105 protein-coding genes, 1 tRNA gene and 1 pseudogene (2 of these 107 cut by a window edge) are annotated in these 112629 nt (G+C 65.2%); 41 read left to right on the top strand and 66 right to left on the bottom strand.

Features of this window, described 5'->3' with window-relative positions:
• Positions 1-400 carry the final stretch of a PilT/PilU family type 4a pilus ATPase gene (locus ISP20_RS10735; RefSeq protein WP_204636088.1) on the top strand. Its footprint begins 719 nt before the window's first position, so only the last 400 of its 1119 coding nucleotides appear in the window; the start codon falls outside the window, past its left edge; its stop codon occupies positions 398-400.
• Positions 401-602: 202 nt separating this feature from the next.
• Here the strand turns inward: ISP20_RS10735 and maiA are convergent, their stop codons facing one another.
• Complete coding sequence (gene maiA / locus ISP20_RS10730; protein ID WP_204636087.1) at positions 603-1268, bottom strand: maleylacetoacetate isomerase; 666 nt, start codon at positions 1266-1268, stop codon at positions 603-605.
• A gap of 139 nt (positions 1269-1407) precedes the next feature.
• On the opposite strand from maiA, the gene ISP20_RS10725 reads away from it, so the two are divergent.
• Complete coding sequence (locus tag ISP20_RS10725) at positions 1408-2586, top strand: phosphoglycerate kinase (protein ID WP_204636086.1); 1179 nt, start codon at positions 1408-1410, stop codon at positions 2584-2586.
• Positions 2586-3218 carry an HAD hydrolase-like protein gene (locus ISP20_RS10720; protein WP_204636085.1) on the top strand — a complete coding sequence of 211 codons (633 nt, stop codon included), beginning with the start codon at positions 2586-2588 and terminating at the stop codon, positions 3216-3218. The genes ISP20_RS10725 and ISP20_RS10720 overlap by 1 nt, the downstream gene beginning before the upstream one ends.
• Before the next feature lie 97 nt (positions 3219-3315).
• On the opposite strand, the gene ISP20_RS10715 is transcribed toward ISP20_RS10720, so the two are convergent.
• Positions 3316-3864, bottom strand: a complete 549-nt coding sequence (locus ISP20_RS10715; protein WP_204636084.1) for a DinB family protein — start codon at positions 3862-3864, stop codon at positions 3316-3318.
• A 294-nt stretch (positions 3865-4158) separates the two neighbouring features.
• Positions 4159-6162, bottom strand: coding sequence for a transketolase (tkt, locus tag ISP20_RS10710; protein WP_204636083.1), 2004 nt, complete (start codon positions 6160-6162; stop codon positions 4159-4161).
• A 256-nt stretch (positions 6163-6418) separates the two neighbouring features.
• On the opposite strand from tkt, the gene ISP20_RS10705 reads away from it, so the two are divergent.
• Positions 6419-7033 (top strand): outer membrane beta-barrel protein, encoded by a 615-nt coding sequence (locus ISP20_RS10705; RefSeq protein ID WP_204636082.1) that lies wholly within the window; start codon positions 6419-6421, stop codon positions 7031-7033.
• A 197-nt stretch (positions 7034-7230) separates the two neighbouring features.
• Here ISP20_RS10705 and ISP20_RS10700 read toward each other — a convergent pair whose 3' ends face one another.
• From ISP20_RS10700 to pyk, 3 genes are all read right to left on the bottom strand, one after another.
• Positions 7231-8238, bottom strand: coding sequence for a class I fructose-bisphosphate aldolase (locus ISP20_RS10700; RefSeq protein ID WP_204636081.1), 1008 nt, complete (start codon positions 8236-8238; stop codon positions 7231-7233).
• Positions 8239-8386: 148 nt separating this feature from the next.
• Positions 8387-8836 carry an energy transducer TonB gene (locus tag ISP20_RS10695; protein ID WP_204636080.1) on the bottom strand — a complete coding sequence of 150 codons (450 nt, stop codon included), beginning with the start codon at positions 8834-8836 and terminating at the stop codon, positions 8387-8389.
• A 184-nt stretch (positions 8837-9020) separates the two neighbouring features.
• Positions 9021-10493 (bottom strand): pyruvate kinase, encoded by a 1473-nt coding sequence (pyk, locus tag ISP20_RS10690; protein WP_204636079.1) that lies wholly within the window; start codon positions 10491-10493, stop codon positions 9021-9023.
• Positions 10494-10933: 440 nt separating this feature from the next.
• Between pyk and ISP20_RS10685 the strand changes: the two genes are divergently transcribed.
• The gene (locus ISP20_RS10685; protein ID WP_204636078.1) at positions 10934-12946 is read left to right on the top strand and encodes an alpha/beta hydrolase family protein; all 2013 of its coding nucleotides are present in this window, start codon (positions 10934-10936) and stop codon (positions 12944-12946) included.
• 11 nt (positions 12947-12957) lie between these two features.
• Here the strand turns inward: ISP20_RS10685 and ISP20_RS10680 are convergent, their stop codons facing one another.
• Positions 12958-13770, bottom strand: coding sequence for a S1/P1 nuclease (locus tag ISP20_RS10680; protein ID WP_204636077.1), 813 nt, complete (start codon positions 13768-13770; stop codon positions 12958-12960).
• A gap of 71 nt (positions 13771-13841) precedes the next feature.
• The gene (locus ISP20_RS10675; protein WP_204636076.1) at positions 13842-14312 is read right to left on the bottom strand and encodes an OsmC family protein; all 471 of its coding nucleotides are present in this window, start codon (positions 14310-14312) and stop codon (positions 13842-13844) included.
• A 187-nt stretch (positions 14313-14499) separates the two neighbouring features.
• On the opposite strand from ISP20_RS10675, the gene gap reads away from it, so the two are divergent.
• The gene (gene gap, locus ISP20_RS10670; RefSeq protein WP_204636075.1) at positions 14500-15513 is read left to right on the top strand and encodes a type I glyceraldehyde-3-phosphate dehydrogenase; all 1014 of its coding nucleotides are present in this window, start codon (positions 14500-14502) and stop codon (positions 15511-15513) included.
• Positions 15514-15681: 168 nt separating this feature from the next.
• On the opposite strand, the gene tpx is transcribed toward gap, so the two are convergent.
• The 9 genes and pseudogenes from tpx to hmgA all read right to left on the bottom strand — a co-directional run bounded on the left by tpx (position 15682) and on the right by hmgA (position 23695).
• Positions 15682-16182, bottom strand: coding sequence for a thiol peroxidase (tpx, locus tag ISP20_RS10665; protein WP_204636074.1), 501 nt, complete (start codon positions 16180-16182; stop codon positions 15682-15684).
• Between the two features lie 140 nt (positions 16183-16322).
• Positions 16323-16892, bottom strand: a complete 570-nt coding sequence (locus ISP20_RS10660; protein ID WP_204636073.1) for an SCO family protein — start codon at positions 16890-16892, stop codon at positions 16323-16325.
• An 8-nt stretch (positions 16893-16900) separates the two neighbouring features.
• Positions 16901-17701, bottom strand: coding sequence for a formylglycine-generating enzyme family protein (locus tag ISP20_RS10655; RefSeq protein WP_338030988.1), 801 nt, complete (start codon positions 17699-17701; stop codon positions 16901-16903).
• On the bottom strand, positions 17670-18503 hold the full coding sequence (locus tag ISP20_RS21605; RefSeq protein ID WP_239535659.1) for a c-type cytochrome: 834 nt from the start codon (positions 18501-18503) through the stop codon (positions 17670-17672). The genes ISP20_RS10655 and ISP20_RS21605 overlap by 32 nt, the downstream gene beginning before the upstream one ends.
• 152 nt (positions 18504-18655) lie before the next feature.
• Positions 18656-18916, bottom strand: a pseudogene (locus ISP20_RS21600) (multicopper oxidase domain-containing protein); the annotation flags it as partial.
• A 376-nt stretch (positions 18917-19292) separates the two neighbouring features.
• The gene (hemN, locus tag ISP20_RS10645) at positions 19293-20693 is read right to left on the bottom strand and encodes an oxygen-independent coproporphyrinogen III oxidase (RefSeq protein WP_204636072.1); all 1401 of its coding nucleotides are present in this window, start codon (positions 20691-20693) and stop codon (positions 19293-19295) included.
• Between the two features lie 119 nt (positions 20694-20812).
• A complete protein-coding gene (locus tag ISP20_RS10640; protein ID WP_204636071.1) occupies positions 20813-21799 on the bottom strand; it encodes a fumarylacetoacetate hydrolase family protein in 987 nt (328 codons plus the stop codon).
• A 23-nt stretch (positions 21800-21822) separates the two neighbouring features.
• Positions 21823-22389 (bottom strand): lectin, encoded by a 567-nt coding sequence (locus ISP20_RS10635; protein ID WP_204636070.1) that lies wholly within the window; start codon positions 22387-22389, stop codon positions 21823-21825.
• A 4-nt stretch (positions 22390-22393) separates the two neighbouring features.
• Entirely contained in the window at positions 22394-23695 is a 1302-nt protein-coding gene (gene hmgA / locus ISP20_RS10630) for a homogentisate 1,2-dioxygenase (protein ID WP_204636069.1), read from the bottom strand.
• Between the two features lie 139 nt (positions 23696-23834).
• On the opposite strand from hmgA, the gene ISP20_RS10625 reads away from it, so the two are divergent.
• A complete protein-coding gene (locus ISP20_RS10625; protein WP_204636068.1) occupies positions 23835-24230 on the top strand; it encodes a DUF5362 domain-containing protein in 396 nt (131 codons plus the stop codon).
• Between the two features lie 47 nt (positions 24231-24277).
• On the opposite strand, the gene hppD is transcribed toward ISP20_RS10625, so the two are convergent.
• Positions 24278-25375 carry a 4-hydroxyphenylpyruvate dioxygenase gene (gene hppD / locus ISP20_RS10620; RefSeq protein ID WP_204636067.1) on the bottom strand — a complete coding sequence of 366 codons (1098 nt, stop codon included), beginning with the start codon at positions 25373-25375 and terminating at the stop codon, positions 24278-24280.
• Positions 25376-25458: 83 nt separating this feature from the next.
• Here hppD and ISP20_RS10615 point away from each other — a divergent pair, with 83 nt between their 5' ends.
• Complete coding sequence (locus tag ISP20_RS10615) at positions 25459-25947, top strand: MarR family winged helix-turn-helix transcriptional regulator (RefSeq protein WP_046972790.1); 489 nt, start codon at positions 25459-25461, stop codon at positions 25945-25947.
• Positions 25948-25996: 49 nt separating this feature from the next.
• Here ISP20_RS10615 and ISP20_RS10610 read toward each other — a convergent pair whose 3' ends face one another.
• From ISP20_RS10610 to ISP20_RS10600, 3 genes are all read right to left on the bottom strand, one after another.
• Positions 25997-27505 (bottom strand): peptide MFS transporter, encoded by a 1509-nt coding sequence (locus ISP20_RS10610; protein ID WP_204636066.1) that lies wholly within the window; start codon positions 27503-27505, stop codon positions 25997-25999.
• Positions 27506-27658: 153 nt separating this feature from the next.
• Entirely contained in the window at positions 27659-29167 is a 1509-nt protein-coding gene (locus ISP20_RS10605) for a peptide MFS transporter (protein ID WP_204636065.1), read from the bottom strand.
• Between the two features lie 82 nt (positions 29168-29249).
• Positions 29250-30098: a tryptophan 2,3-dioxygenase gene (locus ISP20_RS10600; RefSeq protein ID WP_204636064.1), complete on the bottom strand. Its 849-nt coding sequence runs from the start codon at positions 30096-30098 to the stop codon at positions 29250-29252.
• Positions 30099-30309: 211 nt separating this feature from the next.
• On the opposite strand from ISP20_RS10600, the gene pdhA reads away from it, so the two are divergent.
• The 4 genes from pdhA to ISP20_RS10580 all read left to right on the top strand — a co-directional run bounded on the left by pdhA (position 30310) and on the right by ISP20_RS10580 (position 34435).
• Complete coding sequence (gene pdhA / locus ISP20_RS10595) at positions 30310-31395, top strand: pyruvate dehydrogenase (acetyl-transferring) E1 component subunit alpha (protein ID WP_204636063.1); 1086 nt, start codon at positions 30310-30312, stop codon at positions 31393-31395.
• 3 nt (positions 31396-31398) lie between these two features.
• Positions 31399-32379, top strand: coding sequence for an alpha-ketoacid dehydrogenase subunit beta (locus ISP20_RS10590; RefSeq protein WP_102301987.1), 981 nt, complete (start codon positions 31399-31401; stop codon positions 32377-32379).
• Between the two features lie 145 nt (positions 32380-32524).
• On the top strand, positions 32525-33907 hold the full coding sequence (locus ISP20_RS10585) for a dihydrolipoamide acetyltransferase family protein (RefSeq protein ID WP_204636062.1): 1383 nt from the start codon (positions 32525-32527) through the stop codon (positions 33905-33907).
• Positions 33908-34051: 144 nt separating this feature from the next.
• A complete protein-coding gene (locus tag ISP20_RS10580) occupies positions 34052-34435 on the top strand; it encodes a VOC family protein (RefSeq protein ID WP_204636061.1) in 384 nt (127 codons plus the stop codon).
• A gap of 223 nt (positions 34436-34658) precedes the next feature.
• On the opposite strand, the gene ISP20_RS10575 is transcribed toward ISP20_RS10580, so the two are convergent.
• The 9 genes from ISP20_RS10575 to ISP20_RS10535 all read right to left on the bottom strand — a co-directional run bounded on the left by ISP20_RS10575 (position 34659) and on the right by ISP20_RS10535 (position 41061).
• Positions 34659-35300, bottom strand: a complete 642-nt coding sequence (locus ISP20_RS10575) for a DUF6348 family protein (RefSeq protein WP_204636060.1) — start codon at positions 35298-35300, stop codon at positions 34659-34661.
• Between the two features lie 16 nt (positions 35301-35316).
• Positions 35317-35643 (bottom strand): hypothetical protein, encoded by a 327-nt coding sequence (locus tag ISP20_RS10570; protein ID WP_204636059.1) that lies wholly within the window; start codon positions 35641-35643, stop codon positions 35317-35319.
• A gap of 33 nt (positions 35644-35676) precedes the next feature.
• Positions 35677-37044 (bottom strand): tryptophan--tRNA ligase, encoded by a 1368-nt coding sequence (locus tag ISP20_RS10565; protein WP_204636058.1) that lies wholly within the window; start codon positions 37042-37044, stop codon positions 35677-35679.
• Between the two features lie 48 nt (positions 37045-37092).
• Positions 37093-38007 (bottom strand): arginase, encoded by a 915-nt coding sequence (gene rocF, locus ISP20_RS10560; RefSeq protein ID WP_204636057.1) that lies wholly within the window; start codon positions 38005-38007, stop codon positions 37093-37095.
• Between the two features lie 36 nt (positions 38008-38043).
• Positions 38044-38424: a rhodanese-like domain-containing protein gene (locus tag ISP20_RS10555; RefSeq protein WP_204636056.1), complete on the bottom strand. Its 381-nt coding sequence runs from the start codon at positions 38422-38424 to the stop codon at positions 38044-38046.
• 16 nt (positions 38425-38440) lie between these two features.
• Positions 38441-38516 (bottom strand) — tRNA-Thr (locus tag ISP20_RS10550).
• 45 nt (positions 38517-38561) lie between these two features.
• On the bottom strand, positions 38562-39296 hold the full coding sequence (locus tag ISP20_RS10545) for an SPOR domain-containing protein (RefSeq protein WP_204636055.1): 735 nt from the start codon (positions 39294-39296) through the stop codon (positions 38562-38564).
• 41 nt (positions 39297-39337) lie between these two features.
• The gene (locus ISP20_RS10540; RefSeq protein WP_204636054.1) at positions 39338-40096 is read right to left on the bottom strand and encodes a type III pantothenate kinase; all 759 of its coding nucleotides are present in this window, start codon (positions 40094-40096) and stop codon (positions 39338-39340) included.
• The gene (locus ISP20_RS10535) at positions 40093-41061 is read right to left on the bottom strand and encodes a biotin--[acetyl-CoA-carboxylase] ligase (RefSeq protein WP_204636053.1); all 969 of its coding nucleotides are present in this window, start codon (positions 41059-41061) and stop codon (positions 40093-40095) included. Before ISP20_RS10535 ends, ISP20_RS10540 begins: the two co-directional genes overlap by 4 nt.
• A 265-nt stretch (positions 41062-41326) precedes the next feature.
• Here ISP20_RS10535 and ISP20_RS10530 point away from each other — a divergent pair, with 265 nt between their 5' ends.
• Together ISP20_RS10530 and ISP20_RS10525 are read left to right on the top strand one after the other, a co-directional pair.
• Positions 41327-41623 (top strand): hypothetical protein, encoded by a 297-nt coding sequence (locus ISP20_RS10530; protein ID WP_239535657.1) that lies wholly within the window; start codon positions 41327-41329, stop codon positions 41621-41623.
• A 12-nt stretch (positions 41624-41635) separates the two neighbouring features.
• On the top strand, positions 41636-42403 hold the full coding sequence (locus tag ISP20_RS10525) for a zinc-dependent peptidase (protein WP_204636052.1): 768 nt from the start codon (positions 41636-41638) through the stop codon (positions 42401-42403).
• Between the two features lie 493 nt (positions 42404-42896).
• Here ISP20_RS10525 and ISP20_RS10520 read toward each other — a convergent pair whose 3' ends face one another.
• The 4 genes from ISP20_RS10520 to dusA form a co-directional block, all read right to left on the bottom strand.
• Complete coding sequence (locus tag ISP20_RS10520) at positions 42897-44315, bottom strand: ATP-binding protein (protein WP_239535655.1); 1419 nt, start codon at positions 44313-44315, stop codon at positions 42897-42899.
• Complete coding sequence (locus ISP20_RS10515; RefSeq protein ID WP_204636050.1) at positions 44281-44973, bottom strand: response regulator transcription factor; 693 nt, start codon at positions 44971-44973, stop codon at positions 44281-44283. Before ISP20_RS10515 ends, ISP20_RS10520 begins: the two co-directional genes overlap by 35 nt.
• Positions 44973-45293, bottom strand: a complete 321-nt coding sequence (locus ISP20_RS10510) for a PepSY domain-containing protein (protein ID WP_204636049.1) — start codon at positions 45291-45293, stop codon at positions 44973-44975. Before ISP20_RS10510 ends, ISP20_RS10515 begins: the two co-directional genes overlap by 1 nt.
• 98 nt (positions 45294-45391) lie before the next feature.
• Entirely contained in the window at positions 45392-46393 is a 1002-nt protein-coding gene (gene dusA / locus ISP20_RS10505) for a tRNA dihydrouridine(20/20a) synthase DusA (RefSeq protein ID WP_204636048.1), read from the bottom strand.
• A 137-nt stretch (positions 46394-46530) separates the two neighbouring features.
• Between dusA and ISP20_RS10500 the strand changes: the two genes are divergently transcribed.
• Complete coding sequence (locus tag ISP20_RS10500; protein WP_204636047.1) at positions 46531-46947, top strand: hypothetical protein; 417 nt, start codon at positions 46531-46533, stop codon at positions 46945-46947.
• Between the two features lie 127 nt (positions 46948-47074).
• Here ISP20_RS10500 and ISP20_RS10495 read toward each other — a convergent pair whose 3' ends face one another.
• Positions 47075-47701 (bottom strand): TMEM175 family protein, encoded by a 627-nt coding sequence (locus tag ISP20_RS10495; RefSeq protein WP_204636046.1) that lies wholly within the window; start codon positions 47699-47701, stop codon positions 47075-47077.
• Positions 47702-47957: 256 nt separating this feature from the next.
• Here ISP20_RS10495 and ISP20_RS10490 point away from each other — a divergent pair, with 256 nt between their 5' ends.
• Positions 47958-48734, top strand: a complete 777-nt coding sequence (locus tag ISP20_RS10490; RefSeq protein WP_204636045.1) for a ferredoxin--NADP reductase — start codon at positions 47958-47960, stop codon at positions 48732-48734.
• Between the two features lie 122 nt (positions 48735-48856).
• Here ISP20_RS10490 and ISP20_RS10485 read toward each other — a convergent pair whose 3' ends face one another.
• Positions 48857-49459 carry a short chain dehydrogenase gene (locus tag ISP20_RS10485; RefSeq protein ID WP_204636044.1) on the bottom strand — a complete coding sequence of 201 codons (603 nt, stop codon included), beginning with the start codon at positions 49457-49459 and terminating at the stop codon, positions 48857-48859.
• A gap of 117 nt (positions 49460-49576) precedes the next feature.
• Between ISP20_RS10485 and ISP20_RS10480 the strand changes: the two genes are divergently transcribed.
• Positions 49577-50464, top strand: a complete 888-nt coding sequence (locus tag ISP20_RS10480; RefSeq protein ID WP_204636043.1) for a LysR family transcriptional regulator — start codon at positions 49577-49579, stop codon at positions 50462-50464.
• A gap of 111 nt (positions 50465-50575) precedes the next feature.
• On the opposite strand, the gene ISP20_RS10475 is transcribed toward ISP20_RS10480, so the two are convergent.
• Positions 50576-51229 (bottom strand): protein kinase family protein, encoded by a 654-nt coding sequence (locus tag ISP20_RS10475; RefSeq protein ID WP_425490816.1) that lies wholly within the window; start codon positions 51227-51229, stop codon positions 50576-50578.
• 93 nt (positions 51230-51322) lie between these two features.
• Between ISP20_RS10475 and ISP20_RS10470 the strand changes: the two genes are divergently transcribed.
• A complete protein-coding gene (locus ISP20_RS10470) occupies positions 51323-51805 on the top strand; it encodes a DUF456 domain-containing protein (protein ID WP_204636199.1) in 483 nt (160 codons plus the stop codon).
• A gap of 95 nt (positions 51806-51900) precedes the next feature.
• On the top strand, positions 51901-53667 hold the full coding sequence (locus ISP20_RS10465) for a DUF885 domain-containing protein (RefSeq protein ID WP_204636042.1): 1767 nt from the start codon (positions 51901-51903) through the stop codon (positions 53665-53667).
• A gap of 27 nt (positions 53668-53694) precedes the next feature.
• On the opposite strand, the gene ISP20_RS10460 is transcribed toward ISP20_RS10465, so the two are convergent.
• The 3 genes from ISP20_RS10460 to ISP20_RS10450 form a co-directional block, all read right to left on the bottom strand.
• Positions 53695-54066 carry a TfoX/Sxy family protein gene (locus ISP20_RS10460; protein ID WP_204636041.1) on the bottom strand — a complete coding sequence of 124 codons (372 nt, stop codon included), beginning with the start codon at positions 54064-54066 and terminating at the stop codon, positions 53695-53697.
• A complete protein-coding gene (gene trhA / locus ISP20_RS10455; protein ID WP_204636040.1) occupies positions 54063-54731 on the bottom strand; it encodes a PAQR family membrane homeostasis protein TrhA in 669 nt (222 codons plus the stop codon). The genes ISP20_RS10460 and trhA overlap by 4 nt, the downstream gene beginning before the upstream one ends.
• A 132-nt stretch (positions 54732-54863) precedes the next feature.
• Positions 54864-55298: a hypothetical protein gene (locus ISP20_RS10450; protein ID WP_204636039.1), complete on the bottom strand. Its 435-nt coding sequence runs from the start codon at positions 55296-55298 to the stop codon at positions 54864-54866.
• Between the two features lie 285 nt (positions 55299-55583).
• Between ISP20_RS10450 and ISP20_RS10445 the strand changes: the two genes are divergently transcribed.
• Entirely contained in the window at positions 55584-56411 is an 828-nt protein-coding gene (locus ISP20_RS10445) for a universal stress protein (protein ID WP_204636038.1), read from the top strand.
• 178 nt (positions 56412-56589) lie between these two features.
• Positions 56590-57249, top strand: a complete 660-nt coding sequence (locus ISP20_RS10440) for an energy transducer TonB (protein ID WP_204636037.1) — start codon at positions 56590-56592, stop codon at positions 57247-57249.
• 86 nt (positions 57250-57335) lie between these two features.
• Here the strand turns inward: ISP20_RS10440 and ISP20_RS10435 are convergent, their stop codons facing one another.
• On the bottom strand, positions 57336-57626 hold the full coding sequence (locus ISP20_RS10435; protein WP_204636036.1) for a hypothetical protein: 291 nt from the start codon (positions 57624-57626) through the stop codon (positions 57336-57338).
• Between the two features lie 226 nt (positions 57627-57852).
• On the opposite strand from ISP20_RS10435, the gene ISP20_RS10430 reads away from it, so the two are divergent.
• On the top strand, positions 57853-58431 hold the full coding sequence (locus ISP20_RS10430) for a cysteine dioxygenase (RefSeq protein WP_204636035.1): 579 nt from the start codon (positions 57853-57855) through the stop codon (positions 58429-58431).
• Between the two features lie 37 nt (positions 58432-58468).
• Positions 58469-59839, top strand: coding sequence for an FAD/NAD(P)-binding protein (locus ISP20_RS10425; RefSeq protein ID WP_204636034.1), 1371 nt, complete (start codon positions 58469-58471; stop codon positions 59837-59839).
• Positions 59840-59884: 45 nt separating this feature from the next.
• Here ISP20_RS10425 and ISP20_RS10420 read toward each other — a convergent pair whose 3' ends face one another.
• Genes ISP20_RS10420 through ISP20_RS10410 form a run of 3 tightly spaced genes read right to left on the bottom strand, consistent with a single transcriptional unit; the run spans position 59885 to position 63232 of the window.
• A complete protein-coding gene (locus ISP20_RS10420) occupies positions 59885-60898 on the bottom strand; it encodes a zinc-binding alcohol dehydrogenase family protein (RefSeq protein ID WP_204636033.1) in 1014 nt (337 codons plus the stop codon).
• Positions 60899-60924: 26 nt separating this feature from the next.
• The gene (locus ISP20_RS10415; RefSeq protein WP_204636032.1) at positions 60925-61983 is read right to left on the bottom strand and encodes an SDR family oxidoreductase; all 1059 of its coding nucleotides are present in this window, start codon (positions 61981-61983) and stop codon (positions 60925-60927) included.
• 22 nt (positions 61984-62005) lie between these two features.
• The gene (locus tag ISP20_RS10410) at positions 62006-63232 is read right to left on the bottom strand and encodes an MFS transporter (protein ID WP_204636031.1); all 1227 of its coding nucleotides are present in this window, start codon (positions 63230-63232) and stop codon (positions 62006-62008) included.
• Between the two features lie 145 nt (positions 63233-63377).
• Here ISP20_RS10410 and ISP20_RS10405 point away from each other — a divergent pair, with 145 nt between their 5' ends.
• On the top strand, positions 63378-64307 hold the full coding sequence (locus ISP20_RS10405) for a LysR family transcriptional regulator (RefSeq protein WP_204636030.1): 930 nt from the start codon (positions 63378-63380) through the stop codon (positions 64305-64307).
• A 57-nt stretch (positions 64308-64364) separates the two neighbouring features.
• Complete coding sequence (gene cls, locus ISP20_RS10400) at positions 64365-65768, top strand: cardiolipin synthase (protein WP_204636029.1); 1404 nt, start codon at positions 64365-64367, stop codon at positions 65766-65768.
• Here cls and ISP20_RS10395 read toward each other — a convergent pair.
• Together ISP20_RS10395 and ISP20_RS10390 are read right to left on the bottom strand one after the other, a co-directional pair.
• Positions 65765-66964 carry an MFS transporter gene (locus ISP20_RS10395; RefSeq protein ID WP_204636028.1) on the bottom strand — a complete coding sequence of 400 codons (1200 nt, stop codon included), beginning with the start codon at positions 66962-66964 and terminating at the stop codon, positions 65765-65767. The two genes, cls and ISP20_RS10395, sit on opposite strands and share 4 nt — an antisense overlap.
• Positions 66965-67036: 72 nt before the next feature.
• Complete coding sequence (locus ISP20_RS10390; protein ID WP_204636027.1) at positions 67037-67408, bottom strand: hypothetical protein; 372 nt, start codon at positions 67406-67408, stop codon at positions 67037-67039.
• Positions 67409-67635: 227 nt separating this feature from the next.
• Here ISP20_RS10390 and pncA point away from each other — a divergent pair, with 227 nt between their 5' ends.
• Positions 67636-68283, top strand: a complete 648-nt coding sequence (pncA, locus tag ISP20_RS10385) for a bifunctional nicotinamidase/pyrazinamidase (RefSeq protein WP_204636026.1) — start codon at positions 67636-67638, stop codon at positions 68281-68283.
• 25 nt (positions 68284-68308) lie between these two features.
• Here pncA and ISP20_RS10380 read toward each other — a convergent pair whose 3' ends face one another.
• The 3 genes from ISP20_RS10380 to ISP20_RS10370 form a co-directional block, all read right to left on the bottom strand.
• Positions 68309-68497 (bottom strand): CPXCG motif-containing cysteine-rich protein, encoded by a 189-nt coding sequence (locus tag ISP20_RS10380; protein ID WP_204636025.1) that lies wholly within the window; start codon positions 68495-68497, stop codon positions 68309-68311.
• A gap of 35 nt (positions 68498-68532) precedes the next feature.
• Positions 68533-68958 carry a hypothetical protein gene (locus tag ISP20_RS10375; RefSeq protein WP_204636024.1) on the bottom strand — a complete coding sequence of 142 codons (426 nt, stop codon included), beginning with the start codon at positions 68956-68958 and terminating at the stop codon, positions 68533-68535.
• A 66-nt stretch (positions 68959-69024) separates the two neighbouring features.
• Complete coding sequence (locus ISP20_RS10370) at positions 69025-69483, bottom strand: putative toxin-antitoxin system toxin component, PIN family (RefSeq protein WP_204636023.1); 459 nt, start codon at positions 69481-69483, stop codon at positions 69025-69027.
• A gap of 52 nt (positions 69484-69535) precedes the next feature.
• Here ISP20_RS10370 and ISP20_RS10365 point away from each other — a divergent pair, with 52 nt between their 5' ends.
• Genes ISP20_RS10365 through ISP20_RS10355 form a run of 3 tightly spaced genes read left to right on the top strand, consistent with a single transcriptional unit; the run spans position 69536 to position 71277 of the window.
• Complete coding sequence (locus ISP20_RS10365) at positions 69536-69808, top strand: hypothetical protein (protein WP_204636022.1); 273 nt, start codon at positions 69536-69538, stop codon at positions 69806-69808.
• Positions 69805-70311, top strand: a complete 507-nt coding sequence (locus tag ISP20_RS10360; RefSeq protein WP_204636021.1) for a M48 metallopeptidase family protein — start codon at positions 69805-69807, stop codon at positions 70309-70311. The genes ISP20_RS10365 and ISP20_RS10360 overlap by 4 nt, the downstream gene beginning before the upstream one ends.
• 54 nt (positions 70312-70365) lie before the next feature.
• Positions 70366-71277, top strand: coding sequence for an ion channel (locus ISP20_RS10355; protein ID WP_204636020.1), 912 nt, complete (start codon positions 70366-70368; stop codon positions 71275-71277).
• A 6-nt stretch (positions 71278-71283) separates the two neighbouring features.
• Here ISP20_RS10355 and ISP20_RS10350 read toward each other — a convergent pair whose 3' ends face one another.
• Positions 71284-72246 carry a quinone oxidoreductase family protein gene (locus ISP20_RS10350; protein ID WP_204636019.1) on the bottom strand — a complete coding sequence of 321 codons (963 nt, stop codon included), beginning with the start codon at positions 72244-72246 and terminating at the stop codon, positions 71284-71286.
• Positions 72247-72441: 195 nt separating this feature from the next.
• On the opposite strand from ISP20_RS10350, the gene ISP20_RS10345 reads away from it, so the two are divergent.
• Positions 72442-73365, top strand: coding sequence for a sulfotransferase family protein (locus tag ISP20_RS10345; protein WP_204636018.1), 924 nt, complete (start codon positions 72442-72444; stop codon positions 73363-73365).
• Between the two features lie 21 nt (positions 73366-73386).
• Here the strand turns inward: ISP20_RS10345 and ISP20_RS10340 are convergent, their stop codons facing one another.
• Positions 73387-74709 (bottom strand): aspartyl/asparaginyl beta-hydroxylase domain-containing protein, encoded by a 1323-nt coding sequence (locus ISP20_RS10340; protein WP_239535653.1) that lies wholly within the window; start codon positions 74707-74709, stop codon positions 73387-73389.
• 158 nt (positions 74710-74867) lie between these two features.
• Between ISP20_RS10340 and ISP20_RS10335 the strand changes: the two genes are divergently transcribed.
• A complete protein-coding gene (locus ISP20_RS10335) occupies positions 74868-76448 on the top strand; it encodes a tetratricopeptide repeat-containing sulfotransferase family protein (protein WP_204636017.1) in 1581 nt (526 codons plus the stop codon).
• The gene (locus ISP20_RS10330) at positions 76445-78022 is read left to right on the top strand and encodes a tetratricopeptide repeat-containing sulfotransferase family protein (RefSeq protein ID WP_204636016.1); all 1578 of its coding nucleotides are present in this window, start codon (positions 76445-76447) and stop codon (positions 78020-78022) included. The genes ISP20_RS10335 and ISP20_RS10330 overlap by 4 nt, the downstream gene beginning before the upstream one ends.
• Positions 78023-78045: 23 nt before the next feature.
• On the opposite strand, the gene ISP20_RS10325 is transcribed toward ISP20_RS10330, so the two are convergent.
• From ISP20_RS10325 to ISP20_RS10315, 3 genes are all read right to left on the bottom strand, one after another.
• A complete protein-coding gene (locus ISP20_RS10325) occupies positions 78046-79875 on the bottom strand; it encodes a tetratricopeptide repeat-containing sulfotransferase family protein (protein WP_204636015.1) in 1830 nt (609 codons plus the stop codon).
• 65 nt (positions 79876-79940) lie between these two features.
• Positions 79941-82895, bottom strand: coding sequence for a TonB-dependent receptor plug domain-containing protein (locus ISP20_RS10320; RefSeq protein WP_204636014.1), 2955 nt, complete (start codon positions 82893-82895; stop codon positions 79941-79943).
• A 355-nt stretch (positions 82896-83250) separates the two neighbouring features.
• Positions 83251-84042: an AMP nucleosidase gene (locus tag ISP20_RS10315; RefSeq protein ID WP_204636013.1), complete on the bottom strand. Its 792-nt coding sequence runs from the start codon at positions 84040-84042 to the stop codon at positions 83251-83253.
• Between the two features lie 173 nt (positions 84043-84215).
• Between ISP20_RS10315 and ISP20_RS10310 the strand changes: the two genes are divergently transcribed.
• From ISP20_RS10310 to ISP20_RS10300, 3 genes are all read left to right on the top strand, one after another.
• The gene (locus ISP20_RS10310; protein ID WP_204636012.1) at positions 84216-86630 is read left to right on the top strand and encodes an acyl-CoA dehydrogenase; all 2415 of its coding nucleotides are present in this window, start codon (positions 84216-84218) and stop codon (positions 86628-86630) included.
• A 95-nt stretch (positions 86631-86725) separates the two neighbouring features.
• Complete coding sequence (locus tag ISP20_RS10305) at positions 86726-87670, top strand: DegV family protein (RefSeq protein ID WP_204636011.1); 945 nt, start codon at positions 86726-86728, stop codon at positions 87668-87670.
• Between the two features lie 25 nt (positions 87671-87695).
• Positions 87696-88328, top strand: a complete 633-nt coding sequence (locus tag ISP20_RS10300; protein ID WP_204636010.1) for a DUF4124 domain-containing protein — start codon at positions 87696-87698, stop codon at positions 88326-88328.
• A 682-nt stretch (positions 88329-89010) separates the two neighbouring features.
• On the opposite strand, the gene ISP20_RS10295 is transcribed toward ISP20_RS10300, so the two are convergent.
• Positions 89011-89793: an SDR family oxidoreductase gene (locus tag ISP20_RS10295; RefSeq protein WP_204636009.1), complete on the bottom strand. Its 783-nt coding sequence runs from the start codon at positions 89791-89793 to the stop codon at positions 89011-89013.
• 87 nt (positions 89794-89880) lie between these two features.
• Here ISP20_RS10295 and ISP20_RS10290 point away from each other — a divergent pair, with 87 nt between their 5' ends.
• Both ISP20_RS10290 and ISP20_RS10285 read left to right on the top strand, forming a co-directional pair.
• The gene (locus ISP20_RS10290; protein ID WP_204636008.1) at positions 89881-90099 is read left to right on the top strand and encodes a hypothetical protein; all 219 of its coding nucleotides are present in this window, start codon (positions 89881-89883) and stop codon (positions 90097-90099) included.
• A 60-nt stretch (positions 90100-90159) separates the two neighbouring features.
• Positions 90160-90981, top strand: a complete 822-nt coding sequence (locus ISP20_RS10285; protein ID WP_204636007.1) for an ABC transporter ATP-binding protein — start codon at positions 90160-90162, stop codon at positions 90979-90981.
• A 71-nt stretch (positions 90982-91052) separates the two neighbouring features.
• Here ISP20_RS10285 and sppA read toward each other — a convergent pair whose 3' ends face one another.
• Positions 91053-92915 carry a signal peptide peptidase SppA gene (gene sppA, locus ISP20_RS10280; RefSeq protein WP_204636006.1) on the bottom strand — a complete coding sequence of 621 codons (1863 nt, stop codon included), beginning with the start codon at positions 92913-92915 and terminating at the stop codon, positions 91053-91055.
• Positions 92916-93019: 104 nt separating this feature from the next.
• Complete coding sequence (locus ISP20_RS10275; RefSeq protein WP_204636005.1) at positions 93020-94387, bottom strand: MATE family efflux transporter; 1368 nt, start codon at positions 94385-94387, stop codon at positions 93020-93022.
• 138 nt (positions 94388-94525) lie between these two features.
• Here ISP20_RS10275 and ISP20_RS10270 point away from each other — a divergent pair, with 138 nt between their 5' ends.
• The 4 genes from ISP20_RS10270 (at position 94526) to tal (ending at position 100643) form a co-directional block, all read left to right on the top strand.
• Positions 94526-95647: a DUF3667 domain-containing protein gene (locus ISP20_RS10270; protein WP_204636004.1), complete on the top strand. Its 1122-nt coding sequence runs from the start codon at positions 94526-94528 to the stop codon at positions 95645-95647.
• A 475-nt stretch (positions 95648-96122) separates the two neighbouring features.
• A complete protein-coding gene (locus ISP20_RS10265; protein WP_204636003.1) occupies positions 96123-98291 on the top strand; it encodes a primosomal protein N' in 2169 nt (722 codons plus the stop codon).
• A gap of 54 nt (positions 98292-98345) precedes the next feature.
• Positions 98346-99647 carry an NAD(P)/FAD-dependent oxidoreductase gene (locus ISP20_RS10260; RefSeq protein ID WP_204636002.1) on the top strand — a complete coding sequence of 434 codons (1302 nt, stop codon included), beginning with the start codon at positions 98346-98348 and terminating at the stop codon, positions 99645-99647.
• Between the two features lie 36 nt (positions 99648-99683).
• Positions 99684-100643, top strand: coding sequence for a transaldolase (gene tal, locus ISP20_RS10255; RefSeq protein WP_204636001.1), 960 nt, complete (start codon positions 99684-99686; stop codon positions 100641-100643).
• Positions 100644-100799: 156 nt separating this feature from the next.
• On the opposite strand, the gene ISP20_RS10250 is transcribed toward tal, so the two are convergent.
• The 9 genes from ISP20_RS10250 to ftsX form a co-directional block, all read right to left on the bottom strand.
• The gene (locus tag ISP20_RS10250) at positions 100800-102263 is read right to left on the bottom strand and encodes an efflux transporter outer membrane subunit (RefSeq protein WP_204636000.1); all 1464 of its coding nucleotides are present in this window, start codon (positions 102261-102263) and stop codon (positions 100800-100802) included.
• Entirely contained in the window at positions 102250-103452 is a 1203-nt protein-coding gene (locus tag ISP20_RS10245; protein ID WP_239535651.1) for an efflux RND transporter periplasmic adaptor subunit, read from the bottom strand. Before ISP20_RS10245 ends, ISP20_RS10250 begins: the two co-directional genes overlap by 14 nt.
• Positions 103445-106648, bottom strand: coding sequence for an efflux RND transporter permease subunit (locus ISP20_RS10240; protein ID WP_204635998.1), 3204 nt, complete (start codon positions 106646-106648; stop codon positions 103445-103447). Before ISP20_RS10240 ends, ISP20_RS10245 begins: the two co-directional genes overlap by 8 nt.
• A 363-nt stretch (positions 106649-107011) precedes the next feature.
• On the bottom strand, positions 107012-108445 hold the full coding sequence (locus ISP20_RS10235) for a sensor histidine kinase (RefSeq protein ID WP_204635997.1): 1434 nt from the start codon (positions 108443-108445) through the stop codon (positions 107012-107014).
• Positions 108442-109140, bottom strand: coding sequence for a response regulator transcription factor (locus tag ISP20_RS10230; RefSeq protein WP_204635996.1), 699 nt, complete (start codon positions 109138-109140; stop codon positions 108442-108444). Before ISP20_RS10230 ends, ISP20_RS10235 begins: the two co-directional genes overlap by 4 nt.
• Positions 109141-109249: 109 nt before the next feature.
• A complete protein-coding gene (gene rpoH / locus ISP20_RS10225; RefSeq protein ID WP_204635995.1) occupies positions 109250-110107 on the bottom strand; it encodes an RNA polymerase sigma factor RpoH in 858 nt (285 codons plus the stop codon).
• Between the two features lie 184 nt (positions 110108-110291).
• Complete coding sequence (ung, locus tag ISP20_RS10220; RefSeq protein ID WP_204635994.1) at positions 110292-110993, bottom strand: uracil-DNA glycosylase; 702 nt, start codon at positions 110991-110993, stop codon at positions 110292-110294.
• Complete coding sequence (locus ISP20_RS10215) at positions 110990-111832, bottom strand: response regulator (RefSeq protein WP_204635993.1); 843 nt, start codon at positions 111830-111832, stop codon at positions 110990-110992. Before ISP20_RS10215 ends, ung begins: the two co-directional genes overlap by 4 nt.
• A gap of 137 nt (positions 111833-111969) precedes the next feature.
• A protein-coding gene (gene ftsX / locus ISP20_RS10210) for a permease-like cell division protein FtsX (protein ID WP_239535649.1) crosses the window boundary here: on the bottom strand, positions 111970-112629 show its 3' portion. The gene runs 342 nt beyond the window's last position; 660 of the gene's 1002 nt are visible here — the last part of the coding sequence; its start codon lies beyond the right edge, outside the window — the gene reads right to left on this strand; its stop codon occupies positions 111970-111972.

Here is a 112629-nt window from a genome sequence, read left to right as displayed (position 1 = left end):
CCTCAACTTCTTCCCGGAATCGGCGCACAAGAACGTGCTGATGAACCTCGCGCTCAACCTGCGCGCGGTGATCAGCCAGCGCCTGGTGATCGGCAAGGACGGCCGCCGCCTGCCGGCGACCGAAGTGCTGCTCAACACACCGCTGATCCGCGACATGATCCGCCGCGGCCAGGTGCACGACGTCAAGGAAGCGATGGACCGCAGCCTGCAGGAAGGCATGCAAACCTTCGACCAGTCGCTCTATCGCCTGTACAAGGAAGGCCGCATCGAGTTGGAGGAAGCGCTCAACAAGGCCGACTCGCGCGATGGCCTGGCGCTCAAGATCCGCCTGTCCGACAGCGGCGGCAACACCGAGAGCACCGAACTGGTCGGCAACGACCCGTACGGGCTGGGCTTCTAGACACAAGCCCTGCCGCGCGGCTTCAAGTCCCCTCACCGTCATTCCGGCGCACGCCGGAATCCAGTAGCGAATGCGCCAGGTTGTCGCGTCAGGGCCCCAAGCTCTTGGCGAAAACCTGGAACTGCGGCCACTGGATTCCGGCGTGCGCCGGAATGACGGTGAGGTGAAGATCCACCGCTCGAACTGCGTTAGAAAAAAAGTCTCAAGCCGCAGTCGGAGCATCAGGCTGGGCTTCCGGCGCAGCCTTCTGAAACGCCTGCAGCTCTTGGCAAGCCTCATGGATCCGGTTGATGGTCGGGTAATCATCCATCGGCAGCTTCCAACGCACGGCGTTGTACACCTGCGGCACCAGGCAGGCATCGGCCATGCCGGGGCTATCGCCATGGCAGAACCGACCGGTCGCCACGTTGCCCGCCAGCATCGCTTCCAGCGCCTGCAGGCCCAGGCTGATCCAGTGGCGCGACCACACGCCCTTACCCGCATCGTCCGCCCCCAGCTGAGCGGTCAGGTACTGCAGCACGCGCAGATTGCCCAGCGGATGCAGGTCGCAGGAGATGACCTGCGAGAGCGCGCGAACGCGTGCCCGACCGGCCGGAACCGATGGCAGCAGCGGCGGCTCGGGGTGGGTTTCGTCGAGGTACTCCATGATCGCCATCGACTGGGTGAAGACCTGGCCGTCATCGACCAGGCAGGGCACCAGTTCCTGCGGGTTCAAGGCCTGGAAGTCCGGCTGGTGCTGCTCGCCGCCGTGATTGAGCAGGTGCACCGCCTTGTGCTCATACGGCAGGCCTTTCAGGTTCAGGGCAATGCGCACCCGGTAGGCCGCGCTGGAGCGCCAGTAGCCGTACAAGACCCGTTGCTGACCCATGACTTTGCCCTTCCGCTGAGATCCCAGAACCCTAGGATACCTGTCGCGCGGTTTGCATCGCCGGGAAACGGGCAGGACAATAGGCGGTTCGCGCCCTATGGCGTCCGCATCCATGCATCCATCCCGAGGGAGTTCCGCCGTGTCCGTTACCCGCATGAGCGATCTTGATCTGCGCGGCAAGCGCGTGCTGATTCGCGAAGACCTGAACGTACCGATCGAGAACGGCCGGATCACTTCCACCCAGCGCCTGGACGCCGCCCTGCCCACCCTCAAAGCCGCCCGCGATGCCGGCGCCAAGGTGATGGTGCTCTCGCACCTGGGTCGTCCGAAGGAAGGCCAGTTCGACGCCGAGTCCTCGCTGGCGCCCGTCGCCAAGTGGCTGGGCGACAAGCTCGGCCAGCCGGTGCGCCTGGTGGCCGACTACCTCGACGGCGTCGACGTCGCCGAGGGCGAAGTGGTGGTGCTCGAGAATTGCCGCATGAACGTCGGCGAAGGCAAGGACGACGATGCGCTGGCCAAGAAGTACGCCGCGCTGTGCGACATCTTCGTCATGGATGCCTTCGGCACCGCGCACCGCGCCCAGGCATCCACCCATGGCGTGATCAAGTTCGCCCCGATCGCCGCTGCCGGCCCGCTGCTGTCGGCCGAGCTGGACGCACTGGGCAAGGCGCTGGAACAACCTGCCCGCCCGCTGCTGGCCATCGTCGCCGGCTCCAAGGTCTCGACCAAGCTCACCCTGCTGGAAAACCTGATCGGCAAGGTCGATCAGCTGATCGTGGGCGGCGGCATCGCCAACACCTTCATCGCGGCCATGGGTTACTCGGTGGGCAACTCGCTGTATGAGCCCGACCTCATCGGCGCTGCCAAGAAAGTGATCGCCGACGCCAAGCGCCGCAACGCCGATGTTCCGCTGCCGGTCGATGTGGTGGTGGCACCGGAGTTCTCCGCGCATGCACCCGCCACGGTGAAGCCGGTGGACGAAGTGAAGGAAGGCGAGCTGATCCTCGACATCGGGCCCGAGACCGCCCGCCGCTACGCCGAAATGATCGCCAAGGCAGGCACGGTGGTGTGGAACGGCCCGGTCGGCGTGTTCGAGTTCGACGCCTTCGGCCACGGCACCGAAACGCTGGCGCGTGCCGTTGCCGCCTCGCCGGCCTTCTCCATCGCCGGTGGCGGCGACACGCTCGCAGCGGTGGACAAGTACGGCATCGAAAAAGACGTGTCGTACATCTCCACCGGCGGCGGTGCCTTCCTCGAATTCCTGGAAGGCAAGGAACTGCCGGCGGTGGCAGCCCTCAAGGCACGCGCAGGAAAGTAATGCTCTGTCTGTTTGATCTCGATGGCACGCTGATCGACTCGGAGATCGGGATCCTGGGCTGCGTCCGCCATGCGCTGACGCAGCTGGGCGTGGCGCATCCTGCGGAGATGCGCCACTGGATCGGTCCGCCGCTGCGGCACAGCTTCGCACCGCTGCTCGACCACGATCACGATCGTGTCGAACAGGCGGTGGAGTTCTACCACGAGCGCTTCCATGCGATCGGCTGGCAGGAACACACGGTCTATCCCGGCATCGAGTCGATGATCGGGCGCCTTCAGGCGGCCGGCCACACCCTGGCCGTAGTCACCAGCAAACCGGAACGGCACGCGCGGCCGATCATCGAACACCTGCCGTTCGGCGCCGCGTTCAGCCGTCTATATGGCCCGGACCCGTCCAGCCCGCACAGCGAAAAAGCCACCATGATTGCCGCCGCCCTGGCCGATTTCAACGCGGAGCCGGAGCACGCGGTGATGATCGGCGACCGCCATTTCGACATCGACGGCGCGGTGGCCAACCGCGTTCGCGGCGTCGGCGTGCTGTGGGGGTTCGGCACCCGTGCGGAGCTTGAAAAGGCCGGCGCGGATGAACTGGCGCGCGATCCGGAACATCTGGCGCAATTGCTGACCAGCTAAGCCCATAACTGTGGGAGCGCACTTGTGCGCGACGGCAACCTGCAAGATTTCCGCTTCGTTCGGCCGTCGCGCACAAGTGCGCTCCCACAGATGCTCTCTACACCTCGTCGATCAAGCTCGACAGATCGGTCGAACCCACATTCACACCGGCCTGCGTCAACAGCGTCGTCACCTGCCCGCGATGATGCGTGTGGTGATTGAAAAAGTGCATCGCCAGGAAGAAATACGGCTTGCGGAACGCCTCGCCGCGGGTATTCAGGTACGCCAGCGCGTGATCGAGATCGTCCTCGCTCACGTCCTGCGCCCATGCCTCGATCACACCATCGAGAAAGCGCCGGTGCGAAGTCAGGGCAGCCAGATCGCCAAAGGGTTGCGCGGCAAGATCGCGTTGAATCGGCACGCCCATCAACGGTTCCAGCGCGGCATAGTTCGCCGGATGGGCGGCGAAGCGTTGCAACCAGATCGTGTCGGCCACGGCGATATGACTGAGCGTGGCGTGGATCGAGCCGAAGAATGCGCCGCGATCCGCCAGCACCTCGTCGGGCGGCAGCGTGGCCGCAGCCGCGTAGATTTTCTCGTTCATCCAGCGATTGTAGGCGGCCATTTGTCGTAAATGGTCGCAGCGCGAGGGTGCGGGTGGGTTCATGGCTCAGCGAGGTGCGTTGGCAAGTCGCCAGCGTAGCCATCGCGCCGAATGAAATCACCTGCCGAACGGCAAGTCGTCAGAAAGCGGCCACGGCCTCCCGCGAAGATCTTCAAGCCCGGCGGCTTGACCGTGACCCGCGTTTGAGCCGATACCTTGTGGGAGCGCACCCTGTGCGCGACGGCAACCTGCCCGATGGCGGCTCCGATGGCCGTCGCGCACAGGGTGCGCTCCCACAGGGCTATGCGAAAAAAAAGCCGCGGCAAGCCGCGGCTTTTTTCATTCAACGCTATCGCCTCAGCCGATCACGCGCTTCACCGAATCGACCACATGGGCCACGGTGAAACCGAAGTGCTCGAACAGCTGCGGCGCCGGTGCCGAGGCACCGAAGCTGGTCATGCCGACCACGTCGCCGTCCAGGCCCACATACTTGCGCCAGAAGTCGGACGTCGCCGCTTCCACCGCCACACGCGCACGGCACCAGCCCGGCAGGATCGCTTCGCGGTATTCCAGCGGCTGCGCATCGAACACTTCCGTGCACGGCATCGACACCACGCGCACTGGCACGTTCTGCTGTGCCAGCGTGCGGGCCGCTTCCATCGCCAGTTCCACTTCCGAACCGGTGGCGATCAGAATCGCCTTGAACTTGGTGTCCTGCGGATCGGACAGCACGTAGGCACCGCGCGCGATATCGGCCACCTGCTGCGCGCTGCGCTGCTGGTGCTTGAGGGTCTGACGCGAAAACACCAGGCACGCCGGGTTGCCCTTGCGCTCGATCGCCAGCTTCCACGACATCGCCGATTCCACCGCGTCGCACGGGCGCCACAGCTGGTTGTTCGGGATGTAACGCAGCGAAGCGAGGTGCTCCACCGGCTGATGGGTCGGGCCGTCTTCGCCCAGGCCGATCGAGTCGTGCGTGTAGACGTGGATCGCGTGCGCTGGAATCAGCGCACTCATGCGCACGGCGTTGCGCGCGTAGTCGGAGAACACCAGGAAGGTGGCGTCGTACGGAATGAAACCGCCATGCAGGGCCAGGCCGTTGGCGATCGCGGTCATGCCGAACTCGCGCACGCCGTAGTACACGTAGTTGCCCTTGGGATCGAAGCCGTTGCCGGCGTCGACGCTGCCCTTCCACTTGGTCAGGTTCGAGCCGGCCAGGTCGGCCGAGCCGCCGATCAGTTCCGGCAGCAGCGGCGCGAACGCGTCGATGGTCATCTGCGAGGCCTTGCGCGAGGCCACTTCCGGACCATCCGCCTGCAGCTTGTCGACGAAGGCCTGAGACTTCTCAGCCCAATCGGACGGCAAGTCGCCGGCAATGCGGCGATTGAACTCGGCAGCCAGTTCCGGGAACGCCGCGGCGTACTTCGCCACCAGGTCATCCCACTTCTGCTCGCGCTCGGCGCCAGCCTTCTTGTGATCCCAACCGGCATAGATCTCGGCCGGGATCTCGAACGGTGCATGGCGCCAGTCCAGCGCGTCGCGCGCGGCGGCCACTTCATCCTTGCCCAGTGCGGCGCCGTGGCTTTCTTCCTTGCCCTGCTTGTGCGGCGCGCCGAAGCCGATGATGGTCTTGGCGCAGATCAACGTGGGCTTTTCGTTCTGGCTGGTCGCCGTAGCAATCGCCTTCTTGATCGCATCGGCATCGTGGCCGTCCACACCGCGAATCACGTTCCAGCCATACGCCTCGAAACGCTCCGGCGTGTTGTCGGTGAACCAGCCGTGCACTTCGCCGTCAATGGAGATGCCGTTGTCGTCGTACACCGCCACCAGCTTGCCCAGCTTCCAGGTGCCGGCCAGCGAGGCGACTTCATGCGAGATGCCTTCCATCAGGCAGCCATCGCCGAGGAACACATAGGTGTGATGGTTGACGATCTCGTGGCCGGGACGGTTGAAATGCGCGGCGAGCACCTTCTCGGCCAGCGCAAAACCGACCGCATTGGCCAGACCCTGGCCCAGCGGACCGGTGGTGGTCTCCACGCCTGGGGTTTCGCTGGCTTCCGGATGACCGGCGGTCTTGGAATGCAGCTGGCGGAAGCGCTTGAGCTGATCCATCGGCAGGTCGTAGCCGGTCAGGTGCAGCAGTGCGTACTGCAGCATCGAGCCATGGCCGTTGGAGAGTACGAACCGGTCGCGGTTGAACCACTTCGGGTTGGTCGGATTGTGCTGGAGGAAATCGTTCCACAGCACTTCGGCAATGTCCGCCATGCCCATGGGCATGCCCGGGTGGCCGGAATTGGCCTTCTCCACAGCGTCCATGGCGAGGGCGCGTACGGCGTTGGCAAGTTCGCGACGGGTTGTCATCTAGGGGTCTCCGGGGAAGGCGGCCAATAAAAGCACGCATTGTCGCCGATCCCGCTCGGCCCTGTCCCCCAGTCACGCCCACTTAGCCAATTGTTAAGAAAATTAACTCGACCTTAATAATGAACTAACCAGTATTGAAACTATCTGACGACCCCACCATCTAAGGAAAAGTACCGCCCACACGGGGTACCCAGCCGCGCTCCACCGAACCCCCGGCGCCGCGGCCTGGCCCAATAAGATGATGAGGAGTGCCCCCATGAAGAACACCATTCTTGCTCTCGCCCTTGCTACCGCTGGCCTCGCCGCTGTCCCGGCCTTTGCCCAGGACACCGTCCAAGGCAATGCCCAGCAGGGCTGGTACGTCGGCGCCAATGCCGGCTACGGTCAGGTCCAGAAGGGACCTTATGACAACGGCAATTTCGCTGGCGGCGTGAAGGGCGGCTACCGCTTTGCCCTCAACCCGGACACCTCGCTGGGTGCCGAAGTCGGCTACGTCTACCTGGGCCGTGCCGACGCGCGTGGCCAGTACACCCAGAACTACGCCAATTACAACGGCGACAACGGCAAGTCCAAGCTGCAGGGCGCGACCGCCGGCCTGAACCTGCGTTACAGCTTCAGCCCGAACTGGTACGGCGAAGTCCGTGGCGGCGCCTTCTTCGCCAAGGGCTCGGGTCTGACCGACGACAAGCTCAATCCGGAGATGGTCAACTTCAACAGCACCCGTTACTACGCCGGCCTGGGTGCGGGTTACAACATCAACAAGAACATCAGCGTCGGCCTGAACTGGGACTACTACGACGGCAGCCAGAGCGACAAGAACATCCGCCTGCCGACGAATTTGTATAGCGTGAGCGCTGAATATCGGTTCTGAGTTGGTTGAGCCGGCCGCTACGCGGCCTGTGAAGTCGCTCGCTGCGCTCGCTGTGAATAGTCAATGGCAAGAGCGGGTTGCGGTTAGCGGAAAAACAAAAAGGGCGCCTCACGGCGCCCTTTTCTTTTTACCTTTTACAGCGAGCGCAGCGAGCGGCTTCACCACTCACAGGACGCGCCAGCGGCCGACTTCACCGCTTATTTGGCATTCCACTGGCCCAGCGCGGCGAGGCCATTGTCCTTGGCGCGAGCCAGGACCGTCTTCTGCGCGTCGGCGTAGTTCGCCTTCATGTCCTTGGACCACAGCTTCAGCGCGGCCTGCTGCATGGCGCGACCGTAGGAGAAGCTCAGCGGCCACGGGTGCGGGCCCATGCGGTTCATCGCATTGAGGTGGGCGGTGGACTGCTCGTCGGTCTGGCCGCCCGAGAGGAACACGATGCCCGGCAGGGTCGCCGGCACGGTGGTCTTGAGCACGCGCACGGTGGCTTCGGCGACTTCTTCCACTTCGGCCTGCTCGTCCGATTCCTTGCCCGGAATGACCATGCTGACCTTCAGGATGGTGCCTTCCAGCATCACGTTCTGCTCGTACAGCGCATTGAACAGGCTGCGCAGCACGGCTTCGTGCACTTCGTAGCTGACTTCGATGCTGTGGTCGCCGTCCATGATCACTTCCGGCTCGACCATCGGCACCAGGCCGGCTTCCTGGCACAGCGCGGCGTAACGGGCCAGCGCGTGGCAGTTCGCTTCGATGGCCGTGGAGGACGGATTGTCTTCGCTGATGTTGATCACCGCGCGCCACTTGGCGAACTGCGCACCCAGCTTCACGTACTCGGCCAGGCGCTCACGCAGGCCATCGAGGCCTTCGGTGACGACGTCGCCCGGGAAACCGGCCAGCGGCACCGGGCCCTTGTCGACCTTGATGCCCGGGATGATGCCGTTCTTCTTCATCACCTGGGTGAACGGCACGCCGTCCTTGGTCGACTGGCGGATGGTTTCGTCGTACAGGATCGCGCCGGAGATGTGCTCGTTGAGGTTCGGCGCGGTGAGCAGCAGCTCACGGTAGGCGCGACGGTTCTCTTCGGTGTTGTCGATGCCAACGGCCTCGAAACGCTTCTTGATGGTGTTGGTCGACTCGTCGATGGCGATGATGCCCTTGCCGGGCGCGACCATCGCGAGGGCAACGCTTTCGAGATCTTCGATGCTCATGACAACTCCGGATACTTAGGCGGTGTGGGCCGCACAAGGTGATGCCGCCCGGAGGCGGCAAGGTCGTGAAAGGCGGAGATTATAGGCCATAAGCCATGGCAGGGCCTTGAGGAGGCCCTGAACGGCGCCAGCGCTGGCCTGACAGGCCTCAGGCCTGCTCGAAGCCCGGCAGTTTGCAGGCGTCGATGATGGCCTGCTTCTGGGCCGCATCGGCCGGCAGGTTGAACGGCACGATGTAGTAGGTGTTCACGGGCTCGTGTGTGCTGTTCTTCAGCGACGGACCGTAACGCAGGTTGGTCACCACACTCTTGGCCACCGCATCGAGATCGCTCTGCGGCACCACTTTGCGCACGGTAACGTTCTGCGGCACGCCATCGGTGCCGATCATGAAGCTCACGGCCACGCAACCGGGCTTGTCCATGTTGCGGCCGCTGTTGGGAATGTCGGCGTCGACCTTGGTGTTCAACATCAGCCAGTACGACTGGATGTGCTCGGGGCCCACCATGCGTGCCTGGGATTGTGCGAGCAGCGGCGCCGCACCCGTGATGGCCAGTGCCAGCACCAACGCCTGGGTCATGCGACGTGACTTCGTGTTCATGGAAAACCTCCTGCTCGTGGTCGGGGACGATGCACCGATTCTAGGGCCTGTTGGCACTATCCGCGGCGCCGGCGACGAAGGCGTGAAGCGTGAGGTTCACCTTGCGAAATGTTGGTTGACGGAGAGCCATCGCCCGCCGACCCGGCCCACACCGGATCGACGGACGAGGCATCTCAACGAGCGGTCAGAGGTCCCGCAGGCACTCCACCACACCCTCGGCGCCCACGGAGAGCAGCTTGAGGGTATTGGTGCCGCCGCCCTGGCCGATGTGATCGCCATGGGTCAGCACCACGCGGTCGCCCTCGACGAGCCGGCCTTCGGAGAACAGCTGGCGCACCGCGTCGCGAGCGGAGCCGGCCGGCGTCTGCGATACGTGGGTGAACTTCACCGCCGTTACATCGCGGAAGATGGACATGCGGCGGCGCGCATCGTCGAACGGCGACAGAGCGTAGATCGGCACCGCACTACGGTAGCGCGACAGCCACTGCGCGGTGGCGCCCGATTCGGTCAAGGCCACGATGGCGCGGACGCCCAGCTGGGCCGCCAGCACCATCGCCGCCAGTGCAATGGCCTGGTCGGTGCGGTCGAGCAGATGACCCTGCGTGGCGGGATCTTCCTTCGGCTCGAACTGGCGTTCGGCACCCAGGCAGATGCGGCGCAGCGCGGCCACGGCCTTGTCCGGATGCGCACCGGCAGCGGACTCTTCCGAAAGCATCACGGCGTCGGTGCCGTCGATCACGGCGTTCGCCACGTCCATCACTTCGGCGCGGGTCGGGATGGGCGAGCGCACCATCGACTGCAGCATCTGCGTCGCGGTGATGACGGCGCGATTGCGTTGCACCGACTCGCGGATGATCTTCTTCTGCAGGCCCGGCAGCTCGGCGTCGCCGATCTCCACGCCCAGGTCGCCGCGCGCCACCATCACCACGTCGGAGGCGTCGATGATTTCGCCCAGCACCGGGATGGCGTCGGCGCGTTCGATCTTCGCCACCAGCGAAGCCTTGCCACCGGCTTCTTCGAGCAGGCGACGCGCTTCATTCATATCGGCGGCGGAACGCACGAACGACACGGCGAGGAAGTCGCAGCCGATCTCGGCGGCGAGCTTGATATCCGCCCTGTCCTTGTCCGACAGCGCCGAAACGGACAGGCCGCCGCCCTGGCGATTGAGGCCCTTGCGATCGGACAGCTTGCCGGCGATCAGCACACGGCAACGGATTTCCTGGCCAACCACCGATTCGACGGTGAGCGCGACAAGGCCATCGTCGAGCAACAGCACGTCGCCTGCCGAGACGTCCTTGGGCAGGTCGTAGTAACTGACGCCCACACGGGTCTGGTCGCCCAGCGGCGCGCCCGGGCTGCAATCGAGCACGAAGCTGTCGCCGACGCGCAGTTCCACCGGACCGTTGGCGAAACGTTCGACGCGGATCTTCGGACCTTGCAGGTCGGCGAGCACGCCCACCTCGCGGCCCAGCTTGGTCGCCGCATCACGCACGGCCACCGCGCGGGCGCGGTGATCGTCCGGCTGGCCGTGGGAGAGGTTCAGGCGAACCACGTCCACGCCTTCGGCGATGATTTTTTCGAGCATGCCAGGCGCGTCGGTCGCAGGACCGAGGGTGGCAACAATTTTTGTGCGTCGCAGCGGATTATCAGTAGTCATACATCGAGACTAACAAAAAAACGCGCATCTTCCAGAGGCTTGGCGCCGGCTTTTTTGCACTGTTTTCCGTCGCCCAAGTGGACTGCTTGTGGCATGCGGACCACCAAGAGCACTGGTATTACGAATTGACGTGCAAGATGGAGTCAAGACGAATAACTGGTCTGCTATCTGGACGGACAGACGTCCAAACACTGGTGTCATGGCGCGCCGTCTTCAAATCCACTCGGCGGATCCACGCCGGTCGCGGAAGCATCGCGATGCGAAAGCGATCCTGGCGTCCGCGAGTGCGGCGCCTTTTCATTCTGCAACGCAGCATAATTGGGCAAGGAATGAGCAGTGAAGGGCTACAGGGTGACGCGCCGCATGGACTTGCGATCACCTGGCGGCCATGCGCTAGCATCGCCTGAGGGGGAACCGCGAAGGGAATCAGGGGAATGCTTATGCCAGGCCTCGTCCGCACGGCCTTGATGGCCGTTTTTGTTGCTGCTTGTCTGGTGCCCGCAGCGCCATCGTTCGCTGGCACCACGCCTACCGTCACCGATTTCGTACGGCCGGCCGAATTCGCTGACGTGCAGCTCGCGCCCGACGGCAAGCACATCGCGGCGTTGGTGCCGCGGCCGGATACTCCCTACGAGAACATGCTGGCCATCATCGACACGGCGACGGTGAAGCCGGTGGCGACCGTTCGCTCGGGCAGCCGCACCATGATCGGGCACTACCGGTGGACCAACGAGCATCGCCTGATGATGGCGCTCGCGGTGCGCACCGACAGCCTGGAAAGACCTTCCGATACCGGCGAATTGATCGCCTTCGACGCCGACGGCAGCCATGGCACCTACCTGTTCGGCTGGCGGGGCGGCACCTATGGCGACAGCAACCACATGCTTCGTGGCGGCCGAGTGCGCGAAGCCTATGCGCGACCGATCGAGGGTGCACCCATCCAGGACGGCCGCTACGCGCTGGTGCAGACACAACCATTCACCGACGACCCCGCCGGCAGCACGCCTTCCATCGAACGCCTGAATGTCGTCAATGGCGACAGCAAGCGCGTGATCGGCGGGCCGGCACCGGATACGGACATCGTGCTGGATCATCTTGGCGAACCGCGCGCCGCGTCAGGCGGCACTTACCATCAACCCAAGCTGTGGGTGCGCGAGGCGGGCAAGGATTGGACACTGTTCAACGACTCGGCCAAGACGCATGTCGCGATCGAACCGGTGAGCTTTGCGCGCGACAACCGCCGACTTTACGTGCAGGTGACGCACGACGAGGGCCCGCGCTCACTCGAACTGCTCGACCTGCAAACCGGCCAACGCAGCCTGGTGTATCGAGGCAGCTTCAGCGATCCGGGCGCGGTGCTTGCCACCGCGGACCATCAAGACATCTATGGCGTGGTGACCAACGATGGCGTGCGCGGCGTGCACTACATCGACCCCGACAGCCGCGAAGCGCAGATCAGCGAAGCGGTGGGCAAGAGCTTTCCCGGACAGCTCGTTCGCCTGACCTCGTTTACCGACGATGGCAGCCTCGCCATCGTCACCGTAAGCAGCGATCGCGATCCCGGCGATTACTACCTGTTCGACCTGGACAAGCGGCAGGCCCGGTACCTGTTCAGTGCGCGCCGCTGGCTTTCGCCCAAACAGATGCACGCGATGACGCCGATCGAACTGGCGGCACGCGACGGCGTGGTCTTGCATGGCTTTCTCACCGAGCCCTCCGGCAATGGTCCCTTCCCTCTGGTCGTGCTGCCGCATGGCGGCCCGCACGGCGTCGCCGACCGCTGGGAGTTCGACGAAGAAACCCAGTTGCTGGCCTCCCGCGGTTACGCCGTGCTGCAGGTGAATTATCGCGGCTCAGGCGGCTTCGGCTCGCAATTCGAGGCACGCGGTTATCGCCAATGGGGCGCTGCCATGCAGGACGATCTTACCGACGCCACCCAATGGGCCATCCGCGAGCGTCATGCCGACGCCAAACGCGTCTGCATCTACGGCGGCAGCTATGGCGGCTATGCCGCGCTGGAGGGTGCGGTGCGCGAACCCGACCTGTATCGCTGCGCCATCGGCTACGCGGGCGTCTACGACTTGCGCATCCAACTGGACAAGAGCGATACCCACCGCACGGACTCCGGCGCGGATTATCTGAACATGGTGCTGGGCGATGATCGCGCCGAACTGTTGCGCCGCTCGCCCGTGGCTGGCGTGGATCGCATCAAGGCCCATCTATTGCTGATCCATGGCGGACTCGATGCTCGCGCCCCGTACGCCCACTTCAGCGCCTTCACCTCGGCGCTGGACAAACAGGGCAAGCACTACGAATCGCTGACCGAGGCGCAGGAAGGCCATGGCTTCTTCCTGCAGGAACATCGGCTGGAGCTATACGAGAAGCTGCTGGATTTCCTCGACCGCAATATCGGGCCAGCGAGCAACGGCGCAGCCGCGAGCGCTGCGCCGTAATTCTCACGTACTCAGCCCTTGGCCAGGGTCAGGTTGAGCACTTCGGCAAGGCGACGACCGGCCTCGCGCAACCGCAGTTCCGCCACCGGCAGCTCCTTGTCCACATAGGCCTGGTCGAGCTTGTGGCCATCGGGATAGATGTCGCGCGAAATCGTGCACGACTCTTCGGCCCACTGTGCGTAGGCGTTGTCCAGCGGCGGGATCGGCTGGGGCAGCGTGACGGGGCCTTCGGCTTCCAGCTTGTCCGCGTAGGCCTTGTAGTCGAGGCCGCGGGTTTTGAGCAGGCCCGAATCCCACACGCTGTGCAGGTTGGTGCCCTTGTCCTGGAACTGCACCTGGTAGGCATTGCCGCCCTTGTCGTCGCGCGAACCGCCGTGCAGCGGCTGATGCTCGTCGCCAATGAAGTGCACCACGAACTTCAGCGCCTCCAGGCGCGTCGCGTCCGACTGGCTCTTGTCGCCGAGCACCTTGACGTAGTGGTCGATGCCCTCGACCACGCACTGGCCATCCTTGCAGTCGCGCGGCGGCGTGTAGTTGCAGTCGCCGGAGGTGAAGTCGACGTAGTGCAGCGCGCGCGTCTGCTTCCACAACGCGTCCTTGGTTGGATCGTTGCGGATTTCGTCCGGCCAGCTGGCGATGTCGGCCAGCGACTTGGTGTGCTCCGGCGCCAGCAAGCGCTCCACTTCCGCTTCGGCTGTCGGGCTCAGGTGACGCTGGGCCAGATCGGCCACCACGCTATGGCCGAGCTGGCCCCAGGCATGCACGACGGGAGTCAGGGCGAGACAGATAAAAGCGGCAACGGCGGTTCGGCGCGGAAAGGGCATGGGCTGTAAATCTTGTCGGGGGAAACCTCGAAGTCTGCCACAGCCTCGTGACAGCTCCACGCCAGCATCGGTCAGCCCGCTTCCGGCAGCGGGAGCAGCTTCCCTTCCCCGTCGTGCACGCTCACATCCACCTTGATGCCCTGGCGCACACTCTGCGTGGCGATGCAGAAATCCTCGAACTGGGCCAGCGCACGGTCCAGGTGCGCGAGCACTTCCGCCTTGTCGGCCAGTTGCAGGTCCACGCCGATGTGGGTGACGCGCAGCCGGCCGTGCTCGTTGCGGGCCATGCTGAGCTTCGCCTTGGCGCCGATCGTGCCGGGCGAGTTCTTGTACTTGCGCAGCGCGAACAACAGGCTGGCCGCCAGGCAATTGGCCACTGCGGTGGCGATCAGGTGGGTGGGATTGGGCCCGGCATCGCCGCCCAGCGGCGAGGTTTCGTCGGTGATCAGGTCGGGAATCGCGGTGCCGTCGAAGCGCACCCGGAATTCATAGTCCGACACCTGCTCCAGGGTGATCCCAAAGCTTTGTTCTGCCTCGCTCATGCCAATCTCCTGCCCGGGCGCTGCCCGAAAGAAAAGCCGATTCAAGCGCTTCTGGGCCCCGCTGAACAGCCCCATCCGGGTGATTGCGGGCCCGGATGGGACCGCCCGGCCGGTTCAGGCTAAAATGACGGTTTTACGGCGGCCCCACAGCCGCCATTTTCGTCATCTCACCGGAGGACGCTGTCCCATGGCAATCAAGGTCGCCATCAACGGTTACGGTCGCATTGGCCGCAACATCCTGCGCGCGCTGTACGAAGCGGGTCGCACCAACGAGATCCAGATCGTTGCGATCAACGACCTCGGCGATGCCGAGACCAATGCGCACCTGACCCAGTACGACACCGCCCATGGCAAGTTCCCGGGCACCGCGACGGTGGACGGCGGCGATCTGATCGTCAACGGCGACCGCATCAAGGTGTGCGCCGAGCGCGACCCGTCCAAGCTGCCGTGGGGCGCCCTGGGCGTCGACGTGGTACTGGAATGCACCGGCCTGTTCACCTCCAAGGCCAAGGCCAGCGCGCACCTCGCCGCCGGCGCCAAGAAGGTGATCATCTCCGCCCCGGGCGACAAGGACGTGGACGGCACCTTCGTCATCGGCGTGAACGACGACAAGCTCACCTCCAAGCTGGAAGTGATCTCCAACGCTTCGTGCACCACCAACTGCCTTGCGCCGCTGGCCAAGGTGCTGCACGAGAAGATCGGCATCCAGCGCGGCCTGATGACGACCATCCACGCCTACACCAACGACCAGGTGCTGACGGACGTCTACCACTCCGACCTGCGCCGCGCCCGTTCGGCCACGCACTCGCAGATCCCGGCCAAGACCGGCGCCGCCGCCGCGGTGGGCCTGGTGTTGCCGGAGCTCAACGGCAAGCTGGACGGTTTCGCCATCCGCGTGCCGACCATCAACGTGTCGGTGGTCGACCTGGTGTTCGACGCGGCCCGCCCGACCAGCAAGGAAGAAATCGACCAGGTGATCAACGAAGCCGCCAACGGCGCGCTGAAGGGCATCCTGGCAGTGAACACCAAGCCGCTGGTGTCGATCGACTTCAACCACAACCCGGCGTCGTCCACCTATGACGCCACCCAGACGCGCGTCATGGAAGGCACGCTGGTGAAGGTGCTGTCGTGGTACGACAACGAGTGGGGCTTCTCCAACCGCATGCTCGACATGACGGTGGCGATGATGGCGGCCAAGTAAGCCGGCCTCTCTCGTCGTAAAAAAAGCCGGGCAATGCCCGGCTTTTTTTTGGAACAGTGATGTCAGCACTCAATGTGGGAGCGCCCTTGGGCGCGACAACCAGGTCAGAACGCTCCGATCCGCAGGCTTGACGCACCCGAGGCTACCACAAAGAGCGACGCCTCCAACTCAGCCCAGTGCGGCAAGCGCCGCGTCGTAGTTCGGTTCGTGCGCAATCTCCCCGACCAGCTCGCTGTGCACGACTTTGTTGTCAGCGTCGAGCACCACCACGGCGCGCGCTGCCAGGCCGGCGAGCGGACCGGAGGCAATCGACACGCCGTAGTTCTTGAGGAAGTCGTGGCCGCGCAGCGTCGACAGCGTCACCACGTTGCTGAGGCCTTCGGCGCCACAGAAGCGCGCCTGTGCGAACGGCAGGTCGGCGGAAATGCACAGCACCACCGCGTTGTCGAGCTGGCTGGCGTCCTGGTTGAAGTGGCGCACCGACATGGCGCAGGTCGGCGTATCGACGCTGGGGAAAATATTCAGCACCTTGCGCTTGCCCTCGAAGCTGGCGAGCGTGACGTCGGCCAGGTCCTTGCCGACCAGCGAGAACGCCGGCGCCGCCTCGCCCTGGGCCGGGAAATGGCCATCGACCTGGACCGGATTGCCTTTCAGCGTGACTTGGGACATGGGACACCTCGTTGGATGGGGCCCTTAAGTAAAGCACGGGAGCGGGTTCACCGTCGCTCGACGCCTACCCACTCCGGCGGCGGCCACCCGCACGCAAGGCGATGGGGCCGATAGCCGGCGGCATCGCCGTGTGCAGGGAGTTACTCGCGAGAGAGGGCCTGCTCCACGGCGCGGACGAAATCAGGATCCACCCGGCCCATCTCACTCGTGCGCCCCACGATGCGCCCATCGGCGTCGAGCAGGACGAGTTCGCTGGAATGATTGAAATCGCCATCCGGCAACTGGCGATATTGCAGGCCTAGCAAAGCGGCCACTCGCCGGGTATCGGCCCGTTGGGCGGTTCGCGCAAGCGTCCAGGCAGGCGTCGGCAGCTTGCGTTGCCGTGCATAGTCGCGCAGCACCGCTACGCTGTCGGTTGCCGGATCGAAACTCACCAGCAACAGATGCAGGCGGTCGCGCTTGTCGGAGCTCACATGCTGCGCGGTGAGCTTCATCGTATCCACGATCATCGGGCACACCATGGTGCACGAGGTGTAGAACATCGACACGATCTGCACGTGCCCGCGTCGCTCGTTCCAATGCCATGGCTGCCCCGCCTGATCGACCAGGGCGATGTTCGCCTGATAGACCGAGTCGGTGGGCAGCGCATCGTCGGCCGACACGTGTCCGGCAAACACAACCAGGAGCAGCGACAACAGCAAACGCTTCATGAAGATCCTCAAGGTTCGCGCACGCAGCGGAAGCCAAGCGTGCGCGTGGTATCCGATGCCTTCAGCGCCGACAGCATCGCGACGCGCATCAAGGTGGCGTAGTTTTCCTTTTGCTGCAGGCTGAGTGCGCCGGCACCGCAGAACTTCGCCTTGTCGGCGTCACCCTGATCGCGGCTGTCCGCGCTCACCAGCAAGGCGTTGAAATCGTCGACCCATTCCCATACCAGACCGTTGAGGTCGCGTATGCCGTGCACGTCGGGCATACCCCCAATGCTGGCCAGCGGCGTGGTCGCGGGACGTCCGTACCAATCCAGCACGCGCTGGCGCCAGGCGGGATCGCTGCGGGCGTCCGCACGCTGCCCGTCCGCGGCGGCGGCGTACTCCCATTCATACCAGCTGGGCAGGCGCGCGTGCTCGCTTTCGCAGAAGGCCTGTGCGGCAAACCAGCTCACCTGGGTCACGGGTTGCCTGGGGAGCGCTTTGCTACCCAGCGATTCCGCGCTCTCCCAGTGCGAGAGGTAGGTACGGTCGGCAAATACGGCAGGAATTCTGTCCCTGCGCCATGCGGGATGAGTCATGACGAAGTCGAGATACTCCGCGTTCGTCACCGGCTCCGTCCGCATCGCGAAGGCGGCAATGGATGCCGGTGCCGCCTTGCCATCGGCGGGCAGCACGCTGCTGAAGATCGCGGTCGGCAGCGGCAGATAGTCCGCTGCCGCCACATCGAGGCAGCCGAGCCAACACGCGAGTGCAACGAAGCGACGCATCACACCGATATCAATGACGGTCGGCCGCGGCAGCTTGCGCACGCACCCTGCCCACCTCGTCCTTGCTGACCTGACCGCCGGGATTGCCCCAGCTGTTGAGCACGTAGGTCAGGATGTTGGCCACTTCGTCGTCGGTCAGCTGGGACATCGGCGGCATCACGGAGTTGTAGTCCTTGCCATTGACGGTGATCGCACCGGTCAAGCCGTGCAGAGGAATCGAGATCAGTTTTTCCTTCGCAGCCTTGACCAGATAGTCGGACTTGGCCAGTGGCGGGAACACGCCCGCCATGCCTTCACCGTTGGCCTGATGGCAGACCGAGCAGGTGCCCGCGAACAGTTGCTGGCCGGCCTTGATCTGGTCGTCCTTGCTGAGCGTGCCGGTTGCATTGGCCTTGGCGGCCGCCGCAACGGCATGCAGGTTGTCGCCGGCGCGGTCGCCCAGGTAGACCGAATCCACTTCCTTGCCGGAATAGATCGTCTTGTCCTCGGGACCGTCCACTTTCAGCATGCCGAGTGCGCCCTTGTTGAAGGCGCGGAAGATGGAGTGATCCACCAGCACGTACGTGCCCGGCACCTCCACGTGAAACTCGGCCATCATCGCGCCGCCCGCGGGAATCAGCGTCGTCTGCACGTTTTCCTGCGCGTGCGAGCCGCCTTCGTAATACACCTTGTCGAAGATCTCGCCGATGACGTGGAAACTCGACACCAAGTTCGGGCCACCGTTGCCCACGAACAGGCGCACCGTCTCACCCACTTTCGCCTTGAGCGCGCCATCGCCGACCAGCGCGCCTTCGCGGCCGTTGAACAATACGTAGGTCGGATGTTCGGCAATCGCCGCATCCATGTCGAACGGCTATGGCCCTTCTCGCGATACTTGCCCGTCGTGTAGAAATCGCCCTGCATGACGTAGTACTCGTGATCCACTTTCGGCAGACCTTCCGGCGGCTCGATCAGGATCAGGCCATACATGCCATTGGCCACGTGCATGCCCACCGGCGCCGTCGCGCAGTGATACACATACAACCCCGCGTTGAGTGCCTTGAAACTGAATTGCGATTCGTGGCCAGGCGCGGTGAAGCTCGATGCAGCGCCGCCGCCAGGACCGGTCACACCGTGCAAGTCGATGTTGTGGGGCATCTTGTTGTCGGGCGCATTCTTCAGGTGGAACTCCACCGTGTCCCCTTGGCGCACGCGAATGAAACTCCCGGGCACCGTGCCGCCGAAGGTCCAATAGGTATAGGTGACGCCTTCGGACATCGGCATCTCCTTCTCCTGGACCTCCAGCTCGACGATCACCTTGGCTGGATAGTTGCGATGGATCGGCGGCGGTACGTTCGGTGGCACACCCAGCACGGCGCGGATGGGCTCGCCCTGCGGCGGACCGAAATCCATCGGTGCCTGCACGGCGGTGCCCGCACTCTTAGGCGCGGTTTGCCGAGGTGATGCACCGGCGGCCATGAGGGTGGCCGGCAGCAGGCCGGCAAGCAACGCAACAGCAGGTATCCATCGTGACATGTGACGCTCCCGGTAATCTGGCGCCAGACTAGGGAGCGCGATTTCTTGCCGACTTGACCGACATCAGTGATGACGGCGGTCGAGTGCCTCATGCGGCAACACGCCACGCAGCCGCCCGTCAGATGGTGCGCGAATAGCGAGCGGCTTCGGACGGCCTGTCGAGATACGCATCGAAACACATGGCGACATTGCGCAACAGCAGGCGACCGCGCGGGGTGACGCGTATCGAAGAGTCGTCGATGGTCACCAGGCCATCGTCGGCGCATCGCGCCAGGCGACCGAGTTCGGCAGCAAACGTTTCCGCAAAGGGAAGCTTGTGGCGTGCGCCGAAACGCGGCATCTCCAGCTCGCCATGACACATCAGTTCGCCGATGATCTCGCGCCGCACCACATCGTCGCCGCTCAGCATGAGCCCGCGAGCGACGGGCAGCCGTCCTGCGTCCAGCGCCGCTTCGTAACCGATCAGGTCACGCGCGTTCTGGCTGTAGCTGGCACCGACCCGGCTGATCGAACTCACGCCGAGACCGACGATGTCGCAATCGCCATGAGTGGAATAGCCCTGGAAATTGCGCTGCAGCGTCCCCGTCCGTTGCGCCCGCACCAATTCGTCATCGGCGCGGGCGAAATGATCCATGCCCACGTAGACGTAGCCCGCCTCGCACAACATGCGGAAGGCCTGCCCGAACAGTGCCAGGCGCTGGGCCGCACCGGGCAACTCGGCAGCGTCGATCTGCTGCTGCGCCTTGAACAGGTGCGGCATGTGGGCGTACCCGTAGACGGCGATACGATCGGGTGCGAGTGCGATGACCTCGTCCAACGTCTGCGCGAAACCGGCAAGCGTCTGCCTGGGAAGGCCGTAGATCAGGTCGACGCTCACCGAGCCGTAGCCTGCATCGCACGCCGCCTCGATGACCTCGCGCGTCTGCGCCACGCTCTGAATACGGTTGACCGCTACTTGTACCTCAGCATCGAAATCCTGGATCCCGACAGACAAACGATTAAAGCCAAGCGCAGCCAGATCGCGCACGTAGCGGCCATCGGCATAGCGTGGGTCGATCTCGATGCCGTACTCGCGTTGCCCTTCTCGTCGATAGGAGAAGCTGCTCTCCAACGCCCCGACCAGCCTTTCCATGCGCGGCGCATCGAGAAAATTCGGCGTGCCGCCGCCCAGGTGAAGCTGCAGCAGCGGTCGCTTGCGGTCGAACAGGGAACCCACCAGCGCGATTTCCCGGCGCAAATGATCGAGATAGCGATCGGCCCGGGTGACGTCGCGGGTGATGACGCGCGTGCATCCACAGTAGAAACACGGACTGAAGCAGAACGGCACGTGCACGTAGAGCGACAGCGGTCGCGGCGACTCGCCCTCGTTGGAGGCGGTGGCGACTTCGCGAAACGCGGCTTCATCGAAGCCTGCGTGGAATTGCGGCGCGGTCGGATAGCTCGTATAGCGTGGACCCGCGACGTCGTAGCGGGCGACCAGAACGGGATCGAATTCCGGAACGGTGATGTTCGTGCGCATGCGCGGCAGTATCGCCGCGGGACATGATCGCCGGGCTGATGCGAATCAGGGTGCTGCGGCATTTTGCTCGATCCCGCGCGGCATCAGGAGGGGATGCCGCGCGGATTGCACGCCCGTCGTCAGCGCTTCAGCGGCGCGATGGCCTGTTCGATCGAACCGAAGATCGACGCGCCCGAGGCATCGGTCACGTCGATGCGCAGGCTGTCGCCGAAGCTCAGGAACGGCGTGCTCGGCTTGCCATCGCGCAGTGTTTCCACCGTGCGCTGCTCGGCCAGGCAGGAAGCGCCCTTGCCGGTGTCTTCGTTGGCGATGGTGCCCGAGCCCACGATGGTGCCCGCGGTCAACGGACGCGTCTTCGCCGCGTGGGCCACCAGCTGCGCGAAATTGAACTGCATGTCGACGCCGCATTCGGCTTCGCCGAACCACTTGCCGTTGAGCCAGGTACGCATCGGCAGGTGCAGCTTCTCGTCCTGCCAGGCATCGCCCAGTTCGTCCGGCGTCACGAACACGGGCGACAGCGCGGAGCGCGGCTTCGATTGCAGGAAACCGAAACCCTTGGCGAGTTCGCCGGGAATCAGGCCGCGCAAAGACACGTCGTTGACGATACCGACCAGTTGGATGTGCGCCGCGGCCTGTGCCTGCGTCACCGCCATCGGCACGTCGTCGGTGATCACCACCACTTCGGCTTCCAGGTCGATGCCGTAATCCTCGCTGGGCACCACCACCGGATCGCGCGGGCCGAGAAAACCGGCGCTGGTCGCCTGGTACATCAGCGGATCGGTGTAGAACGATTCGGGCACTTCGGCGCCGCGTGCGCGACGCACGCGCTCCACGTGCGGCAGGTAGGCGCTGCCGTCGACGAACTCGTAGGCGCGCGGCAGCGGCGAAGCAAGCGCGTGCATGTCGAGTGCAAACGCGTCCTTGGCGGCGCCGTTGTTCAGTTCTTCGTACAGCGCATTCAGGCGCGGCGCCGTGCTCGACCAGTCGTCCAGCGCGGCCTGCAGCGTGGGAGCGATGCCGCTGGCCTTGACGGCCTGCGTCAGCGCGCGGTTGACCACGATCAGCGTGCCGTCGCGACCGCCTTCCTTCAATGAACCCAGTTTCATGCTATCGCTCCAACGGGCCGCACTCAGCTGCACCCTTCCACGTAATCGATTTGTGGCGGCACGCCCACGCGCCACGCTTTTACCCTGCCGTCGGCGCCGATGTCGAAGATCAGCACGGCACCGCTCTCACCATCCACACGGAACACGCTGGCCGTCGCATCGTACTTGGACGTCCATTGCCGCACCTTGCCCGCGTACAGCGCCATCACGTCCGCCTTGGCCATGCCGACCTTGCCACCGCCCGGCGCCGTCTCCTTGTCGCCACGCACGTCGTAACGAACAAAACGGCCGTGCTCGAGCATGAAGGTGAGCTCGAAGGGCGTCTTCGCCCACACCGGAGCGTACATCGCGCAATCGGATCCCGCCTCCGCCCCGCCCTTCAACTCGCCGCTCCAGGCTTTGCGGAAGGCCGCCTCGTCCATGCCAAAGCGCATGTCGCCGAAACCCTGCCAACGGGCCTGAGTCGGCGCGCCCTGATCTGTGGAGGTGGTTGCGGCCGACGCAGGCGCTTGCGCCGGTGCCTCGTCGTGCGACTGGCACGATGCGAGCATCACGCATAGCGACAACAGGCAGAACCGACGCAGCGTCATCGCCTCAACTCCCGCTGAAATGCTTGTGGATGCCCTGCCAGCATTCGATGTAATTGCCCTGCAGTTCCGGCGAATCGAGCGCCTGCCTGGTCGGATGAATCACCCGGCGCGTCTCGAACATGAAGGCCATGGTGCCCGCGATGACGTCGGGCTGCGACAGGTCGCGCGTCGACGCCTTCTCGTAGGTGGCTGCGTCGGGACCGTGACCGGTCATGGAATTGTGCAGCGAGGCGCCGCCCGGCGAAAAGCCTTCGGCCTTGGCGTCGTATTCGCCGGTGATCAGACCCATGAACTCGCTGGCGATGTTGCGATGGAACCACGGCGGGCGGAACGTGTGCTGCGCCACCAGCCAGCGCGGCGGGAAGATCACGAAATCCATGTTGCTCACGCCTTCCGTGTCGCTGGCCGAGTGCAGCACCAGGAAGATGCTCGGATCGGGATGATCGAAGCTGATCGAGCCGATCGTGTTGAAGCGGCGCAGATCGTATTTGTACGGTGCGTAGTTGCCGTGCCAGCCCACCACGTCCAGCGGCGAATGATCGATGGCGGCGCGCCACAGGTTGCCCTGGAATTTCGCCACCAGCTCGAACTTGCCTTCGACGTCTTCGTACGCCGCCACCGGCGTGAGGAAGTCGCGCGGGTTGGCCAGGCCGTTGCTGCCGATGGGGCCCAGATCGGGCAGGCGCAGCATCGCGCCGAAGTTCTCGGCGATGTAGCCGCGCGCGGTGTCGTCCAGCAGTTCGACGCGAAAACGTACGCCGCGTGGGATCACCGCAATTTCCAACGGTTCCAGCTCGATGATGCCCATCTCGGTCGCCAGTTTCAGGCGCCCTTGCTGCGGCACGATCAGCATTTCGCCGTCGGCGTTGTAGAAGAAGCGCCCCTTCATCGAGCGGTTGGCGGCATACACATGGATGCCCACGCCGGTCTGGTCTGCCGCGCCGCCATTGCCGGCCACGGTGAACAGGCCATCGAGGAAATCGGTCGGCTCGCTGGGCAGCGGGAACGGGCTCCAGCGCAACTGGTTGGGGTTGGCTGGGACTTCGTTGAAGCGGTTGTGGAAGCATCCTGCAGGCATCGCCTCGAACGGGTGATGCATGGCCGCGGGGCGGATGCGATACAGCCAGCTGCGGCGATTGCTGTGCCGCGGGGCGGTAAAGGCGGTGCCGGAAATCTGCTCCGCATACAGGCCATGCGGTGCGCTCTGCGGCGAGTTCTGCCCCTCGGGGAGCGCACCGGGCAAAGCCTCGGTGGCGAATTCGTTGGCAAAACCTGACAAGTACTGCTGGTGTTTGCTGGCTGACATAGAAGCTCCGCAATCTGCCCAAGAGGCGGGGGCGTATACAACCCTCGCGATCCTATTACTCTTGCCTTACGAATGTTGGCCGCCTCACCCGATGGAAGAGGCGTTGTTCTCTATTGCAACGACATCACAAGGAAACCGCATGTCCGACTCGTACTCTTCGCTGGGCCAGGCCACCGCGAACCACTCCGTCCAGGATCTCAGCCAGCCGCTTGCCTCGGGCAAGGGATGGATGAAGTTCGTGGGCATCATGTTCATCATCCAGGGGGCCGTTACCGCCCTCACCATCGTCGGCATCGTCATCGCCTGGCTGCCCATCTGGACGGGTGTGCTGCTGATGCAGGCCTCCAGCGCGATCGAACGAGCCCAGCTGACCGGCGATTCCAGCGCGCTGAAGGAATCCCTCGCCCGCCTGCGCACCTATTTCATCATCCAGGGCGTGCTGTACCTGGTCGGCATCGTCGTTGTCGTGCTGTATTTCATCTTCTTCGGCGCGATGTTCGCCGCCATGATGAAGAACGGCACGTTTCCGCACTGATCCCGATGCATCGTGGCCGCCTTGCGGCGGCCACGATGCCGATGTGCTTACAGGAAACCGCGCTTCATCTGGTCGCGTTCGATCGACTCGAACAGCGCCTGGAAGTTGCCTTCGCCGAAGCCCTCGTTGCCCTTGCGCTGGATGATCTCGAAGAAGATCGGGCCGATGTTGTTCTGGGTGAAGATCTGCAGCAGCTTGCGCTGCTTGGTCTCCAGGTCGGCATCGATCAGGATCTTGTTCTTGGCCAGGCGCGGCACGTCTTCGCCATGGTTGGGAATGCGCATGTCGATCACGTCGAAGTACGTGTCCGGCGTATCGAGGAATTCCACCCCCGTCGCGCGCATCGCTTCCACCGTCTCGTAGATGTTGTCGGTGAACAGCGCGATGTGCTGGATACCCTCGCCGTGGTACGCGTCGAGGTATTCGTTGATCTGCGACTTCGGATCGCTCGACTCGTTCAGCGGGATGCGCACGATGCCGTCCGGCGCCGTCATCGCCTTGGACACCAGGCCGGTCTTGGCGCCCTTGATGTCGAAGTAGCGGATCTCGCGGAAGTTGAACAGGCGCTCGTAGTAATCGGACCACTTCTGCATGTTGCCGAAGTAGAGGTTGTGCGTGAGATGGTCGATGAAGGTGAGGCCAAAACCCTTCGGGTTCTGCTCGGCTCCGGCGATCGGCTCGTAGTCGCCGTCGTAGATGCTGCCCTTGTCGCCGTAGCGATCGATCAGATACAGCATGCAATCGCCGATGCCCTTCACCGCCGGCGCGTTCACCGCCTTGGTGGCTTCGGCCTTCGGGTTCACTGCTTCGCCGCCGTTGCCGAGCACGACGCCGAGCACGTCCTTGGACGGCTTCTGGAAGCGGATGGCGAAGCCGGCCGCGCACGGGCCGTGGGCCTGGGCGAATTCGGCGGCATAGGATTCGGGGTCTTCGTTGACCAGCAGGTTCACGCCGCCCTGGCGATAGACCGTGATCGGACGCGACTTGTGCTTGAGCACGGCGCTGAAACCCATCTTCTTGAACAGGGTGTGCAGCTCGTGGCCACGACCGGCCGGTGCGGCGAATTCGACGAATTCGAACCCGTCGATACCCATGGGGTTTTCGAACGTGGTGACCTGCATGCCAAGATTGGGCTGCGCACTCATGGGGCTCTCCTGATGGATCGGTGCTCAGATGGCCTACGCCTAAGCGTGCGACCATCCTCATAAGCCTCACGTTATAGTTACATATGAAACCATTTGCAAGGAGCGCCGCAGCAGTGCCCGACGAACACCACCCCGACCACGCGCCGCTGGAGCTGGAACATTTCCTGCCCTACCGGCTCTCCATCCTGTCCAACGCGGTCAGCCAGGCCATTGCCGACGATTACCAGCGCCGATTCGACCTGAGCATGACCGAATGGCGCGTGATGGCGGTGCTGGCGCGCTTCGACGGCCTGTCCGCCCGCGAGGTAGCCGAGCGCACCCTGATGGACAAGGTGGCCGTGAGCCGCGCGCTCTCAAAGCTGGTGGAGACCGGCTGGGTGACCCGGGCCATCCACGACGGCGACAAGCGCCGCTCCGTGCTGGGCCTGAGCGAGGCCGGCTGGGCCATCCATGAAGTGGTGGCGCCGATGGCCCGCGAGCATGAGCGCAACCTGCTGTCCAAACTGGACGACGAGGAACGCAGCTGGCTGGTGCGCATCCTGGACAAGCTGCAGGCAATCGAGCCGAAGTAACGGGGAACGAAAGGACGCCTTTCGTTCCCCGGTGTTCATCCAGCGGCGGTCATTTCACGCCGTGCATCAAGCGATTGATCAGCGGCGCGATCAGGAACAACAGCACGCCAGCCCCCGCCAGCAGGTAGAAGCTGAAGGTGAAGCCGCTGAGCGCCGAGGCCACGGTCATGCCGCTCTCGCCGCTGATGTGGCCGGCGAACAAGCCCGAGAGGTTGTTGCCAATGGCGGTGGAAAGGAACCAGCCGCCCATCGCCAGGCCCACCAGTCGGGTGGGCGCCAGCTTGGTGGTCATCGACAGGCCGATCGGCGACAGGCACAGCTCGCCGGCGGTCTGCAGCACATAGCAAAGCGCCAGCGGCCAGAACGGAATCAGGCCGTCGCTACTGACCAGCTCGTCCAACGCATACATCAGCACGACGAAACCCAGCGCGTTGCCGAGCAGGCCCAGGCCGAATTTGCGCGGAATGGACGGCTCCATGCGTCGCTTGTCGAGGAAGCCCCAGGCCAGCGACACGATCGGCGCCAGCACCACGATGGCCACCGGGTTCACCGACTGGAACCAGCCCACCGGGAATTCCCAGCCGCCGAACATGTTGCGGTTCACGATGTTCTGGGCGAGGAAGTTGAACGAGCTGCCGGCTTGTTCGAAGAACATCCAGAACAGCACGTTGAAGGCGAAAATGATCAGCATCGCGATCACACGATGCACCTGCACACGGCCGGTGCGCACTGCCTCGATCACCAGCATCACGCCCACGCCAACGAACAGCGCGGTGAGCAGCCACTGCAGCACCACCGCACCGGCCTTGGCCATCAACAGATAGAACACCGGGATGGCCACCAGCATGCCGAGCAGCACGTAGACCACGCGCATGCGGTTGGCCTGGTCAGGAGCCGGACGACCGACGCCTTGGAGCTGGCGACGACCGAACCAGAACCACATCAGGCTGATCAGCATGCCCACGCCGGAGGCACCGAACACCAGCTTGTAGTTCTGCTGCATCGGCGTATCGGTGAAGTGACTCGCCAGCCAGCCGGTGAGCAGCGGTGCAATCAGCGCGCCGCCGTTGATGCCCATGTAGAACAGCGTGAAGCCGCGGTCGCGACGCGAATCGCCCTGCTCGTACAGCTGCCCCACCATCGAGGAAATATTGGGCTTGAACAGGCCATTGCCGACGATGATGGTGGCCAGTCCGACCAGGAACACCTGCTCGTTCGGCAACATGATCATGAACAGGCCCACCGCCATCACGCTGGCCCCCAGCAGGATGGAACGCTGGTAGCCGATGATCTTGTCCGCCACGTAGCCGCCGAACACGGCCGTGGCGTAGACCAGCGCCAGGTAGGCGCCGTAGGTGCGGCTGGCGAACGCCTGGCCGGAAGCCTCGCCGTTGAAGAACTCGGCCACGATGTACAGCGTCAGCGCCCAGCGGATGCCGTAGAACGCGAAGCGCTCCCAGAACTCCGTCATGAACAGCATCCACAACGGGCGCGGATGCCCCAGGGTTTGCGGGTAATCGGGCACCGAGGGTGCGGGGGCGTTGGTGGTCTGGCTCATGCAATTCCCGGAAGGCAGGGTCGGCGCTGATCTGCCGACATCGAAATTTCTTGCGATATCGACATGTAACCGGCCGCGGCCGAGCCCGTCAAATGCACCGCACCATTCCGTGCCCCGGAGGGCGGCGTCCGGGCGGACGCCGCCTCATCGGAATCAACGCACGCCGTGCATCAACCGGTTGATCAACGGCGAGATCAGCAGCAGGAAGACGCCGGCGCCCGCCAGCAGCCAGAAACTGAAAGTAAAGCCCGACAACGCGGACGCTGCCGTCATGCCGCTTTCGCCGCTGATGCGGCCGGCCAGCAGGCCCGACAGATTGCCGCCCACCGCCAGCGACAGGAACCAGCCGCCCATCGCTAGGCCAACCAGCCGCGGCGGCGCCAGCTTGGTCACCATCGACAAACCGATCGGCGACAGGCACAGCTCGCCGATCGTCTGCAGCACATAGCAGGCGGTCAGCGGCCAGAACGGGATCAGCCCGCGGCTGTCGATCGAATAGGTCAGCGCGTACATCAGCGCGGTGAACCCCAGGCCGTTGAACAGCAGGCCGAGACCGAACTTGCGCGGAATCGACGGTTCCTTGTGCCGCCGCGCCAGCAGCGCCCACACCTGCGTCACCAGCGGCGCCAGCAGGATGATCGCCAGCGGGCTCACCGACTGGAACCAGCCCACCGGGAATTCCCAACCGCCGAACATCTGGCGATCCACCATGTTCGCCGCGAGGAAATTGAACGACGTGCCGAGCTGAAAATAGAACATCCAGAACAGGATGTTGAAGGCGAAGATGATCAGCATCGCGTACACGCGATGCAGCTGCACGCGATCATGCCGCAGCGCCTCCACGATCAGCATCGCCGCCACGCCGATGAACAGCAGACCCAGCAGCCATTGCAGGCCATTGGCGCCCACGAAGGCCAGCAGCAGATAGACCAGCGGCACCGCCAGCACGATACCCAGCAGCACCCACACCACGCGCATGCGGCTGGCCGCTTCCGGCGCCGGACGTCCCACGCCTTGCAGGCCGCGGCGACCGAACCAGAACCAGAACAGGCTGAGCACCATGCCGACACCGGCCGCACCGAATACCAGCCGATAATTCTGCTGCATCGGCGTATCGGTGAAATGGGCGGCAAGCCACCCGGTGAGCAACGGCGCTACGAACGCGCCGCCGTTGATGCCCATGTAAAACAGCGTAAAGCCACGGTCGCGGCGCTCGTCCTTCGGGCCATACAGCTGGCCGACCATCGAAGAAACATTCGGCTTGAACAGGCCGTTGCCGACCACCACCATCGCCAGGCCGAACAGGAACAGATCCTTGCTCGGCAACATCACCGCGAACAGACCCGCCGCCATCACCGCGGCGCCGATCAGGATCGAGCGCTGGTAACCGATGACTTTGTCGGCCACGTAGCCGCCGAAAATGCTCGAGGCATAGATCAGCGCCGTATAAGCTCCGTAAATTTTGCTGGCCCACGCTTCGCCGGACGCGTCGCCGTGATAAAAATGCGCCACGATGTACAACGCCAGGGCCCAGCTCACGCTGTAAAACGCGAAGCGCTCCCAGAACTCCGTCATGAACAACATCCATAACGGGCGCGGATGCCCCAGTGTTTGCGGAAAATCAGGCACCGACGCGGGCGCGGTCTCAGTGGTGTTGCTCATGCATGCCCCTTTGCAAGCGAAACGGCGCTGACCGCGCCATCAGTAGTTGTCGAATGACCCATTCCCAAGATGCCACGCGCGATCAGGTGCCCAGTTCGGTGCGCACGTCCAGCAGTTCCGGGAAGAATTCCAGTTCCAGCGCTTTCTTCAGGAACGCCACGCCCGAGGAACCACCGGTGCCGCGGCGGTGTCCGATGATCCGCTCCACCGTTTTCATATGGCGGAAACGCCAGAGCTGGAAACTCTCTTCCACATCCACCAGCTGTTCGCACATGTGGTATTCGGGCCAGAACGTTGCACGGTTTTCGTAAATGCGCTTGAGCACGGGCAGCAGACCTTGATGGCGCTGGTAAGGCTGCGACCAATCGCGTTGGGTCAGCTCGGCCGGCACGTCATGCCCGCGGCGCGCGAGATGGCAGAGGAATTCGTCGTACAGGCTGGGCGCTTCCAGCACCTCGCGCAGCGTGGCCTGCGCCGCAGGATCGTACGCAAACACCTGCAGCATCTGCGCGTTCTTGTTGCCGAGCAGGAATTCGATCTGCCGGTACTGCAGCGACTGGAAACCCGAGGAAGGCCCCAGCACGCCGCGGAATTCCAGGTATTCCGCGGGCGTAAGCGTTTCCAGCACACCCCATTGTTCAAACAGCTGGCGTTGCACCTGCTTCACGCGCGCCAGGATCTTCAGGCATGGATCGATCTCATCCTGGCGCAAATGCACCAGTGCCGCCTTCAGTTCATGGATGATCAGCTTCATCCACAGCTCGGCCACCTGGTGCTGCACGATGAACAGCATCTCGTCGTGGTGGGGCGGCTGGCTCAGCGGTTGCTGGGCCGACAGCAGCGTATCCAGCCGCAGGTAGCCGCCGTAGGTCAGTCGACCATTCAGGTCGAGTTCGATACCGGCCTCGAGGTCGCGCTGATTCTCGGTCATGGCCTGCCCTGTCGCGGAAAAGCGCCATGTTAACCGTTGTTCGCCCCCACCCCGTACCACCCCGCATGCTGCACCGTGCCTTGCAGCGCAACATATCCGCCTGTAATCATTTCCGTCTTGCTCAGGGCTTTACGTCCGCTGCTGGCCCCACTGGATGGGCCGCCGACGCCCCAGCACCCCACTTTCTCATTACTCACTCCGGGAGCGAGTCGTGTCTATCGCCGCCAAGTTTGAAATCGAATACCTCCAGTATCTCGATGCTGAAGGCAAGCAGGTCCGTGACGATCTGCCTGAATTCGCCAAGGATCTCGACCACATGGTCGAGCTGTACAAGCTGATGTTGTCGACCCGCGTGTTCGACGCGAAGTCGGTGGCGCTGCAGCGCACCGGCAAGCTCGGCACCTATGCCAGCTGCCTCGGCCATGAAGCGGCGCATGTGGGCATCGGCAGCGCCATGAAGCCGGAAGACGTGCTGGCACCCAGCTACCGCGAATACGGTGCGCAGCTGTATCGCGGCGTGCAGCCGCGTGAGGTCTACATGTACTGGGGCGGCGACGAGCGAGGCAACGACTACCAGAAAGAACCGGCGCGCCACGACTTTGCCTGGTCGGTGCCGATCGCTACGCAGTGCCTGCATGCCGCCGGTAGCGCGCTGGCGTTCAAGATCCGCAACGAGAAGCGCGTCGCCGTGTGCACCATCGGTGACGGTGGTTCGTCCAAGGGCGACTTCTACGGCGCCATCAATATCACCGGCGCGCAGAACCTGCCGATGGTGGCGGTGATCGTGAACAACCAGTGGGCCATTTCGGTGCCGCGCAAGATCCAGTCCGGCGCGCCGACGCTGGCGCAGAAGGGTATCGCGGCCGGCCTGTTCTCCATCCAGGTGGACGGCAACGACATCATCGCCGTGCGCAAGGCGATGGAAGACGCGCTGGACCGTGCACGCAACGGCCAGGGCGGCTCGGTGATCGAGGCGGTGACCTATCGCCTGTCCGATCACACCACCGCCGACGACGCGCGCCGTTACCGTGGCGAGCAAGAAGTGAAGGACGCCTGGGCGAAGGAGCCGATGAAGCGCCTGCGCAACTGGCTGGTGGCCAAGGGCGTGTGGGACGACGCCAAGGAAGAAGCCTGGAAGGCGGAATGCGACGACTGGATGGACAACGAGGTGAACGCATACCTCGAGACCAAGACCCAGCCGGTCACGGCGATGTTCGACTACACCTTCGCCGAAGTCCCCGCCGATCTCGCCAAGCAGCGCGATCTCGCCATCCAGCTCGACAAGAAGGCCCATTAAGTCATGGCACAGATCACCCTTATCGAAGCCGTCACCCAGGCACTCGCCTATGAAATGGCCCACGACGACAGCGTCGTGGTGCTGGGCGAAGACGTCGGCGTCAACGGTGGCGTGTTCCGCGCCACCCAGGGCCTGCAGGAAAAGTTCGGCGAACTGCGCGTGCTCGACACGCCGCTGGACGAAACCACCATTGCCGGCGTCACCGTGGGCCTCGCTGCCCAGGGCATGAAGCCGGTGGCCGAAGCGCAGTTCGAAGGCTTCATCTATCCGATGATGGAGCAGATCGCCTGCCACGCCGCGCGCATGCGCAACCGCACGCGCGGCCGCATCACCGTGCCGGCCGTGTGGCGCGCACCGTGGGGCGGCGGCATTCGCGCACCCGAGCATCATTCGGAAGCGAACGAGCACCTGTTCACCAATATCCCGGGCCTGCGCGTGGTGATGCCGTCGTCGCCGGCGCGTGCCTATGGCCTGCTGCTCGCCGCGATCCGCGATCCGGATCCGGTGATGTTCTTCGAGCCCAAGCGCATCTACCGCCAGTACAAGGAAGAAGTGCCCGATGACGGCGAGGCGCTGCCGCTGGACGTGTGCTTCGTCTTGCGCGACGGCACCGACGTCACCCTCGTCTCGTGGGGCGCACAGGTGAAGGAAGCGCTGGAAGCCGCCGACGCGCTGGCCGAGGAAGGCATCAGCGCCGAAGTGATCGACGTGGCCACGCTGACCCCGCTCGACTTCGACACCATCGCCGAGTCGGTGCAGAAGACCGGCCGCTGCGTGATCGTGCACGAAGCCCCCAAGACCGCGGGTTTCGGCGCCGAAATCGCCGCGCGCCTGGCCGAGGAATGCATGTACGACCTGCTCGCGCCGGTCGAACGCGTCAGCGGCTACGACACGCACATCCCGCTGTTCCGCTTGGAAATGAAGTACATGCCGAGTGCCGAGCGCGTGGTGGATGCCGCCAAGCGCGCACTGGCTGCCAGCTGATTGGTAAAGGGACAAGGGTGAATAGGAAATAGGAAAAGCAAGCCGCCTCGTTGTTGGAGTGCGCCACTTTTTCTCCCTTTGCCATTCACCCTTTACTCTTTACTTCCTCCGAATTCCTTTTCAAAAAAGCCCGGGACTCACTCCAATGGCCGACATCAAGACTTTCTACCTGCCCGACCTCGGCGAAGGCCTGCCCGACGCCACCATCGTCGAGTGGCACGTGAAGGAAGGCGACACCATCAAGCTCGACGCACCGCTGTGCTCGATGGAAACCGCCAAAGCCGTCGTCGACGTGCCCTCGCCGTATACCGGCAAGGTGACCAAGCTGCACGGCGCCGCGGGCGACATCATCGAAACCGGCTCGGCACTGGCCGAATTCGAGCCCGATCCGAACGCCAAGCAGCGTGCCGAGGCCGAGTCCACCGGCCACCACCACGGCCCCAAGAAGGGCACCGGCAGCGCCACGGCCGACACGCACAAGGTCGTTGCCTCCGATGAAGGCGGCGAGATCGACAGCGGCAACGGCAAGTCCGAGCGCGAAGACGAAGGCACCGTGGTCGGTGCGATGGTCTCCGGCAGCCACGTGCACGTGGAACAGGCCAGCAGCGTCGGCGGCGTCAAGGCCGTGCCGGCGGTGCGTGCGCTCGCCAAGAAGCTCAAGGTCGACCTCAGCCGCGTGAAGCCGAGCGGCGCCGATGGCGTGGTCACCATGGCCGACGTGAAGAACGCCGCCGCCAACGGAAGCGCACAGCTCGGTGCCGCACCTGCTCGCGCCGTGCACGAAGACGCCGGCCGCCACCTTGCTCCGCGCCTGCCCGAACCCGAAGCCCGTACCGCCACCTCGCTCGCCGGCAAGCCGGTGCGCACCGCTCCCCCGAGCGTGCAGGCCAGCGGCCAGCCGGAACAGCTGAAGGGCGTGCGCCGCAATATGGCGCGCGTGATGGCCGACGCCCACGCCCAGGTCGTTCCGACCACGCTGGTGGACGATGCCGACCTGCACGCCTGGATCGGCAAGCAGGACATCACCGCCCGCCTGATCCGCTCGATCGTGGTGGCGTGCAAGACCGTGCCGGCGCTCAACGCCTGGTTCGACGGCAAGAACCTCACCCGCACGCTGCACCCGCATGTGGACATCGGCATCGCCGTGGACACCGAGGAAGGCCTGTTCGTGCCGGCCCTGCGCAATGCCGACGTGCTCGACGGCGCCGGCATCCGCGCGGCGATCAAGCGTCTGCGTTCGTCGGTGGAAGACCGCACGATTCCTGCCTCGGAGCTCTCGGGCTACACCATCAGCCTGTCGAACTTCGGCATGTTCGCCGGCCGCTACGCCACGCCGGTCGTGGTGCCGCCGTGCGTCGCCATCATCGGCGCGGGCAAGCTGAGCCACGACGTGGTGGCCGTGATGGGTGGCATCGAAGTGCATCGACGCATGCCGATCTCGATCACCTTCGACCACCGCGCCGCCACCGGCGGCGAAGCCGCGCGCTTCCTCAAGGCGCTGCTGGACGACCTGTCGCTGCCGAACTGAAGCGCAGGCACGTTGAACGAAAGAAAGCCCCGGTCATGCCGGGGCTTTTTCGTTGGCGCGGTTCGCTGCCTGCATCTGGTTTTGACGGCGCATGCACCGGGCAGCGCACTACGATTCGGCGACGTCCGCCACGGGATCATCGCCATGCATCACAGCCGACTGTGCGCCCTTGTGATCGATTGCAAGACCGACCATCTTGCCGAAGCCGCCACCTTCTGGAGCCATGCGCTGGGCAAATCCATCGTCACACTGGACGAGGATGGCGACGGCAAGTACGCCCGGCTCGCCTCCGCCGACGACGAGCCGATCATCCTGCTGCAACGCGTCGAGCACGACAGCCGCGTGCATCTGGACATCGAAACCGACGATATCGAAGCGGAAGTGCAACGGATGGAGAAACTCGGCGCCACCCGCGTGCACCGTGTGCCTAATCGTTGGTGGGTCATGCAAGCGCCGAGCGGTCACCGCTTCTGCGTGGTGCGTCCGCAGCGCGAACGCTTCGGCCCACACCTCAACCGCTGGGAATGACTCGACAACCTTGTGGGAGCGCACTTGTGCGCGACTGCGGCGCCGCGTCGCCTCAGCTTCGCAGGCTTGTCGCGCACAAGTGCGCTCCCACAAAGAGCCCGATTACGGCTCCGCGCTGACACTGTGGGAGCGCACCCTGTGCGCGACAAACCTACGGAACCATGACGCCATAGCGCTGCAATCGCGCACAGGTGCGCTCCCGCAGGGGTTCGGCAGTGGCCTGTCAGTAATCGCGAATATCCAGCGCAACGAATCCGCGCACGCTGTAACCCGCTTCGGCGGCAGGCCACTTCAGCGCCGCCAGCAGACGGTCGCCCGCGGGCCACGCCGCATTGTCCAGCAACGCCTCGGCAGTGACGGTGCCATCGTCGGCGCGCCGATAGAACAGCCGCACCCAGTGCAGCTCCGGGTTCAACGACTCGTTCTGCAAGGCGGCGCGAAGCTGCGAGATCAGCTCGGCAGGCGGCTCGATCCCCTCTTTGCTCGACAGCCACGGCCCAACGAAGACATCCCAGGTGCGGATGCCGAAATCCCAGCTGTGCAACTGCATGCGGCGATCGTCGGTGACATACCAGCAGGCCGCCAGCAGCACGTGGAATACGCCGTCTTCGAACGCGCGCAAGGCGTCCAGGCAACCCTCTTCGCCGCCGCCGATACCGGCAAAACTCTCTTCGATGTGGCGATCTTCGCTGAGCACCACGTCCACATCCAGACGTCCGGGCTCGCCGGCTGCGCCTTCGAACCAGCTGGCGCGCACGGCGGGAAAATCGCCGTCGGTCATCAGCCACTCTTCGTCCGCCTCCAGTTCGACGTCATGGCGTTCGAACAGGCGCAGGAGGTAACGCTGGAGGTCGGTGTCTTGCATGGTCGTTTCCTGTTCTTCAGCGCCCGTGCGGGCGCCACACCAATTGGCGCACGATCAGCGCCAGCACCAACACCACCACGCACGCGCCATAGCCATACAACGCGGGCAGCACCTGCTGCCAGATGGCGCCGCTGGACGGACCGTACTGACCGACCGTGGGAACCGTGGCCGTATCGAACGCGTTGCTCGCGCACTGCACGGCCGCGAACGCGGCCAGCAGCAGGGCCGCCAGATCGAAGTAGCGGCGCAGGCGCGTACGCGGCAGGCTCTTGGGATAGGACCAGAACGCCCACCCCAGAATCAGCAGCCACGGCGCGAGTAACAGAAGAGCCAGGTAACGCATGCGTCAATTCACTCCACGGAGGCCAACAGCGCTTTATTCCTGCGCGGCCAGTTGATCGAGCGCGCCGCGCAAACGGTCGAGCGCTTCATCGCGTGCCTGCTCGCCGTCGTAGTCCGGCGTGGCACCCACTTGTTCACCGTCGATCTCCAGCACCAGCGACTGCGGCTGCACCTGCACGACGGCAGAGACGCTGCCCAGTTCCTTGATGCGCTTCTGCACCACGCCCGCGGCCTTGGGATCGGCGAACGAACGCGACAGCAGCAGCTCTTCGCCGTCGGCGGAGAACAGGCGGAAACGAAAACTACCATCGGCGTCGCGGAAACTGGCGAAGCGCGCTGATTTGCCGCCCTTGCCCGCCGGCGCCTTCGCCCCATTCGCCTGCGGCGCGACGGAGGTGCCCGAGCGCAAGCCGATCGCATCGCGCAGCTCGGCGATTTTCGGCGCGGCAATGGCGCGCGCCTTCTTGGCGCCTTCCCGCAGGATCTCCTCGATCACGGCCGGGCGGGCCATCAATGCATCGTAGCTTTCGCGCATCGGTGCCACGTCCACTTCCAGGCGTTCGAACAACACCTGCTTGGCCTCGCCCCAGCCGATGCCGTCGACCAGCGCCTGGCGGAACGCGCTGGACTCCGCTTCGCTGGCGAACGCGCGAAAGATGGTAAACAGCGAAGAGCTGTCCGGATCCTTCGCTTCGCCCGGCAGGCGCGAGTCGGTGACGATGCGCATGATGGAATCACGCAGATGCTTCTGCCCGCCCGCGAACAGCGGAATGGTGTTGTCGTAGCTCTTGGACATCTTGCGGCCATCGAGGCCGGGCAGCGTCGCCACCTGTTCCTCGATCACCACTTCCGGCAACGCAAAGAATTCGCGGCCGTAGATATGGTTGAAACGCTGCGCGATATCGCGCGCCATCTCGATGTGCTGGATCTGGTCGCGACCCACCGGCACCTTGTTCGCATTGAAGGCGAGGATGTCCGCGGCCATCAGCACCGGATACATGTAGAGACCGGCAGTGATGCCGGCATCGGCGTCCTCACCGGTTTCCGTGTTCTTGTCCACCGCCGCCTTGTACGCATGGGCGCGGTTGAGGAGGCCCTTCGCGGTGACGCAGGTGAGGAACCAGGTCAGCTCCGGAATCTCGGGAATATCGGACTGCCGATAGAAGGTGACCTTCTGCGGATCGAGACCGGCCGCCAGCCAGGTGGCTGCGATCTCCAGGCGCGAACGTTCGATGCGCGCCGGATCGTCGCTCTTGATCAGCGCGTGATAGTCGGCCATGAAGTAGAACGCGTCCACGTCGTCGCGCTTGCTCGCCGCGACGGCCGGGCGGATCGCGCCGACGAAGTTGCCAAGATGCGGCGTGCCGGTGGTGGTGATGCCGGTAAGTACGCGGGTCTTCATGCTCTCTCGTTTCTTCGTATCGTTATGGTTGCTGGTTCAAGCGACGCTTCAGCGGATCAGCGTGGACTTGCCGAACAGCGATTCGACCAGGTCGACCGCCAGCCGCGCGGTCTGGTTCTTCTTGTCGAAGGCGGGATTGAGCTCGACGATGTCGAGCGAACCGACGCGACCGGTGTCCGCGATCATTTCCATGCACAGCTGCGCTTCGCGATAGTTCGGCCCGCCGCGCACGGTGGTGCCCACGCCGGGCGCGATGGTCGGGTCGAGGAAATCCACGTCGAAGCTGATGTGCAGGTGCGTGTTTTCATCCACCCCGGCCAGCGCTTCTTCCATCGTGCGCTTCATACCCACCTCGTCGATGTGGCGCATGTCGAAGATGCTCACCTGCGACTCGCGCACCAGGCGCTTTTCGCCCTCGTCCACCGAACGGATGCCGATCTGGCGCACCACATCCGCCTTGATCGCCGGCACCTGCCCGCCCAGTTCGATCAGCTCCTGGGGACCGTTGCCGCACAGGCACGCCACCGGCATGCCGTGGATATTGCCCGACGGCGTCGCGTCGGCGGTGTTGAAGTCGGCGTGCGCATCCAGCCACAGCACACGCAGCGTCTTGCCGGTGTCGCGGCAATGACGCGCGACGGCGCTGATCGAACCGATCGCCAGGCAATGGTCGCCACCGAGCATGATCGGCAGGCGCCCCTCGGCAAGCTCGGCATAGACCGCCTCGTGTACGGCCTTGTTCCAGGTCACCACCTCGGGCAGATGCCGATAACCGTTCTGCGGCGGCTGCCACGGATTGAGCGGGCCCTGAAGATTGCCGCGATCGACCACGTCCAGACCGCGCCTGGCGAGCCGCGCCAGCAGGTTGGCCACGCGCAAGGCTTCCGGCCCCATCGAAGCACCACGATGCCCCGCACCGATATCGGTGGGAACGCCGATCAGGGAGAGTGACTTGTTGACCATGAAAACCTGCAGTGTGAAAACCGGATACGAGTTGTCTTAGTGTGCCAGAGGCAGATGGCGTTGCCGCCATGTGTTCAGACTGCCGTCCAGCAGGCGAACGTGGGTGTAGCCGAGCGAAACAAGCGTTTCCTGCGCCCTGGCAGCACGTTTGCCCGAGACGCAATACACCACAATCTCGCTGTCGCGCGGGACGCCGAGCACGCCAGTGCGCCGGGCCAATGACTCCACGGGAATATTGAGCGCCCCGGCGATGTGGCCATCGCGGTATTCGTCGGCGCTGCGCACGTCGAGCAACAACGGCGCCTGCCCGGCCTGCTGGCGTTGCAGCAGCTGCCCGGCGTCCAACGGTGCGTCCGCAGCTACCGCAGAACGCATGCCCGCCAGCATCAGGAGTGCGGCCAGGAGGCCCTTGAGCATGCGGGAACCCTCGATCTGGTGCCGGCAGCAGGAGTCGAACCCGCGACCTACTGATTACAAATCAGTTGCTCTACCAACTGAGCTATGCCGGCGAAGAGGTGAAGTCTAACAGGGGGCTATGGGCCAACGCCAAAGCCTTAGAAGCATCCGGTGCTGTGGGAACCGACGCCGCGTACGCGGTTGCGCCAGTCGGCGTGGCCGTTGTCGGCAATGACCACGTCCAGCCAGTACTCGGCCACGCTTTCGCTGCGCTCGCTCATCTGTGCGGGGAAGCCCGCGGCTACCACCTGCTCGCGGCGGCGACGCGCGTTGGCGGGATCTTTGAACAGGCCCAGCGAGACGGTATTGGACTGGTCGCCCGAGCTGACGATGAAGTATTCGCCCACGCTGGCTGCGGCAAGGCGACGGCCCAGCTCCAGCGCCTTGTCGCGGCTTCCGCCACCCGGCAGATAGACCCACCAGCCGGTGGTCTGGGTGGTCTGTTCCTGCCGCTGGCGCATGCGTGCGGCCTGGCTGCTGAGCGCGGCACGTGCGTTGCGCATATCGGTTTGCGTGGCGAACGGGCCCAGCGCCATGCAGGTGTAAGTGTTCGGTCGCGGCGGCGGCGCTGGCGTCGCCGGTGCGGGCGGCGGGGCTACCGGGGGTGCGCTGGAGGCTGGGGCCGACGGCGTCGCCGCGGCCAGGGTGCTTGCCGGCGTTGCCGGCGGCGGCGCGCTGGACGGCGCAGGCGGGCGCTCGCTCAACAGGTGCAGCTCGGGCACACCGGCATCGGTGGCGGCGCGGCCGTGCACGTCGTCCTGGCCAAGCAGCAGCCACGCGCCTACCGCAATATTGAGCGCGATCAGCAGGACAAAGAGCAGGCGCAGGAACATCGGCGATCCATCAGGCCATCGACGGCGAAAGAGCCGACATTCTAGAGAGCTTGTTCGACAGGTGTATGTGCGTCGGACCACACCGACAATCCGCGCAGCACGCTGTCCTGGCTGAGCCGCGACGGATGGGCAATCAGCGGCGCCAGCGAGGCCGCGTCGCCGCCGCCGAGAATCAGCTGCGGTGCGCCGCCCAACGGCCCGGACATGTGCGCTACGAAACGCTCGACCAGGGCCGCGGCCGCCTGCCAGCAGCCCGAGGCGACGGCATCCGGCGTGTTGTCCGCGGCTTCCAGCACGGTGCCCGGCCGGTCGACCAGCACGCGCACCGTGGCACCCAGCAACGACTGCTGCATCAGCTGCGGCCCGGGTGCGATCAAGCCACCCAGATGTCGTCCCTCGGCATCGAGCGCATCGAGCGTGAGCGCGGTGCCGACGCCGGCCAGCACGCACGGTGCCCAACCTTCGGCGCGTGCCGCCACCATGCCGAGGAAACGGTCCACGCCAAGGCGACCCGGCTCGGGATAGGCGTTGCGCACACCGCAGGCTTCGGCGGGCGTGCGCAACCAGGTGGTCGATCGGTCGAAGCAGGTCGACACCACCGCGGCGATCTGCGCTTCGCGTTCGCTGTCCACCACCGAGGCGCCGAAGACGTCGCGCGGTATCGGCAGGTGTCGCCACGCTTCGTGCAGTGCCAGCACGACCTCGTCGTTCCAGCCAACCGCGCCCTGCTCGTGCCACTGCGCGCCCTCGCGCAGCGCCCACTTCAGGCGCGTATTGCCGAGATCGAGCAAGAGCCTCATGCGCGGCGCACCGTCACGTCGGCGCTGTCGATGCGATGCATGCCGTCCTGCGCCTGCAACAACAAGGCGCCGCGTGCATCGACGCCGGCACCGATGCCTTCCAGCGTGCCGAGCGCTCCCTGCACGCGCAGCGGCTTGCCGCGCAGCAGGTCGTAGTTCGCATATTCGTCGACGAAGGCCGCGAAGCCCTCGCGCTCGAACTGATCCAGGCCATCCGCCAAGGCGGCGATCAGGGCGGCGGCCACGCGGTTGCGGTCGGGCGCCTTGCCGGCAAGCGTGGCCAGATCGTTGACCGGCTGGCCGGCCTGTTCATGCAGTGCTGCAGTGAGACGCACATTCAGACCCACGCCGATGATCGCCGCGCAGGGTCCCTGATATTCGCCACCCAGTTCGACCAGGATGCCGGCGAGCTTGCCGCCGACGCTCAGCACGTCGTTCGGCCACTTGAGCCCGGCGCCCTGGATGCCCAGCGCGGTCAGCGTGCGCATCACGATCACGCCCACGGCCAGCGACAATCCGGACAGCGCGGCAAAGCCCGCGTCGAAGCGCTTGAGGCACGACAGGTAAACGTTGAGACCCGGCGGCGACAGCCACAGTCGACCGCGACGGCCGCGCCCGGCGGTCTGCGTCTCCGCCAGCACCATGCTGAGATCGGCAAGATCGGACTGGCGGCGCTGGATCTCACTGGAGGTCGAGTCGATCTCCCAATGCAGCTCCAGCGTACCCAGCCGCTTGCGCACGCCGGCGGGCAGTGCCGCGCGCAGGGTGGCGACATCCAGCAGTTGCACCGGCCAGGGCAGGCAATAGCCCGCGGTGCCGCGCGACTGCACCGGCACTCCGCGCGCCCGCAGTGCCTCGACCTGCTTCCAGATGGCAGCGCGGGTGACCCCCGCGCGCTCGGCCAGTTGGGCACCCGACACCATGCCGCCACTCGCCAGCGCCACCAGCAGCTCCTGCGCCTGCATTACGCCGCGCCTCCGGCCGACCGGCAGGCCTTGCAGCGCCCATGGGAAAAAAGGGAGATGGCCAATAGACGTGACATTCATCGATTCTAGCCTGCCAGGGCGGCGCATCGACCGGTGCAGGGCCAGCCAATCCCCATGACTTCTGGGACTCGCGGGCCTTGCGCGAACGGTTTGCTGGCACTGGTATCGCCTGGATTTTTCTGCCAGCATCGAGTTCTTGGATTGCGGATCAAGGGGTTGAGCCGCCATGGGCGTCGGGAAGTTCTTGATTGGCTGTGTTCTATGCGTCGGCAGCATCGGTGCTGCATCGGCCATGGACGCGGACGGCCAGGATCTCGGTGCCGCCATGCAGCGCTCGGTCGATAGCAGCTCCGGTAGCCATGACGGCGCGGGCGGCAGCGGGGGCGATGCCCTGGGTCTGTCGCGCGAAGCCAACAGTGCACCGAGCCCGGCCTCTTCTTCCTCCAGTGACAACAGCCCGCCCACGACTCCGGCCCGCGTGCCGCGCAGCCGCCAGAACCGTATCGGCTGGCAGTCGTTGTTGCCGGGCTCGATCCAGTAACGACGGCAACTCGTGTCGGCTGTGTGGTGGCGCCGCCTGCGCGCCTATGTGACCCCTCCCCTGCTTGCTGAAGAGCCCTGGCGCAAGGCGCTGGATGGCTGTCCGCTGGCCCAGCGGCTCGATCTCGCCCGCCAGAACGAACTGCGCCGCCTGGTTGGCGTGTTCCTGGCGCGCAAGCGCTTCCACGCATTGGCCGATGCGGAACTGACCGACGCCGCCTGCACCTTGATCGCCATGCAGGCCTGCCTGCCGGTGCTGCGGCAAGGTCCGCGCAGCTTGCGTGGTTGGCGCGACATCCTGGTGTATCCGGGCGAATTCCGGGTCAAGCGCAGCCACCATGACGACCGCAGCGGCGTGGTCACCGAAACCGATGACGTATTGATCGGCGAAGCGTGGGAACACGGTCCGCTGGTGTTGTCGCTCGCCGACGTGCAACTCGACCTCACCCATCCGTGGGACGGCTACAACGTCGTCGTGCACGAGATCGCGCACAAGCTCGACATGCTCGACGGCCCACCCGACGGCGTACCGCTGCTGCCGCCAAGCATTCCCCGTCGGCAATGGATCGTAGCCTTCCAACGCGCCTTCGACCTGCTCTCGAACGATGTGGCACGCGGCCGCGACACGCTGATCGATCCGTACGGCGCGGAAAGCCCCGATGAATTCTTCGCCGTGACGAGCGAACTGCATTGGTCGCAGCCTTCGGTGTTGCGTCGCGCCGATGCGAGCGTGGCGGAGTTGCTCGAGGCGTTTTATGGGCCTTCGTCTGCGCCGGCCTGATGCGTTGAACGCATCAGGCAAACCCGCGAACAAACACACATATCGCTAGATTGGCCCCTCGCCCCAACCCTCTCCCCGGAGGGGAGAGGGAGAAGTGCTGTGCACCGCGAAAGGCAAAGCGAGCCCAGCTTTAAGTCTTGAGCACCGCCTCACTCGCGATATAGCCATACCGTGGATTAGGGAGATCGTGACGATCTGGGCTCCGAATCCTTCAGGCTCGTATACCGCAGTCAGTGTGAGCTTTTTAGGCCATTTTCTTTGGGTTACTTTCGACGCGAAGCTAGTCCCGTGGGATCTCTTGGGCCAGCAAAAGAAAAGTGACTCGAGCGCCCCAAAAAGGGGACTAGCTTTGCGTCGGCGGCAGCCGATCGAAACACCCGCCGCGTAGGTGGCACCCTGGCGGCAACGCAACAACTGGACACTGACGAAACTGGATTCCGGCCTACGCCGGAATGACGAGCGAATGGGGCCTAGGCGGGGATGACGAGCTAAATCAAACCGGCGGAAACTTCACGCTAAACCGCGCCCCATTGAACTCCGGCGATCGATCCACCAACAACTCTCCACCATAAGCGCGGATGATGTCCTGCACGATCGACAGCCCGATCCCGTGCCCCTGCACACGCTCATCGCCGCGCACGCCACGCTGCAACACCGTCTCGATCTTGTCGTCGTCGACGCCCGGACCATCGTCCTCCACGCTCAACCACAGACCGGGACGCTGCCGCCCCGCCACCGGACGCATCTTCACCACCAGCAGCACGCGATGGCGCGCCCATTTGAACGCGTTCTCCAACAGGTTGCCCATCAGTTCCAGCAGGTCGCCCTGCTCGCCGTAGAACGAGGCGTTGTCGTCGATGTCGAATTCGCACAGCACGTTCTTCGCGGCGTAGACCTTCTCCAGGCTCTGCACCAGGTCTTCCGCGTGACTGGCAATGGGAATGGCCGTCGTTGCAAACGTCTGGCGACCCGAGGTGGCCGCGCGCGCGAGCTGGTAGGCCACCAGTTCGTCCATCTTGCGCACCTGTTCCAGCACCGGATCGCGCAGCGCCGATTCGGCAATCGCGCTTTCCAGGCTCGAGCGTATGACCGCCAGCGGCGTCTTCAGGCTGTGCGCGAGATCAGCCAGCGTGTTGCGCGTGCGCACGCGCTGCTCGCGCTCGCTGTCGATGAAGGCATTGATGCGTTCGGTAAGGCCGGTCAGTTCCAGCGGATACTGATCGCCCAGATGTTCGCGTTCGCCGCGCTCCACGCGCGACATTTCGTTGGCGACCTTGCGCAGCGGCGTGAGGCTCCAGCGCAGCAGCAACATCTGCAGCAGGATCAGCATCACGCCCAGCGAGGCGAGCCAGAACACCAGGCTGCGCCGGAAGACGGCGTTGCGCCCTTCGAGCTGATCCTCGGTCTGCGCCACCATGAAAGTGAGGTGCACCGATTTCTTTTCGGAGGTATCGAGTGCGACGCCGTAGATGTAGTAGTACAGGCGGCCCATGCGCGTATCGACCGGGCCGACGAACTCGCCTTCGCCGGGCGCGAGCGGGCGCAGGAAACCGAAATCGCGGCCGATCGCCGAGGGCGATTCCCATTTGTAGCCGCCGTCGCCGATGGCCACGGCATACAGCCCCGAGCCCGGGCGCGAAAAGCTCGGATCGGGCGGTGTATCGGGCAGCAGCACCTTGCCGGAGCGACCGACTTCGGTGCCCGCAAGGTAGGCCACGACGAAATTCTGCAGGCGGTCCTGCAGTCCCTTCAGCGAACTGTCGGCATTGGTGCGCGTAAGCGTGAGACCCACCACGCCCAGGAACGCGGCCAGCACGAAGCCAGTCGCCAGAGCCGCGCGCGCCGCCAGTGACAACGGGCGGCGCGGCGGCGGCGGATCATTCGTCTTCGGCTTCGCTGCGAGGGATGGCAAAGCGGTATCCGCGTCCACGTACCGTCTCGATGGGCTTGAGGTTGCCTTCCGGGTCCAGCTTCCTGCGCAGGCGGCCGATGAAGACCTCAAGCACGTTGGAGTCGCGATCGAAATCCTGCTGGTAGATGTGCTCGGTGAGGTCGGCCTTGGAGACCAGCTCACCGGCATGCAGCATCAGGTATTCGAGCACCTTGTATTCGTAGCTGGTCAGGTCGACCAGCTTGCCTTCCACCGTCACCGTCTGCGCGGTGGTATCCAGCTTGATCGGGCCACAGGCCAGGATCGGCTTGGACCAGCCGCTGGCGCGGCGCACCAGCGCGTTGATGCGCGCCAGCAGTTCTTCCACGTGGAAGGGCTTGACCAGGTAGTCGTCGGCACCGTGCTTGAGGCCCTCCACCTTGTCCTGCCAGCCGCCGCGGGCGGTGAGGATCAGGATGGGGTAGCGCTGGCCGGCTTCACGCAGCGACTTGATCAGGTCCATGCCCGACATCTTGGGCAGGCCAAGGTCGATGATGGCCAGATCGAAGGGCACTTCGCGTCCGAGATACATGCCCTCTTCACCGTCCTGGGCCGCATCGACGGCAAAACCATCGCGCTTCAGGCGGGCTGCGAGGGTCTCGCGCAGGGGAGCCTCGTCCTCAACCAAAAGAATGCGCATCAGTGTTTCTCCTTGTTGCTTCCACCGTCACTGGACGGGTTCTTGGTCGAATCACTGGAAGCCGGCGCCTTGCTGGCCTCCGTGGTTACGGTCACCACGCGTACGTGCCCGGTTGGCGTAAGCACTTTCACGCGATGTTCGAAGGAACTGCGGCCCCGCCGCACGGTACTGGCGGACAACACCTTGCCGCCGGTCTCGTGCTGGACCTGGGTCACGGCCTGCTCCAGCGACAGCGACGGCTCGCTGGACTGGGCAGCCAAGGCGCTGGCCCCAGTCGTCAGTGCCAGCAGCCATGCCGCAGGACGCAGGATGGTTTTCATTTGCTTGATCAAGCCCGGGGGCTCGGCGGGGAGGCGGTATCCATTGGCGTTCAGACTATGGAATCGCGGCTGAATATAGGCCGGACGAACCTGAACGGTCACGCGGCAATCCGGGGTTGCGCGACGGCCTGCTCAATAAGTGACCAATCGGCGCCCGGCAGATGGGCACCCTCACTCAGCCGGCGGCGGAAGCAGCGGGCTCCCGGCTCGCCCTGGTAAAGCCCCAGCAGGTGCCGGCTGATGTGCTTGAGCGCGGTCCCTCGGGCCAGTTCGGCCTCGATGTAGGGGCGCATGCGGAGAAGGACGTCTTCACGCTCCGGCATCGGCTCACCGTACAGCGCGGCCTCGACCCGGGCCAGGACGTAGGGGTCGTGATAGGCGGCGCGCCCCAACATCACCCCATCGACCTGGGCCAGGTGCGCCTGCACCTGCTCCACGCTGGTGATGCCGCCGTTGATCACCACCACCAATCCGGGGAATTCGCGCTTGAGCTGATACACGCGCTCGTAGTCGAGCGGCGGGATCTCACGGTTTTCCTTGGGGCTGAGCCCTTGCAGCCAGGCCTTGCGGGCGTGCACCACCAGCACCTGGACGCCCGCGCCGAGCATGGTTTCGGTGAAGTGCTGCAGGTCGGCGTAGTCGTCCTGATCGTCCACGCCGATGCGGCATTTCACGGTGACCGGCACGTCCACCGCATCGCGCATGGCCTTCACGCAATCGCCCACCAGGGCCGGCTCGCGCATCAGGCAGGCACCGAAGCGGCCGGACTGCACGCGGTCGGAAGGACAGCCCACGTTGAGGTTGATCTCGTCGTAGCCCGCCTCGGCGCCGTAGCGGGCGGCGATGGCCAGCTCGGCCGGCTCGCTGCCGCCCAGCTGCAGGGCCACCGGGTGCTCCTGCTGGCTGTGTTCGAGCAGGCGCAGCTGCTTGCCGCGGACGAGCGCGGCGCTGGTCACCATTTCGGTGTACAGGCGCGCATGGGGCGAGAGCAGGCGATGGAAGTAGCGGCAGTGCCGATCCGTCCAGTCCATCATCGGGGCAACGGTGAGGCGCCAGTCGTGCGGGTGCAGCGGCGGCTTCGGGGCAATCGAGGTTGACATGGCGCCATTGTACCGGCTCGCCCAGGCCGACGAGGGGAGGCACGAAGCCCTTACAGACGCAGCCCTTCGGAGCCTACAGAACCCTTGGTCAAAAATCCGCACCATGCCGGGAACCATTGACCAGGATGATTTCACCCATGGATTTGAAGAAAACCCTGCTGCCGGCATTGCTGATGATCGCACTGGCCGCGTGCGACAAGACCGGCAGCAACAGCGCCCCGGCCGCCGACCAACCTGCCGCAACGCCCGCCCCGGCCTCGACCTCGGCGCCGGCCGCTGCTGAGCAGGCAGCCCCTGCGGCAACGGCTGATGCCGGCGACGGCAAGATCGGCATTGCCGAGTGCGACGACTACATCAGCAAGGTCAAGGCCTGCCTGGCCGCCAAGGTCCCCGAAGCCCAGCGCGCCATGTTCGACCAGGCCATGAAGACCTCGACCGAGCAGTGGAAGGCCGCGATGGCGCAGCCGGGTGGCAAGGATGCGTTGGCCGCCCAGTGCAAGCAGGCCAGCGATGCTGCCAAGCAGACCTACGCCTCGTTCGGCTGCGACATGTAACACCACTGGCCAATACGTCCCGCACTTTGCCGTGAAGCGTCCGATGGACGACTCGGGACGCCCTTGCAGAACCCTCTCCATGACCGCTACTGGAGAGGGTTTTTTCTTTGCGCGCCGAGCGGCTTCCTCAGCGGGCCTCCGCGGCCTTTGACTCGCGGCGCCAGGCCACCCATCGCAACGGCACGGCGGCCAGCGCGCAGACGATGGCGGCCACGATCCAACCTTGCAGGTACAAGGCCGCGGCGGAAAAGACGAGCACGGCGAAACCGAGCTTCGCCAGCAATTGCTGCGCTTCGCTCGGCGGCGCGTGCACGGCCATTTTCACCCCGTGGGTCAGATAGGCCAGCAGCACGGCCAGGGTCAGATACAGCAGGACGAAAAGCAGCGAATACGCGAGGAAGCCATCGTGCCGCTGCGGATGCGTCAAGGCGTAGCGGATGACCACCGGCACCAAGGCCACCAGGCTGAGCAGGACCATGCTGATCACGGTGCCCGCGGTGTCGATATGGTTGAGCCAGGACACGATGCGCCGGTGCACCAGCCAGATCGCGCCGATCAACACGAAGCTCATGAAATAGACCAGCAACGACAGCGACCAGGCCTGCCATAGCGACACGCCCTCGCCGGTGTCTGGCTTGATTTCCAGGGCCGACAGGGTGATGGCGATGGCGAACACGCCATCGGAAAGCATCACCAAGCGTTCCAGGTGCCGCCTCCCCAGGTGATGCGGCGGATGTTCCAGATCCTGCGTCATGCACGTCCTCTCAATGGTGTACGGAGCGTCCCCACGCCCCGCCTGATCGCTTGCGGCATGATGCCGCAACGGACCGCACCTCGCGACGCCCAGCCGCCTGCCGGATTGGACAGCCATGGCATAATGGCGGCTTCGCTGCGGCTACGGCAGCACTCGTCAGGCGCAGCGGGTTCCGCCTTCCCCACACGAGTCCGGCACCGAGATGGTCGGTGCCCTGCCCGCAGCTTCCTTGGATTTGGCAGGACGGTAACCGGCAATGGTGGCATTGGCGACGGAGCACGTGATCGACGTGCACCACTGGAACGACAGTCTCTTCAGCTTCCGCACCACGCGCGATCCCGGCTTCCGCTTCGACAGCGGACAGTTCGTGATGATCGGCCTGGAAGTGGACGGCCGGCCGCTGATGCGTGCGTATTCGATCGCCAGCGCGAACTACGAGGAACACCTGGAGTTCTTCAGCATCAAGGTGCCCAACGGCCCGCTGACTTCGCGCCTGCAACACCTCAAGCCCGGCGATCCGTTGATCGTCAGCCGCAAGCCCACCGGCACCCTGGTGCTCAACGACCTCAAGCCCGGCAAGCATTTGTACCTGCTGGGTACCGGCACGGGCCTGGCACCGTTCATGAGCCTGGTGCGCGACCCGGAAACCTATGAACGCTACGAGAAGATCGTGATCGCGCACGGCGTGCGCAACGTCAACGACCTGGCCTACCAGGACTATCTCGAGAACGAACTGCCGCAGCACGAATACCTCGGCGAGCTGGTGCGCGAGAAGTTGATCTACTACCCCACGGTGACGCGCGAGACGTTCCGCAACCAGGGCCGCATCACCGACAACATCGTCGATGGCGCGATGAGCCAGGCCATCGGCCTGCCGCCGCTCGATCCGGCCACCGACCGGGTGATGCTGTGCGGCAGTCCGTCGATGCTGGAAGACACCTGTGCGTTGCTGGATGCGCGTGGGTTCGCGGTGTCGCCGAGGACGCGTGAGCCGGGCGATTATGTGATCGAGCGGGCGTTCGTCGAGAAGTAAATCCGCCCCATTTTTTAAGCATTTTGTGGGAGCGCACCCTGTGCGCGACAAGCCTTGCGTCAAGGTACGACCCAGCGCCTGTCGCGCACAGGGTGCGCTCCCACAGTGGTATCGCGGGATGATTATTCCCAGATCTTGTAGACGCGCCCGGTGCCCACGCCTTCCACGCAGCGTCGATACACCTGCCCCACGCGGGCGCCCGGGACTGCGGGAAAACCCGGGAAATACGGGCCATAGGCTTCTAGCGCCTCGGTCAGCAAGGTCGCACTTACCGCGTTGATGCGCAGTCCGCGCGGCAACTCGGTGGCGGCCGAGCGCACGAAACCCTCGATGGCTGCGTTCACCGTGGTGGCATTGGTGCCCAGCCTGATCGGTTCGTCGGCGGTGATGCCGCTGGTGAGGGTGAACGAGCCGCCATCGCGCAGGCGCGGAATGCCCGCGATCACGGCATTCACCTGGCCCATCAGCTTGTCCTGCAGGCCGGACAGGAACTGCGTCGGCGTGGTGTTGACCAGTTCGCCGAAATGCACGCTGCCGGCAGCGGTGACCACGGCATCGAGCTCGCCCACCTCCGCGTACATGCGTTCGATGCTGGCCATGTCGGTGAGATCGACCCGCACATCGCCCGACTGGCGCCCGGCGCGGATGAGTTCGTGATGGGGCGCCAGCGCCCCGGCTACCGCCTGTCCGACGGTGCCGCTGGCGCCGATAAGCAGAATTCGCATGGGAAACCTCGATGGGTGCGCCCCGGGATGGGTCGCCATGTCCTGAAGTGTCGGTCCTGCGCGACCACCAATAAACGTGCCATCATGCCACCCATTCCGAACCATGGGTTTCTAATCATGGATACCTTGGCGAACATGGCGATGTTCGTACGTGTGGTGGATACCGGTAGCTTTGCGGCCGCGGCCGAAGCCAGCGGCGTGTCGCCGACCATGGCCGGCAAGCACATCCGCGCGATCGAACAGCGACTGGGCGCGCGCCTGCTCCATCGGACCACGCGTCGGCAACAGCTCACCGAAGTGGGACGGCTCTATTACGAGCGCTGCAAGCTGGTGCTCGCCGATGTGGAACTGGCCGAGCGCAGCGCGCACGAACTGCAGGCGACGCCGCGCGGCCGATTGCGCATCACCGCGCCGATGAGTTTCGGCAGCCGGCGACTGACGCCGGCGATCACCGAGTACCTGCAGCGCTATCCCGATGTCAGCGTCGAGCTGTCGCTCGACAACCGCGTCTACGACCTGGTCAGCGAAGGCTTCGAGCTCGGCATCCGCATCGGCGCCGTCGACGATCCGCAACTGGTCGCGCGCCCGCTGCAGCCGTATCGCATGCTGCTGGCGGCCTCGCCGCCGTACCTCGCCAAGCACGGCAATCCGTCGCGCCCCGAGGAGCTGAGCAACCACGTTTGCCTGGGTCTCACCAATTGGCGTCGTCGCGACCAGTGGCGTCTGCTCGGCCCCGATGGCGCGCAATGCGACGTGCCGGTGCAAGGTCGCCTGTCGGTCGATCACGGCGATGCGCTGCGCGTGGCGGCCCTGCATGGCGCGGGCATCGTGCTGCAGCCGGAAGTATTGCTGGCCGATGATCTGGCCGAAGGACGGTTGATGGCGGTACTGCCGGAATGGGCGCCGCCGTCGACGCCGATGCATCTGCTGTATGCGCAGGATCGTCGGCCGACGGCGAAGCTGCGCAGCATGATCGAGTTTTTGCTGGAGCGGTTCGGGGCTTAGCGCCACCTTGTAGGAGCGCACTTGTGCGCGACCGCGGCGCTTGGATGTATTCGCTCCGTCAGGTTGTCGCGCACAAGTGCGCTCCCACAAAGAAGCGGTCACCGGGAGAGATCAACCGCGCTTGCGCCCCTGCCCTTCGTTGTCCCAATAACCGAACACGCGGCGCGCCACCAATTTGTAGAGCCGCTTGCCCGTGGCACGCCACAGCACTGCATGCGGCGCAGGCGTCGCCAGGATCGCGCGCTGGCGTGCGCTCAAGGCATCCGCGCAATACGTACGCTTGTGCTTGAGCAGGTGACGCAGGTCTTCGCGCGCCAACGCTCGGAACAATGCGCCGCGTTTGCCGCGCGTCCAGGCGATCTGGAAATCGACCAGTGCGGGGCGACCATCCACATCGACCAGCCAGTTTGGCTCTTTGGCCAGGTCGTTGTGCACGATGCCGCGGCGATGCACTCGCGCCAGCAGGCGCAAGGCCTCGCGGTAGTACGCCCGATCGCACGGGCGTGCCTGCTGCATCGGTGCCCCGGCGATGTAGCCGCGCAGCAGTTCGTGCCCATCCCAGCCCAGCAAGGCCGGCACGCCGTCCAAGCCGTCGAGCTTGGCCAGTGCACGTGCTTCACGGGCCGCCGCGCGGCGTGCGAAAGCGCGCGCCCACCAGCGCGCGGCATCAACGTCGCGGCGGATCACGCAGACGCCATGTCGCTCGGTCTTTTCGACGCGACCGAGTTCGTCGCACTTCAGCAGTGTGTCGCGTGAGGTATCCACAGATTCGTAGACATTGCCGGCACCGATGGCATTGTCGCCCAACCGACGTTGCAGTACCGATATGCTGGGTCGTCGCACACGGAGGCGTTCATGCTGGAGATCGCGCTTTACGTACTGGCCGCGCTGCTGATGATCGGCGGCCTCGCTGGCAACATCCTGCCTGCCTTGCCGGGCATCCCGATGATCTTCGGCGGCATCTGGCTGGCCGCAGCGGTGGACCATTACCGGCACCTGGGGACCTGGTGGCTGGTGGTCATCGGCGTGCTGGGTGCCATCGGCGTGGCGCTGGACTTCGCGGCGGCGGCGCTGGGCGCCAAGCGGGTGGGGGCCAGCCGGGCGGCGATCTGGGGCGCCGGCATCGGCACGGTGGTGGGCATGTTCCTGGGCCTGGCCGGGCTGATCGCCGGCCCGTTCGTGGGCGCCCTGGTGGGGGAGCTGGCCTCGGGTACCAGCGTGCTGCGCTCGGCCCATGTGGGCGTGGCGACGTGGCTGGGGCTGCTGTTCGGCACCTTCGTGAAGCTGGTGATTTCCTTCGTGATGCTCGGCCTGTTCGCGTTCGCCATGCTGTTTGGCTAAGGGCCTGGCCGTTCGGCCAGCGCGACCTTCGGCACATGGCGCGGCCCCGGCGTCGCCCTATAGGCTCGTGGTACTCCATCTTCAGGGAAGTCCACATGTCCAAACGTCTTGCCTTGGCACTGGCGGTTTCGCTGGCCGCCGTCGGTTCCGCCCAAGCGGAGCCCAAGTCGCCCACCTGGATCGAACGCAGCAACACCGACGCCAAGGTGCTGCTCGACGTGATGGCGAAGTTCAACCCGGAGTTCGCCTCGCAGGTCGGCGTCCCCGGTTTCGACGACAAGGTCGCCGACCTCAAGCCGGATGTCGATGCCCGTTCGCGCGCTGCCTTCGTCGATGCGAAGGGCAAACTCGAGAAGATGCTGGCCAGCGAGAAGGACGAGAACGTCCGCCAGGATCTGCAGATCATGATCAAGGCCGTCGATCAGCAGATCGAAGGCATCGATCTCAACCACAAGTACATGCTGCCGTACCAGGACGTGGGCCAGTTGATCTTCCAGGGCGAATTCGTGCTGCTGAAGGACGACGTGGCCGCCAATCGCCGTGCCTCCGCGGTCAAGCGCCTGGAATGCTACGTGGGCAAGGCGCCGGGCTGCACGCCGATGATCGAGCTGGCCAAGGCGCAGACCAATGCGCGCATCGGCGAGAAAGACCTGATCGGCCCGTACAAGAACGAAGTGGAGCAGAAGCTCAGCAACACGGCGCGTTATGCCGAGGGCATCCGCCAGCTGTTCGCCAAGTACAAGCTGGACAACGCCGAGGGCAAGGCCGCGCTCGATGCGCTGGACAGCCAGCTCAAGGATTACGACGGCTGGGTGCGCAGCACCATCGTGCCGCGTGCACGCCAGGATTTCCGCCTGCCGGAACCGCTGTATGCGTACAACCTCAAGCAGGTCGGCATCGACATCCCGCCGGAACAGCTGATCAAGGAAGCGCAGTTCGAGTTCACCGAGCTGCGTTCGATGATGCAGATGATGGCGCCGGTGGTGGCGAAGGAAGAAGGCATCCAGGCCACCGATTACCGCGACGTGCTGAAGGCGCTGAAGACGCAGCAGCTGGGCAAGGACGACGTGGTGCCGTGGTACCACCAGATCATCGGCAAGATCGAAGACACCATCCGGCGCGAGCACATCATCACCCTGCCCCAGCGCAAGATGCAGATGCGCCTCGCCTCGGAAGCGGAAACCGCGGCGGTGCCGGCACCGCACATGGACCCGCCGCCGTTCATCAACAACCACGGCGAACAGGGCACCTTCGTGCTGACCATGGGCAACCCCAGCGGCGGCAAGTCCGATTCGTATGACGACTTCACCTATAAGGCCGCCGCGTGGACGTTGACCGCGCACGAAGGCCGCCCGGGCCACGAGCTGCAGTTCGCGGCGATGGTGGAACGCGGCGTGTCGCTGGCGCGCAGCCTGTTCGCGTTCAACAGCGTGAACGTGGAAGGCTGGGCGCTGTATGCCGAGTCGGAGATGCTGCCGTACGAGCCGCCGTCGGGCCAGTTCGTGGCCTTGCAGGCCCGCCTGCAGCGCGCGGCGCGTGCGTATCTCGATCCGATGCTCAACCTCGGCCTGATCAGCAAGGAGCGTGCACATGACGTGCTGCGCTACGACGTGGGCCTGTCCGAAGCGATGACGCAGCAGGAACTGGACCGTTACACCTTCAACAGCCCGGGCCAGGCCACTGCGTATTTCTACGGCTACATGCGCCTGCAGCAGACGCGCCTGAACACCGAGCTGGCGCTGGGCAAGGACTTCAACCGCCAGGCCTTCAACGACTTCGTGATCGGCCAGGGCCTGTTGCCGCCCGAGCAGCTCGCCGAAGCGGTGCGCACGCAGTTCATTCCGTCGCAGAAGAAGAAGTAACCGGCCAGGACATTCTGTCCGGCCGACTCAACGAGGCCGCGCTTTCGGGCGCGGCCTTTTTTTTGGCGGCGCCGGTGCGCGGCCGCTGAGTTCCAACCATGCGGCAAATCGTGCGGTATCCCGACGCAAGCCGGCTGGCACGAGGATGTACTCGCGGCTGGGTGGCTCATCCGGTCGATGACGAAAACGGGCGGCACCTTCGAGCGCCAGCAACGCGAGCTGGTCCTCGGCGGACAGGCGCAACGCGAGTCCCTGGACCGACAGCCACGCGCACGGCTTTTCCCCGAACCACACCATCAACCCGCCGAACATCGGCTTGCTTCGCAGATCGTGCGGACGCCCCAGATGCGTGGCGGCGTCTTCGAGTTCCTTAAGAAGAGCCTGGACGTCCGCGTTCACACCGGCCCGTCGGGCAACACGTAGAGCAGCACCGCGAGGTAGTGCAACACGCTGCCGGCCAGCACGAAGAAGTGCCACACCGAGTGGTGATAAGGCAGCTTGCGCCACAGGTAGAACGGCACGCCCAGCGTATAGGCCACGCCACCTGCCAGCAGCAGCACCATGCCGCCCGTCTGCAGATGGGCGAGCAAGGGCTTGAAGGCAATCACGCCCACCCAGCCCATGCCGATGTACATCAGCACCGCCAGCTTGCGGTACTTCTTCAGCACACCCAGTTCGAGCAGGCTGCCCATCAAGGCCAGGCCCCACACGGTGCCGAACAGGCTCCAGCCCCACGCACCCGGCAAGGCGATCAGGGTGAACGGCGTATAGGTGCCGGCGATCAGCAGGAAGATCGCGATGTGATCGAGCGTGCGCAGCACGCGCTTGGCCAGCACGCCGGGAATGGAGTGATAGAGCGTCGAGGCCGTGTAGCAAAGGATCAGCGTGCTGCCGAATACGGCGCTGGCCACGACGGATCGGGTGTCGCCGTAGCGTGCTGCAAACGCCACCAACGTGGCCAGGCCGGCAATGCTCAGCAGGATGCCGATGCCGTGGATGACGCTGGCGGCGAGTTCGTCGCCGAAGGCATAGCGCGGAAGAACCGTGCCGGAGGTGGCAGACATGGGGCATTCCTCAAACGGAACGTACTGAAGCGTACGGCCCCGCCACCTTAGGACGCGGGGCGCCATTCAACAAGGGCGCCCGTGGTCTTCACCTGCACTGACGCAAGGCTGCGCGACGTGCCGCCGCAGCCATCACTCGATGATGAAAGCGCCGAACGCCACGCCCAGGTCCCAGCCCTTGCCCGTGCCGCTGAGCGCGAGCGAGACATTGCCCTTGGTCATCACGCGCGCACCCGCCGAACTGGCGGCACCCGCATGCACGCCCGCATCGGCGTAGTGACCCTTGATCTCGCTGATGTTGCCGATACCGGAGAACTTGCCGACGCCGTTGGTGATCTGGCTCTTGCCGAAAGTCAGGCCGCCGCCCTTGACGCGCAGGTGCACCGACATGCTCTGTCCGTTGTTGCAGCGAACAGTGCCGTTGCCGGTGGCCGTCTGATAGAACACCGACCAACCGGCGAGATTGAAAGTCATCTTGCACTCGAGGTCGGCGGCCTGTGCGGGTGCAGCGCTCATCCAGCCAGCCAACGCCAACACCGACGCTCCTGCGAACATCCGAACGTTCATCGCTTTTCTCCCTGGAAGTCCCCAGCCGCCGAGTGGCGGCGAGCCATGCATTGTGGCCATCGGCCGCCCTATCCGGCGTGAATGTGCCTTTCACCCGGGATGTACGTCAAAGCAAGCCGGCAAAGCAAACAATGCGAAACCCGGGCATCCCCTCTCTCTCCCCCGATGTCCCGGCCTTACCGCCCCGCCATCCTGTGCGGGGCTTTTTTTGTCCCGCATGCACGCTACACGAACGGCGATGGCAGGCTCTATGCTGGAGACGGACCGGGAATCGGGAGAACCGCCATGTCAGCCATCGACCTGCTGTTGCATCTGGACCATCTGGACCTCGACGTCGCGGCACCACGCGCCGCCATCGCCCTGGCGCAAAGGCTGGGTGCGCGACTCGACGCGTTGTATGTCGCCGACCTTCCCGCCACCGCTTTCAGCCTGCCCGAAGCCGTACCCGTGCAATTGGAGGAAACGCAGCGCCGGGTGGCCGAAGCGCAGACCCATGACGGCCAATGGCAGCAGACGCTGGCGGCACATGCCCTCAACGGCCAATGGCGCGTGACCCAGGGCGACACCGTGCAGGCGGTGAGCCAGGCCGCCTCCGGCTACGACATGCTGGTGATGGAACGCAGCCAGAAACGCAGCGACGCGCCGGTGGGTTTCGGCTCGGTATCGCGTTGCGTGTTCGCCAGTGGGCGGCCCGTGCTGGTCGTGCCCGACGTATCGTCCGTGCCATCGCTTGGCGCCAACATTCTGGTGGCCTGGAACGGCAGCCGCGAATCCGCGCTTGCGCTCGCCGCCGCCCTGCCGTTGCTGCAGAAGGCCGACCAGGTGCGCGTGCTCGACGGCAGTGACATGAATGCGGACATGTTGCCGGTACTGCCGCCGCCTGGACTGGCCGACTGGCTGCAACGCCACGGCATCGAAGCCCACATCGACACGCTCGACAGCGGACCCAGCCACGCCGCGGGTCCAGCCGTGCTGGAAGCGGCGCACGCCCAGGGCGCCGATCTGATCGTGATGGGAGCCTGGAGCCGTTCGCGGCTGGCGCAGATGATGCTCGGCGGCACCACCCGCCACCTCTTCATGCATGGCGATGTGCCGATGCTGGTGGCGCACTGAAAAATCCCGTTTCCGGGCGCTCCCGGAAACTCCGCACAGAATAGCCTTCCATACGGCCACTTGCGCAAGCCTTTTTTTGGGGCTTAGGCTGCAACCGCACCGACACGATCCCTCCGCGTCCCCACGCGGCGTGCACGGGCAACAACTCACATCGATACGTTACGTCAGGAGGTCGCTTATGTCGTCCGCAAGCCTGGCTGTACCCCGTCATGCCCGTCCGGACCAGGTCCGCATCGCCGCGATGAGCGTGGCGATCGCACTCAACCTTGCCGCACTGCTCGCCCTGATGCGCCCCATGGCCCCGCAATGGGCGGCGCAGGCGCAGCGCATCATCACCACGCCGATCAGCTGGATCACACCGAAGAAGGAGGTCCCCCCGCCGCCGCGCATCGAGCTGAAGAAACTGGTCGAACCAAAAACCGTCCCCCATCCTCAGCCCATAGCCCAGCCCTTGCCGGTGGCACCGCCGGTGGTGAATACCTCAGATGACGGCAGTGCCCCTGCGGTGGTGGCGCCGCCCACGATTGCGCCGCCCGCTGTCGACGTCACCAGCGCTCCGGTGGAAGCCACCCTCGCCTACCGTGCGACGCCGCTGAAATATCCCCCACAGGCGCTGCATTCGCGTCTCCAGGGACAGGTGATCCTGAAAGTGCTGGTGGACGAGAACGGCATGCCGCAAGACGTCGTGGTCGAACAAAGCAGCGGCTACACGCTGCTCGATCGCAGCGCCCGCGAGCAGGTGCTGAAAGGCTGGAAGTTCGAACCGGCCATGGTGAACGGCCGCGCCGTGCGGGCATGGGCCCGTGTGCCGGTGACGTTCAACTTGAACGAGCTGTGATTCGATCCGCCTAGGCGACGGCAACAAAAGGAAGGCCCGGCCTGCATCCAGTGGCAGGTCCGGGCCCTTCCACGGCAAACAGAGGCTCAGTGGACGTTCGCGGGGGCCGTCGGCGCAGGTCCGCGCGCGATGCGCACGATGGCCCAGATCACGGCCACCAGCACGATCACCGGCAGGCACAGCGGCAGCAGGGCCAGCGCCACCAGGGGCGCCGCGATCAACAGGGCGATACCGCCGAATACCACGCCGAGCACGGCGCCGACCACGCTGAAAAGAAAGCCGATCAGGCCGAAGGTGAGCTTGAACACCAGGCCGATCGTCGCGACCGCAAGCCATACACCCAGCACCAACATCAACAGCACGCTCATCGCAAACATGATGTCTTCTCCTGCCGGCGTCGCTGCCGGCGACCGTTGCGTATCGGGCTTTTGAGGCGCCCGATGCCACTTTCAAGGCCTTCTGGAAAGCATGCTGCGCTTTTGTGGCAAGCCGCGCATGTCGCGAAAGTCATGCCCTGCCGCATGCATGAATATGGCCTTCGGGTTACAGGACTTTAACGATACGCGTGCTGAACTGCGCGCCGGTTTCCATGAGTGACTTCGCATGGCCAAACACATGCAACACCTCAAGGCGCTGCGTGAGATTGCGTTTGACTATGGGGTGGGCGAGCACCCGGACCTGGCCTCGATGGCGAGGGAGTTGAGCCGTTCGGTCTATCAGAACAAGCCGGCGCTGGCCGGCGACCTGGCGGACCTGCGCACGCCCAACAAGGGTTTCGAACGGTGGCTGGTGGCCCGGCGCAGCAAGCCGGACATCAGCGTGCTGATCCTGGCGTGGCCCGCCAACCACACCACGCCAATCCACGATCACGATGGGCTGTGGGGGCTGGAGATGGCCCTGCACGGTGCGTTGGAAGTGGAATCGTGGGATCGCGACCCCGACGGAAAGATCCTACGAATGAGCGGCCGCGACTGGCTGGGCCCCGGGGACGTCACCTGGTTCGATGCGGACGATCGCCACGCCCACCGCTGCCGCAACCTCTCCCGGCAGGAAACGGCACTGTCGCTTCACGTCTACGGCGGCGATCTGGCACAGTACTTCACATACCAACAAGCTGGCGAGGCCGGCCAGTGGATCGCGAGCCCGCAGCGCAGCGCCCTCACCGGCCAGCTGTACGCTTGAAGCCACGCACGTAGAAACGCTTTTTTGAGGGAGTGGCATGTATCGACGGGTCGCCATCATCGGCGGCGGCGCTGCAGCGGCAGCGCTGCTGAGCGAGCTGCTGGAACGCCAGCTGCCGCAGCCGTTGCATCTGGACTGGTACACCGGCGGCGGTAACTCGCCGCGCGGCGTCGCGTATGGCACGCGGTCCGACAAGCATTTGTTGAACGTCCGCGCGGCGTCGATGAGCATGTTCGCTGCCAGGCCGCACGGTTTTCTCGAATTCGCCCAGCGCGGCGACAACAGCATCGCGGGTACCGACTTCCTGCCGCGCCGCCTCTATGGCGACTACCTCGAGACCCAGGTGGAGCGCGCGTTGGAGCGTGCCCGCGCAGCCGGACACGATGTGCGCGTGCTGCCCTTCGAGGTCGATGCGATCGTGCCGGAGCATGACGGCGTCAACGTCATCCATGGCGAAGACAGCGCGCGCGTCGACGCCGCCGTACTGGCCATCGGCTCGCTGCCGCCGCAGCCCCTGAGTGGCGTCAGCGATGCCGCGCTGGACAGCGGCCTGTACGTCACCGAGCCATGGAGCTTCCTGGCCCAGGCCAAGCCCGATGCGCGCCCGCGCAAGGTCGTGCTGATCGGCCTTGGCCTCACCGCGGTGGACGTGTTGCTGGAGCTCTCCGCGCTGTGGCCCAACGCCACCTTCGAAGCCATCTCGCGTCACGGCCTGTTGCCGGAGCCGCATCTGCAGCACGCCTCCGCACCCGCGGACGACAGCAGCGAGCTGATCGAAGCCATGCGCGACGAGCCGTATATCCGCACCTGGATCCGCCTGCTGCGCGAAGCGGTCGCACAGAGCGCCGACTGGCGCACGGTGGTCGACAGCCTGCGTCCGCACACGCCGTCGCTGTGGGCCCTGCTGCCGGAAGCGGAGCGTTCGCGCTTCCTGCGTCATGCGCGCTGGGCCTGGGAACGCGTGCGCCATCGCATGCCGCCGCAGGTCATGGCGGCCATGAAGGCGCTTGAGGAGGCCGATCGGCTGCATCGCCGTCGCGGCCGCCTGCAGGCCGTGGACGTGGCCGGCGACAAGCTGCACCTGGACATCCGTCGACCGCACGGCAAGGGCATCGAGACAATGGATGCCGATCTGGTGATCCAGACCGTGGGCCTCAATACGGACGTGCGCCGCACCCATCATCCGCTGATCCGCCAGCTGTCGACCAACGGCCATGCGACGGCCGACTCGCTGGGACTGGGCATCACGGCCAGCGCCGAAGGTCGCGTCAAACACGACGAGCAGACCTGGCCGCACTTCTACGTCATCGGCACCCTGCTTCGCGGCACGTTGTGGGAATCCACCGCCATGCCGGAGATACGTCAGCAGGCACGCAATCTCGCCGACCGCCTGTTGAAAAGCGAATAAAGAAAGGGAGCGCCAGGCGCTCCCTTTTTTATTGCGCTCGAGCGATCACCAACCGCTGAGCACGACCTTGCCGATGGTGCTGGCACTTTCGAGCTGTTGATGCGCACGCCGCAGATTGGCGGCATTGATCGTGCCCAGGTTCTCGCGCAGCGTCGTGCGCAACACACCCGCATCGACCAGGTCGGCCGCTTCGTTGAGCAGCTGGTGCTGCGCCTGCATGTCGTCGGTGTGGAACAGCGAGCGCGTGTACATCAATTCCCAGTGCAACGAGAGGCTCTTGGGCTTGAGCAGGGTGATGTCGAGCGGCTTGGCCGGATCGTCGATCAAGGCCAGTTTGCCCTGCGGCTTGAGCAGCTCCACCAGCTTGGCAAAGTGCTGCTCGGTGTGGGTGAGGCTGAGCACGTCGTCCACGCCCTGCGGCGCCACTGCCTTCACCGCGGCGAGCAGATCGCCGTGATGATCGACCACGTGATGCGCACCCAGCTCCTTCACCCAGCTCTGCGTGTCTTCACGCGAAGCGGTGGCGATCACCGTGGCGTTGGTGAGCCGGCGCGCCAGCTGGATCGCCATGGAACCCACGCCGCCCGCGCCGCCCATCACTAGAATGACGCGATGACGCCCGCCGTTGCCGCGCGGCACGTTGAGCCGGTCGAACAGCAACTCCCACGCCGTGATGGTGGTGAGCGGCATCGCCGCGGCCTGGGCGAAATCGAGCGTGGAGGGCTTTCGCCCGACGATGCGTTCGTCGACGAGTTGCATCTGCGCATTGCTGCCGGAGCGATCGATGGCGCCCGCGTAGTACACGGCATCGCCCGGCTTGAACAAGCTGACGTCCGCTCCCACCGCGACCACCGTGCCCGAGGCGTCCCAGCCCAGCACCTTGTCGGCACCTGCCGGATCTGTGCGCTTACGCACCTTGGTGTCCACCGGATTGACCGAGATGGCCTCCACCTTCACCAGCAAGTCACGCCCCTGCGGGACGGGCTCGGGCAGCTCGACGTCGAGCAGGCTCTGCGGATCGGTGATGGGCAAAATCTGCCGGTATGCAACGGCTTTCATGCAGCTCTCCTGGCGAATGCAAAGTATCAGGGAATGATCTTGCGCCGACGAAAGTCGTCAAACAGTCGCGTGAACATGGCTTTTGTCTCGACGTGCTCGTGGAAACCGAAACGACGGGCCTTGGAGCCGTCGCCGAACATGTCGTAATCCCAGGAAAACACGAAGTCGGCAAAACGCCAGGACGATACCTCGGCATACGCATGCGGCGCGAGTCCATGGCGCTCGCCCATGGCGCGCCATAGCGGCTCCTTGTCCGCCATCACCGTGTCCAGTGACAACGGCAGCGGCGGTGCCACGTCCAGCGCGAAGTAATCGGCGATGAAGGGCCACATCTCGTTCCAGCGGAACAGGTCGCCGTTGGTGATGTTGAACGCCTGGTTGGCGCAATTCGGTTCGGTGGCTGCCCACACGGTGGCGCGCGCGAGCAATCCCGCGTCGGTCATCTCGACCAGATGATCGTAAGCGCCCGGCTTGCCGGGGAAGCGCAGCGGCAGGCCAAGCTCCTTGCTGATCGATGCATACACGGCAATGGCGAGCGCAAGATTCATCGGATTGCCCAGGGCAAACCCACCCACCACCGCGGGACGAATCGCCGACCAGCTCCACGCCTTGCCCTGCTGGCGCTGTTCCAGAAAACGCTGCTGGTCGTGCATGAATTCCGGCGGCATGAAGGCCGCATCGGTTTCGCGCGCGGGCGTCTTGAACGGTCCCAGGTGTCCGCCGTAGACCTTGTAGCCCTGCATCAGGCTGATGTGCCGCAGCTGCCTGGCGACCGGCTCGAGCGTGTCGACCACGTTCACCAGCATGGCGAGATTCGGCGGCACCAGTTCGGCCCAGCTGGGGCGGTCCTGGTAGGCCGCGTAGAACACATGCGTCACGTCGCCGAGCACGCCGAGCTTGTTGCGTGTGTCTTCGATATCGAGCAGATCGACCGCGACATGGCGCACGCGGCCGGCATCGGTGCCGCCGCGGCGCGACAGGCCGATCACCTGCCAGTTCTCGAGCGCCGACAGATGATCGATCAGGTTGCGGCCAATCACACCCTGAGCGCCCACCACCAGGGCGACGTTCGCTTGCTTGGTCATGTCGTTCCTTCCAATGATCGAATCAGGCACCGACGGCGCAGGCCGCCACACTGGCCGTACGACGACGTTCGAGCGCGGCGCTGGCCAGCGTCACCAGCAAACCGAGCAAGGCCACCACCGCGCCCGCCACGCTTACCGACGGCAGCCCCAGGCCCATGCCGATCATCGAGCCGCCGATGAACGCGCCGATGGCGTTGCCGAGATTGAAGGCGGCGATATTGAGCGTGGATGCCAGGTGCGGACCCTCGCTGGCCTGCTGCACCACGCGCATCTGCAGCGGCGGCACGGTGGCGAACGCCGCCACGCCCCATACGAAAACGGTGACGACCGAGGCGACGGTGTTGTGCATGGTCCACGCGAACACCAGCATGATCAGCGACAGCAGCACCAGCACGCCGACCAGCGATGGCATCAAGCGCCAGTCGGCCAGACGGCCGCCCAGCATGTTGCCGACGGTGGTGCCCACGCCGAACAGGATCAGCACCCAGCCGGTCGCGCCGACGCTCACGTGCGACACCTGCTGCAGGATCGGCGCGATATAGGTGAACACGGTGAACACGCCGCCAAAGCCGAGCACCGTCATCAGCAGCGCCAGCAACACCTGCGGCTGGCGCAGCACGCCCAGTTCGCGCTTCATCTGCGGCGACGGCAGGTCCGGCAGCGACGACACCAGGCGCCATACGGCGATGGCCGCCACCACGCCCAGCCCGGTGACGGCCATGAAGGTGGAGCGCCAACCGGCCCACTGGCCCAGGAAGGTGCCGAACGGCACGCCCAGCACGTTGGCCAGCGTGAGGCCGGTGAACATCAGCGCGATGGCGCGGGCGGCCTGCCCGCGCGGCACCAGATGCGAAGCCACCACGGCGCCGATGCCGAAGAACGAACCATGGCAGAACGCCGCCACCACACGCGCCACCATCAGCACGCCGTAGTTGGGCGCCACCGCGCACAACGCATTGCCGAGGATGAACAGGCCCAGCAACAACAGCAGCGCATTGCGGCGCTCCATGCGGGCCGTCAGCGCCGCCAGCAGCGGCGCCCCGGCCGCCACCCCCAGTGCGTAGCCCGAGACCAGCAGGCCGGCGGAGGGAATGCTCACGTGCAGATCCGAGGCCACCTCGGGCAGCAGGCCCATGATCACGAACTCGGTGGTGCCGATGGCAAACGCCGCCACCGACAAGGCGAGCAAGGCCAGACGGGAGGTCCCAGCGGCTGTATCGCTGCGCCCGGTGGGAAGAGGAGCATTCATGGGGAAAGGTCCCTGAAGGAAACGGGCGCCACTTTGCGCCTTGTGAACCTTTGCGGGAATTGAGCAAACTAGAGAGGCATCTTTTCCTGAAAGTTAAAGATGCACGCGGCGAGGCCCTCGCCGCCTCCACCGGGGCATCCGCACGATGGTCGATTTCGAAGACATGCGCCTGTTCGTTCGTGCCGTGACCGAAGGCAGTCTGTCGGCTGCCGGGCGCGAACTGAGCCTGTCCCCCGCCGCCGCCAGCAAGCGCCTGACCCGGCTGGAGACGGCGCTGGGCGTGCGGCTGCTGCAGCGCAGTTCGCGGCGGCTGGTGCTCACCGAGGAAGGCACGATCTATTTCGAGCGCTGCCAGGCGATCATTGCCGACGTGGACGACGCCAACTCGGCCGTCGGCCTGCGCCAGCTGGAAGTGCGTGGACAGCTGCATCTGTCCGCCTCGGTGGACATGGGGCGCCAGTACGTCGGCCCGATCGCCGCGGACTTCGCCGAGCGACACCCGCAACTCCACCTGCGCATCACCAATTCCGACGCCATGCTGGACCTGTTCGAATACGGCGTGGACGTGGCGGTGCGCGGCGGCAGCATGGTCGATTCGCGCCTGGTATCGCGCCTGCTGGCGAACAACTTCCGCGTGCTGTGCGCGTCGCCGGAATACCTGGAACGGCACGGCCATCCGCGCACCGCGGACGAGCTGCAGCACCATCGCTGCCTGATGTTGCATCGTCCCGGCCACGGCGTGCTGCCGTGGATCGTGCAGTCGCCCGATGGCCCCCGTCCATTGCGGGTGGAAGCGGCGATGACCTGCGACAACGGCGACCTGATGCGTACGCTGGCCCTCGCCGGCCATGGCATTGCGTTCAAGGCCGCCTGGGATATCGCCGAGGACGTGCGCGCCGGCTTGCTGGTGCCGCTGAAGAACGAAGTGTTCCTGCCCGACGCCCACATCTATGCGATCTACCCCAGCCGCGCCTACCTGCCGGCGCGCATCCGCCTGTTCGTGGATCATCTGCAGCAGGAACTGAAAGCGCGCGAACACGATGTGCTCGATACTGTGCGCGACGCCATGCGTTGACGATAGGAGGAACGCCATGTCGGACCGGCTTCGCCACTCCACCTTTGGCCGCACCGCATGCTGACCACCATCGTCGGCACGCTGGTGCTGATCCTGCACATCGCGGGCGTGCTGGCCGCAATGCACGCGGTGATGAATACGCGCACGCCGCAAGGCGCGTTCGCCTGGGCGCTGGGCCTGGTACTGCTGCCTTACATCACGCTCATTCCCTATCTCTATCTGGGGCGCAGCCGTTTTCACGGGTATGTGGACCTGCATCGCGCCCGCCGCGACCAGATGCACGCGCTGGCCAGTGAGCAACTGGACAACGGCTCCGCCTCGCAGGAACTCAACGAACGCTACGGCGAGATCGCGCAGATGCTTGGCGCGCGCTTCCACAAGGGCCAGCGGCTGCAGTTGCTGGTGAATGGCGACGACACCTTCGAGGCCATTTTCGCTGCCATCGCCACGGCGCAGCGCTGCGTGCTGGTGCAGTTCTTCATCTTCCAAGACGACATGCTGGGCAAGCGCATGCTGCAGGCGCTGATCGACCGTGTGCGCGCGGGCGTGGAAGTGTGCGTGCTCTACGACGGCATCGGCAGCCACGCGTTGCCGCACGAATACGTGGAGACGCTGCTCGAAGCCGGCGTGGGCGTGCATTCGTTCGCCACGCAGCGGCGCAGCAATCGTTTCCAGCTCAATTTCCGCAACCACCGCAAGATCGTGGTGGTCGACGGCACGCGCGGTTTCGTCGGCGGACTCAACGTGGGCGACGAGTATCTCGGCTTGTCGCCGCCACTATCGCCATGGCGCGACACCCACCTGGAAATCGAAGGCCCCGCGGTCGCCGACCTGCAACGCAGTTTCGCCGAAGATTGGCATTGGGTGACCGGAGCCCTGCCGCCGCTGCTCAAGCCCGGCCCTGGCCACGGCACGGCGCATACCCTGATCGCCGCCACCGGTCCGGCCGACCGGCAGGAAACCTGCTCGCTGTTCTTCGTTTCGCTGATCCATGCCGCGCGACGCCGGCTATGGATCACCACGCCGTATTTCGTGCCGGACCAGGCGGTGATGGCGGCACTCAGGCTTGCCGTGTTCCGCGGCGTGGACGTGCGCGTGCTCATCCCGTCGATTCCCGACCACCGCACGGTGTTTCTCGCCACCAGCTTGTACGCGCACGACGCCGTGCTGGCCGGCATTCGCGTGTTCCGCTATCGGCCCGGCTTCGTGCACGAAAAGGTGCTGCTGGTGGACGATGACACCGCCGTGGTGGGCAGCATGAATCTCGACAATCGCTCGTTCCGCCTCAACTTCGAGATCGCCGCACTGAACGTGGATGCGGACTTTGCCAATCAAGTCGAAACCATGCTGTGCGACGACTTCGAACACGCCTACGAAGTCACGGTGGCGGAGTACGAGGAAGCGTCCTATGTGCGGCGGCTGGCCATGCACGTCGCACGGTTGTTCGATCCGGTGCTCTAGCCGTTCGCCTTGTTGCCGTAGACGAGATAAAGGCCACCCGTGAGCACCACCGCCGCGAGCGACATCATGGCCGCCACCACGAACATCGGCCCGTAGCGTCCGCCCGAGGCGATCCATCCGCCCAGAGGACCGGTGACGCCGAGCGCCACATCGATGAACACCGAGTACGCGGCCAACGCGGCGCCCCGATTGCTGCCGCTGACGCGCTCCACCGCCACCACGCCCAGTGCCGGGAAGATCAGCGAAAAGCCGATGCCGCTCAGGGCCGCACCCAGCATCGCCACGCCAGGATGGTTCGCCATCGCCAGCACGATCAGGCCCGCGCATTCCACCAACAGCGAGACCATCGCGGTGCGATAACCGCCGAAGTAGGCGATGGTCCAGCCCAGCACCAACCGCACGCCCACGAAGCACACGCCGAACACGCTGAGCGTGGGCGCGGCGCCGGCCCAGCCCTGGCTCGCGTAGTACAACGTGATGAAGGTGGCGATGACGCCGAAGCCCACCGAGCCGAGCGCCAACCCCATGCCGTACGGCGCCACGCGCCCGAACACATGATGCATCGGCATGCGTTCGCCGCCTTCGACACGGACGGCGGGACGACGCCAGGCCAGCAGCAGCGCCAGCAGCATCAATGCCACCGCTGCCACGCCGATGCTGGCGAAGCCCGCCGCATGGGTCAGCACCACGCCGAGCGGCGCGCCCACCGCCAGCGCGCCATAGGTGGCGATGCCGTTCCACGAGATCACCTTGGCGGTGTGCTCCGCCCCCACGCGACCGATGCCCCACATGATGCAGCCGGTGGCCACGCAGCTTTCGCCCATGCCGAGCGCCAGCCGCGCCACCAGCATCACGCCCACCGAGGCGATGCGCGATTCGCGCAGCAAGGCGGCAGCGATCATCAGCAGGCCGCTCACCGCGCAGGCCAGCAGGCCGATCAGCGCTGTGCGCTTGGGACCCGCCGTGTCGGAGGTACGCCCGGCAAAGCCGCGGCTCAACAAAGTGGCCACGTATTGCGTGCTGATCACCAGGCCGGCGAGCACCGCGCCGAAGCCCAGGTCGTCGTGCACGAACGGCGGCAGCACCGCCAGCTGCATGCCGATCACCAGATAGGCCAGGAAGGTGAAGAGCACGATCTGGACGATGCGCAGGGTCAACGGCGTGCCGCTGTCGCCCGGTTCAACGTGAGTAGTCATGGATCCAACATCGGGGGAGGAATCGATTCGCAGAAGTCGTCGGCGCAAAAGGGGGAACGCCGGCGACGCGCGTTACAGGGAGGAACGTCGCCGCGAGACCAGCAGCCAGCCAATGAAGACGCCCACGGCGACGCCGACGAATTCGAAGAACACGCGCGCGCCCAAGTTGTCCGGGTCATGCACCTCGGCCAGCCGCACCTTCAACAGCTGCAGCGACTGCACGCGGCCGTAGTTGAAATAGACCAGGTTCCACATATCGCTGCCGCCGGCCAGGATCACGCCACCAAGGCAGGCCCAGCCGACCTCTACACCCAGGCCCCAGCCTTGGCTGCGGCCGAACAGATGCAGCAGCACGAACGCGACCAGGCCGATGACCAGGGCGATGGCGCCGGCCTCCAGCGCACCCACGATGCCGTACCCCATCCACGACTGGTCGAAAAACATGCGCTGTTCCGCTGATTGGCTGGAGCTCATTATGCCTGCGACGGCGCCGCGACTGGGCTTCGGGCGGGTCTGCTGCAGGAAATTTCCTACTCTGAACGCTGTCTATGCCTGACAAATCACTCGTCGAACGCGTCACACCACAACTCCCTCCGGCCGACTAGACTTTCCGGCGCAACCTTTTACGAAACCTGACGCGACCATGCGCCCATGTCCATGAGCCCAGCCCCATGAAGCCAGCTATCCGTAGCCGCGCCGCCCTCATCCTGGTCGACGTCCAGCCGGACTTCATGCCCGGTGGCGCGCTCGCCTGCCACGAAGGGGACGCCATCGTCCCCGGCATCGACCAACTGCTGAAGCGGAACGTGTTCGATCACGTGGTGGCCACCCAGGACTGGCACCCGGCCGGCCATATCTCGTTCGCCACCTCGCACCCCGGGCGCGAGCCGTTCGACCGCATTCCGCTCTACGGTCATGCGCAAACGCTATGGCCGCCGCACTGCGTGCAGGAGACGCCGGGGGCGGCGCTGCACCCGTCGATCGACTGGTCGCAGGTGGATACGGTGATCCGCAAGGGCGACGACCCCTGCGTGGATTCGTACAGCGGCTTTCGCGAGAACCACGGCCCGCGCGGCAAGCGCCCGACCACCGCACTGGATGGCTGGTTGCGCGAGCAAGGCGTGGACGAGGTGTATGTCTGCGGGCTGGCGCGAGACGTCTGCGTGCTGTGGACTGCGCAGGACGCGGTGGAGCTGGGCTATCGCACACACGTGCTGTGGGATCTCACGCGCCCGGTGTCACCGGAAACGGATATCCCCACGCTGCTTCGCTTCGAGAACCTCGGCGTGAGCGTGATCGATTCGTCCGCCCTGGCCTAAGAGCCTGTTCAAGGTCTCTGTCGTTTCAGCCTTCGTTTTCGGAGGCGACACTAACCAACGGGTCGCCATCCTCATCGAAGCTCACACTGATGTTGATGGGACGGCAGCAGACCTGGCAGTCCTCGATGTAGTGCTGGCTGTCGGCGGAGCCATCGACGAGTATTTCGATGGCCTCGCCGCAGTAGGGGCAGTGGATGAAGACTTGATCGAGCATGACGCCCTCCTCTGCTCGCCTGTTCAGACCATCGCTCAGCGCTTGGCCAGCGACAGCGACGATCCCCACTTGTTCACTTCCACCAGCGCGGTTTCACCGGCGGCCAGGTTGGTCTCGACGTGTGCATCGTCATCGGCCTGGTGGCACGCGCCGGAGTTTCGCAGCGCTACCGTGTGCGCCCCGCTGGGCAGATAGAACGTGGCCTGCTCGCCGGTTTCCAGCTGTGCGGCGAACTTGTCGTCGACCAGCACCTGGCTGGAGCAACCGGCGCCGAAGTAACCGTTGCTGCGCACGATCTGCAGCGTGGCCGTGCCATCGCCCGGCGCCTGGTAGAGGAACTGGCGATTGGACACCACGTCCTTGATCACCTTGTCGTGGTCGTTGGTCACGCCGCAGCCGGCCAGCGCCACCAGACCCAAGGCCACGCATACTGCACCTGCCGCGCTCTGCATGATCTTCATCGCCGCACTCCATCTTTGGACAATCAGCATCGCCAATGGCCGATCAATCGGTTGTGAAACGCTCGCCTAGGCCGCCGGCGGTTCCCATGCCGACGGTGCCAGGATGCGGAACCAGCCTTCGCGCGCGGTGCGCCGGGCGAGCTGCAGCAGCGCCTTGTCCTTGCTGAGCAGGCATTGAGCCCCCGCCGCAAGCGCCAGCTCGAGGAATTTCTGGTCGTCCGGGTCCGTGCAGCGCGGCAGCTTCACCTCCGGATGTGGCGTCATGGCCGCTTCCGGCAACCGCGCCACGGCGCCATCGAACGCCGCCATGGCCTGCCCGCGCGCCGCCTCGGCGAGGCCGAACTGGGGGTATTTCAGCACCGCCAGCCATTCGGCGCGGCAGGGCTCGTCCACCACCGCCTGCACCAGGCCTCGCTGCAACGCATCCCGGAGGCGCTCGCAGGCAGGGTCGCGGAACACGAAAAGATCGAGTGCGACGTTGGTGTCGAGGACGAGCCGGGGTACGGAAATGGACATGGCGCGCATGGTGGCACAGCCACCCGGTTAAAATGGCGGCCCTACTCCGTGGAACATCGACATGACCGAACGCCTCTTCGACCACTACTCGGTCCACACCACGGCGGTTGCCGAGGGTTCGCGCTTCACCGCCTGCATCGTGGTCACGCCCCGCGGACGCAGCGGTTTCCCGGTGTATTTCGCGATCTGCGAGAACCGCAGTTTCCGCGAGCAGGCGCAGGCTGAAGAAGCGGCCGACAAGGCGCTCGCCGCGATCGAATCGCTGGAAGAGGACGGCACCCCGGTGTTCCCGGAAGGCTATACCGGCTTCGACGACGAACCGCCTGCGGCATGACCGCACTGAAGTACCTCGGCGGTTATCCGCCGGCCCTGCTGGACAAGGTTCGTCTGCTGATCGAACGCGACGAGCTCGGTGCGTATCTGGAAAAGCGCCATCCCGGCCGCCACGAGGTGCAGAGCGACAAGGCGCTGTATGCCTATACCAATGCCTTGCGCCAGCAACACCTGCGCAATGCGCCGGGCATCGACCGCGTGTGGTACGACAGCAAACTGGACGTGATCGGCAAGGCGCTGGGCCTGCACACGGCCATTTCGCATGTGCACGGCAGCCGCCTGAAGGCGCGCAAGGAAATCCGCATCGCCGCTCTGTTTCGCGATACGCCGCCGGAATTCCTGAAGATGATCGTGGTGCACGAACTGGCGCACCTGAAGGAGGCCGAGCACAACAAGGCGTTCTACCAGTTGTGCGAATACATGCAGCCAGACTATCACCAGCAGGAACTCGATCTGCGCCTGTACCTGACCTGGCGCGACCTGCAGGCCACACGCTCCGCGTGATCCCCGCGTGCCGCGATAGAATCGCCACGCCCCTCACCCGCTCGGAATCGCTCCATGCGCGCTCGGTTCCAACAGTGGCTCAACCGCCCTCGCACCATCCAGATCGGTGGCCGCCCGTTCGTCAGCGAGGGCCTGACGCAACGCATCTGGGACGACATCTACCACTTCGCGCTGACCATCCGCTGGCCGACCTTTTTCGGGCTCGCGGCGGCCGGTTTCCTGGCGCTCAACACCGTGTTCGCCGCGCTTTACCAGCTGGGCGACCACGCCATCGCCAACCAGTTTCCGCGCAATTTCGCCGGCGCTTTCTTCTTCAGCGTGGAAACCCTGGCCACCGTGGGCTATGGCGACATGCACCCACAGACGCTGTACGCGCACATCGTGGCGACGGCCGAGATCTTCGCCGGCATGTTGAGCATCGCCCTGGTCACCGGCCTGGTGTTTTCGCGCTTTTCGCGTCCGCGCGCCAAGATGCTGTTTGCCGATCATCCGGTGATTCACCTGGTGCATGGCAAGCACACGCTGATGATACGCGCGGCCAACGCACGGCAGAACGTGATTGCCGAAGCCTCGGCCAAACTGCACCTGCTGCTGCGCGAAACCTCACCCGAAGGTTTTCGCCTGCGGCGTATCCACGACCTCAAGCTGATGCGCGACCGGCATCCGGTGTTCACGCTGAGCTGGAGCCTGATGCACATCATCGACGAGAGCAGTCCGCTGCACGGGCTGAGCCGCGAGGAACTGGCCAGTACCGAAGCCACGCTGATGCTCTGCATCGAAGGCATCGACGAAACCACTTCGCAATCCATGCTGGCGCGGCGCCAATGGAGTCATCGCGAGTGGCGCTGGAACCACCGCTACATCGATCTGGTGCACGACGACGAACAGGGCGTCAGCCACATCGACTACGGCGTGTTCCATCATGTGCTGCCGGTGCAGGAAAACGAGGACAGCGAGCGCTTCTGACACTGCTCAAAGCGTAAGCAGCACCTTGCCGATGGCCGCGCGGCTTTCCAGGAAGGCATGCGCAGCCGCACCCTCGCGCAGCGGGAAGCGCGCAGCGATCTGCGGCTTCAGCGTGCCCTGCCTGATCTGCTGGAACAGCGCCGCCGCCCGTTCGCGGCGCGCTTCCGGGCCGGTGAGCACATTCCACAGGTCGCCACCGGTCAAGGTGAGCGAGCGATCCATCAGCAGGCGCGGATCGACCGGGTCCGGATCGCCCGCCGCCATGCCGTAGAACACCACGGTGCCGCCGATGCGGGCAGCGGCAAGGCTGTCCGCCAGGGTCCGGCCGACCGAATCGTAGACCACGTTCGCGCCATGCCCGCCGGTGAGCGCGCGGGTGGCTTCCACCCAGTCCTGGTAACCCACGGCCACATCGGCGCCCGCGGCGATCACGGCGTCGCGCTTGCTTTCGCTGGACGCGATGCCCAGCACCACCGCGCCCAGCGCCTTGAGCATCTGCACGAGCAGCAGGCCCACGCCACCGGCCGCCGCGTGCACCACCGCCACGTCGCCGGCACGCACGACGAAGCTGTCCGAGACGAGGTATTGCGCGGTCAGGCCTTGCAGCAGGACGGCGGCAGCCGTGTCGGCATCGATATCGTCCGGCAGCGGGATCAGGCGATCGCGATCCACGGCCACCAGTTCGGCATTGGCATGAGCCATGTCGGCGAAGCCCACGCGCCTGCCCGCCGGGAACTGGCTGTCGCCGGCCACCGGCAGTTCGACCACGCCGGCACCTTCGTAGCCCAACACCCAGGGCGCCGTGCCGCTGAGGTGGTAGTTGCCGTTGCGCCGGTACACGTCGGCAAAGTTCAGGCCGACGCTCTGCATCCGCACCAGCACTTGGCCCGGGCCCGGCTGCGGGTCGGGACGCTCGGTCCAGCGCAGCACGTCGGCAGGGCCAAAGCGGTCGAAAGTGAGTGCGTGCATGAGGCGGGTCCGGGTCGAGGCGTCGAGAGAATGACAGGTTTGGCTGCCCCGGCTCGGGCGGTACAGCAAAAAAATGTGACGAACGGTCCCTTTTCCTTACGAGAAGCTGTATTTTTAGTCAACGCAACGCGAAATCACGCGTTAATCACCGTCACTGGCCATTAGGTCGGGCCATTGTTTGGGGGAGACAGCGCCATGCGGCGAACGTTTGTCGTGGGTTGTCCACGTTCCGGGACCACCATCGTCCAGGCTTTGCTGGCGCGACATCCTGCGGTCTACACGCTGCCGGAAACCGCCTTTTTCGAACAGTTGCACGGCGATCTGGCCTGGCGCTGGGGCGATGCCCGGGTGCAGCCTCGTCGCCGCCGCTGGCGCCAATCGTTGGGCCTGACCCGCCGCCACATCCGTGACGTCTTCGCCGCGCTGCACATGCAGTTGGCCGGTGCCCGCCCACCGATGCCCTCCGCTTACCATTGGCGCACCCTGTCCGGGCGGTTCCTGGCCCTGCTCGATCGTTCTGCCGCGGCCGCCGGGCGTTCGATGTGGCTGGAAAAGACGCCCAACCACCTGCTCTATATCCCCGAGATCGAGGCACTGGCGCCTGACGCGCGCTTTGTGCACGTGGTGCGCCGAGGCATGGATGTGCTGGCCTCGCTGGCCGACGTCTACCTGCGTTTCGAGAACGACGAGGCCTTCGGCGGCGGCACCGTGCACTGGGCGCGCCGCTGGAACCGCGCCATGAACATCCACAGCCAGCACATCGGCCGGGCCAATCACCACTTCGTGTTCCTCGAGGACTTGGTGAGCCAGCCGGATATCGAATGGGCGCGCCTGTGCGCCTTCCTCGATCTGCCGCCGGACGCACCGCTGGACAACGCCTGCCAGCAGTCGATCGCCAACCTGTCCGACGAACCGTGGAAGGTGTCGGCCATCCAGGGACAGATCCGCGAGGCCGATCGCAAGGTGGACGGCCTGTTCGGCCCGCAAATGCAGCGCTGGCTGCGCGGCCGCCTCGCTTCGTACGAGGACCTGCGCGCGCAATGCCAGGCGGTACGCGCCCGCCCTTCCCCACGCGTCCGCAGGATCTACGACAACACCCAGGCGGCCAGCGTCGGTTAGCGCACCGCCAAGCTGGGCGTGTCAGCCCATCGGCACTGCCACTTCACTGGCCCGGTTGAAATCGCCGATGGCCTCGACCAGCTCGGTCACGGCGACGCGCTCGACCTCGGTCAGGTCGGGGTTCCAGCTGTCCAGAATCACCACCACGCGCGTGCGGTCGCTGCGATTCCACGCCTCGTGTTCGAAGGTGTCGTCGAACGAGACGCAGCGGCCTTCCTGCCATTCGTGCAGCTCGCCGCCCACGTTGATGGCACAGTCGGGCGGCACGATCAGCGGCAAGTGCGTGACCAGTCGCGTGTTGGTCACGCCACGGTGGGGCAGGATGTGGGTACCGGGACGCAACACGGAGAACAGCGTCTCCGGCGCATGATCGCGGATGCGCACCAGCGGGACGTGCTCCAGCACCGCGGACGTACGCGGGCAACGACGATGGTGCTCGTCGAAGCGGTCGCCGTGACGGTAGAAAAAGTACGCGTCCCAGCCGGCCTGTTGCGTTCCCGAGGAACGCAGATGACCTTTGAGTTCTTCCGCGCTTTGCTCCCCGAGAAACGGCAGCAACGGCTGGTTTTCCGCCAGCACGGAGAGCAGTTCCTCGCGAATGACCTCCGTGGCCTCCTCCAGTTCGGCCTGCCAGGGAAAGCGCTCTCTGCCGTAGTACGGTTGGCTGGGCACGCCGGGGAAATAGAGGAACTTCGGTCGTTGCCGGGGATCGGGCATCTGGGCCTGACGCTCGCCCAGATAGACGGCCAAACAATCTTCCACGCGCGCGAGCTCGCTGCGTCCATGACGCTCACGCAGCGGCTCGAGCACCGCGTCGAAAGTGCGGCGTCGGCCCGCGTCGATGAACCGCATCGCGTGCTGCACCGACTGGCGAAGGCCGGGAGCGGTGGTCGCGTCGCTCATCCAGCGACCTTCGGCCTGCGCGGCATTGACGGCGCCGAAATAGGCCAGCAGGGCGCGATGCATGTCGCCCAGCTGCTCCAGCGTGATGCCAAGGCGCAGCCGCGCCACGAACATGTTCGGCGCGATGTCCACACAGCGCCGCAGGCTGCTGGCGGCGCCGGCCAGGTCGCCTGCCACGGTCTGCACCACGCCAAGCTGATGCAGCAGGTCCGGATGATCCGGATGCGCCTTCACGGCCGCGCTCAGCATGACCAGCGCGCGGCTTGCATCTCCCCGCACCAGATGGCGGCTGGCCACGAACTGCAGGGCCTCGGCGTCGTCCGGCTGCTGCTCCAGCAAGCGCACGAAGCACTGCTCGGCCTGCGCGGCATCTCCCTGTCGCAATCCGTTGAGCGCCATCTCGCGCAGCGCCGACACCGTCAATCCCACCCCACTATTCATCGTTGCTCCCGCCGCTTGCGACATCGTGTATTCGATCCGGCACCGCGGTCCCCACCACGGCGCATATGGGCATAATAGACGCGTTTCGACGGGCCGCGCGCGCTTTTCCGTGACCGGGAAGCCGCGTCGCGGTAGTCCTTCCCCGGATTGGGCCACTGATGAATTCGCGACTGCAAGGGCTGGGACCTACGGCCACCCAACAAGTGATGATCGCCGCGCAGGCGCTGGATGCCGGGCGTGCCGACGAGGCCGACCGCCAGCTCGAACGCGTGCTCACGGCGTACCCCAATCATCCCGAAGTCCTGCGCATGAAAGCCGGCATCCTCAGCCTGCGCGGACAGCACCACGACGCCGTGCGCCTGATGCAGCACGCGCTTGTGCAGCGTCCGCAGGACGCGCTGTACCACAACACGCTCGGTTCGCTGCTGGGCACGGCGGGCGACTACGAAGGCGCGATCCGCGCGCTGCGCCGCACCTGCGAACTCGATCCGAAGCTGGCGATGGCCTGGTACAACCTCGGCGTCATGCTCACCAAGTCGGTGCGCAACGAAGAGGCCACGGAAGCACTCCAGCGGGCGGTGACGCTGGCACCCGACCATATCGGCGCACGCGCGCTGCTCGCCGACCTGCTGCGTACGCGCGGACAGGTGGAAGCGGCCGCTGCGGAATATCGCCGCCTGCTCTCGGTACGGCCCACCTTCGGACTCGCCTGGTGGGGGCTGGCGGATCTGCGCACGCAGCGCTTCGATGCGAACGACATCGCGCAGATGCAGGCGGCACTGAAGCGATCGGACGCGAACGAGAACGACCGCATCGCGATCGGCTTTGCGCTCGCCAAGGCCTTCGACGACGAGGGCAGCTACGCACAGTCGCTGCAAGCCCTGGCCACCGCCAATGCGACCGCGCAACGCTATCAGGCATGGGACGCCAAACGCTTCTCGGCCGGCGTGAAGAGCGTTGCCGATGCGTTCGTGCCGCCCCCGGTGGGCAGCCCCGCTCCGTTGGGTAGCGAGGTGATCTTCATCGTCAGCCTGCCACGTTCGGGCTCGACCCTGGTGGAGCAGATCCTCGCCTCGCATTCCCAAGTGGAAGGTGCGGGCGAATTGCCGGATCTCCCGCAAGTGCTGGCCGAGGAAACCCACCGGCTCGGTGGCAAGCCGATTCCTCAATGGGCGCGCGAGGCGACACCCGCGGACTGGCAGCGACTGGGCCAGCGCTATCTCGAACGCACGGCGCGCTGGCGCAGTGAGCGCCCCGTGTTCACCGACAAGTTGCCGAACAACTGGATTTATCTCGGCGCGATCCGCGCCATGCTGCCGGGCGCGCGCATCGTCGTGGTGCGGCGCGATCCGCTGGAGACCTGTTTCTCCTGCTATCGCCAGCCACTGGATGCCAGCAGCGGCTACAGCCGCAGTTTCGAGGCACTGGCCAGCTTCTGGCACGACTTCGACCAGAACGTCTCCCGGCTGGCGACACTGCACCCCGGGCATGTGCGCGAACACAGCTATGAGGCGATGGTGGCCGATCCGGAACCGCATATCCGGCAATTGCTGGCGTTCTGCGGATTGCCGTTTGAGGAGGCCTGCGTGAACTTCCACGAAAACCAGCGCACGGTGCGTTCGCCCAGCGCCACGCAAGTGCGCCAGCCGATGCGAAAGGACACCGCGCGCTCGCAACGCTACGGCGCCCTGTTGAATCCGCTGCGTGCCGCACTGGGTTTGCCGGCTTATAGCGAATGACGCCTGGCGCTACGCCCTCCAGGGAGGTGCTGGCTTTGCTCTCGGCGCTGGAGTCGCAGCCCGAGAGCGAATGGCTGGCGCAGGGGCGCTCACTGACACTGCGCTCGGACATGGCGGGCGCGCTCGCCGTATTCGACGCAGCCGCGACGCGTTTTCCTGATTCGGGCGATATCAGGCTCGGATTGGCGGGACTGCTGTGGCAAACCGGCGAGTCCCTCCGTGCAGAACAGCTGCTGCGCGATGGGTTGGCGGCACATCCTGGCAACGTCGGCATGGCCTTTCTGCTCGCTTCGTTTCTGCGTGAACATGGGCGCCTCACGGCCGCCGGCCAGGTTCTGCTTTCGGCATATGCGAACGGCGAGCACGATGTCGCCGACATCATCCGGGCGGTCGAGACGCTCGACGACTATGGACGCCAGAACGAAGCGTTTGCGATTTGCGAAAACGCCATCGATGCGGGCGCCGACGATCCACGTCTGCATGCCTACGCCGGGATGCTGGGCATCCAGCTCGGCCATTTCGAACGGACGCGTGATCACTATGCGCGCGCGCTGGCACAGGAACCTGCTGCCGTCGAGTGGAACATCCCGCTTGGCCTGGCCGGGCTGCAGCGCTACGAGAACGCCAGCCACGCGGATTTTTCGTTCTTTCGCGAGGTGCTTGCCGATCCGGGAATCACCGACTACACGCGGCGATCAACGCTGTTTGCGTTGGGCAAGGCCAGCGACGACGTCGGCGACTACGCCAGCGCCGCGGCGTATCTGCGCCAGGCGAACGCCATGGGGCACGCGCACGCCAGCTGGTCGCGCAAGCTGTGGAAACGCAACATCCAGGCACGGCTGGCCGCGCCGCCGCCGAGCATCCGTCTGCCGGCTTCGATCGACTGGACGCCTGTCTTCGTGGTCGGCGTGCCGCGTTCCGGCACCACCCTCGTGGCGAAACGGCTCGCCGATCATGCCGGCATGCGCAACCGCGGCGAGCTGGGCTGGCTGCAGGTGTGGGAGGAGCGTCTTTCCCATAGGGTGCCCCTGCGTCGCGAGGATCTCGAAGAGGCGGCGCAGGCGTTGGCGCGGCAGCTGCGCCAGGACGACGGCGACGCCGGCTGGATCATCGACAAGCAGCCGCTCAACCTGCTGCGTGTCGATCTGATCATGGCGCTATGGCCGCATGCGCGGATTGTCCATTGCCAGCGAAACGCCCGCGATACGGCTCTCTCCCTGTGGTCGCAGTCGTTCCATGACCCAGCCCATGACTATGCCTATGACTTGGGCGACATCAACGCGGTGATCCGGGGCTGTCGCCAGCTGGCCGTGCATTGGCAGGCGCGTTATCCGCACGCGTTTCGCACCGTCGCCTATGAGCAGTTGGTCGGCGAACCGGAGACGACGGTCAACGCGCTGTGCGATTGGCTGGGCGTGCCATCGCAATCGGCAACTCCACCGATGGACACCGGGAGTGTCATCGCAACCGCCAGCGCATGGCAGGCGCGTCAACCCATCTACACGCATTCGGCAGGCCGCTGGCGTCAGTACGCCCCCTATCTGCCGGAACTGCTCGACATCCCGGAGCATTGAACGCTCCGGATGTCGACAACGCGTCAGGTGCCTGACGCGTCGTATCCCCAGTGGCGGAGCATCGGTTCGAGGATCGGCAGCAGCGGTTCCATCTCGCTGCGGTACTTGTGCCAGCGCCCCACCGCCTTACGGTTCACCGGCTCGATCACCTGCGCATAGCTGGGCGTGCCGATATAAGCCTTGCTGCGCGCATGCCGGTCGAACTGCAGCATCGGCGACGCATCCTCCAGTTCCAGGAATTGCGCGATCCGCGCCGCCTGGCGCGCGGGATCGTCGACAAGGTCTTCGTAGCGCGATACCAGCACCGACGGCTGCAGTACATCCACATCGCTCAACCACGACTGCATGACCTGTACGTAGGCATGCGCCAGGCGCTCGAGCGTGCTGCCAGCGGCAGCAAGCGCGCTGGAGCGAAAGCTCTGCATGTAGCAACTCAGGATCACATCGCAGGGATGACGCACGGCCAGGATGAACTTCGATGCCGGGAACAGGCGAACCATGATCGGCAGCCACAGCATGTTCAACGGATTCTTGTCGACCAGCCGGGTGTTCCAGTCCCGCTTGATGCGCTCGTCGACCATGGTGTTGTAGCGCTTGCGCAGTTCGTCGCAATCGTACTGCCGCAGCACGCTGAGGTCGTCCAGGATGCGTTGATCGTGCTGGCCCAGGATGCCCGAAAGCCGATTGAAGAACGGATTCTCGTCCATCGACTGCAGTGACGGATGCGCGTCCAGCATCTGCTCGAGCAGGGTCGTGCCCGAGCGCGGAAAGCCGACCACGAAGATCGGCGAGTCCTGCATCTCCGGCGCGATGTACTGAGGCCAGTGTGCGAACTGCTCCGCGGTGACGCGGGGCGCCTTGATGGGCATGGCGGGAGCGTCTGGCGCAAAGAATTCGGGTGAGTCGTAGCGACGCTCGACGGTCTCCAGCTCGTGCGCAACGCGCAGGGCATCCATGGTCGCCTGCCTATCACCGAGCTTGTCGAAGGCCGACGCCAGCTGGAAATAATGGTTGTAGTCAGCGTCCGACTCCGGCCCTGCTTGCACTAGCAAATCCCTCGCAACCGCCGGCTCCTTGGCGCGCATGGCGAGCGTGGCCTGGATATGCACGGCCTTGTTGCGCTGGCCGACGGAGCTTCCACTCCCGGCCTGCATGACCGCAGGAAGCATGGCCGCGGCATCGTTCAGCCGGTTGCGACGCTCATAGATGTGCGCAAGCTGCAGGCGAACTTCCGGATGACCTGGCGAGCGGTACAGCATATCCTCGAGCAGCTCGGTCGCATCCGGAATCTCGTTGTTCTGGATCAGTACCTGGGCCAACTCCAACTGCAGCGGGTCGTCGTTCAACGGCACGCTGCGGCGCCAGTACCTAAGCAGGTCGGAAGCGCCCTCGAAATCCTGGGAGCAACAGCACGCGCGCGCCGCATCGACGCGCAAGCGCAACGATTCGGGATGCTTCTGCACCGCATCGAGCAGCAGCTCGCGCGAGGCCAGATAGTCGCGCTTGCGCATCAGGGTCGATCCGAGCTGCGCTATGGCCAGAACGTTGCCGGGATTCAATTCGACCGCGCGGGCATAGGCTTGCTGGGCGGCATCCAGCTCGCCCGCTCCGGCCAACGCCGTCGCATAGTTGTTCCAATACTCGCTGCTGCCGGGCTGCAGACGGGTCAATTGCGCATAGACCGGCAGGGCCTCCTGGGGACGCTGCTGGAAATGCAGGCTGATCGCCAACAGGAACAGCAGGTTTTCGTCCTGCGGGGACTGCTCCAGGGCAGCTCGACTCAATTGTTCGGCGCGGCCGGGATCGCCGGCCTGAAGGGCGGCAGCTATCTGTGTCGTTTGCACTGAGGTCATTAGGGTCACAAAAAAGGGCCGCGTGAATTGTCACGCGGCCCTAAGGTTAACGCTTTAACTCAAACTTAGAACTTGACCGTCACACGAGCCCACCAGTAGCGGCCCATCAGATCGAAGTCGCTCGGGTCGGTATTGGCGTTGAGCGTATTGTTCGCGTACAGCATAGGCGGCTGCTTGTCGAACAGGTTGTTCACGCCGAAGTCCAGACGGGTGTTGATCAGGGCCAGGTTGTAGCCGATCGACACGTCGTTGTAGACCGTCGCGCCATACTTCAGGATCGTGCCCGAATTGCCATCCGGGAAGCTGTCCTGCGGCGAACCGGTCGCGGCACCGTTCTGGAAGCGACCGATGTAGCGCATGCGCCACTGGGCACTCCAACCACCGGCCTGCCAATCCACGAAGCCCTGACCACGCCAGCGCGGGAACAAGCAGACGCCGGAGTTATCCGGACAAGCCGCCGAAGCGCCCGAGCCGTACGGCAGCAGGTGACCGGCGTTCTTGTAGATGTCCGCGTCGGCAACACCCGGCGCCGTGATCTGGTTGTAGTAGTTCAGGTACGTGGCAGTCATGCCGATGTTGAACTGACCAAACGAGAACTGCGGCAACTTGTAGTTCGCCGAGAAGTCGATACCGGCCGTATTGATCGTGCCCAGGTTGGTGATCGGTTCGATCGTGTTCGGCGCGATCTGGCCGGTGGCATCACGCTGGATGTAGCGGCAGTACTGCGTGGCACCCGCCGCGCAGACGTTCAGCAGGCTCTGCAGACCCACCGTGGTGATGGTGTCGTTGAGGTTCACGCGCCAGTAGTCGACCGTGGCCGACAGGCCCGGGACGTACGACGGGCTGTACACGAAGCCGAAGTCATACGACTTGCCATGTTCTGGCTTGATCGGCGCGCCAGCCACGTAGGCACCCTGGGTGATCGTGCCGGCCTGCGTGCGGGAATCCACGAACGAGTTCGTGAACGTACCGTCGGTCGGGACATTGACGCAAGCCAATGCCAGCGGCGAGCCTGCCGGTGCACCGCGGTAGCCGGTACACGGATCGGTGTGGATCAGCGGCGCGTCGGAACCGGACGAATACAGCTCGGTCAGGTTCGGGGCGCGGAACACTTCTTCCATCGTGCCACGCAGCAACAGGTCGTCGATCGGCTTGTACTCGACCGCGAACTTGAAGTTGTTGGTGCTGCCGAAACCGGAGATGCGCGAGAAGCGGTCACCGATGGTCACGTTCAGCGACTGCACGCCCGGCAGACCGGCGAGGACCGGAATGAAGGTTTCCGCGTACAGATCCTTGGTGGTGTAGCCACCCTGCACGGCGCTCAAGCACTGGCTGCCCAGTACGCAGCTACCGGTGGTCGGATCGATCACCAACTGCGGCGACGGGATGGTGTGGGTGTAGTCCTTGCGCCACTCGAAACCACCAGCCAGCTGCACGGCACCGGCCGGCAGGCTGAACAGCTCACCGCTCAGGCCGGCGTGCCAGACCTTCTGGATGCTGTAAAGCGTGGACGGTGCCGTCGATGCGGCCGCCTTGATGGCGGCAATGCTGCCCGCCGAATGGATGTCGAACGGGTTGAACTGGCAGGCCACCGGATCGACGCCAGCCGGGCAGCTCGCCGTGCCATCGGGATTCAGCGTCGACGGACCGGTGTACAGCTTGCTCTGGTCCGGCAGACCGGTGGTCGCCAGCGAGATGCTCTGGTGACCGTAGTTGAAGCCGACGTCCCAGTTCCAGTTCTTGTCGAAGACGTTGAAATCGCCGCGGAAGCCGGTGTTGATCTGCGCGTCCTGACGACCCGAGAAGGCAATGCGGTTACCGGCGGTGTCCAGACGCGAGCCAAAGTTGAGGTCGGCAGCATCTTGGCGCGGAGACTGGAAGGTCTGGCCGAAGCCGTTGAAAGCGTTGTCCGCAGCCACCACCACGCCCGTACCGGTGCCGTACACGGCCGGTGCAAGCTGGAAGTTGGACGAGGTCTTCTGGTAGACGGCGTCCATGTAGGCGGTGACATGATCGCCCAGGTGGTAGTCGCCGTTGATGAAGCCGCCAGTGCGCTCCTGCGGGGTCATGATCAGATTGACCGTCGCATAGTTGTACTTGTCGGCGTTGCTATAGCAATGATAGTTCGACGGATTGACCTGCGTCGCATTGCCACCCGGATTGAGGGTGATATAGCCCTTCGCAGGTGCGTCTGCGCAACCGCCGGGGAACAGGGAGAGGATGGCCGGCGAAGCCTGGATATGGCCATACGGCGTGCTGGACGAACCGCCCGGAATCACCTGCGAGCCCGACAGCGTCAACGCATTCTTGGAGAAGTCGCGGTTGGCCGACTCCACGCCGTCCATCTTGTTGTAGCTGATGCCGGCCATGATGCTGCCCTTATCGGACGTCTGGCCGAACGTGAACGTGTAACCGCTCTGCTCACCATCGTTGCGGTCGGACTGGCCGACGTTCGCAGTGAAGGTGGCACCCTGGTAGTTCTTACGCAGGATGAAGTTCACGACGCCGCCGATGGCGTCCGAACCGTAGGTAGCCGAAGCACCCGACGGCAGCACTTCGATGCGCTCGATGGCATCGACCGGGATCGCGTTCGGATCCTTGCTCAGCAGACGCTGGCCATCCACGAGGATCAAGGTACGGCGAGCACCCAGACCGCGCAGGTTGATCGAGGACACGCCGCTGCCGCCACCGTTGTTGGTCTGCGGGTTGACGTTGCCGCCGCTCATCGCGGGCAGCTGCTGGATCAGGTCGCCCAGCGTCGCCTTGCCGGTCGCCTGGATGGCGGCGCGGTCGATGGTCACGACCGGGCTGGCCGTCTCGACGTCCACACGACGAATCAGCGAACCGGTCACGGTGACCGTTTCGAGCGTCTTGCTCTTGGACTGGTCGGCAGCCGGTGCCGGCGTAGTGGTCTGCGCATCCTGCGCGAAAGCTGCAGTGCCGTAGGCGCTAGCTGTGAGCATGCCCAGCGACAGCGCCAGGCGCACCGACGTGCACAGTTTATTTTCCCCGAACTTCATGAGAACACCCTCCCGATTATTTATATTGACTGGGTTTGAAAGATTTCCCCGCCTCAAACCCGCGCCCGAGTCACCCAAACAACTTAGGCGTAGACCCACAAAAGAGCAGTCCACAGCGCTCGGCATTTATCACGCTTTACTTACAGATAGTCAATAAAATCTATACGACAAAAAAACAACTTGTCGCGACAACAATCGTATTTTTTTGCGGAACACCCTGGCCCTGAGGGCACTGAATCGGCCAGTCAGCCTCTGCTGCGGCGCCACGAACATCGTTCAAGCGGGGTGAAGTCAGGGTGAAAAAAAGCCTGGCAAGCCGCATCGCGCCTCGCCAGGCCCCTGATTTGCCGGTGTTTCATTCCGCCCCGGTGTCGCTCTCGAAACGCAGGTGCTTGACGCTGCGTCCCCTGCGGCGCACCAGTTTCAGTGCCTCGATGCCGATGCGGATGTGGCGCTCCACGAACTGAGTGGTCACGCTGCGGTCGCTTAATTCCGTCTTAACGCCCTCGGGGATCATCGGCTGGTCCGAGACCAACAGCAGGGCCCCACAGGGGATCTTGTTGGCGAAGCCCGCCGCGAAGATGGTGGCCGTCTCCATGTCGATGGCCATGCAGCGGGTACGGCGCAGGTAGTCCTTGAAGGCGTCGTCGTGCTCCCAGACGCGGCGGTTGGTGGTGTACACCGTGCCGGTCCAGTAGTCGTAGCCCAGGTCGCGGATCATGGTCGACACGCCGCGCTGCAGCTGGAACGCCGGCAACGCCGGTACCTCCGGCAACAGATAGTCGTTGGAGGTGCCCTCGCCGCGGATCGCCGCGATCGGCAGCACCAGGTCGCCGATGGCGTTCTTCTTCTTGAGTCCGCCGCACTTGCCCAGGAACAGCGCGGCCTTGGGCTGGATGGCGCTGAGCAGATCCATCACGGTGGCCGCGTTGGGGCTGCCCATGCCGAAGTTGATCAGGGTGATGCCGTCGGCGGTCGCATTGGGCATGGGCCGGTCGCGGCCGCGCACTTCCACGCCATGCCACTCGGCGAAGAGGTCTACGTAATGTCCGAAATTGGTCAGCAGAATGTGCTGGCCAAACTCCTCCACAGGCGTGCCGGTATAGCGCGGCAGCCAGTTGGAGACGATCTCCTGCTTGTCTTTCATTGAGACCCCTTGAGGTCGGCGCAAGGTTCCCTCACGCGTTACCGGCGACGCCACGCCGGCAAGATGCCAGATCAGTGGCGACATCTTAACGGGTCGGGGCCACTTGCTGAGCAATTCGTTGTCATTTTCTTGAGCCCTGCCTCCCCACGATGGGTCATCCCCAGGAGAACCCCATGCTGCTGCTCGGTTGGATCGTCGCCCTCGTGGTCTTTTTCGGCTTTGCCTTTGCGGGACGCGGATGGCTGGCCTGGGTCCTGGCACTGGCGGTGCTGTTCCTCACCTGGATGGTGCGCGGGGTCGATTCGCCACTCCTTCTATATGGACTGCTAATTGCGACAGCGTTGGTTGCACTGGTAACAGGTTGGCCGCCGCTGCGCCGGGCACTGTTTGCGCGCACCCTGCTGCCGACGCTGGGCAGGGTGATGCCGCGGCTGGGCGAGACCGAACGCATCGCGCTCGAAGCGGGCACGGTGTGGTGGGATGCGCAGATCTTTTCCGGCATGCCCGACTGGGACTACCTGCTGCGCTTCGAATGCAAGCCGCTGAGCGAGCGCGAACAGGCGTTCATGGACGGGCCGGTGACCCAGCTATGCGCCATGCTCGACGACTGGCAGGTGGAGCAGCAGCGCGACCTGCCGCCCGAGGTATGGGAGTTCATCAAGCGCGAGCGTTTCTTCGGCATGGTGCTGCCCGAGAGCTATGGCGGCCTGGGCATGTCCGAGATCGGCCACTCCCGCGTGGTCACGCGCATTGCCACGCGCTCGGTCGCCGCGGCGGTGACCGTGATGGTGCCCAACTCGCTCGGCCCGGGCGAGCTGCTGCTGCACTACGGCACCGAGGAACAGAAGCAGCGCTATCTGCCGCGACTGGCCGATGGCCGCGAGGTGCCCTGCTTCGCGCTCACCGGACCCGAAGCCGGTTCCGATGCGGCGGCCACGCAGTCCGAAGGCATCGTCGAATGGGGCGAATGGGACGGCCAGCGAGTGCTCGGCCTGCGCCTCAACTGGAACAAGCGATACATCACGCTGGCCCCGGTGGCGACCCTGATCGGGCTGGCCTTCCGGCTGAAAGATCCGCACGGCTTGCTGGGCGGCGCCGAGGATCGCGGCATCACCTGCGCGCTGATCGCCCGCGACCTGCCGGGCGTCGTCATCGGCCAACACCACGATCCGATGGGCGTGCCGTTCGCGAACGGGCCTACCGAGGGACATGATGTATTCGTGCCGATCGACGCCATCATCGGCGGCGTCGAACAGGCGGGACACGGCTGGCGCATGTTGATGGAGAGCCTCGCGGCGGGCCGCTCCATTTCGCTGCCCGCGCTTGCCGTGGGCGCCGCGCAGATGGCCACGCGCATCTGCGGCGCGTACGCCACGGTGCGCGAGCAGTTCGATACGCCGATCGGTCGCTTCGAGGGCATCGAGGAACCGCTGGCGCGCATCGCCGGCCTCACCTACCTGATGACGGCCACGCGCACGCTGACCTGCGGCGCGCTCGATGCAGGCGAAAAGCCGGCGGTGCTCGGCTCGATCGCCAAGGCCTATCTCACCGATGCCATGCGCGAAGTGGTGAGCGATGCGATGGACATACGCGCCGGTGCCGCCATTCAACGCGGGCCGCGCAATGCGCTTTCCCATATGTGGATGTCCGTGCCCATCGGCATCACCGTGGAAGGCGCCAACATCCTCACGCGCTCGATGATCATCTACGGACAAGGGGCCATTCGCTGCCATCCGTGGGTGCAGAAGCTGATCAACGCGATTGCCGCGAACGACCTCAAGGCGGTGGACACTTGCACGTTCGGCTACATCAACTTCGTGTTCACCCGCGGCGTGCGCGCGCTGCTGCTGGCGCTCACCGGGGCTCGCCTGGCCAAGGCACCGGACAGCGAGCTGGCCCGCTCGTACCAGCATCTCACGCGTTTTGCCTCGGCGTTCGCGCTGGTCTCCGACACCTGCATGGCCACGCTGGGCGGCTCGCTGAAGCGCCGCGAGAAAATCTCCGGCCGACTCGCCGATGCGCTGGCCTGGCAATACCTCGCCGCGGCCACGCTCAAGCGTTATCACGACGGCCCCAAGCTCGCCTCGCACTACGACCTCGCGCGCTGGGGCGTGGCGCTGGCGCTGTATCGCACGCAGGAGGCCTTGCGCGGCGTGCTGGACAACCTGCCCTCGGGCGTGGCGGCCGGATTCGCACGTCTGCTGGTGTTCCCGCTCGGCGCACGCTTCCGGCCGCCGTCGGATCGGCTGGGGCAGCGCGCGGCGCGGGCCATCCTGGAAGACCGCGAGGCCCGCATCCACCTCACCGCCGACATCCATGTTCCCGGACCGCAGGAGCCGGGGCTGGGTCAGTTGGAAGCCGCATTGGACAAGGCCGTGCGCGCGTTGCCGGTGGAAACCAAACTGCGCGACGCGATCCGCGCCGGCCAGTTGGACCGCGCCGCCGGCGAGGAACTGGGACGTCACGCGTTGGCGGCAGGCATCATCAGCCAGGCCGAATACGATGCGCTGAGCGAGGCCGACGAAGCACGCAATGCGGTGGTGCAGGTGGACGCCTTCGACGCCGACATCTACCGCCAGTTGCGCTAAGCGCGGGCATGGCTGGCCCTGTCCCAACGGTCAGGGTCGGCACCTGCGGGGGTGCGTGCTATGTTGGCGACGCTTGCCATAGGGGAGAGACCATCATGCGGATGGGTTTAGCGATCGATGCCGCCTGCGATCTGCCGCAGGCGTTCCTGCAGAAGCACAACATCGCGGTGATGCCCATCACCATCCGCATCGACGATGAAGTCTTCATGGACAACCGCAACCAGGTGGAGCTGCATCGCTTCCTGGATCGCAAGCTGGGCAGCCGCAGCCATTCCGCCGAAACTATTCCCTGCTCCGTCGAAGACGTGCAGCGGCTGTTTCTCGACAAGCTGGTGCTGGAACAGGACTGCGTGTTCTGCCTCACCATCACGGCGACCCGCAGCGCCATCAACGATCACGTGATCAAGGCCAGCTTCGCGGTGCTGAAGAACTACCGCGAGGTGCGCGAGAAGAACAACCAGACCGGCCCGTTCCTGATGCGCGTGATCGACACGCGCACGCTGTTCGCCGGCTCCGGTCCCGCCATCGTGGAAGCCACTCGCCTCATCAATGCCGGCGAAGTGCCGGCGGCGATCCGCGAGCGGCTCACTTACATCTCCAATAATTCGTACGGCTACATGCTGCCGCGCGACCTCTACTACCTGCGTGCCCGTGCCAAGAAGAAGGGCGACCGCAGCGTGGGCCTGGTCAGCGCCATGCTGGGCTCGGCACTGGACATCAAGCCGCTGCTGCGCGGCTATCGCGGCGAAACCGGTCCGGTCGGCAAGGTGCGCGGTTTCGAGCACGGCGCGGAAACGCTGTTCAATTACACGGCCAAGCGCGTGCATGCCGGCCTGCTGGTACCCGCCGTGTGCGTGAGCTACGGCGGCGATCTGGCCGAGCTGCCCAAGCTCCCGGGTTACGCCGCGCTGCGCAGTGCGTGCGAGGAATGCGGCGTGGAATTGATGGAAGCGCCGATGAGCATCACCGGCATGGTCAATGTGGGCGAAGGCGCGGTCACGCTCGGCTTCGCGGCCGAGGAACACGCCGCCGAGTTCTAAGCCCACGCGCTGAGGAAGACGTCGCATGCTCCGCTTGTGCATCCTGGCTTTGCTGCTGGTGCTGAACCTTCCAGCCTTGGCAGGCACGGCGTATCAATGCACGGATGCGAGCGGCAAGCTGTCGTTCCAGGACAAACCCTGCAGCGGCAACCAGCGCCAGCAGGTGCTGCAGCTCGACGACTCGCAGCCCGCTACGCCGCCACCGCCCGAAGCGATGGACACCACGGCGACGCCACCGGCCGCGCCTTCCCCGCCACCGACGCAACCCATCGCAACGCTTCCCAGCATGTTCGCCTGCGTGCGCGCCACCGACGGCAAGCCGTACACCAGCGACAACGGTGATCCTCAACCCTATCAAGTTCCCTACGGCATCCTCGGCGCCTCGGCGTTGCCCCTGTCGCAGGTCTACGGCGGCCGCAACGCGGCCGGAGCCTCGGCGCCCGAACTCAATCGCGGCCGCGTCACCCCCGGCCTCATCGCCAACCACTACGTCTGGGTGCAGGACCAATGCCGCGAGCTGACCCGCGCGGAAACCTGCCGCGCGCTGCGCGATGCGTTCGACGACAACGCCGACAAGCTACGCCGCGCATTCAAGAGCGACCAGCCGCCGCTGGAGCGGCGCGAGCAGGAGCTGAGGTCGCAGTTGCAGGGGTGTTGAGCAAAGTTTGCGCAATGTCATGCAAGTAGGTGCTGCGCAAGGCGTGTGCCAAGTTGTCCACAGGGTTGTTACCAGGGTTTCCCCAGCGTCTGTGGAAAAAGCGCTTCCCTATGTCTGTGGGAGCGCACCCTGTGCGCGACAGCCGCGCTGCGATGTATCGCTCCGTAGGTTTGTCGCGCACAGGGTGCGCTCCCACAGTAGATCTGCAGCCCTCCGCTCCAGCTCTTGGCTCTGCTCTTGGCTCTTGGCTCTATGGCTCTGCTCTTGGCTCTATGGCTCTTGGCTTCGGTTCTTGGCTCTCAGGGGTCCCCGTATGACGCGGCGGGTGGGTGGAGGAAAGCCCGCAGGGTGGCCCGCATGGATGCGGGCCAGTTTTTCGCCAGGGCAGGATGCCCTGTCGAAAAACCCCGCAACCCACCCGCGCACCTGGAGGGCGTAGCCCGGAAGGCGCGTCATCCGGGGGGCCCTTCTCTTTGGTTACTTTCTCTTGGGCAAGCAAGAGAAAGTGACCCGGCCTTCCCGAAAAGGGGACTAGCTTTGCGTCGCCGGCAGGAGGACGGAAGCCCGCGGCAGGCGAGCCAAGTCGCGATATCGCAACAACCGAAGACTGACGAAACTGGATCCCGGCCTGCGCCGGGATGACGAGCTAGTGGAACCCGCGCCGGATTGACGAGCAGGCCACCTAAAACCCGTAATTGAGAAACCCGCCATCCACCGCCAACACCTGCCCCGTGACATAACTCGCCGCCGGCAGGCAAAGAAAGGCAATCGCTGCGGCTACTTCCTCCGGCTCCCCGATGCGCCGCAGCGGCGTGCGATCGAGCACCTCGTCCAGATATTCGTCGTTCGCCAAAGCCGGCTCTGAACGCTGCGTGCGGATATACCAGGGCGCCACCGCGTTGACGCGGATGCCATCGGCCGCCCACTCCGCCGCAAGATTGCGCGTCAACTGGTGCAACGCCGCTTTAGACATGCCGTAAGGCGAACCGGTGCGCACATGAGTTACACCCGAGACCGAGCCGACATTCACGATGGCCGCGTTCGCGTGCTGCACCAGTTGCGGATGCGCCAGGCGGCACATCTCAAAGGCCGAGAACAGATTCAGTTCGAAGATCGCGCGGTATTCGTCGTCGCGATAGGCGAGCGTCGGCGCCGGCTGATTGCCGCCCGCGTTGTTGACCAGCAGCGACAGCGGCGCGCCCAGATCGGCCACCCAGTCGAATACCGCGAGCCGATCTTCCTGCTCGCCCAGGTCGGCACCGAAGGCCAGCACCTCGATGCCGGGGAAATCGTCCATCAACTCGACCCGCACCTGCTCCAGGGTGTCGGCGTCGCGCGCCACCAGCAGCAGGTTGGCGCCCAGGGAGGCCAGTTCGCGGGCGGTGGCGTAGCCGATGCCCTTGCTGGCACCGGTGATCAAGGCCGTGTGTCCCTGCAACTGCCAGGCATCGATGCGTGCGTTCATGGGGAGAGCTTAGAACGCCACCACGTTTCCCGCCAAGCATTGCCCGCTACCATGCAGGAACGATTGCTCGCTCCTCCGAGAACCCTCATGCATCGACTCGCCCCCTTGCTATGCCTGCTCTGCCTCACGGCCTGCTCCGGCAAGCCGCCAGCCCCGCAATCGGCGCCAGCCACCGCCAGCACCGCGCGCGTCGCCACGCCATGGGACGACATGGAGAAGGCCAAGCAGCGCGCCGCCGACGTGCAGAAAACCGTGGACGAGCAAGCCAAGAAGCAACAGCAACAGCTCGACGCCGCCGAGCAGTAAGCAGATGCCGCCCACGGCGGGACTTGGCAAATGGACGTCTGGACGTGCATCGTGTCCAGCATGAACGTCCATCATGATGAATTCTCCGCCGTACCGCTGCTGGATATCGACGATGCCAGCGTGATGCGCGGCGAGCGACTGATCCTCGATCGCTTCAGCCTGCGCATCGGCGCAGGCGAGCACACCGCCATCCTCGGCGCCAACGGCGCGGGCAAATCCACCCTGGTGCGGCTGATCACGCGCGAGCTCTACCCGCTCGCACGCAGGGGCGGCCAGGCCGCCATGCGCGTGTTCGGTCGCGACCGCTGGCATGTTTCGGATCTGCGTGGATTGCTGGGTATCGTCTCGCCGTCCCTGCAGCACGATTGCACCAGCGATGCCACGCTGGAGGTCTCGGAAGCCGTGCTGTCGAGTTTCTTCGCCGCGCAACGGCTGGGACTCGATCACCGTGTCACGCCATCCATGCGCGAACGCACCAACGAAGCGCTGGAACAGGCGGGCGCCACGCATCTGCTCGGGCGCAGCATGGCCAGCCTTTCCACCGGCGAGGCGCGCCGTGTGCTGATCGCACGTGCCCTGGTGCATCGTCCTCGCGCCCTGCTGCTCGACGAACCCTGCGCCGGCCTGGACATGGCGAGCCGTCGGCGTTTCCTCGAGAATCTGCGCGGCCTCGCCCGTCATGGCACCACGCTGTTGCTGGTGACACATCACGTCGAGGAGATTCTTCCCGAGATCCAGCAGGTCGTATTGCTGCGCGACGGCAGTCTGCTAAAGCAAGGCAGCAAGGCCGAGGTGCTTACCGACACGCTGCTGTCTGCCACCTTCGGCATGCCCGTGTGCGTGGAACGCCACGGCGAATACTTCAGCGCCGCCATCGAATAACGCCGTCGAGGTATAAAAAAAACCGCCGCCGGAAACCGGCAGCGGCTCGATGCCCGCGACGTTGCCGCGCCTCAGCGCGGCGAACAGAAGCAATAGGCGTAGACGTTCGGGCGACCGGACTGCGCGGTGCGCAGCAGTTTCAATTCGGGCGCCATCTCGCTGATGTGCGCAACCCACGACGGCAACTGCACGCCGTACGCCTGGCCCATCTGCACCATGGCGTTCTCGTTGAGGCTGATCAGGAACTGGCCGAAGCCGCTCAGCGGTTCTTCCACGTAACGCACCGGTGCGTCCTTGCCGAGCTTGGCGCGCTGTTCCGCGTCGGCGATGGCTTCGCCCAGGCCACCGAGCTGATCGACCAGGCCGCGATCGAGCGCCTGCTGACCCGTCCACACGCGGCCCTGGGCAATCGTATCGATGGCGTCATACGGCTTGCCGCGCGCCTTGGCCACCTGGCCCACGAAATCGCGGTAGCCCTTTTCGATGGTGGCCTGGATCACCGTGCCGACCTTGGGGTCGAGCGGACGCGTGGCATCGAACGCACCGGCCAGCGGGCTGGTGCCCACGCCGTCGCTCTTCACGCCAAGCTTGTCCAACGTGCCCGGCACGGTAAGCACCATGCCGAAGATGCCGATCGAGCCGGTGATGGTGTTGGGTTCGGCGTAGATGCGATCGGCATTCATCGAAATCCAGTAGCCGCCGCTGGCCGCCACATTGCCCATCGATACCACCACCGGAATGCCGGCTTGGCGGGTCAGCGCCACTTCGCGACGCACCTGCTCGGCGGCGTACACCTCGCCACCGGGCGAATTCACCCGCAGCACCAGCGCCTTGGTGCGCTTGTCTTCGCGTGCGGCGCGAATCAGCGCAGCGGTGGAGTCGCCGCCCACCGTGCCCTGCGGCTGCTTGCCGCCGGAGATCTCACCCTCGGCCACCACGATCGACACGCCCGGCGCCATCGAGCCGTTCTCCGAAAGCGTGGCCACGTAGCGCTGCAGGGACACCTGGCGGAAGCCGTCGCCCTTCTTGCCGGCGGGCACGCCTTCCTTGCGCATCATGGCGATCACTTCGGCCGGCGTGGCAAGGCCATCGACCAGGTGCTGGTCGAGCGACAGCTGGCCCAGGTCGCCCTTCGCGCTGGCGATCTTCTCCGGCAGCGTGTCGATGTTCAGCCGCAGCGTGGCCGGATCGAGCTTGCGCAGCTTGGCCACTTCGTTGATGTAGGTATCCCACAGGCCGCCCATCCAGAAGCTGTCCGCTTCCTTCGACTCGGGCGAAGCGTGGTCCAGGATGTACGGCTCGGCCGCGCTCTTGAACTGGCCGACGCGGAACAGGTGCACGTCCACGCCCAGCTTGTCGAGCAGGTCCTTGTAGAACAGGCGGTAGTTCGCCAGGCCGGTGATCATCACCCCGCCCTGCGGATCGATCAGCACGCGATCGGCATGCGCGGCGAGGTAGTACTGGCCCTGGTCCAGGCTGGGCGCCCACACGATCACCGGCTTGCCGGCGGCGCGGAAGCGATCGAGCGCCGCACCGACTTCGCGCAGTGCGGCGAAACCGCCGCCTTGCAGTTCACTGGGTTCGAGCAGGATGCGGGTGATGCGCGCGTCCTTGGCGGCGCCGTCGATCACGCCGACCAGGTCGCGCAACTGGATCTGCCGGGGCGGATTGCCCGACAGGCTGGCCAGCGCGCGCTGCATCGGTTCGATGCTGTACTGCTCGACCAGCTCGCCCTTGGGCTGGATGACCAGCACGCTGTCGCTCTGGATGATGTGCTCGGAACGCGCGCCGGCAAAGCCGACCAGCATCACCAGCAGCACGATGAACAAGAACGCAAAAAAGATCAGGTTGAGGATGGTCAGCCTGACGATGTTGATGCCGCGCCCGAGGACGCAGAGAAAGGCCCAAAAGCCGTTGGGGCGGCGCTCCGTCATTGCCTAGTTCCTCAGGATGTCCATGACAGCGTAGCTGTTCACGCGGCGCAGGTCATGTGGGCAAACGGCACGGGTGTCCGGCGCGAACAGCCCGCGGATCCTGCTCAGGCGGGACGCCGCCAGCGCTCATGGAAGGCGTTCCGGCAAAAGCGGGTGAACAGCAGGACCGCCGCCATGGTCAGGCCCGCGATCAGGCCGAACCACATGCCGCGCGCGCCCATGCCGTGGCGGAACGCGAGCCACCAGCCGATCGGCATGCCCACGCCCCAATAGGCGAACAAGGTGATCACCATCGGCACGCGGGTGTCCTTCAGTCCACGCAGCGCACCGTTGGAGGTGACCTGGATGCCGTCGGAGAACTGGAACAGGCCCGCCAGCACCATCAGTTGCGCGGCCAACGCAATCACCGCGGCGTCGTGCGTATACATGCGCGCAAGGACGTGCGGCAGGGTCAGCATCAGCGAGCAGGACACGGTCTGCACGCATACCGCCAGGCCCACGCCGCACAGTCCGGCGTAGCGCACGCCCGAGGCATCGCCGCGCCCCACCGCATTGCCCACGCGCACGGTGGTCGCCATCGACAGGCCCAGCGGCACCATGAACGCCACCGTGGCCACGCTCAGCGCCACCTGATGACTGGCCACCACCGTCTCGCCCAGCGTCGCGATGGCCAGCGCCACCGCCACGAACAAGCCACCTTCGGCCAACAAGGTGATCGACATCGGTCCGCCGATCTTCAGCAGGTCGAGGATCATGTGGGGCTTGGGCCACGCCAGGCCCGCGCGCAGATGCGCGTCGCGGTAGGCAGGATGCTTGATCACGAACCACAGGAACGCGAGCATCTCCAGCCACAGCACCGTGGCGGTGGCGATGCCGCTGCCGAGCGAACCCAGCGCCGGCAGACCGAGCTTGCCGTACATCAGCACATAGCCCAGCGGCGCCAGCACCAGCAGCCCGCCGAAGCTGAAATACATCGACGGCCGCGTCATCGACAGGCCTTCGGAGAGGCCGCGGATGGCGAAGTAGCTGGTCATCGCGGGCGCGGCCCAGCTGATGGCGTGCAGGAATTGCGTCACGTCGTGGCGCAGCGTCGGCACCACGCCGATCCAGTCGAGCAGCGGCGTGGCGTTGCGCACCAGGAACCACAACACGATGCCCATGCCCCAGGCCAGCCACATCGCCTGCACGAACACCGCACCGGTTTCATTGCGCCGGCCGGCGCCATCGAGCTGGGCCACCGAAGGCGGCACCGCCATCATCATGCCCAGGCCGCTGACCAGCGCCAGCGCCCAGATGCTCACCGCGGTGGTGACGGCCGCCTGCACGTGCGCGCTCAGATGCCCCGCAAGCACGGCATCGACGAAGTTCGGACCCACCGCAGCGAGCTGCGTGGCGATCAGGGGAAGGGCGAGACGCACCGTGGCGCCCACCTCGCGCGCCACCCTGGCGCGATCGGGGCGGAAAGACAGCATAAGAGACTCCTGGGCCGCACATTCTAGCGCAGCCGCGTCGCGCATCGGCCTGCAGCCCTTATGCAAATAGGCCCACGGCAGCTGTCTGCGCAGGCGGCTTGTGCCAAGATCGCCCGCTGATTCCGCTAGGGGAGGCGCATGAAGAAGGAAATCGTGTCGTTCGAAGGCGTGCATTGCGCCAATTGCAGTGCGCCGATGCAGGGTGAGTTCTGCCACGAATGCGGGCAGTCCATCCACACCGTGCTGCGCCCCATGCATCACATGGTGGAAGACACGCTGGACATGGTGCTGCACGTGGACGGCCGCGTGATCCACACGCTTCCGCCGCTGTTCCTGCGACCGGGCTTTCTCACCCTCGAATACTTCTCAGGCCGCCGCCAGCGCTACGTGGCGCCGTTCCGCCTGATGTTCGTGTTGTCGCTGCTGGCGTTCTTCATGTGCCACCTGGTGGTGGGCAGCATGGACATCCTGCACTTCGGCGACGAATCGGGCCAAGGCACGGCGCAATACGCGGCGGACACTACGCCCGACGCCGTGCGCGCGCACTTCGCGCAGGCAAGCGACGAATTGCTCAAGGCCCACAATCAGCAGGGCACCGGCAAGAAGAAATACAACAAGCTGGTGGAGATCGAGCGCGACCACGCCAATCACCGCCTGGTGGAACTGAAGGCGCTGCCGATGCCTGCCCCGACCGAAGGGCATAGCAACCTGACCGACCTGCCCGCCATCGAGATAGCGTGGTTGCCGCAATCGCTCAACCACAGCTTCAACCGCTCGATGGCGCGCGCGCAGAGCAACGTCCGCGCCGTCATGAACGGCGGCGAGCAAGGCCAGGAAGCGCAGGAGCGCATCGTGGCCTCGGTATTCCACGTGTTGCCGCAGACCATGTTCGTGCTGATGCCGCTGTTCGCCCTGCTGCTGAAGATCACCTACATCTTCAAGCGCCGGCTCTACATGGAACACCTGATCGTGGCGCTGCATAGCCACGCCTTCCTATTCCTGAGCCTGCTGCTGGGCATGCTGATCTACATGCTGCACGGCTGGCTGGTACCGCATGCCGCCTGGTTGAACATCCCCCTGCGCACGCTGCTATGGGCCCTATGGGTCTGGTCGCTGATCTACCTGCTGCTGATGCAGAAGCGGGTCTACCGGCAGGGCTGGTTCATGACCTGGGTGAAGTACCTGTTCGTGGGCTGGTGCTACACCTTCCTGGCCTGTTTCGCGCTCGCCTTTGCCGCCGTGCTGGGCATGATGAACTGACCCACCACGGCGCTCGCCTTCTGTGACACAAATCACACACAAATCGCGCAGCGGCGCCGTTTCGGGACAGCCTGAAAGCGCATTCGAGCGGGGTTTTGCACAGCGTCACATGACTGTCAAGACAGGTCTCCGGCCTGTGGCAGTTGCATGAACACTAGCCAAGCAGCAAATTCAAGTCACTGTATTTATGGGTGTTTTTGGGCTGGCTAAAACTTGAACAGCGCGTACGGAAGGGCGTTTTCATGCGCCTTAGAGGCCTCCCTCAACGGACCATCCACAGAGTTATCCACAGACCTTGTGGATAACGCCAAAAGCCCCCTGCCAAGAGTCACTTAGCACCCTTTCCTAGATGACAGGGCAGCAACCACCTCCAAGCCGCCGAGCGGCCCGCCAAACCCCCTCGCGGACCATTTCACCCGGCTGGAATCCCGCAGGGTGGAACGGCCCGGTTACACTGTCGTACCGAGAGGTATCCATGCCCGCTGTCCTTCGCGTCGCCCTGCCGGTTCCCCTGCCCACCCTGTTCGACTACCTGCCGCCGGCCAGTGGCGAAGCGGTGCCGGGCAGCCGTGTGCTGGTGCCGTTCGGCAAGGGCAAGGCGGTGGGCGTGGTGGTGGAAGCCCAAGTGGAATCCGCCGTGGGCAACGCCCGACTCAAGCGTGTGCTGCAGGTGCTCGATGACGCTCCCCTGCTCGACGCCGAATTGATGGCCACCCTCGCCCGCGCCGCCGACTATTGGCTGGGCGCACCTGGCGAGGCGTACGCCAACGCGCTGCCGCTGGCCTTGCGCGAAGAGCGCCCGCTTCCCGACTTGCACGAAGAAGCCTGGGCGCTCACCGCCGCCGGCCGCAGTGCGCTCGACGCGGGAAGCCGTCGTGGCGGCAGCCGTGCGCTGCTCGACGCGCTGGCGCGCGGACCGCAAACGGCCGACCTGCTGCATGAGATGCTGCCCGGCTGGCGCGACGCGGCCCGTCGACTCGACCAGGCCGGATTGATCGAACGCACCCAGGCCCAGGCCATCGAGCCGCCGCGCGTCACCGAAGCGCCGTCGCTGAGCGATGAGCAACAGCAGGCAGTCGAAGCGATCGGCGAATCCCTCGGGCGTTTCCAGCCGTTCCTGCTCGATGGCGTCACCGGCAGCGGCAAGACCGAGGTGTATCTCGCGCTGATCGAAAAGGTGCTCGCCCAAGGCAAGCAGGCCCTGCTGCTGGTGCCGGAGATCGGACTGGCGCCGCAGACCGTGCGTCGCCTGCGCGAGCGCCTGGGCGTCGTCGTGCAGGTGCTGCATTCCAATCTCGCCGAGGGTGATCGCGCGCGTGCCTGGCTGCGGGCACGCTCCGGCGAGGCGAAGGTGATCCTGGGCACGCGCTCGGCCATCTTCACGCCGCTGCCGCACGCCGGCCTGATCGTGGTCGACGAGGAACACGACAGCGCGTACAAGCAGCAGGAAGGTTTCCGCTATCACGCACGCGACCTGGCCATCCTGCGCGGCCGCGCACTGAACGTTCCGGTGGTGCTCGGTTCGGCCACGCCGTCGCTGGAATCGCTGGCGAACGTGCAGGCCGGACGCTATCGCGCCTTGCACCTGCGCGCACGTCCGGGCGCGATCCGCGCGCCGCAGGTGCAGATCGTCGACATGCGCGCGCAACGCCTCGACCACGGCTTGTCCCCCGCCCTGTTGGCCGCGGTGGGCGACACCGTGGCGCGCGGCGAACAGGTGCTGGTGTTCCGCAATCGCCGCGGCTACGCACCCGTGCTGCTTTGTTATAGCTGCGGCTGGCATGCGGAATGCCCGCGCTGCGAACACCCGATGACGTTGCACGCAGGGCGTCGCGTGCTGATCTGCCATCACTGCGATGCCACCGCGCGCGTGCCGGCACAATGCCCGTCGTGCGCGGCGCCCGATCTCAAGCCGCAGGGACAGGGCACCGAGCGACTCGAAGAAGCATTGACCGCGCAGTTTCCCGACGTGCCGGTGCTGCGCATCGATCGCGAGACCACCCGTCGCCGCGATGCCTTCGAGCATTTGCTGGAAGGCCTGCACGAGGACAAACCCGCCATCCTGGTCGGCACACAGATGCTGGCCAAGGGCCACGACCTTCCCAATCTCACCCTGGTGGCCATCGTCGGCGTGGATGAAGGCCTGCTCAGCGTGGATTTCCGCGCCAGCGAACGACTGGCGCAACTGGTGGTGCAAGTCGCCGGCCGCGCCGGGCGCGCGAAAAAGCCAGGCCGCGTGCTGCTGCAGACCCATCATCCCGATCATCCCCTGCTGCGCCAGTTGCTCGCGCAAGGCTATGCGACAGCCGCCATCAGCTTGCTGGATGAGCGCCGCAGTATTCAGTTGCCGCCCTTCGGCCATCAGGTGTTGTTGCGCGCCGATGCACACCAGCGCGAGCATGTGGACGCGTTCCTGGGCGAAGCGGCGCAGGCGCTCGCCGGTTTGCCGCTGCAACTGGCGGGGCCGATGCCCGCACCGATGCCGCTGCGCGCGGGGCGCCATCGCGGCCAGCTGTTGATCGAAGCTGATACGCGCAGCGCGCTGCATGGCGCACTGCGGCCTTGGTATCCCGCATTGTCGGCGCTGCCTTCGGCGCGCCGCGTGCGTTGGTCGCTCGACGTCGATCCCATCGATCTCTACTGACCGCGGACGACGAACGAGACCTTCAATGATTCTCACTTTTGCAAGGAGCATCACATGGAAGGCAACGCAACGTCAGACTCCCTTCGCCATGTCGTTATTCTCGGCGGCGGTTTCGGTGGCCTCGCGGCCGCACGCGAACTGGCCGATGCGAATGTGCGCGTCACGCTGATCGACCGCCGCAACCATCATCTGTTCCAGCCGCTGCTCTATCAGGTCGCCACGGCGGGGCTTTCCGCACCGTCCATCGCCGCGCCGCTGCGCCAGATCCTGCAGAAGGACAAGCACGTCACCGTGCTGATGGACGAAGCACTCGACGTCGATCTCGAGCGCCGCATCGTGCATCTCGCGCAAGGCGAACTGCCGTACGACGCCTTGATCGTCGCCACCGGCGCCACGCACGCCTACTTCGGTCACGACGAGTGGGAACGTTACGCACCGGGCCTGAAGACGCTGGAGGATGCCTTCACCATCCGCCGCCGCGTGCTGCTCGCGTTCGAACGCGCCGAGCGCGAGGAAGATCCGGCGCAACGGCAGGCGTGGCTGAACTTCGTCGTCGTAGGAGGCGGCGCCACCGGCGTGGAACTGGCCGGCACGCTGGCGGAAATTGCACGACATACGTTGCCGCGCGAGTTTCGCCGCGCCGATCCGCGCAAGGCCAACATCCTGCTGGTGGAAGCGGGACCGAAACTGTTGCCCGCGTTCGCCCCCGACCTCACCGAAAAAGCCCGTCGCCAGCTGGAAAAGCTTGGCGTGCAGGTGCGCTTGAATACCGCCGTCACCGCCATCGACGAGCACGGCGTGATGCTCGCCGATACGCCGTATCCCGCGCGCACCGTGCTGTGGGCCGCCGGCGTCGCCGCTTCGCCGCTGGGTCGCCGGTTGGGCGCCCCGGTGGACCGCGCCGGACGCGTGCAGGTCTCGCCCGATCTTAGCCTGCCCGGGCATCCGGAGGTCTTCGTGATCGGCGACCTGGCGAGCGTGCAGCAAGCCGACGGCAAACCCGTACCCGGCGTCGCGCCCGCGGCCAAGCAAATGGGACGCCACGCCGCCCTCGCACTCAAGGCGCACTGGCGCGGCGAGACGGGCACCCCGCCCTTCCGCTATCGCGACGACGGTTCGCTCGCCACCATCGGCCGCATGGCCGCGGTGGCCCAGTTCGGGCGCGTGAAACTCTCCGGCCTGCTGGCCTGGTGGGTCTGGCTGATCGCCCACATCGCCTTCCTGATCGGCTTCCGCAACCGCCTGGTGGTGATGCTGGACTGGGCCTGGGCGTATTGGACCTACCAGCGCCACGCCCGCATTGTGACGGGCACGGATGAGCGAACGAACACACCGTCTTTGCCCCGCGGCCCGTAAGGTGGAGAATCTCCTTTTTCCTTCCCGGATACCGCCGTGTCTTCCCAACTCGAACAACTGCGCCAGTACACCACCGTCGTCGCCGATACCGGCGATCTCGAAGCCATCGCCCGCTGGAAGCCGGTGGACGCCACCACCAATCCGTCGCTGTTGCTCAAGGCCATCGAAAATCCCAAGTTCGGACCGCTGATCGACGAATCGGTGGCCTGGGCCAAGGGCAAGAGCAACACGCGCGAACAGCAGGTGGTCGACGCCAGCGATCATCTCGCCGTGGCGGTGGGTCGCAAGATCCTGGACATCGTGCCGGGCCGCGTCTCCACCGAAGTGGATGCGCGCCTGTCGTTCGACGTGAATGCCTCCATCGCCAAGGCCGAGCGCCTGGTGGGCCTGTACGAAGAACACGGCGTGAAGCGCGACCGCATCCTGATCAAGCTGGCCTCCACCTGGGAAGGCATCCGCGCGGCGGAGCAGCTGGAGAAGCGCGGCATCAACTGCAACCTCACCCTGCTGTTCTCGTTCGAACAGGCAGTGGCCTGTGCGGAAGCCGGTGTATTCCTGATCTCGCCGTTCGTCGGCCGCATCATGGACTGGTACGTCGCCAACACCGACACCAAGAGCTATGCGCCTGAGGACGATCCGGGCGTGAAGTCGGTTCGCCGCATCTACGCCTGGTACAAGGAACACGGCTTCAAGACCGTGGTGATGGGAGCCAGCTTCCGCAACGTCGGCCAGATCCAGGCCCTCGCCGGCTGCGACCGCCTCACCATCAGCCCCGACCTGCTGGAAAAGCTCGACCACGACACCTCGTCGCTGCCGCGTGCGCTCAACGACACCGGCGCGACCAAGCCAGCCCCCACGCCGATCACCGAAGCGCAGTTCCGCTGGGGCCACAACGAAGATGCGATGGCCACCGACAAGCTGGCCGACGGCATCCGCAAGTTCGCCGTAGACCAGCGCAAGCTGGAGAAGATACTGACGGAGAAGTTGGGCGGCTGATCGTACGCGCCGTTCTTCATGCAAAAAGCCCCGGAAAACCGGGGCTTTTTTTGTGCGGAGCCGCCTGTGGGAGCGCTCCCTGTGCGCGAAACGATCTTGCCTCTACGCTCCGATCGAGTCGCGCACAGGGTGCGCTCCTACAATCAACGCACGGGCTTACTTGATCCCGCGCGCCTTCGCATCCGCCGCCAGATGATCCGGCGCAATCTCATCGCCCGACCATCCGCCACCCAACGCCCGCACCAACTGCACGCTTGCCCGCAGCTGATTCGTCTGCAGCGACAGCAAGCCCAGATGCGCATTGAGCGAATCCACCTGCGCCGTCACTACGTCGAGATAGCTGTTGGCACCCTGCTTGTACAGCGCGGTGGAAAGCTTCAGCGTCTTGTCGGCCGCGTTGGTCGCGTCGTTCTGGTCCACCAGCGCATTGCCGAAGTTGGTCAGCAGCGACTGGTTGTCTTCCACCTGCTGGAACGCACTCAGCACCGTGCCGCGGTAATTCGCACTGGCTTCGTCGAACGCCGCATGCGCCGACGCCACCTGCGCACGGCGGCGGCCACCGTCGAACACGGTCATCAGCAGATTCGGACCCAGCGCCCACAGTTGACTCGGCGCCGTCAGCAGGTTGCCCCAGGCACCGCTGGTATAACCGCCGTTGGCGCCCAGCGTAAGCGCCGGGAAGAACGCGGAACGGGCCACGCCGATCTGCGCATTCGCTTCCGCGGTGCGACGCTCGGCGGCGGCAATGTCGGGGCGACGCTCCAGCAAGGTCGACGGCAAACCGGTCGGAATCACCGGCAGGTTCGGCAGGTCGGTCTTCGCCTCCAGCGTGAAACTGGAAGCGGGCTGCCCCACCAGTACCGCGATGGCATGCTGCAGCAGGTCGCGCTGCGCCTTGGTCTGCGACAGTTGCGAACGCGTGGCGGACAACTGCGTCTGCGCACGATCCACATCGAGACCCGACACCGCGCCGCCGGCGTGCAGCGTCGTGGTGAGCTGCAAGGCACGCTGGTAGGCATCGACCGTGCTCTGCAGCAGGTCGATCTGCCTATCCACGCCCAACAGCTGCAGATAGCTGTCGGCAAGCGAAGCTTCGAGACTCAGGCGCACCGAGGCGAGATCCGCCGCCGAGGCCTGCATCGAGGCACGGCCGGCCGCCACGTTGTCGCGCACGCGACCCCATAGGTCTACTTCGTACGATGCCTGCGCCTGCGCCGAGTACAGGTCGTAGTACTTGGGCGAGGTGACGCCGTGCAGCGGCGAGGTCAGCGAAGCGCGATCACGCTGCGCACCGGCACCCACCGACACTTGCGGAAACAGGTCGGCGCGCACCTGCGCAAGGAAATCGCGCGACTGCTGGTAGCTTGCGAATGCGGCGGCGAGATCGGCGTTGTGGTCGAGCAGCTGCTGCTCGAGACCGTTGAGGCGCTCGTCGCCGTAGAGCTTCCACCAACCTTCGCGCGGCAGCTGATCGGACGGCTGCGCTGTGGTCCAGGGACCGGCGGACTGGTAGTGCTCAGCCACCGGCGCTTCCGGCGGCTTATACGTCGGCGCCAGCGAGCACGCGCCCAGCGCCAGCGTGGCCGCAATGGTGGCGGCGATGCTCTTAGGCTTTGTCATGGGGCTTGGCCGCCTGCTGCGGGTTCTTGGCAATGCGCACTTCGTCGCCGTCGGCCAGGCCGTCCGGCGGGTTGATGATCACGCGATCATTCGCCACCAGGCCCGAGCCCACTTCAATGGTCTTGCCGTAATCGCGACGAATGGTGACCGTCTTGAAGTGCACGTGATCGCTCGCGTCCAGCGTGGCGACGTGCAGGCCCTTTTCGTCGAAGATCAGCGCTTCGGCCGGCAGGCGCAGGCCCAACGCACCCGAACCGATCTTGAAGCTCACGCTCGCATAGCTGCTGGGCAGCAGCTTGCCGTCGGGGTTGTCCACCAGCAGCTGCACCAGCGTGGTGCCGGAGGTCGGCGTGATCGCGCGCGCATCGGCTTCGACCTTGGCGGTGAACGACTTGCCCGGATACTCCGGCACCGTCAGCGTGGCCTCGTCGCCACGATGGATCGCTGGCGCATACACCTGCGGCACGCGCACATAGACGCGCAGCTTGCTGGTGTCGGAAACGGTGAACAACGGCGTGCCGGTACCGCTGGCATCCGCTGCAATCAGCGCACCCACGTCGGTGTTGCGCGCCGTCACGCGGCCGTCGAACGGGGCCACCAGCTTGGCGTACGACTTCAGCGCCTTCAGTCGATCGAGATTGGCCTGCGACGCATTGACCTGCGCCTGCTTGGCCGCCAGATCGCCGTTGAACTGGTCCACCGACTGCTGCGAGACCGAATCGGGATCGGTCTGGCGCAGCACCTGCCAGCGCTTGGCGGTGGTCGCGGCGAGCGCGGCATTGGCCTTGGCGGTGGCCAGGTCGGCCTGGCCCTGCAGCAGCTGCTGATCCAGATCGGGCGTGTCGATGGTGCCGAGCACATCGCCCGCCTTCACCGCTGCACCGATGTCCTTGTCCCACGACTTCAGATAGCCGCCGGTGCGCGCGAAGATCGGCGCATTGGTGAATGCGTCCATCTGCGCCGGCAGTTCCAGCGGCGAGGAGCCGTTGGCGGACTCGGGCTCGGAGATCACCACCGTGGGGATCGCCTGCTCGTCGGTCCACTGATGCAGGGTGCGCGCATCGGAGATGCGGGTAGCGACGCCGATCACCACGATCGAGCCGAACACGGCGGCGGCGATCACCGCTGCCAGGCGCAGGCGGCGCGGCGAGGGCTTGGCTTCGGGAAGAGTAGTCAGATGCTCAGACATGGACAGGTTCTCCGGCATGACCAGCCGAATCGGGCGCGTGCTTGTAGCGCGCATGCACAATGGAAAAGACGACGGGAACGAAGATCAGCGTGGCCGTGGTGGCGAACAGCAGGCCACCGATCACGGCGCGGCCCAGCGGCGCGTTCTGCTCGCCGCCGTCGCCAAGGCCAAGGGCCATCGGCACCATGCCGATGATCATGGCCAGCGCGGTCATCAGCACCGGACGGAAACGTACGAAGCCTGCTTCGCGCGCGGCGAGCGTGGCGTCGCCATGGACAGCCAGGCGCTCGCGGCAGAAGCTCACCACCAGCACCGAGTTTGCAGTCGCCACACCCATGCACATGATCGCGCCCGTGAGTGCCGGCACCGACAAGGTGGTATGGGTGACGAACAGCATCCACACGATGCCGGCCAGTGCGGCGGGCAAGGCGGTGATGATCACGAACGGGTCGGTCCACGACTGGAAGTTCACCACGATCAGCAGGTACACCAGCACCGCCGAACCGAGCAGGCCGAACAGCAGGCCCGAGTAGGCATCGTGCATGGTCTGTACCTGGCCCAGCAGCGCGACGCTCGCACCCTTGGGCAGATCCTTCTTGGTGTCGTCCAGCACCTTCTGGATGTCACCGGCCACGGCGCCCAGATCGCGTCCCTGGATGGCGGTATAGATCTCCACCATCGAGGTGATGTTGTACTGGCTCACGATGGTGTTGCGGTGCGTGCGGGTGATGTCGGCCAGTGCACCGAGCACCTGCGCATTGCCGCCGTTCTTGGCCGTGATGGGCAGGTTGTTCAACTGCGCCAGCGAATCCAGCGAGTACTGCGGCACCTGCGCCGAGATCGGATAGGTGACGTTGTTGTCCGGATTGAGCCAGTAGGTCGGAGCCACCTGCGCGGTACCGGAAAGATCCGCGATCAGGCTGCTCGTCACGTCGGCTTCGGTCAGGCCAAGCAGCTGCGCACGCGTGCGATCCACGTCGATCCGGAAGGCCGGCTGTGCCTGCGATTGCTGCAGTCGTGCGTCGACCACGCCCGGGATCTGGCGAAGCTTGTTCAGCACTTCGTTGGCGTACGAGAAGTTCTTCTCCAGGCTCCTGCCGCGTATCTGCAAGTCGATCGGCGCGGGCGAACCGAAGTTCAGGATCTGGCTGACGATATCGGCCGGCGGGAACGAGAAGGTGGTACCCGGGAACAGCCGCGGCAGTTTCTCGCGCAGGATCTTCACGTATTCCGCGCTCGGATGATGGTCTTCCTTCAGCGAGATCTGGATGTCGCCGTCCGACTCGCCCACTTCACCGGTGTTGTTGTAGATCGTGTTGATCGAACTGGAATACTGGCCGATGTTGTCGACCATCGCTTCGAGCTCCTCCGGCGGAATCACCTGGCGAATGGCCTTCTGGATGTCCGCGAACTCCGCCGCCGTGGTCTCCACGCGCGTACCCACCGGCACGCGGGCGTGCACCAGGATCTGGCCGCCGTCCACATCCGGGAAGAAGTTGCTGCCGAGGCCCGGCAACAGCGCGAACGACAACAGTACGAAGGCGAGGAAGCCCACCACGAAGATCTTGCGGTTCTCCAACGCGAGACTCAGCACGCCGCTGTAGCCTGCGCGGAAAGTCTCGAAGCGATTGACGAAGCCCTGCTGGAAACGGCCCAGCATCGTCTTCGGCGCCGGCTGCTCGATGTGCTGGCCGTGCTCGTCCACCGTTGCCGGATGCGCCTGCAACAGGTACTTCGCCATGGTCAGCACGAGCGTACGCGACAGGATGAAGGAGAAGATCATCGCGAAGATCACCGCCTCCGCCATCGGCACGAACAGGTAGCGTGCTACGCCGGGCAGGAAGAACATCGGCACGAACACGATGCAGATGCAGCACAGCGAGACGAACGCCGGCACGATGATCTGCGCCGAACCGTCGACGATCGCGGTGATGACGTCCTTGCCCTGCTCCAGGTGCCAGTTGATGTTCTCGATGGTCACCGTGGCTTCGTCCACCAGGATGCCCACCGCCAGCGCCAGGCCGCCCAGCGTCATGATGTTGAGCGTCTGGCCGATGGCCGACAGCGTGAACACCGAGCCCAGCACCGCCAGCGGAATCGAGGTGGTGATGATCAGCGTCGAGCGCCAGCTGCCCAGGAACAACAGGATCATCAAGCTGGTCAGCGCCGCGGCGATGATGCCTTCGCGCACCACGCCGTCGATCGACGCACGCACGAACACCGACTGGTCGCCGATCGGCGTCGCCGTCAGGTTGTCCGGCAGCGAATCCTTCATCTCCGCGAGCTTCTGTCGCGCGCCCGCCACGATGGTGAGCGTGGAAGTGGAACCGTTCTTCAGGATCGACAACAGCGTGGAACGCACGCCATCCACATGCACGATATTGGTCTGCGGCGGATTGCCGTCGCGCACATGGGCCACGTCGCGCACATAGATCGTGGTGCCGTTGACCATCTTGACCGGCAGATCTTCCAGTTCGTCCACGTGGGTGGCCGCGTTGTTCAGCTCCATCACGTATTCGTACTTGCCGATCTTCTGCGTGCCGATCGGGCTGATCTGCTGCTGGTTGGCCAGCGCGTTCGCCACATCCTGGGTGGACAGGCCGCGCGCCTGCAGTGCGGCCGGATCCACGTCCAGCTGCACCTGGCGCGTCTTGCCGCCGAAAGGATAGGGAATCGCCGCGCCCGGCACCGTCACCAGCTGCGGACGCAACTGGTTCAAGCCAAGGTCGCCCAGCTGCTGCTCGGACAAGCCCTTGCCCGACAGCGCCACCTGCAGGATCGGCACGGTGGACGCGTTGTAGTTGACGATCAGCGGCGGCGTGGCACCGGCGGGCATCTGCTTCAGGATCGTCTGCGCAATCGCGGTGACCTGTGCATTCGCCGTGGCGATGTTCACGCCCGGCTGGAAGAAGATCTTGGTGATGCCCATGCCATTGATCGACTCCGACTCGATGTGCTCGATGTCGTTGACGGTCGTGGTGAGCACGCGTTCGAACGGCGTGTTCATGCGGCCGGACATCTGGTCGGGCGTCATGCCGGTGAACTGCCAGGACACGGCAATCACCGGGATGTTGATCTCCGGAAAGATGTCAGTGGGCGTGCGCGCCGCCGCCATCACACCAAAGATGAGAATGGTCAGCGCGAAAACAATAAACGTGTAGGGCCGCGTGAGCGCGATCCGGACGATGCCAAGCATGCGGGGGATTTCCGTGCGCGAAATGATGCGTCGCAGCGAATTTTCTCATGAGCCCGATGCGACCAATAGGGGCTGAGGCATGAAGATAATTTCATGTTGCTTTAGTCCGCCGGCCCGCGCGCAACGCCGCCTACCCTCTCACCGTCCCCCATCCCCTCACCGTCATTCCGGCGCAGGCCGGAATCCAGTTGCGGTGCAATGGGTCATCGCGAACCGCCCCACGCAGGCTGCCCTGTGGCAAAAGCCAACTACCGACGCAACTGGATTCCGGCCTGCGCCGGAATGACGGTGGGGGAAACAAGCGGTGCGGAAAGTGCGCGGGTCAGCGAGCAGATGAAGAATTCTTCATCCGCGCCGCCTGCCTCACGCCGTCATCGGCGTGACTTCCGGCACGGAGCGCGACAGGCAGGTGCCTACTTTTTCGTCCGCCGCGAGCGGATAGCAATACAACGTGAGACGCGCACCGTTGCTGGTGGCGTCGCCGATGTCGAGCGCATAGCCGTGCAGACGCACGATCGCACTTACGATGCTCAGGCCCAAACCGGAGCCACCAGTCGTACGGCTGTTGTCGCCGCGATAGAAGCGGCGCGTCACCGCATCGCGCTCGCCGGCGGGAATGCCGGGGCCGCTGTCGATCACGTCCACGCGCGGGCCGCGCTTGTCCATGCTGGCGCGCAGGCTCACCTTGCCGCCGGAGGGCGTGAACTTGATGGCGTTGCCGACCAGGTTCGCCAGCGCTTCGAACAACAGGTGCGCGTCGGCGCGCACCGGCGACAGTGACTGGATCTCAATCTCGAACGACTGCCCCCGATCCTCCGCCACCGGCGCGTAGAACTCGTGCACCTGGCGCAGCACCTGCCCCACGTCCACTTCGTCGAAGCACGCGGCGCGATGACGATCTTCCAGCTCCGACACGCGCAGCAAGGCGCGAAAGCGGGTCAGCACTTCGTCGATGTCGACGATGCACGACTCCACCAGGGCCGACTCGGGTTCGCCGTCCAGCTGTTGCTGCGTGCGATACAGGCGCGCGCGCAACCGCGTCAGCGGCGTACGCAGGTCGTGCGCGATGTTGTCGCACACGCCCTTCACTTCGTTCATCAGTCGCTCGATCTCGCCCAGCATCGTGTTGACGATGCCGGCCAGCTGGTCGAGCTCGTCCTCGCGACGGCTGATCGGCAAGCGCTTGGACAGATCGCCCTGGCGAATCGGATCGGTCGCCTGCTGCAGCTCGCGGATGCGCCGCTGCGGCCCACGGCGCAACAGGAAACCGCCGAGCAGGCCCGGGATGATGGTCAGCGAGATGCCCCAAAGCAGCGCGCGGCGAATGATCGTGCCGATGCCATCGATGGTGCTGATGTCCTTGGCGATGACCAGGATGTCGCCGTTCGGCAGCGTCGCGGCCAGGCCGCGGGCGCGCACGCGCTCCGCGTCGCGGTCGGGACGCGGCAGGCCGTGCTTCAGCAGATGCACCTGGCCATCGCGCAGCAACGAGGTCGGCAAGTGGTCGATATTGCCGGCCACCGGCTGGTGGTCCTTGTCGAACAGGCCCACCGACATGATGCCGTGCGGATCTATGGCTGCGGCCGCATCCACGGTGGCGGCAAGCCTCGCCGGATCGGTCGATTCGATGTAGTGCATGCGCTGCTGCAACATCTGGTCGATGACATTGTTGAGGTAGCGCGTGGTTTCCCACTGGATCACGCCGACCAGCACCGCGCCCCACACGACGAACAGGGCGCCGTAGATGACGATCAGCCTCGACGTGGTCGAATGCCAGCGATTGGGACGTTCGTTCATGACACCACCGGAGCAGTTTCATTGGCGGCCGAGAGCATGTAGCCGGTGCCGCGCACGGTATGAATCAACGCGGGCTGGCCGGTGCCGTCGATCTTTCGCCGCAGCCGCGCGATATGCACGTCGATCACGTTGGTGCCGGGGTCGAAGTGGAAGCCCCACACCGTCTCGAAGATCATCGTGCGGGTGAGCACCTGCCCCGAATTGCGCATCAGGAATTCGAGCAGGCGGTATTCGGTGGGCAGCAAGGTAAGCGGCTGGCCGCCGCGATAGGCCACGTGGCTGACCAGGTCCAGTTCGAGATCGGCCACACGCAAGCGCTGCACGGATTGCGGCTGGCGACGGCGCAACAGCACTTCCGCGCGCGCCGACATCTCGTCGGGCGCAAAGGGCTTGGTGAGGTAATCGTCGCCGCCGGCACGCAGGCCGCGCACGCGTTCGTCCACGTCGCTCAGGGCGCTGATCATCAGCACCGGCGCATCGCTGCCGGCGCGGCGCAACTCGGCCACCACGTCGATGCCGTCCATGCCGGGCAGCATCCGATCGAGCGTGATCAGGTCGTAATCGCCCTGCAGCGCCTGCGCCAGCCCGTCGCGGCCGTTGGCCACCCACTCGGCCAGCATGCCGTGCACGCTCAGCTCCGCGATGATTTCGCGTGCCGTCGTTTCGTCGTCTTCGATGACCAACACTCGGGGCATGGGAGCACTGACTAACAAGAGTCCTGGGAAGGAAAGCGGGTCAGCCATGACCTGCAAAGCCAAACGGCCCCTGGAGGGGCCGTTGGTCATCTTACGCCTACAGCGAAGATCAGGCGGCGAACAGCCCGCGCATCTTCTTCATGGCGTTGGCCTCGACCTGGCGGATGCGTTCGGCGGAAACGCCGTACTCGTCCGCAAGATCCTGCAGCGTGGCCTTGTCTTCGTTCAACCAGCGGCGCTGGATGATGTCGCGCGAGCGCTCATCCAGGTTCTGCAGCGCGGTCGACAGCGTATCGAGCTGGTTGTCGGCCTGGTCGGCATCGGCCACGTTGTCGTACGGGTCGGCGCCATCGTCGATCAGGAACGCTTCCGGTGCCGGCTTGGCATCGTCCTCGGCATCCGCCGGGGCTTCGAAACCGATGTCACGGCCGGACAGACGCGATTCCATCTCGCGCACCGTCGCTTCGGGCACGCCCAGATCCTTCGCCACCGTGCGCACTTCCTCGGCGTTCATCCAGCCCAGGCGCTTCTTGCTCTTGCGCAGGTTGAAGAACAGCTTGCGCTGCGCCTTGGTGGTGGCGACCTTGACGATGCGCCAGTTGCGCAGGATGAACTCGTGCATTTCGGCACGGATCCAGTGCACCGCAAAGCTCACCAGGCGAACGCCCTGGTCGGGGTCGAAACGCTTCACGGCCTTCATCAGACCGATATTGCCTTCCTGGATCAGGTCGGCGATCTGCAGGCCATAACCGCTGTAGCCACGGGCCACGTGCACCACGAAACGAAGGTGCGACATCACCAGCTTGCGGGCGGACTCCAGATCTTCCTGTTCGTTGTAACGGCGCGACAGCGCCTGTTCCTCGTCCTGGCTGAGCACCGGAATACGGTGGACCGCCGAGATATAGGCATCCAGGCTGCCGACGACACTCGGCACCGGCAGGTTGGCGGTCACCAAAGCTTGAGACATGGACGGAACCTCCTGTGAGGGAATCAGCTTAGCACTCACGTGTTACGAGTGCTAAAGGCCCCGAAAGGTTCCGGGACCTTTGATGTACCGAATAGTACAGGAATTTGAGACACCTGTCCAGCAGGGGCCTCGGGGAGGGTCCACTATGCGTTTTCGGCGGTTCAGCAGCCGTGAAAGGCCCGTTTCAGGCCAGTTCCGAGCGCATCGGCAATGACCAGTCGATGGGCGGCTCGCCGCGGCTTTCCAGGTACTGGTTGGCCGCCGAGAAGTGCCCGCAGCCGATGAAGCCGCGGTGCGCTGATAAAGGAGATGGGTGCACCGAGCGCAAAACGCAATGCCGCCGGCCGTCGATCAGCTGGCCCTTCTTCTGCGCATACGAGCCCCACAGCATGAAGACCAGGCCTTCCCGCTCGCGGTTGAGGGCATCGATGGCCGCATCGGTAAAGCCTTCCCAGCCCTTGCCCTGGTGCGCACCGGCCATGCCCTGCTGCACGGTGAGCGTGGCATTGAGCAGCAGCACGCCGCGGTCGGCCCAGGGGGTGAGGCAGCCGTGGTCCGGCGCCCGGAGAGCCAGGTCGCGCTGGATTTCCTTGAAGATATTCTGCAGCGACGGTGGCGTGGCCACGCCCGGCCGCACGGAGAAGCAGAGTCCATGCGCCTGGTTCGGGCCGTGGTACGGGTCCTGTCCCAGGATCACCACCCGCACGGCGTCGAACGGCGTGTGGTCGAAAGCGGCGAAGATCTCGGGGCCGGGCGGATAGATCACCTTGCCGGCCTGCTTTTCGCTTCGCAGGAAATCGGACAGCGCGCGCATGTCCGGCCGCGCCAGATACTCGCCGATGCGGTCCTTCCAGGACGGCTCGAGCTTTACCGGGTGATCGGTCACGCCGCCTCGCCCCGCTCGCGCAGGTGCCGGGACACGCGCAGCTGGAACAGCAGCTTGGTCATCAGCAATTTTTCCTCGAACGGCTTTTCAACCAGATCGTTGGCGCCGGCGCGCAGCAGCGCGGCCTGGTTGGCCGGATTCTCATCGCCCGTCATCACCAGCACGGGCAGCCTGCCCTTGCCGTAGAGGTATTCGCGGCGGATGCGTTCGAGCAGGTCGCCGCCGGTGAGTTCGCCCTTCAGGCTGACGTCGGTCAGCACGATGTCGGCGCCCACCTTGCCCTCGTCCTTGGCCTTGTCGAGCAGAACCAGCGCGTCTTCCACGCTCACCACGTGATAGACGGTGAGGCCGTGCTTTTCCAGGATGCGGCGGGTGGCCAGCGCGACCACGCGGCTGTCTTCCACGTACAGCACTTCGCCCTCGGCCGAATCGCTGGGCTTCACGTAGCCGCGAATGAATTCCGCCAGCGCCTGGAAACCCAGCGACTTGTCGAAGTAATCGGTGACGTGTTCGCCCAGCGTGCGGTTGTGCAGGCGATCGTCCACGTCGCCGGACACCACCACGATGGGCACATAGGCCTGGGCCGCGGATTCGCGCACATGGCGGGCGAGTTCCAGCCCGTCCATGTCGGGCAGGCGCAGCGAAATGGTGATGAAGTCGAAGGCGGCGCCATCCAGCAGCTCCTTGGCTTCCGCGCCACTGCCGGCGCCCACCACGTCGCTATCGGGCAGCTCGGCCTTCAGCACACGGGCGATCAGTTGGCGCACCACCTTGGAGCCATCCACCACCAGCACCCTCGGCGCCGTTCCCACCACTCGACTGCTGAAACTTCCACTCATCCCCAATCACCCACGTCGTGGCCAGCGCGTCATGCCGGTGCTTCCTCCGAGCACCCGGTCATCCCGAGCAGGCATGCTGCCCCATCCCCACCAAACTTGCATGACAACGTTGCCGCGGGCGTGAGCCGGCGCACGCTTCATGCGGCCTTGCGCAATTGCCACGCGCTGACCAGACGCGCACCCAGCCAGCCCAGCAAGGCGGCGGCTACCGGCACGGCAGCCAGCAACCATACCGGCAGCACATCGATCGCCAGCTTGCCGGCATAGACCTGCCCCAGGCGCTGCACCGGCTCGGCCAGCGACCACTCCACCAGCACGGCGAAACCCACCGCGAGCACGCCGGCAAACAGCCCGTACCAGATGCCCGCATACAGATAGGGGCGGCGCACGAACGCACGGCTCGCACCCACCAGCATCAGCACGCCGATTTCCTCGTGCCGGCTGGCGATGTCCACGCGCACCGTATTGCCCACCACCAGCAACACCGCCACCGCCAGCAGCGCAGCAAGGATCAGCACCACGCGCTGCCCCACGCCGAGCAAGGCTTCCAGGCGCTGGCGCCAGGTGCCGCCGTCCTGCACCTGATCCACGCCCGACATGCCGCGCATCTCGGTCACCAGCTTGTCCACGCTGTCCGCGCTCACATCCGCCTTCGGCTGCACTTCCAGCACGAACGGCAGCGGGTTCACGTCCAGCGTGTGCAAGGCGCCGGAAAAGCCCTGCATCTTGGCCAGTTCGTCCATGCCCTGGTCGGGCGACTTCACCTTGACGCCGGCCACTTCGCCGCGCTCGCGCAG

The sequence above is a fragment of the Dyella kyungheensis genome (assembly GCF_016905005.1).
Lineage (GTDB): Bacteria > Pseudomonadota > Gammaproteobacteria > Xanthomonadales > Rhodanobacteraceae > Dyella > Dyella kyungheensis.
This window is presented reverse-complemented; position numbering and strand designations above follow the sequence as displayed.

What these genes read in the sequence shown, in the direction of transcription:
- ISP20_RS10540 (WP_204636054.1), bottom strand. Translation starts at nt 40,096, where the DNA reads ATGAGGCTCTTGCTCGATCTCGGCAATACGCGCCTGAAGTGGGCGCTG.
- ISP20_RS10365 (WP_204636022.1), top strand. Translation starts at nt 69,536, where the DNA reads ATGACCGAACGCCTCTTCGACCACTACTCGGTCCACACCACGGCGGTT.
- ISP20_RS10410 (WP_204636031.1), bottom strand. Translation starts at nt 63,232, where the DNA reads ATGAATGCTCCTCTTCCCACCGGGCGCAGCGATACAGCCGCTGGGACC.
- ISP20_RS21605 (WP_239535659.1), bottom strand. Translation starts at nt 18,503, where the DNA reads ATGGATGCGGCGATTGCCGAACATCCGACCTACGTATTGTTCAACGGC.
- ISP20_RS10555 (WP_204636056.1), bottom strand. Translation starts at nt 38,424, where the DNA reads ATGCTCAAGGGCCTCCTGGCCGCACTCCTGATGCTGGCGGGCATGCGT.
- hppD (WP_204636067.1), bottom strand. Translation starts at nt 25,375, where the DNA reads ATGAGTGCGCAGCCCAATCTTGGCATGCAGGTCACCACGTTCGAAAAC.
- cls (WP_204636029.1), top strand. Translation starts at nt 64,365, where the DNA reads ATGCTGACCACCATCGTCGGCACGCTGGTGCTGATCCTGCACATCGCG.
- ISP20_RS10335 (WP_204636017.1), top strand. Translation starts at nt 74,868, where the DNA reads ATGAATTCGCGACTGCAAGGGCTGGGACCTACGGCCACCCAACAAGTG.
- ISP20_RS10715 (WP_204636084.1), bottom strand. Translation starts at nt 3,864, where the DNA reads ATGAACCCACCCGCACCCTCGCGCTGCGACCATTTACGACAAATGGCC.
- ISP20_RS10695 (WP_204636080.1), bottom strand. Translation starts at nt 8,836, where the DNA reads ATGAACACGAAGTCACGTCGCATGACCCAGGCGTTGGTGCTGGCACTG.
- ISP20_RS10605 (WP_204636065.1), bottom strand. Translation starts at nt 29,167, where the DNA reads ATGAGCAACACCACTGAGACCGCGCCCGCGTCGGTGCCTGATTTTCCG.
- ISP20_RS10320 (WP_204636014.1), bottom strand. Translation starts at nt 82,895, where the DNA reads ATGAAGTTCGGGGAAAATAAACTGTGCACGTCGGTGCGCCTGGCGCTG.
- ISP20_RS10375 (WP_204636024.1), bottom strand. Translation starts at nt 68,958, where the DNA reads ATGAAGATCATGCAGAGCGCGGCAGGTGCAGTATGCGTGGCCTTGGGT.
- ISP20_RS10500 (WP_204636047.1), top strand. Translation starts at nt 46,531, where the DNA reads ATGGATTTGAAGAAAACCCTGCTGCCGGCATTGCTGATGATCGCACTG.
- ISP20_RS10590 (WP_102301987.1), top strand. Translation starts at nt 31,399, where the DNA reads ATGGCACAGATCACCCTTATCGAAGCCGTCACCCAGGCACTCGCCTAT.
- ISP20_RS10680 (WP_204636077.1), bottom strand. Translation starts at nt 13,770, where the DNA reads ATGCCCTTTCCGCGCCGAACCGCCGTTGCCGCTTTTATCTGTCTCGCC.
- ISP20_RS10720 (WP_204636085.1), top strand. Translation starts at nt 2,586, where the DNA reads ATGCTCTGTCTGTTTGATCTCGATGGCACGCTGATCGACTCGGAGATC.
- ISP20_RS10545 (WP_204636055.1), bottom strand. Translation starts at nt 39,296, where the DNA reads ATGTTCCTGCGCCTGCTCTTTGTCCTGCTGATCGCGCTCAATATTGCG.
- ISP20_RS10640 (WP_204636071.1), bottom strand. Translation starts at nt 21,799, where the DNA reads ATGAAACTGGGTTCATTGAAGGAAGGCGGTCGCGACGGCACGCTGATC.
- tkt (WP_204636083.1), bottom strand. Translation starts at nt 6,162, where the DNA reads ATGACAACCCGTCGCGAACTTGCCAACGCCGTACGCGCCCTCGCCATG.
- ISP20_RS10685 (WP_204636078.1), top strand. Translation starts at nt 10,934, where the DNA reads ATGCCAGGCCTCGTCCGCACGGCCTTGATGGCCGTTTTTGTTGCTGCT.
- ISP20_RS10395 (WP_204636028.1), bottom strand. Translation starts at nt 66,964, where the DNA reads ATGACTACTCACGTTGAACCGGGCGACAGCGGCACGCCGTTGACCCTG.
- ISP20_RS10495 (WP_204636046.1), bottom strand. Translation starts at nt 47,701, where the DNA reads ATGACGCAGGATCTGGAACATCCGCCGCATCACCTGGGGAGGCGGCAC.
- ISP20_RS10580 (WP_204636061.1), top strand. Translation starts at nt 34,052, where the DNA reads ATGCATCACAGCCGACTGTGCGCCCTTGTGATCGATTGCAAGACCGAC.
- ISP20_RS10275 (WP_204636005.1), bottom strand. Translation starts at nt 94,387, where the DNA reads ATGCTGTCTTTCCGCCCCGATCGCGCCAGGGTGGCGCGCGAGGTGGGC.
- ISP20_RS10565 (WP_204636058.1), bottom strand. Translation starts at nt 37,044, where the DNA reads ATGAAGACCCGCGTACTTACCGGCATCACCACCACCGGCACGCCGCAT.
- ISP20_RS10380 (WP_204636025.1), bottom strand. Translation starts at nt 68,497, where the DNA reads ATGCTCGATCAAGTCTTCATCCACTGCCCCTACTGCGGCGAGGCCATC.
- ISP20_RS10485 (WP_204636044.1), bottom strand. Translation starts at nt 49,459, where the DNA reads ATGCGAATTCTGCTTATCGGCGCCAGCGGCACCGTCGGACAGGCGGTA.
- ISP20_RS10575 (WP_204636060.1), bottom strand. Translation starts at nt 35,300, where the DNA reads ATGCAAGACACCGACCTCCAGCGTTACCTCCTGCGCCTGTTCGAACGC.
- ISP20_RS10515 (WP_204636050.1), bottom strand. Translation starts at nt 44,973, where the DNA reads ATGCGCATTCTTTTGGTTGAGGACGAGGCTCCCCTGCGCGAGACCCTC.
- ISP20_RS10300 (WP_204636010.1), top strand. Translation starts at nt 87,696, where the DNA reads ATGCTCCGCTTGTGCATCCTGGCTTTGCTGCTGGTGCTGAACCTTCCA.
- ISP20_RS10265 (WP_204636003.1), top strand. Translation starts at nt 96,123, where the DNA reads ATGCCCGCTGTCCTTCGCGTCGCCCTGCCGGTTCCCCTGCCCACCCTG.
- ISP20_RS10325 (WP_204636015.1), bottom strand. Translation starts at nt 79,875, where the DNA reads ATGACCTCAGTGCAAACGACACAGATAGCTGCCGCCCTTCAGGCCGGC.
- rpoH (WP_204635995.1), bottom strand. Translation starts at nt 110,107, where the DNA reads ATGTCTCAAGCTTTGGTGACCGCCAACCTGCCGGTGCCGAGTGTCGTC.
- ISP20_RS10215 (WP_204635993.1), bottom strand. Translation starts at nt 111,832, where the DNA reads ATGAGTGGAAGTTTCAGCAGTCGAGTGGTGGGAACGGCGCCGAGGGTG.
- trhA (WP_204636040.1), bottom strand. Translation starts at nt 54,731, where the DNA reads ATGTCTGCCACCTCCGGCACGGTTCTTCCGCGCTATGCCTTCGGCGAC.
- ISP20_RS10465 (WP_204636042.1), top strand. Translation starts at nt 51,901, where the DNA reads ATGTCCAAACGTCTTGCCTTGGCACTGGCGGTTTCGCTGGCCGCCGTC.
- ISP20_RS10700 (WP_204636081.1), bottom strand. Translation starts at nt 8,238, where the DNA reads ATGAGCATCGAAGATCTCGAAAGCGTTGCCCTCGCGATGGTCGCGCCC.
- rocF (WP_204636057.1), bottom strand. Translation starts at nt 38,007, where the DNA reads ATGGTCAACAAGTCACTCTCCCTGATCGGCGTTCCCACCGATATCGGT.
- ISP20_RS10405 (WP_204636030.1), top strand. Translation starts at nt 63,378, where the DNA reads ATGGTCGATTTCGAAGACATGCGCCTGTTCGTTCGTGCCGTGACCGAA.
- ISP20_RS10285 (WP_204636007.1), top strand. Translation starts at nt 90,160, where the DNA reads ATGAACGTCCATCATGATGAATTCTCCGCCGTACCGCTGCTGGATATC.
- dusA (WP_204636048.1), bottom strand. Translation starts at nt 46,393, where the DNA reads ATGTCAACCTCGATTGCCCCGAAGCCGCCGCTGCACCCGCACGACTGG.
- ISP20_RS10450 (WP_204636039.1), bottom strand. Translation starts at nt 55,298, where the DNA reads ATGAACGTTCGGATGTTCGCAGGAGCGTCGGTGTTGGCGTTGGCTGGC.
- ISP20_RS10290 (WP_204636008.1), top strand. Translation starts at nt 89,881, where the DNA reads ATGCATCGACTCGCCCCCTTGCTATGCCTGCTCTGCCTCACGGCCTGC.
- ISP20_RS10240 (WP_204635998.1), bottom strand. Translation starts at nt 106,648, where the DNA reads ATGCTTGGCATCGTCCGGATCGCGCTCACGCGGCCCTACACGTTTATT.
- ISP20_RS10235 (WP_204635997.1), bottom strand. Translation starts at nt 108,445, where the DNA reads ATGAACGAACGTCCCAATCGCTGGCATTCGACCACGTCGAGGCTGATC.
- maiA (WP_204636087.1), bottom strand. Translation starts at nt 1,268, where the DNA reads ATGGGTCAGCAACGGGTCTTGTACGGCTACTGGCGCTCCAGCGCGGCC.
- ISP20_RS10570 (WP_204636059.1), bottom strand. Translation starts at nt 35,643, where the DNA reads ATGCGTTACCTGGCTCTTCTGTTACTCGCGCCGTGGCTGCTGATTCTG.
- ISP20_RS10370 (WP_204636023.1), bottom strand. Translation starts at nt 69,483, where the DNA reads ATGCGCGCCATGTCCATTTCCGTACCCCGGCTCGTCCTCGACACCAAC.
- ISP20_RS10420 (WP_204636033.1), bottom strand. Translation starts at nt 60,898, where the DNA reads ATGAAAGCCGTTGCATACCGGCAGATTTTGCCCATCACCGATCCGCAG.
- ISP20_RS10705 (WP_204636082.1), top strand. Translation starts at nt 6,419, where the DNA reads ATGAAGAACACCATTCTTGCTCTCGCCCTTGCTACCGCTGGCCTCGCC.
- ISP20_RS10360 (WP_204636021.1), top strand. Translation starts at nt 69,805, where the DNA reads ATGACCGCACTGAAGTACCTCGGCGGTTATCCGCCGGCCCTGCTGGAC.
- ISP20_RS10440 (WP_204636037.1), top strand. Translation starts at nt 56,590, where the DNA reads ATGTCGTCCGCAAGCCTGGCTGTACCCCGTCATGCCCGTCCGGACCAG.
- ISP20_RS10660 (WP_204636073.1), bottom strand. Translation starts at nt 16,892, where the DNA reads ATGAAGCGTTTGCTGTTGTCGCTGCTCCTGGTTGTGTTTGCCGGACAC.
- ISP20_RS10330 (WP_204636016.1), top strand. Translation starts at nt 76,445, where the DNA reads ATGACGCCTGGCGCTACGCCCTCCAGGGAGGTGCTGGCTTTGCTCTCG.
- ISP20_RS10480 (WP_204636043.1), top strand. Translation starts at nt 49,577, where the DNA reads ATGGATACCTTGGCGAACATGGCGATGTTCGTACGTGTGGTGGATACC.
- ISP20_RS10535 (WP_204636053.1), bottom strand. Translation starts at nt 41,061, where the DNA reads ATGCAGGCGCAGGAGCTGCTGGTGGCGCTGGCGAGTGGCGGCATGGTG.
- pyk (WP_204636079.1), bottom strand. Translation starts at nt 10,493, where the DNA reads ATGACTACTGATAATCCGCTGCGACGCACAAAAATTGTTGCCACCCTC.
- ISP20_RS10635 (WP_204636070.1), bottom strand. Translation starts at nt 22,389, where the DNA reads ATGACGCTGCGTCGGTTCTGCCTGTTGTCGCTATGCGTGATGCTCGCA.
- ISP20_RS10425 (WP_204636034.1), top strand. Translation starts at nt 58,469, where the DNA reads ATGTATCGACGGGTCGCCATCATCGGCGGCGGCGCTGCAGCGGCAGCG.
- ISP20_RS10435 (WP_204636036.1), bottom strand. Translation starts at nt 57,626, where the DNA reads ATGTTTGCGATGAGCGTGCTGTTGATGTTGGTGCTGGGTGTATGGCTT.
- ISP20_RS10315 (WP_204636013.1), bottom strand. Translation starts at nt 84,042, where the DNA reads ATGAAAGACAAGCAGGAGATCGTCTCCAACTGGCTGCCGCGCTATACC.
- ISP20_RS10610 (WP_204636066.1), bottom strand. Translation starts at nt 27,505, where the DNA reads ATGAGCCAGACCACCAACGCCCCCGCACCCTCGGTGCCCGATTACCCG.
- ISP20_RS10355 (WP_204636020.1), top strand. Translation starts at nt 70,366, where the DNA reads ATGCGCGCTCGGTTCCAACAGTGGCTCAACCGCCCTCGCACCATCCAG.
- hmgA (WP_204636069.1), bottom strand. Translation starts at nt 23,695, where the DNA reads ATGTCAGCCAGCAAACACCAGCAGTACTTGTCAGGTTTTGCCAACGAA.
- ISP20_RS10445 (WP_204636038.1), top strand. Translation starts at nt 55,584, where the DNA reads ATGTCAGCCATCGACCTGCTGTTGCATCTGGACCATCTGGACCTCGAC.
- ISP20_RS10260 (WP_204636002.1), top strand. Translation starts at nt 98,346, where the DNA reads ATGGAAGGCAACGCAACGTCAGACTCCCTTCGCCATGTCGTTATTCTC.
- ISP20_RS10270 (WP_204636004.1), top strand. Translation starts at nt 94,526, where the DNA reads ATGAAGAAGGAAATCGTGTCGTTCGAAGGCGTGCATTGCGCCAATTGC.
- ISP20_RS10295 (WP_204636009.1), bottom strand. Translation starts at nt 89,793, where the DNA reads ATGAACGCACGCATCGATGCCTGGCAGTTGCAGGGACACACGGCCTTG.
- pncA (WP_204636026.1), top strand. Translation starts at nt 67,636, where the DNA reads ATGAAGCCAGCTATCCGTAGCCGCGCCGCCCTCATCCTGGTCGACGTC.
- ISP20_RS10340 (WP_239535653.1), bottom strand. Translation starts at nt 74,709, where the DNA reads ATGAATAGTGGGGTGGGATTGACGGTGTCGGCGCTGCGCGAGATGGCG.
- ISP20_RS10415 (WP_204636032.1), bottom strand. Translation starts at nt 61,983, where the DNA reads ATGACCAAGCAAGCGAACGTCGCCCTGGTGGTGGGCGCTCAGGGTGTG.
- ISP20_RS10585 (WP_204636062.1), top strand. Translation starts at nt 32,525, where the DNA reads ATGGCCGACATCAAGACTTTCTACCTGCCCGACCTCGGCGAAGGCCTG.
- ISP20_RS10250 (WP_204636000.1), bottom strand. Translation starts at nt 102,263, where the DNA reads ATGACAAAGCCTAAGAGCATCGCCGCCACCATTGCGGCCACGCTGGCG.
- ISP20_RS10510 (WP_204636049.1), bottom strand. Translation starts at nt 45,293, where the DNA reads ATGAAAACCATCCTGCGTCCTGCGGCATGGCTGCTGGCACTGACGACT.
- ISP20_RS10600 (WP_204636064.1), bottom strand. Translation starts at nt 30,098, where the DNA reads ATGACCGAGAATCAGCGCGACCTCGAGGCCGGTATCGAACTCGACCTG.
- ISP20_RS10615 (WP_046972790.1), top strand. Translation starts at nt 25,459, where the DNA reads ATGAAACCATTTGCAAGGAGCGCCGCAGCAGTGCCCGACGAACACCAC.
- tpx (WP_204636074.1), bottom strand. Translation starts at nt 16,182, where the DNA reads ATGTCCCAAGTCACGCTGAAAGGCAATCCGGTCCAGGTCGATGGCCAT.
- gap (WP_204636075.1), top strand. Translation starts at nt 14,500, where the DNA reads ATGGCAATCAAGGTCGCCATCAACGGTTACGGTCGCATTGGCCGCAAC.
- ISP20_RS10305 (WP_204636011.1), top strand. Translation starts at nt 86,726, where the DNA reads ATGCGGATGGGTTTAGCGATCGATGCCGCCTGCGATCTGCCGCAGGCG.
- ISP20_RS10625 (WP_204636068.1), top strand. Translation starts at nt 23,835, where the DNA reads ATGTCCGACTCGTACTCTTCGCTGGGCCAGGCCACCGCGAACCACTCC.
- ISP20_RS10310 (WP_204636012.1), top strand. Translation starts at nt 84,216, where the DNA reads ATGCTGCTGCTCGGTTGGATCGTCGCCCTCGTGGTCTTTTTCGGCTTT.
- ISP20_RS10430 (WP_204636035.1), top strand. Translation starts at nt 57,853, where the DNA reads ATGGCCAAACACATGCAACACCTCAAGGCGCTGCGTGAGATTGCGTTT.
- ISP20_RS10390 (WP_204636027.1), bottom strand. Translation starts at nt 67,408, where the DNA reads ATGTTTTTCGACCAGTCGTGGATGGGGTACGGCATCGTGGGTGCGCTG.
- ISP20_RS10230 (WP_204635996.1), bottom strand. Translation starts at nt 109,140, where the DNA reads ATGCCCCGAGTGTTGGTCATCGAAGACGACGAAACGACGGCACGCGAA.
- ISP20_RS10245 (WP_239535651.1), bottom strand. Translation starts at nt 103,452, where the DNA reads ATGTCTGAGCATCTGACTACTCTTCCCGAAGCCAAGCCCTCGCCGCGC.
- ISP20_RS10490 (WP_204636045.1), top strand. Translation starts at nt 47,958, where the DNA reads ATGGTGGCATTGGCGACGGAGCACGTGATCGACGTGCACCACTGGAAC.
- hemN (WP_204636072.1), bottom strand. Translation starts at nt 20,693, where the DNA reads ATGCGCACGAACATCACCGTTCCGGAATTCGATCCCGTTCTGGTCGCC.
- sppA (WP_204636006.1), bottom strand. Translation starts at nt 92,915, where the DNA reads ATGACGGAGCGCCGCCCCAACGGCTTTTGGGCCTTTCTCTGCGTCCTC.
- ISP20_RS10675 (WP_204636076.1), bottom strand. Translation starts at nt 14,312, where the DNA reads ATGAGCGAGGCAGAACAAAGCTTTGGGATCACCCTGGAGCAGGTGTCG.
- ISP20_RS10350 (WP_204636019.1), bottom strand. Translation starts at nt 72,246, where the DNA reads ATGCACGCACTCACTTTCGACCGCTTTGGCCCTGCCGACGTGCTGCGC.
- ISP20_RS10345 (WP_204636018.1), top strand. Translation starts at nt 72,442, where the DNA reads ATGCGGCGAACGTTTGTCGTGGGTTGTCCACGTTCCGGGACCACCATC.